Source organism: Sphingomonas aerophila, assembly GCF_014199305.1.
Lineage (GTDB): Bacteria > Pseudomonadota > Alphaproteobacteria > Sphingomonadales > Sphingomonadaceae > Sphingomonas > Sphingomonas aerophila.
This window is the reverse complement of record NZ_JACIJK010000002.1, coordinates 1-113,485: the sequence shown is the minus strand read 5'-3', so window position 1 is coordinate 113,485 and position 113,485 is coordinate 1. Positions and strand designations below refer to the sequence as shown.

Below are 113,485 nucleotides of genomic sequence, written 5' to 3'. Positions count from 1 at the left end.
GGGTCGCAGATGGGCTCAAATGCGCCGGCCGCCGCGCGCGGCGGCGGCATGGCCGGCCCGAATGGTGGCGGTGAGGGCGGCGCCTTTGCCCCATCGCGCGGAAGCATGGACGAGGTCGACTTTCACCAGCAGGAGGAAGACCGTTTTGCCGCTCAGACCGCCGACCTTCTCAAGAAACGAGCATTGGCCAACGAGTTCGAGAAGCTGATTGTGGTCGCGCCGCCCAAGACGCTTGGAGAGTTGCGCAAGCACTACCACAAGGAAGTCGAGAGCCGGCTCGCCGGTGAACTGGCCAAAGACCTCACCAACCGCCCAGTCGATCAGATCGAGAAGGCGCTGCGCGACGCCTGACGCTCAGGCCCGGCGCGCTCGGGCCTGGATGGAAAAGGGGCCCGCGGCACAATGCCGCGAGCCCCTCGCCTCCCCTGCACGGAGGGACGATTCAGGCCGCTTCTGCAGCCTTTTTCTTGCGCCGCGCCACCAGCGCTGCTGCCGCGCCGCCGAACAACAGCAACATCGGCGGAGCAGGCACGGGCTGCGGTGGGCCACCATTGCTGCCCGACGATGATGAAGAGCCGGAGCTTGAGCCGGAGCTGGACGAGGAGCTCGACGACGAGCTGCTGCCCGACGACGAACCGGAACCCGACGAGCTGGCGCCTGGCCCGTTTGACGACCAGCCACCCGAGGACGAGTAGCCGTCGCTGGACGAGCTATAGCTGCCCGACGAGCTGCTTGAGCCGCCAAAGGACGATGAAGAGCTGCTGCTGCCGGTGGAGCTGCTCCATCCACCGCCATCCTTGTCGGGCTTTCCGGGATGATCCTTGCCCGGCTGCTGCCCGTTCTGGTTCTGGTTCTGGTTTTCGTTCTGGTTCTGATTTTGGTTCTGATTTTGGTTCTGGTTCTGGTTCTGGGAGTTGTTGTTTGTGTTGCTGTTGCTGTTGTCGATCGCGACAACCGCTCCACCACCGCCGCCGCCGCTGCCACCAAAGCCGCCGCCGAATCCGCCACCAAGCCCCCCGCCAAAGCCGAAGCCCCCGGTTCCGCCGACCACAACTGGAACACTGCCGCCGCCCGACTCGAAGGGTACGGGCTGGGGCAGGGGAACGGGTGCCGGTACATTTGCGACCGTAACCACCGTAGGCGCACAGGTTGTCTTGGTAGTGGTCACGACCCGCCGCACGGGCCGGGTGATCACAACGCGGCGCTTCACGATCTTCTTGGTCGCGACGTATCCCTTGGTGTTGTAGGCAACCTGGCGTGGCCGTTCTGCCATGTGCACGGCGCCGCCGCCGATTACCGCACCGCCGCACGCGCATGCGCACAATTTAGCCAGGGCCATCCGAACAGACATGAAAGCTCTTTCTCAATCCCGCGACATGGGCCGCTTGACTGCAAAGTGCGGAACAAAGGATTAAGCGCAAGTCTGTTAACCACCTTCTTACCGCGCCAATACAGAAACTGTGGTGCAACGGCATCTCTGGCGCGATTAACGTGTCAGTTCGGGACAGCCCGGCGCGATACCTTTCTCTCGCGGTGGAGCGTCAAGTCGTGAACCGGGGTGTTTTCCGGGCCTGTGCCTCTGCCGCAACACTTGGGCCGTGAAACATTCATGTTCTTGCAGCCTGCTTGTGAGCAATCCTGCTTCAGATTATAGGCCCGCAAGGATTGGGGAGTGAGCCGCGACGCGCAAAAGTGCCGCTGCGGTTCGAGGGGAGTGGCGTCATGGCAACCGTGTTGAATCGCGTCGAGAGTGCCGGCACTGAGCCGACAGCAGCCAATGACTCGGGGGCCGGCTATCGTCCGCATCCCGACGAACCGTTTATGAGCTTGCGTCAACAGGCGTATTTCCGGGCCAAGCTGACCGCGTGGAAGGACGCCATCCTGCGAGAAGCGCAGGAAACCCTGTCACAGCTACAGATCGACTCGCTGCGGGAGGCGGACCTCACCGATCGTGCGTCCAGCGAAACCGACTGGTCGATCGAACTGCGTACCCGCGATCGCCAGCGCAAGCTGGTGTCCAAGATCGATGCGGCGCTGCGCCGGATCGACGAGGGCGAATATGGTTATTGCGAGGTGACGGGCGAACCGATCAGCCTTGCTCGGCTGGAGGCACGCCCGATCGCGACCATGACTGTTGAAGCGCAAGAGCGCCATGAGCGGCATGAGAAGGTAAGCAGGGAGGATTGACCGAATACCGGCGTATAAGGACGGGTATTTCGTCAACGAACGCTTCAGTCTTTCGCCCTAGTCGGAGCCGATCCAGAACATGAGTTCGACGATGGACGGTGTCTTTCCTTTTCCGCCCGCCACCGGTCCCGGTAGCGATAACGACAACGGCGCGTCGGCGGCTCGGTCGCGCGACAGCCTGTTCCTGCTTGCTCAATTGAAGCTGGTCGGGCGGGAGGAGCGCGAGGTGCGGGTGCGCAACCTGTCTGCCGGAGGGATGATGGCCGAGTATGACGGGCCGGTCAGCATCGGGGACCAGCTAACGGTTGCGGTTCGCGGGATCGGCAGTGTTGCCGGTCGTGTGGCCTGGGCGGCTGCGGGCAGGATCGGTATTGCGCTGGACGAGTCGATCGATCCCAAGAAGGCGAGAAAGCCCGTCACGACACGCGGTCAACCCTGATCGCATAACGCGGGGCTGCCTTTTCCCGAAAAGGTGCGCGCCGGTCAGGCCGGCGCGCAGGGGATCAGAACCGTTGCAGTTCCTCCTTTAACCGGAGCTTTTGCTTCTTCAGCTCCGCGATTGTCCGTTCGTCCGGCATCGGCCGCAACCGTTCCTCGGCCAGTTTGCGGTCCAGGCCCGCGTGCTTGGCCTCCAAAGCGGTTTGATGCGTCGTCTGCATGACGTCGGTCTCCTGCGATTTGCTTGGTGGGGAACTGAATAAATCACGACGGAGCGATTGTGTCTCGTCCGATTGCATTCGATTCGACCAGTCGAGTGGATGGCTGCGACCACCCGCTTTCCGCGATGGGGCTGCGTGAGTACAAAGGCGGTCCGACAGGCGGGCCAGGGGCGGGCAGCAACAAATGAACGATGTGGAACTGGATGGCCGACTTGACCTGCTGCGAATGGAACATCGCGACCTGGATGCAGCGATCTCCGCACTGGCCGATGCGGGTGTGCCCGATCAGTTGCAGCTCGCCCGCTTGAAGAAGCGGAAGCTTCGTTTGCGGGATGAGATCGCGTTGATTGAGGATGAATTAGTTCCCGACATCATCGCCTAGCCATCAAGTGAGCGAAATCGGGACTGCTTGAGGGCTGGGCAGCCGTGCCGCGACGTGGCAGCGTTCCTTCCAATGCCGAGCTATGTCGATCACCCAAAGCTTTACCGCCGTCTGACGGACTCGCTATACCTGGAGGCGATGCTGCTGGCCGACGAAGCGCGTGCGTATTTCGACGAGGTGGGCCGGGCAGAGCGAGACTTGCTCGATCCAGCCGTCCGAGTCGGGTTCTCGTGCGAGTCGCTCAAGGTGACGACCCGTCTCATGCATGTCATCGCGTGGCTGTTGACCCGGCGTGCGTTAGAGGCAGGTGAGCTTGCGCCGAGTGAGGTCCTGCATTCATCTCGGCGGCTGGGTGATGCACCGGCGAGCGACGTCGACCTACTACATGCGCTGCCACCTCGCGCTCAGTCGTTGATAGCGGCAAGCGAGGATCTGCACCGGCGGGCAGCGCGGCTGGATACCGCACAGGACGTTGTGTCTGTCGTCAGCCCTGCTCGATCGATGCTGGAGCGGCTCAAGCAATTCTTTTAGCGGCTCAGGACCCGCTCTCTCGCCCCCAGATATTCACCCAGCAGCCGTTCAACCAGCGCCGCCGCTGGCTCCACCCGCGTCACCGATCCGATGCCCTGGCCCGACCCCCAGATGTCGCGCCACGCCTTTGCCTTGGAGCCGTTGCCGCCGCCGAAATCCATCATCTTCAGATCCCCTTCGGGCAGGTTGTCGGGATCCAGCCCCGCCGCCTCGATCGAACCGCGCAGGTAGTTGCCGTGAACGCCCGTAAACAGGTTCGAATAGATGATATCGGCGGCGCGCCCGTCGACCACCGCCTGCTTGTATCCCGGCTCGGCGTTAGCTTCCTCGGTCGCGATGAACGGCGATCCGATGTACGCCAGGTCAGCGCCCATTGCCTGCGCCGCAAGGATCGCGCCCCCGGTCGCGATCGAGCCCGACAAGGCGAGCGGGCCAGTGAACCATTGCCGGATTTCGGACACCAGCGCGAAAGGAGATAGGCGCCCAGCGTGGCCGCCGGCACCCGCTGCCACGGCGATCAGCCCGTCTGCGCCTTTCTCCACCGCCTTTCGTGCAAAGCGGTCGTCGATAACGTCGTGGAAGGTACTTCCACCCCAGCCATGCACCGCAGCGTTCAGGTCTTCACGCGCGCCGAGTGAGGTTATGACGATGGGAACCTGCCACTTGGCGCAGGTTGCAAGGTCCGACTCCAGCCGATCGTTGGACCGATGTACGATCTGATTGACGGCGAACGGGGCTGCCGGCTGGTCGGGATTGGCACGATTATGTGCCGCCAGTTCCTCCGTGATCCGGTGTAACCATTCGTCGAGCTGGGATGCCGGTCGTGCATTCAGCGCCGGAAATGAGCCCACGATGCCCGCCTTGCATTGCGCGATGACGAGGTCGGGGTTGGAGATGATGAACAAAGGCGCGCCGATGACCGGCAGCCGCAGCGAGGACAGGATGGGAGGAAGGCTCATCGGTCAGGTTGTCACATGCAACCAATGAACCTGTCCAGCGATGCGATTGGCAGGGCGTGTGGCACCGGCTAGGGCAGGGCCATTGTCGTGTCACAAGGTCTCCCTATGAAGCTCGCTATTGCTCTGTTGTCCTTGACCGTTTCTGCTCCCGCACTGGCACAGGCCCAGCTGCCGCGCACTGTTGTCCCGAGCGCGTATGACATCAGCGTCACGCCAGATGCCAAAGCGATGAGCTTTACTGGAACGGAGACGATCACGGTCAGCGTGACGGCGCCGACCCGCACGATCACGCTCAATGCCGCAGACTTGGCGATCTCATCTGCAACGATCGACGGCAAGCGCGTTGATGCCAAGATCGACGCAGCCGCGCAGCGCGTTACGCTGACCGCGCCGACGACTCTTGCGGCCGGGCAGCACAAGCTGGGTCTGGCCTGGACAGGCAAGATCAACGAATCCGCCGCCGGGCTGTTCGCGATTGATTACACCAACGACGACGGCAGCAAGTCGCGGATGCTGGCGACCCAGTTCGAGGCGCCTGATGCCCGCCGTTTCGCGCCGATGTTCGACGAGCCGGGGTTCAAGGCGACCTTCACCCTGACCGCGGTGGCCCCCAAGGGCCAGCTTGCCTTCTCCAATATGCCTGCGACGCAGGTGACGACCGAGGGCGACAAGCAGCGTTATCGATTTGCGACCAGCCCCAAGATGTCGAGCTATCTCCTGTTCCTCGGCATGGGTGATGTCGAGCGCAAGACGGTCAAGGCCGGCAATGTGGAGATCGGCGTGATCACCCGCCGCGGCGTGGTCGACCAGGGCGACTACGCGCTCGCTTCGGCGCAGAAGCTGCTGTCCTATTACAACGACTATTTTGGCCAGCCTTACCCGCTGCCCAAGATGGACATGATCGCAGGTCCCGGCTCAAGCCAGTTCTTTGGCGCGATGGAAAACTGGGGCGCCATTTTCTACTTCGAGCCCGAACTGTTGTTCGACGCCAAGCGCGCAACCGCCAGCAATCGCCAGCGCATCTACACCGTCGTTGCGCACGAGATGGCCCACCAATGGTTCGGCGATCTCGTCACCATGTCATGGTGGGACGACCTGTGGCTGAACGAAGGCTTCGCTTCGTGGATGGAGGGCAAGGCCTCAGCCGACCTCAACCCCGATTGGAACGCCGATGCGCAGTCGCTGGTCACCGAGCGCGAGGAAGCGATCGCGCTTGACGCGACCGCAGCGACTCACCCCATCGTTCGCCACGTCGAAACGCCCGAGCAGATCAGCGAAGCGTTCGACACGATCACCTATCAAAAGGGCCAGGCGGTGATCGGCATGCTGGAATCCACCCTGGGCCCGGACAAATTCCGCGCGGGCATTCGCCGCTACATGGCCCGTTACAAATACGGCAACACCGCCACTGATCAGCTGTGGGCCGAGCTTGCCGCGGCATCGGGTCGCCCCGTGGCGGAGATTGCCCATACCTTCACCCTGCAGGGCGGCGTGCCGCTCGTCACCGTGTCGGACGTCCGTTGCGCTGGCGGCCGCACGACGGCGACGCTGACGCAAAGCCGGTTCGGCATCGATCAGGCGTCCAAGGCGCCCCAGCAGTGGCAGATCCCGCTTGCTTACGGCATTGTTGGCGGTTCTGCCGCCACGACGGTGCTGGCCGGCCCGTCCGCCCAGGTAACCGCACCAGGCTGCGCGCCCTTCATCGCCAATCTTGGCAAGCAGAGCTACACCCGTGTCCGCTACGACGCTGCCGCGCATGACGCGATCGTTCGCGGCTATGCGACGCTGCCACTGCGCGATCGGATCGGGACGCTGGGCGACGATTATGGTCTCGCAACGTCTGGCGATCAGGACATCAGCCGCTTCTTTGAGTTGATGGCGAAGGTGGGCCCACAGGCGGACCCGCTGGAATGGTCGGCGGTGACACGCGTGTTGTCGCAGTTGAACGGCCGCTTCGGGTCAACGCCGCTGGCCGAGCCGCTGCGGTCGCGGACGGTGTCGCTGCTCCAGCCGGTGCTCGCGCGTATCGGCATGACTCAGCAGCCCAACGAGGCGCCGCCTGTTACCAATTTGCGTGAAGGGCTGCTTTCCGTGCTGGGCAGCAGCGGTGACCCGCAACTGGCCGCCACTGCGCGCCAATATGTCGCGAAGCTCCGGACCGACCCCAACGCGATCCCGCCGGCGATCCGCCAGCCGATGCTTCAGACCTATGCGGCCAACGCTACGGCCGCCGAGTGGGACGCGCTGCTCGCCATGACCACTGCGGAGCGGAACCCGGTCGTGCGCAACGGCTATGTTGGCCTGCTCGGCCGCGCCCGGGACGAGGCGATTGCCCGCCGCGCGCTCGAACAGCTCAACACGGACGCGCTGACCGCGCCGCAAAAGGCTATTCTGCTCCGCTCCGTGGCTGGCCAGCATCCTGATCTGGCGTTCGACTGGGCGGCGTCGCATGCGTCGCTGGTCAACACCTTTGTGGAGGCGTCCAGCCGCGCGGGCTTTGTGCCGCAACTGGGGCAGGGATCGCTCGATCCCGCGATGCCGAGCAAGATCAGCGCCTATGCGGCCGCCAATCTCCCCGCGTCGGCTCGCGGCCAGGCCGAGCGGACAATTGCACGAATGGCGGCCTCTCGCGAGATTGCGGGGCGGCTTCAGCCTGGCCTCGCCCGCTGGCTGGGGCGGTAGGCCGGCGGGCTTCGGGGGTCCCGACGTTCGGGCTAGCGTGACGAGGCGGGCTGGTGCTCGGCCTTATTGCGCTCCTCCCCCGGCTTGCGGTGCGCGCTAGCATCGAGAACAGCGTTGAGGCCGGTTCCCTGCTGGAACTCGCGCCCGGACGGCCTATAGGCTTGCGGTCCTGTCACTTGGAGCCGAATGCAACACTATGTCGGAGCAATCACATCAGGTCGGGTTGGCCGCGATAGCAGAGGCAAAGGGGCTGCACGCGCAGCGCGTGACTTGGGTGCACCACTGGACAGCTGATCTGTTCAGCTTTCGCATCGAGCGGCCGCAAAGCTTCCGCTTCGCGTCCGGCGAGTTCATCATGATCGGCTTGCCCGGTGCCGATGGACGGCCTGTCATGCGCGCCTATTCCATTGCGAGCCCCGCCTGGGAGGATCACCTCGAGTTTTTCTCGGTGAAGGTAGCGCACGGTGCACTCACGTCGAGGCTGCAGCACCTTGAGGTGGGCGATCTTGTCCTCCTGGGTCGCAAGCCCACCGGCACCCTGGTCGTCGACGCGCTCGAACCGGGCGAGCGCCTAATCATGGTCGGTACAGGCACAGGTCTGGCGCCGTTCCTGTCCGTGCTCCGCGACCCTGAAACCCACGAGCGCTTCGAACACATCGTGGTCAGCCATACCGTCCGCCAGAAGGAGGAACTCGCCTATCGCGAGTTCCTGGAGGACGAGATCCGCACGGACGAGATCTTTGGCGAACTCCTGCGCGACCGGTTCACCTATTATCCGACTGTCACGAGAGGCGAGTTCCATCGTCAAGGCCGGATCACGGACAGGATCCGCGATGGACTGTTCCGTCAGGATCTGAACCTGACGACCGACGCGCGCCAGACATCCCGTTTCATGATCTGCGGCTCGATCGCCTTCAACAAGGAGATGGTCGAGATCCTGACTGGCTGGGGGCTGACGGAAGGTACCCAATCCAACCCGGGACAGTTCGTGGTAGAGCGCGCCTTCGTTGGCTGAGCGAGCTGCGCAGGGCGTAGTTCAACGACCCATGCGAGGCCGCAGCTAAGCCTTCAACCGGACTATCGGAAGCGCTGGGCGGGCCGCCGATCTTGCGGTCCTCCCGGCCGGCTCCATTGGTGCTGCCAAGGTGGCGGTGGAGCAGAGGCGGCTGACCGTGTTCATGTTTTACGGCGCGAGGGTGGTTCATAGGTTGCAGGCTGGACGCATTGCGCGCTGGGTGCTGGCCGGGGCGTGAGCGGGAGCGATCGGCGTGTTCAGTCTGAATCGGCGTGAGCCGCTCCGTTCGGAAACCCGCTCCAATCGCGCCAGAGCCAATCCTGTAGGCCTAGCCTCTTAAGAACGGGGAACAGCTTCAACGACGGCAACGCCGCAAGCAGCCGCTTACGGCAGCTCTGACGCTTTGCCTTCGTCAACCATCTCGCTGTGAACCTGGCCGTGGGCAAGCAGCGCGAACAGCCCCGCTCCGCCGACGAGATTGCCTAATACAGCAGGCATGATGGAGCCCAGTAGCGCGCCCGCAAGATCGATGCGCCCGGCCCAGAGCAGAGTGAAAGCTTCTGCAGAACCCACGACCGAGTGGCTGAAATTGGCCGCCCCGACCACGTAAGTGACAACGAAGATCACCAGGAATGATTGCTCGCGCGCGTTGGGCAGCACCCACGCGATGCTCGCGATCATGAAGCCCGCCGGTATTGCCGTCCAGAAAGTCGAGGTCGCGTCATGCTTCAGGATAGCGGCGGAAACAGCAACCATTGCGTCCTGGAGCGGCGGGTCTGCCAGCGGGACGTGCGCAAGCGCGAGGGTCGCCAGAGCCGTACCGGCAAGGTTGCCGATCAGTACCAGCGTCCAGAGCCGCACCGTTTTCCAGGCCGTCGCTCCTGAAGGTCGGCTCACGAGGGGCAGCATCGCCGTGATGGTGCTTTCGGTGAAGAACTGCATTCGCCCGAGCACGACCAGGAGGAATCCAAGCGGGTAGCCAAGGCTCACGATGAGGTGTCGCCAGGGCGTTTCCGGCGTCATGGCATGAATTGCCCCCTCTGCGATCAACGAGGCGTTGATCGCCAGCCCACCGGCGAGAGCGGACCAAAGCAAGGACGGGGTGCGACGGTCGAGTTCCGCTTGGCCCTCTTCACGGACCGCACGGTGAAGCTCCTTGGCGTCGGCTGCCTTGATTTCCTCTATCGCTGGATCGGCGCCCTCAGTGTCCATCCGCCAGGAACGGGTAGCTCCGACAATTTCTCCGTATCGCGGGGTATTACATGTTCGGTCGCTGGAGGTGTCTCTGGTACACCTCTTACGATAGCCCACCGCGTAGCAACCAAGATTTGCTGCCGCGCGGAGCGTGGCAGCCTGCTCTGCAAATCAGAGCAGTCCCCGCCGCAGCAGCATCGCAGTGGGGTCCGGATCACGACCCCTGAACGCGCGAAAGCTGTCCGCCGCCGGTCGGCTGGCACCCTTGGCGAGCACCTCGTGCCGGAAGGCGTCACCGACGTTGCGGTCGAGCAAGCCAGCCTCAGCAAAGCGCCGAAACCCATCGGCGGCCAGCACCTCGGCCCAGAGATAACTGTAATAGCCCGACGCATAACCGCCGGCGAAGATATGAGAGAAAGCGTGGGGAAGCCGGTGCCATTCCGGCGGGCGGATCACCGCGACCTCTTCGCGCACGGCCTCGATCACCTCCATCGGGTCGGACCCGAGCGTGCCGAGGTGGAGCAGCAGGTCGAACATGGCGAATTCGATCTGTCGAACGATGAACATCCCCGACTGAAACTGCCGCGCCGACAGCAGCCGGTCGAAGAATTCAGCCGGCAGCGGCTCGCCCCTGGCATGGTGGCCGGACATGTTGGTCAACACCACCGGATCCCAGGCGAAGTCCTCCATGAGCTGACTGGGCAGCTCAACAGCGTCCCACTCGAAGCCGTTCGTCCCGGCGATGCTCGGTCGGTCCACCTCCGTGAACAGAAGGTGGAGACAGTGCCCCGTCTCATGAAGGAGCGTCAGGACGTCCGAGTGAGACAGCAAGGAAGGCGCATCATCACTTTTGGGGGCGAAGTTGCAGACCATATAGGCCACCGGGCCCGTCACGACCTCACCATTGCGTAGCCGCGGACGTGCCTCTGCCATCCAGGCGCCGCCGCGCTTGCCGGGCCGTGCATGCAGGTCAAGGTAGAGTCCGGCAAAGGCGGCGCCGTCACTGCCGACCACGTCAAAGTAGCGCGCGTCCTCATGCCACAGCTCGACGTCGTGACGCTCGACAAGCTGGACGCCGTACAACTGGCCCAGCAGTTTCTGCCACCCTGCCAGGACGCGCTCAACGGGAAAATAGGCGCGAACCGCGTGTTCATCGACCAGGTAACGCGCTCGACGCAGGCGCTCGGCCGCGAAGGTCACGTCCCAGGGCTGGAGGTCCGCGATCCCCAGATCCTCGGACGCGAACGCGCGGAGTTCGGCGAGCTCACGCTCGGCAGCCGGCTTGGCACGGCGCGCAAGATCCCGAAGGAAGGTCAGAACCTCGCCGGCATCGGGTGCCATCTTGGTTGCCAGGGAGAGCGCAACAGGATCGGGATAGCCAAGCAGCGTGGCCGCCTCCCGCCGCAGCTCCAGAATGCGGGTGATGCGGTCGGAGTTGTCGAACTGTCCCGCGTTAGGGCCGCGGTTCGAGGCGCGAGTGCCATAGGCTTCATAGACCCGGGCGCGAAGGTCGCGATCTTCCGCAAACGTCAGGACCGCGATGACACTCGGCTGCTGCAGGGTTACCAGCCAGCCATCGAGATCCGTTGCCCTGGCGGCGGATGCCAGCATGGACTTATCCGCTTCCGACAGGCCTGAAAGGCGCTGCTCGTCCAGGATGTGCTCGGACCAGGCCTCCGTTGCGTCTAAAACCGCGCTGCCGAACTCGGTCATTAGCGTTGACAGCTCGACGGAGACTTGGGCGAAGCGGGCCCGTGCTCCGTCGTCCAGGGCAACGCCGGAGAGGGTGAAGTCCCGCAAGGCGTGCTCGACGGCAACACGGTCGGATGTGGGCAGTTCGGCAAAGGCTGGCGAGGCCGACAGCCGGGTAAGCAGATCAAATAATGCTCGGTTCTGCTGCAACTTCATCTGGTGCTCAACAAGCTGCGCCTGGCCCGCAGCGTGGGCCGCACGCAGTTCAGGCGTGTCCGCAACCGCATGAAGGTGAGACACCGAAGACCACAACCCATCCACCTTGTTCGCGGTCCGCTCAAGCGGCATCCAGACTTCGTCGAAGCTGGTCGGAAGTTCTGCGGTGAGCTCCTTCACCACAGCTTCCTGTGCCGCGATCGCCTCATGCAGGGCAGGTCCTACCTTCTCGGGTTTGATCTCTTTGAAGCGGGGCAGTCCGTCTGGGCGAAGCAGAGTGTCGATGGTCATGCCATCTATGTGGGGTAATCACGCCGGCTTTGGAATGCTCCTTGAAACGCTTGCCCTTGACGAGACTAAAGCGTCACGATCGGTGGATTGGGGCTGGAACTAGTCCTCGTGACGGGAGTCTGTTGGAGATGCCGACACCCTGCGAGCTGAGGACGATCGACAATGTCGGACTCTCGCCCTCCTCGACACTTGCAGTGCTGGCCAGCCACGCTTTGCCGGATCATCGATGAGGATTGCCACGTACAACGTGAACGGCGTCAACGGCCGTCTCCCGGTGTTGCTGCGGTGGCTGGAAGAAGAGCGCCCAGACATCGTGTGCTTGCAGGAGCTCAAGGCGCCGCAGGACAAATTTCCGGAAGGCCCGATCCGCGACCTCGGCTATGAAGCGATCTGGCACGGGCAGAAGAGCTGGAACGGGGTGGCGCTCCTTAGCCGGGTGGGTGAGATCCACGAAACGCGACGGGGGCTGCCGGGCGACCCCGACCCCTCGCAAAGCCGGTACATCGAGGCTGCTATCGCTGGTGTCATTGTCGGGGGCCTGTACCTCCCCAATGGAAATCCGCGGCCGGGGCCGAAATTCGACTACAAGCTTGCCTGGTTCGAACGGCTGATCGACCACGCGGCAGCGCTGCTCGCCACCGGCGCTCCCGTCGTCCTTGCAGGCGACTTTAACGTCATGCCGACAGAGCGCGACGTGTATAAGCCGGAGCGGTGGACGGACGACGCGTTGTTCGCTCCAGAGGTTCGGGCGCTGTACGCGCGGCTGCTGGAGCAGGGCTGGGCGGACTCGCTGCGCCGCATCTACCCGGACGAGACGATTTATACATTCTGGGACTACTTCCGGAACGCGTTCGGGCGCGATGCCGGACTCCGGATCGACCACCTCCTCCTGAGCCCATCGATTGCGGGCCGTCTGAAGAATGGAGGGGTGGCACGGCAGGTTCGCGGGTGGGAAAAGACCAGCGACCACGCCCCGACCTGGATCGAATTGAACGGTCCGGCAAGCTGACGGGAGCAGTGTCTCAAAGGCGCAGGATGGACGGGAGTGGACGTCGGCGAGCTTCGAAGGTCTGATTGCGGCCGTCCTACGGCAGCCTTGTAGGAACATGGAAGCACCAGAAGCGCTTGATGGTCAGAGCTGCCGCATAGTCGGCAGCCAGGAGACCTGAGTTGATGACCGAGGCAAGCTGGACCGAGAGCGCCAAAACTCCGCAAATTGAATGGCGGATGAGCGCCGCACTCGAGAATGTGCCGCGCGGCAGCGAGGACGTGGCGGAGGTCACCAGCCTTGAAGGTGCGGTTCGTGCCTGGGGCGCCCTGGATCCGGAGCACAGGTCGGCAGCGGTGCTCACGCCCGAGCGTCCTGTTCAGATCGATGGCGCATTACACGACAGGTTCAACGGCGATAGTATTCTCGCCTTGGCCGGGCGCCTCCCGGCCGGTGGAGGTGAGGACTGACGTGGCAAAGGCCAGTGTCCGCTTCGAACCTGGAGACTGGGAGTGGGTCCCGGATCGGGAAGCCATCGGGTTCCTTGGCCACACCGACTTGGGCGCGGTCGAGTTCCTGATCACCGCCGAGGCGCTTCTGGAGCTACTCGACCCGGACCGGGACGGCATCGACCGGGAAACCGCGATCGAGGTCTTCGTCGAAAACGAGGCAGACATCCACCGCATTGCCCGACGTGAGTTTGTCGCACGGCTCGGGGGAGAGCCGCCGATCCTTCTCACGGCATTCGACATTGCGGGCTGATCGGGAACCTTTCCTAATGCTCGCTTGGGTACGGCCGCGCCATCCGAACGGCGCTGCGCTACTCGTAGCGAAGGGCGATCACGGGGCTGGTACGCGCCACGCGATAGGCATGGCCTGCAACCGTGACGATTGCGATCACCAATGCGAGCAGGCCGGCCAGGAGAAACGGAACAGGCGTGAGCGCGATCCGAACGTCGAACCCGTTTAGCCAGCTTCGCATCAGCCACCACGCGACAGGCCAGGCAATCAGGTTCGCGATCAGCACCGGCCGGCTGAACTGCCAGACCAGCAGGCGGACAATGTCGCGGGTGCGGGCGCCCAGCACCTTGCGGATGCCGATCTCCTTCGTGCGTCGTTCGGCCGTGAACGCGGCCAGGCCGAAAAGGCCCAGGCAGCCAATCACCACGGCGAGAACGGCGAAGGCGGCGAACAACTGACCACGCGCGGCCTCCTGATCATATTGCTCCCGAACGATGTCGTCCGCGAAGCGACCTTCGAACGGTACCTGCGGGATAACGCGCTTCCAGACCCGTTCCACGGCTTCGCGAACCAGGCTCGGACTGCCCGAGAACCGTACAAGGAGATCGGAAAAAAGGTCCCGTTGTGCGGTGTAGACGATGGGCTGAAGCGGATCGCGTATCGAGCGGAAGCGGGCGTCCTGCACGACACCGACAACCGTGATGGGCACAAGGCCGTATTCGCTCGGCAACAGTTCGGTCCGCAGGCGCGCACCGATTGCAGCCTGCGGTGACCTGAAGCCCAGCCGACGACTTGCTTCTTCGGTGATGACCACATTGGCGCCGCGTTGGGCAAGCGCGCGTGCAATTGCCGGGAATCCCGGGTCGGATGGCACTGGCGTGGTAGTGTCGTCCCGGCTTTGTGCCTCCGAGAAGTCGCGGCCCGCAACGATGTTCATCCCCATCGCGCGGAAGAAGCCGTATTCGACGGCGTACGAGCCAAGATCGACGGAATCGGTCGACCCCTCCCGATACACACTGCTTACCGAATTCCCGCCAGGATCTACCGCAATCTGGGATCGGGCGGCGGCTTCTACGCCCGGAACACGGCGGATCTGCTCGACGACCAGGGCGTCGCGCTTCTCGACCCCTCGATATCCAAGGTTGCCGATCTGAAGCAGGCCGTCGCGCCTGTATCCCGCATCGGCGGTTCGGGCATAAACCGTTTGCGCATAGATGATCCCGGTGCAGATGATGAGGCCGATCGACACCGCGAACTGGGCAATGACCAATGCGTTGCGGAGGTGGCCGGAGCCTTGCGCGTCAGCGGAAGACTTGTTCGCTTTCAGGATCTTGGCGGGTTCAAACCGGGACAGATAGAAGGCGGGGTAAAGGCCCGCCATCAGGCCGACCAAAAGCACCAGCACGACAACTGGCAACAGGATCCCGCCAGCCCCGAAATAGTGAAGTTCGATATCCGCGCGGAGGAACGCGCTGAAGGCCGGCAAGAGGAGCTCCACTGCGGCGAGCGCGACCAGCATCGCAATGGCTGCAACGAGGATCGACTCCGCGAGGAACTGCATGATCAGCTGACGTCGCGAGGCGCCGAGCACCTTGCGCAGGGCAACCTCGCGCGCTCGTTGCGAGGCGCGTGCGGTGGCGAGATTCGTGAAGTTTACGCAGGCCATGCCAAGCACAAGCAATGCGATGATCGCGAATGTCAGCACGGTCAGATGATCATTGCCAGGCGTGATCGACCCGTCCTGCGCTTGGCCGAGGTGAACATCGCGAATGTTGGCTAAACGGTAATCCTGGAAGTCGCCCGGATTGTCCTTGCGTCCTTCGCTGGGCAAGTCCGGGATGTTCCGCTTTTCCCAGGCGGGCATCTGGCTGTAGATCAGTCCAGCATCGTTCGGTGACCGCAGCTTCACGAAGTTCCAGCCCTGCTGGTTGGTCCAGCTCGTAAGCTGCGACACACGATCCGCGAATTGCGTGTCGAGGTCCATGCGCGCGACGGCATTTGCACTGAAGCTCGAGTTCTTCGGCCAGTCCTTGAAGACGCCGGTGATCTTGTAATCGACAGGGCCAGTGTTCTCGACGAGGGTGAGTGTCCGGCCCATCGGATTGGCGTCGCCGAAGCGGCGCCTCGCTTCGCTTTCGGACAGCGTAATCGAGTGAGAGTCCGGCAGGGCGGTTTCAGGTGAGCCATGAACGAACGGCACCTTGAAGATGTCGAACAGGTTGTCGTCCACACTGCGCAGGTTCTCGATCTTGCTGGCCTGGCCATCCTGGATGACGATCGGGCCGAAGCTACGGACCCAGACAAGTTTCTCGACCTGCTGCGGATAGTCCTTCCTTAACGTGCGGCCGACGACGATGCCGCTCATCTGCAGGTGCATCTCCTCACCGCCTGACGGTGTCGCGGCATAATGGGTCTGCACCTGGAACACGCGGTCGGCATCGGGCAACCATGCGTCGTAGCTCGTCTCGTAACGAACATAGAGCAAGATCAGCACGCAGGTCGCCAGACCCAGCGCAAGGCCGACGATGTTAATCGCGCTGTACGCCCGGTTCTTCGCCAAAGCGCGAAGGCCGACGGTGATATAGTTGCGCCACATGGCAGTGCTCCGAATGCGGGAGAAGATGATCAGGCGGCCCGGAGACGCTCTTGGAGGACACGCCCGTCGAGCATGTTGACGACCCGGCTGGCGTAGTCGGCATGGGCGGGCGAGTGAGTGACCATCACGATCGTCGAACCTGCCGCGTTCAGCGTCTGGAGCATACGCATCACCTCCTCGCCATGGTTGGTGTCGAGGTTGCCCGTCGGCTCGTCCGCGAGGATCAGCTTGGGTTCGGCGACAAGGGCGCGGGCAACCGCGACGCGCTGCTGCTGGCCACCCGATAGCTGGCTCGGGCGATGGCGGGCTCTGTGCGCGATGCCGACACGGTCCATAACTTCGTCGGTCCGACGCTTGCGTTCCGCGGCGGGCACATCGTGGTACAGAAGTGCGAGCTCCACATTCTCACGCACCGTCAGCTCGTCGACCAGATTAAAGCTTTGGAAGATGAACCCGATGCTCGCCTTGCGAACCGTGGCAAGCTTCGCTTCCGGCAGGTCCGCCACTTCCTGGCCGGCGAACATGTACGATCCGCTGCTGGGCAGGTCGAGCATTCCCATCAGGTTCAGGAGCGTCGACTTGCCGCACCCCGACGGGCCCATGATCGCGACGAACTCGCCGTCGCCGATGTCCAGGTCGATCGCGTCGAGCGCGGTCGTTTCCACCATGTCGGTACGATAAACGCGAGAGAGCGCGCGCATGTGAAGCATGGTCAATCCTTTGCGATGGAAAGGTCGAGCCGGTCCTTGTCGGCGAAACCGGTATAGGGGGAGGTGACGACGCGCTCGCCGGCATCCAGCCCGTCGAGCACTTCGATCGCGGCATCGTTGCGGCGGCCGAGGCGTACGGACCGCTTCACCGCAGAGGTGCCATCCGGCGAGACGACGAACACGAACGCGCCGCCCGTCTCGTTGTAAAAGGCGCCGTTGGGGATGATGCGCGCTGGGGCCGGATCGCCCAGAACCAGCTTGGCCTGAAGCGTCTGGCCGCGCTGGATGTCGGACGGTTCCGCGGCCGTAAACTGAAAGTCGACCTGGAACTGGCCGTTCTGCACCTGCGGGTAGATCTTGGTGACCTTCGCCGCAAAGCTTCTTCCGTTCCAGTCGACGGACGCCTTCTGGCCGAGCTGAACGCGGCCGAGATAGAATTCGTCAATGCCCGCCATCAACTTGTTGCGGCCCGGGCTGTCGACCTGGCCGATCCGCTGGCCACGTGACAGGGACTCGCCCACCTGAAGATTGAAGCCGGACAATTGCCCCGGGACAGGTGCGCGTAGCTTCAAGGCGTCGAGATTGTCGCGTGCGATCGCGAGGCCGGACTGCATCGAGCCCATGGAGGCGCGTTGCTGCGCCAATTGGCTCGACTGAAGCCGCTCGTCGTTCGCCTGGCCGCGGCGGAGCGCGGCGAGGCGGTCCTGTTCATATCGGAGCTGCGCGGTGGTGTCGGCAAACTGCCTGCCGGTCACAAAGCCGCGGTTCGCCAGCGGCGCCTCGCGATTGAATTGAAGTCGCGTTTTCTGGAGCGCGAGCCCGGCTTCCAGAATCGCCCGTTCATTGGTGAGCCGTGTCTGCGACAGCGCCAGCTCCTGCGAGCGCATATTGTTGATCTGCTGCTCGACTTCTGTCTGCCGCGCTAGTGTGGAAAGCTGCAATTCCGCATTGGACAACTCTACGATGGGCTGACCCTTGGCCAGCATGGCGCCGTCCTCGACCAGGATCTTCTCGACACGACCGCCCTCGATCGCATCGAGATAAACCGTGAGTAGCGGCGTTACGCGAGCGCGCAGCGGGATGAAGTCCTCGAACGTGCCGTTGTGCACCGTTGAAATGGTCAGCCGGTCGCTGGAGATCGTCTGTGAGCCCTGGCGTGGGGCATAGGTCCAGAAAAGCGCAAGCAGGACCGCAAGGAGGGCGCTTCCGGCAATCCAGGGCACCGCACGCGGCCAGCGGCGCGCTTGTACCACCCGATCCATATCGCTGCCGCTTACGGGGCGGACGGACGGGTCGGCCCCTTGTCGCAGGGACTGCACGGTCACTGTGCCAGCCCCAGTGCCGCGATTACCTGTCCGGTATTGAACAACACTGTTCGGTTCCGGACAGGCGCAGCCGCCATCCCGACCGAAACGCGGACCTGCGCGACTTCCACGCTGAAGTACCAGTCCCGCGTCGGCATAAGCGGAGACCGCACTGTCAGGCAGCAAGCAAGCACCGTGATGAGCAGCAGCACGGCACGGCGTGTCGAGCGGCGTTCCATCCTGGACCTCGTAACATGATGTTCCATGTGCAGGTCGTTGCAGCGAGCGTGCCAATCTGCGTGGCGCGACGTATTTTCCTTCGTTGCGGCTCTGGCACGATTGTTGATTGTTCGCTTCCGCACGGTGGCTGTACGGATCCGATCAGATGACGAAGGGGGCGGAGTTCGAACTAGCGGTCGTCGTTGATGACGATGACGACATCCTTGTGGCCGCGCGGCTGTTGCTTCGCGGCCTGTTCCGCGAGATCGTGACTTTGTCTCGGCCTGAGGAAGCCGTTGCGCTGTTGGCGGATCGGCATCCGGATGTGATGCTGCTCGACGCGAATTTCGCTCGCGGCGCGACTGACGCGGCGGAAGGCTTGGCGTTGCTCGGTAGGCTGCTGGCGGCGGACCCGCAGCTGATCGTCGTCATGATCACGGCTCATGCGGGTGTTAATGTCGCGGTGGAGGCGATGAAGCGGGGCGCGACCGACTTCGTGTCGAAGCCTTGGAGCAACGACCGGCTGCTCAGCACGGTGCGGACCGCCGCGGCGCTCAGCCGCTCGCGGCGGACCGCAACGCCGGCCCTGGCCGATGTCGGCCGCAGCGCCCCGGGGGAAACCCCACTGATCGGCAGCGCACCTGCGATGGCTCGAGTTCACTCGCTGATCGCGCGGGCAGGGCCAACCGATGCGAACGTGCTGGTGCTGGGCGAGAATGGAACCGGCAAGGAACTGGTGGCGCGCGATCTCCACCGTCATTCCTTGCGGGGCGAAAAGCCCATGATCAGCGTCGACCTGGGCGCAATCTCCACCGAGTTGATCGACTCCGAGCTGTTCGGGCACGTGAAGGGTGCCTTTACCGACGCGCGCGCGGATCGGATCGGCCGCATCCAGGCAGCGGACGGCGGAACGCTGTTCCTGGACGAGATCGGAAACCTGCCGCTGGCGCTGCAACCCAAGCTGCTCACCGCTTTGGAACAGCGGGTGGTGACGCCGGTTGGCGCGAACCGGGCTGTCCCCGTCGACATCCGGGTCATCGCCGCGACCAACATGACGCCAGAAATGCTACGCGATCCCCGGTTTTTTCGGCAGGATCTGCTCTTCCGGCTCAACACAGTAGAGATTGATCTGCCGGCGCTGCGCGAGCGGCGGGGGGACATACCGGCGCTGGTCGACCACTACCTCGCGCTCTACGCCAACCGGTACAAGCGCGACATACCAGGGCTGACCCCCGACGCGTTGGATGCCCTGGTGGCGCATGACTGGCCTGGCAACGTCCGCGCGCTCCGCCATGCTATCGAGCGGGCCGTGATCCTGGCGGGGGCTGGGTCGCTGACACGGGAGGATTTTGCGCTGGCGCCTGCGGTGCGGCACTTCGCGTCCGAAGCGGTGGTGGACGGGCGCGCGGAGGACCTGAACCTCGACCGGGTCGAGCGCCGACTGGTGGAGGAGGCCTTGCGAAAGCACGGCTACAATATTTCGGCAGCCGCTGGCGAACTCGGGCTGTCGCGTGCCGCGTTATACCGGCGGATGGAGAAGCATGGGCTTTGAACGGCGCTTTGCCTGGGGTCTGGCGGGTTGGACCGGTGGGCTCGCGGCAGCGTTGGTGGCTTTGTCGCTGGCGGCGACCAGTGGGCGAATGGGCGCAGCGACACTGCTGGCCGCGCTGGCGGTCGGCGGCATCGCCGTCGGCCTCGTCCAGCATGTCAGGCGGACAAACATCATGCTGGCGCGGTTCATGGAGGGCTTGCGATACCGCGATTTCGTGATGCGGTTCGACCACCGCGGCGGGAGTGGCTTTGCGAGGCTGGGCGACGCACTGAACGGCGCCATGCGCGACCTGCAGGCCGAGCGAGTGAGAATCACCGAGGAGCTTCGGTTTTGCGAGGCGCTGATCGACGATCTTCCCGTGGCGCTGTTGACGGTCGACGGGTCGCATTTGGTTTCGCTGGCCAACAAGGCTGCGCGCCAACTGTTCAACCGTCACGACGGCGTCGGTGTCGCCGACTTTCGCGTCTATGGCGATGCGCTGCTCGCTTGCCTGTCGCGGAGCGGCCCGTCGGCACAGGAGATCGTGCCGCTGCATCTACCCGGCGGGACGCAGCGCGCGATCGTGCGCTCAGGGGTGGTGGCTCGGTTGGGCGACCCGGTGCAAGTCCTGGCGGTCGAGCCGGTGCAGGGTGCGCTCGACGCCGCGGAAGTTGGAACGCAGACCGATCTGGTGCGCGTGCTCACCCATGAGATCCTCAACTCCCTGACGCCGGTGACCTCGCTTGCGGGGACGACAGCGGTGCTGCTGGGCGAGGAGGAACCTGATCTGGACGAGGCGCGGCTTGCCGTTATGACCCTGGCGCGTAGGGCAGAAGGGATGCGTCGTTTCATCGACAGCTACCGCCTGGTCGCGCGATTGCCCGAGCCGCGCCCACGCCGTTTCGCCGCTGCCCCCTTCGCAGCCGAACTGGAGCGCCTTTTCCAGGTTGAGTGGATCGACCACGCGCTGGAAGTGGCAAAAGACCCGGCAATGGTCGTGATCGCAGACCCCGACCTGCTCGCTCAGATGCTGATCAACCTGCTGCGCAACGCGGCGCAGGCAACGCAGGACCTCGACCACCCGCAGGTTCGCCTGTCCATGCGTGACGACCAGTTGGCTGGGCCGGTAATCACGGTCGAGGACAATGGGCCGGGCGTGCCCGCCGCCGCACGGCACGACGTGTTTCTACCCTTCTTCACGACCAGAACTGCCGGCACCGGCATCGGCCTAAACATCGCGCGCCAGATTGCCGTTGCGCATGGCTGGCGTATTGAAATTGGCGAGAGTGAGCTTGGTGGTGCAGCGATGCGTATCTTTCTGACGCCCGTCGCGGGCGGGGTAACGGCCAGTGGGGCAATGCCTTAGTGGGGTGAGGTCCAGTGCCCGTCACTCCCGCAGCGGGAAGCAGGTTCCCGGATAGCCTTTGTCGCTGCCGGGGAGAGGCATACAGCCTGCCTACGCCTGCCCGACCACATTGCCCCGCTTGACGACGCAGTATCGGACGTAGGATGCTGCATCTCGGCTTCGCGAACAAGATCGACGCTCTGAGTTGGGTCGTGGTCGTCGCTCTCGGCCTCAAGGTGGTGGCCACTGCACTCGTGTTGTTCGTCGACCAAGGCGCTCATGACCGACCTGGGAGGGAACGTTCCTGTGCTGGGTAACCAAGACGGCCCCGATAGTGCTGGTGCCGTGCCTGGTTGGGATCGCGCAGCCCGAACACGACCAAACGCTCGCTCGAGTATTCGTCGCCTTCGGATTGTTCGTGTAATCCGCCGTGCCGTTGGCAGTTCGAGAGCGCCGGAGACGCATCAGGGGAGCCGCTAAGCCGGTTGAGGTATGATCGAAACAGAACGCCTTATCCTGACTAGGCCGACCCTCGCCGACTTCGAAGACTCGTTTGCGATGAACAGTGATCCCGGACTGGTCGAATTCATCGGCGGCAAGCCGGCCAGCCGGGAAGACGCCTGGAACAAGCTCCTACGCAACATCGGGCATTGGGCTTCATATTGTTACGGCATGTGCACCGTCCGGGAGAAGGCCGGCGGTGCCTTCGTCGGCGAAGTGGGACTGGCGCACTTTTCTCGCGGCTTTGGAGAGGCATTCGACCCATTTCCGGAAGCAGCATGGGTCTTGGCCCGCACCGCGCACGGGAACGGATACACGACGGAGGCGGCTGCCGCCGTCCACGCCTGGATGCATCAGAGCCAAAAGCCTCTGCGCACGGTGTGCATCATCCACCCCGACAACCGGGCTTCGATCCGGGTGGCAGAGAAACTGGGCTACATTGGTTTCGGCGCCGTTGATTATCGAGGCGCGTGCCTGACGATGTTCGAGCGCAAGTAGCACGCTTCCGGCACGCCATTGCTGGCTATCAGGCATGACGGGGTCGAGATAATCCTCCATCGCCACCCCGCGTCTGAGGCGCTAGTACGTTTGCCGCCTTTGCGCCGGCCAAAACTACGCTGGCCGGCCCAGACCTTCATTGGCGTAGCCTATATGAGTTGCCACACGGCATAGCCGCTCAGCAGCACCGACGCGGCCGCTGACATGCCGAACAGTAAATACGCTATATAGTCCAGCACCGGCGGATTTGGCCGTCGCATCCGCTCGTTCCGCGACGCGCCCGAAAGCACGAAGCTCGCCAACAGCCCATAGGTAAACACCACGACCCCAACCATCGTCCGCTCGATCCCTCATCTGCCAGTGCGGGCAGCCCCCCGGCTCTCCGCTAATTCGTCTAAAACATAGGTTTGCTCGGCTAGTAAATGGTTAAGACGGGACTCTATCCTGGCGCGCGACCGGTCTACCGATCCGCTCAAAAGGGAGCTAGCCGGAGGTCCAGGCTAGGCGATGGGGCGCACCCTGCCAGGGTTGGGCACCCTGCCTGCACGCCGTCTCGAACCGCAGCCGCCCAAAGCAGGGGAAAGGCGCAGGCGATGCCAATCCGGCAGACAGGCTGAGGGGCACCGCCGACGCGGATTTCGCGAGCCGGAGCGTCAGGGCAATCAGGGCCGCTCCCGCCTTTGCCCGAAGAGTCGCGGCGTGGCGAGCATGCCAGCCACAGCGCCGCCTCAACGCGGCCCAGCATGGTGCGGCTCTTGAGCGTCTGGAAAAGCTCAAAGCTGATACAGGCCACAAGCCGCGCGATGCGGAAACGCTGTTCCGGGCGGGGCGAGCCAGCTTCCTTCCTGTCCCTGACGCGCAGGGCACGCAGGTCGGCACTGAGCTAAGCCTGGCCGCTGCCGAGAGCAGGATGGCGCCCGACATGTTCCTTTCGGAGTGCCCCTTCGCGGAGTCGGTCACTGCTATCGCGATAAATCACGGGGCTTGAAGCAGGGCAGCCTAAAGTCCCAGGGCGACGAAGTCGTACGCACCACGCGTAACTTGCTGGGCTGGCTGCCCGCCTAGCCTGATGATCCCGTCAAGCCAAACGACCGTTCAGGCCTCTGGAGCAATGGTGACGCGAAGACCGTCCAGCCTGTCCTCGAACTGGATTTGGCATGCCAGCCGCGATGTTGGCACCCGGGCGGTGAGTCCGTCGAGCAGATCCTCTTCATCGTCACTAGCCGGTGACAAGAACGCGGCCTGTGATGAATCGACGACGACGTGACATGTGGCGCATGACAGGCACCCACCGCACGCGGCCAGCAGTTCATCGACCCCACCCTCGCGGACGATCTCCATCACTGAAAGGCCGGAGGTGGCGGCCAAATCATATGTGTCGCCTTCGCGCGTGGTCACGATCAAACTGGCCATGGTCGTTCCTGTATATGTCCGGACGGCATCTGTGCTGAAGTCGCGGAGACGTTCGGTGGATGATGGTGGGCGTGTCGTTGACTGCGTTGACGATGCGAGCGAACTTCGCCGGATCGGGGGCGCTACATTTCCATCAAGCTGAGCCACCCATGATGGCTCAGCATTGATCGGCAGCGGTGACACTTTCTCAACCCGGTCAATAATGGACTCTGAACTCGACGCCCACGCGCCGGGGCGTCAGCACACCACGTGAATAATAGCGCTCGACCACGTCCGTGCGGACCTGATTGAACGAAGAAACGTCATTGCTGATGGCTGTGACAGCATATTTGTCGGTGAGATTGTCTGCGAACAGCCCGATTTCGAAGTCTTTGGCGATGTAGTTGATCGACGCGCTATGTGTCACATAGCCCTTGATTGCTTCTCCGTTGCCGCGCAGGCCAACACGCGAGTAGATGTCGCCGCGATAGACAGTGGCCCAGATCGCCTCGATCTTACGGTCCTGGCCTAATGAGTGTGTGTAGATGAGCCTGGCACTGCCGGAGTTCTTGGCCGACCCGGGCAGACGGTCCCCCGAAAAGGCGTCGTAGCGCACGCCTTGGCTCACCACCAAACCGGCGACGTCCTGCGTCAGGTGGGCATCGACATAGGAATAGGTGCCGATCAGCGTCAGGTTGGGAACTATCCGCACCGTGCCCTGCACATCGAAGCCCCTGGATACGGCGTCGGCACCATTGACGGTCACGCCGATTGCACCGTTCACCGTCTGGCTGGGCACCTGCACGCCCGTCCAGTTTACCTCAAAGCCATCAACGGTGAGTTGCAGCCGTTTGTCGAACAGGCTGGCGCGGACGCCAATCTCCTTGTTGCGCGTTCGATCCGGCCCGAACACCAGCTCGTTCGGAAGGGCGCAGAGGTTCTGCCCTGGTGGAAGCGGCTGAAGGCAAGGCACGACGCGGTTGACCCCGCCGACGCGATAGCCGGTCGAGTAGGTGAAATAGGCAAGCAGTCCATCACTGAACTTGTAGGATGTGTTCGCCTTCCACACGACGCCGTCTTTGGCGGTATCGCCGGTGCGAATTCGGCTCTCGGCGATGGTGGTTGAAGGGTAGGGCATGCGCGTCAGACCACCGCCGAACAGGGGCGTATCGGAACCACCGCGGACCTGCGCGTCATACTTGAAATAGCGTATTCCGCCCGTCACCTGCCACGCGTCGGTGAGGCGCAACGTGCCCTCGCCATAGGCTGCCTTTTCGACTGTCTTGCTCCGGATTTCGGAGATGTATTCGAGGTTATCGGGCCGCGGGATGTCGAAGTACTGGGCGAAGCCGGGCGTGTACTCGTTCCGGTTGCTGTTGAATTTAAGTCGATTGTAGAAGCCACCAATGATCCAGCTGAACGGTCCGCCATGGGAGGAAACAAGGCGTACCTCCTGGTTGAACTGCCTGTAACGCTGCTCGTTGTCGGCGTAGGACGAGAATTGCGGAAACGCCTCATAACCGTAATCAAGGTCGAGCAGCAGGTCAGTGTTGTCGTCGACGCTGGTGATATGCTGTTTGGTATAGGCGCTCGTGCTGACGAGTTGGGCAATGTTGCCGAGGTTGATGTTAAGCTCGGCCGAGAAGAGATCGGCCTTGCGCTTGACGGGCTCGAGATAACGCCAAGGGCCTTCATATCGGCCGGTCCCTAACACGCCGGCGCCGTTGGCCTGTTGCCCCCCGGTCTTGGTATCTTGGTGAGCGTAGGTGAGGAATGCCTTCAGGTCAGGGTTGTATTCGAGCAGCAGCTGATTGCGCGTGGTGAAGGTATGTTCATAGTTCACGTCTTCGCGCCGCTTGAAGTTTCGCGCGTAATCCACGTTCGTGCCGAACGAGCCGGTTGACGTTGCGGAGGCGCGCCCTGGCTGCGGGTCGGAAACACCCGGCTGCTGGAGCAGGTAATTGTAATCGATGAAGCCGGCGTTGTCGTAGTAGCCGGTGGCCGTGCGGAACGCGATATGATCCTGGACGAGCGGTAGGTTGATCGCCACATCGCCAACCGCTCCGAAGTCGTCAGAATGCGATTGCGCATAGCCGCGGCCATGGGCGTCAACCGAGATACGGTCAGTGTCGGGCCGGTTGGGAAGGTACCTGACCGCGCCTGCCAGCGTTCCAAGGCCATAAAGCGTGCCCTGCGGCCCCTGCAGAACCTCCACGCGGTCAATATCGATCAGCTTGAAATCGAGATACAGCGGAACCTCGCCGAGGTAGACGCCGACGGAGTTGCCGCTGTTCGCGCCCGACACGCTGGTATCACCCGAGGAGATACCGCGCAGGATGATGTTGCCGGTAGAAGCCGGTCCGGTATCCGCCACGGTAACGCCGGGCGTAAAAGCGGCGAGGGAGCGAATGTCGTCCAGACGCTGCGACTGGATGGTTTCAGCGGACACCGCGCTGATGTTGATCGGCGCGTCCTGAAGTGTAGTCCGTCGCCGGCTGCCGGTAACCACCACGTCGTTTGCCTCATTGAGGTCGGCCGTCGGCTTATCCTCGGTCGAGGCCGGGGGCGGGGTGGCTTCCTGTGCCAGCGCTGGGGCATCCACCACGCCGATCAGCGCGGTGGCGCACAGCAGACCTGCGCGTGAGAAACGTCCTGCCATTAAATCCCCCTTGGAAAACCTGAATTCCTGGCCTCTCCGCAAACCTTCGGCCGACGTCGACGCCTCGCTCGGGGCCGCTCGCTTGAAACAGATTGTGGATGTTGGCGGCCGACCGACATGGGGTATTTGACGTAAGGGCGGGCCGGGGCGGGCCTTTACGTCAAACGACGAATGCCGCGACGCACTGCCGAGGCTTATCCTTCCGCCATGGTATACCGTGCTTTACGTCTAGCGACCGCCTCACTTTCGGGCGCGGTGTTTTCGCTCGGGGCGCCAGCGTTGCCGGCACAGGCGGGGCAGCCGACAGCCGCAAGGCTGGTCGCCTGCGGCGCAGACAGCTGCCTGCGCCTGTCGGGGCATCGGAGCAGCCCGTCTGTTTCCGTGCAGGTGAACGGGCGCGACCTGCCCGTTGAGGGCGAGCGGGCCTGGCAGGTCACAGTGCCGCTCTCAACGGCGCGAACCTGGGCGATCGCCCATGGCTATTCAGTGATCCTGACCCTGGTCGATGCGCAGGCCGGGACAGGGCACTCCGTGGCAGTGGCCCTGCCGCCGGGCTCGCTCGGTACTCGGCTGGAACTGGCGTCGCTGATCGTTCGCGCGCACTGATCCGGATCGCCTCGAAATACCTGCCGCTTGTGATCACGCGTGGCAGGTCCTACATGGCTGCGACCCAATCGCCAGAGAGCGATGGGCGAGCAATGCAGGAGACGATGATGAAATTCGCTTTGGCAGCGTGTGCCGCCGTCCTTATCGCAACTCCAGCGCTTGCGGCGCCTGGCTCGGAACCGCTTTCGGCCGACAGCGCGGTACTGAGTCTACGCGGGCTTGATCTCACCAGCGTTGACGGTCAGCGGCGCCTCGCGATCCGGATGGAAAATGCGGCAAGCGCGGTCTGCGGTCGAGGGACGAGCACGATCCATCTGGCGCTGGACGCGCAGGCGCGTGAATGCCGCGCCGATGTAATGGCTGACATTCGGACGCGTGTCGCGTCGGCAACGGCAGCGCGGGATCCCGGATCGAATACTCAGCTTGCCATGCGTTGAGCGGGACAGAAGCCGTCTAGATCACTGCTGATCACAAGGCGGCTTCGTCAAATGGCGTATGGTCGCGAGGTCCGCCGGGTCTAGGCTTGTCCCTCGATGCGTTCCTTCCTGCAACGTGGCCTCCAACGGGCGGCCCCGATACATCGATCTGCCGCGCTGGTTGTGACGCTGCTCGCCCTTGCGGCGGCTCCCGGCGATGCCGGCCCGCATTTCGCCCCGTGGATCAACGGAGCCGCGCAGGAACCTGGAACGCAGGTACAGCGGATCGACGCGGGCACGTTCGTCATTCGCCAGTCGGTAAAGACGAATTTCGAGGCTCCGTTCCTCTACCTGCTGTTCGGCCGCGAACGGGCGCTTTTGATCGACAGCGGCGCTGGCGGACTGAGCATTCGTCCTACGATCGACCGCTTGATTGAGGACTGGCGGGCGCGGCACGGCAATCGTCCAATACACCTCGTTGTCGCGCACTCGCATGGACATGGCGATCATCATGCCGGTGATGGAGAGTTCCGCGGCCGTCCGGATACCGAGGTAGTCGGGCTGAAGCCGCAGGAGGTTGCAGCCTTTTTCGGGATCCAGGGCTGGCCCGGCGCCGTCAGCCATTACGATCTGGGAGGTCGCGTGCTCACCATCGTCCCTACGCCTGGTCATGAGCCCGCGCACATGATGGTCTATGATGCCCGAACCCGACTGATGTTCTCGGGTGACATGCTGTACCCGGGCCGGCTTTATGTGCCCCAAGACCGGTTCGAAGAGTTCCGCGCGAGCGCGGACCGGCTGGCGGCCTTCGCGAAAGGTCACCCGATCCGGGCGTTGCTGGGCGCCCATATCGAAATGACCACCACGGCAGGGCAGGATTACCCGATGAAGGCAGTGGCGCATCCGGGGGAGCACGGACTGGCACTCCCTCCGGCAGCAATTGAGGAACTGGACCAAGCTGTCACGATGGCGAAGATACCGCCGGAACTCGACCGGCATGCAGACTTCATTGTCTATCCGGTGGCGCCGAAGATCAACTAACTGCCGATACGGCCCGGCTTCTTCCACCATGACAGCGTATGGGCGTCATGAGCCGTGGTCCAAACACCTGCGCGCGTGTATCGAAGGGCGCCGCTGCCAGACGCCTTTCCCACGCGTGCCCTGATGGCGAGCGACTTGGGATCGATCACGACAAAGCTCTGGCCAGCGGTCGTGCGCAGCCAGATCTTGCCCCCGCCCGCATCGATGTCGCCATATTTCAGGGTCTCGTCTACCTTGACCCGGCCCGACACGGCGCCGGTGACGGGATCCACCCGGGCCACGGTTCCATCGCCTTGCTCCTGAACCCACACGGCGCCTTCGCCCGCGACGAGGAAGCCGGGCTCGCGTCCGAGCGCGGTTGTCTGGACTACGCTGTTCGTGCCTGGGTCGACCTTCTGTAGCGTCTGTCGGGTAGCACTGACCGCCCAGAGCGACCCCAAGCCAAAGGACAGAAAGCAAGTGCCAGGATCAACCCGGATCGAGGTTGCCACCTGATTGCGGGCCGGGTCGATCCGGGCGAGCATACCGGTGGCGTCGCTCGCCACCCAGACTGAACCAGCACCGGCGACCACGTTCAGTTCGCCCGCGGGATTAGCAATGCCTGTCGGGATGGCGGCAATGATCTTCGCCGTTTTCAGATCGATGCGGTTGAGCGTCCGCTGCTTGCAATCCGCGACCCATAAGGAACGGAAGGCGACCGCCATGGCGCCGCAGGGCCGGGTCATGGCAACTTCCGCACGCTTGCCGCTGCGGGACCAACGCTCCACGCGGCCAACATTGGTGGCCCAAACGGAATCGCCATCCACCGCGAGGAAATCCGCGAAGCCGGGCACGGTTTGCACCTGCTCGGCCGGAGCGGCCGCCATCGCAGGTGTGAGCGCAATGCAGCAGCCGAGCGCCGCAGCCGCCCATCCTCTCGCCCGCTCTGTCATTGCCAGAGCTTCCCTGCGCCGGTGTACAATCCATCGTTGCTTGCGTTGACCTGCCACACGATCACGAAGCGCCCTCGACACGTTCGTTTCTCTGGCGATTTGACTTCGGCCCAAAGGGTTCAAACACTGGCTGGCCCGGATAGTGGAACGGCGTCCGGCTCGACAGCGATGATCCGTCGTTGCTGTTCGTGCCGAACATGCGATCTAGCACAGTCAGAACCCTGTCCCTGATGGCCATCATCACTGGCAGCGCGGGCTTTTGGGCAGGCTCTCTCATGCTTTTCACCAGCTATGTCGGCGGCGAGAGGGCCGCCTGACCGAACGATAGGGTGAGCGGGCGATGGCAGCAGGTGGTCTAATGACGTACGCCTCGCGATGCTACTCCACCACGATCCCATGCCGGGTGAGGAAGTCGCGCGCGGGCGCCAGCGCTTCTGCATGACGGCGCCATCGCTCCACGGCGTCGCGGTATAAAGGGCGGCGGACTTGTGCGGCGCTTGGCGTCGAGACTGGGGCGGCATTGGCCTGGAAATCTAGGCACGCATCGGACCAGCTCAGCCCGCAATGGCCGAGTAACCGGCGTGTTTCCTCTTCCTGGTTCGCGACGAGGGACTCATAGCCAAGCTCGAGGACCCGGCCCGGCAATGCTTCCCTCCACAACCCCATCAGGCGGTCGAACCGCTGGAAATAGGCGGCGGTGTCGAGCAGGTCGTAGCTATAGTCATAATAGCGCGAGCTGATCGCGAACAAATTACGATAGTTTGCGAGGACGGTGTCGAGCGGATTGCGGCGGAGGCATACGATCCTGGCGTTCGGCAGCGCACGGGCGATCAGGCCAACGTAAAAGAAGTTGCCGGGAAATTTATCGACAAAACGAGGCTTCTTGCCGGGCACATGCGAGGCTGCGCGGGTGAGGTAGTCACGGCCGATGTTGCCGGGGTCAACATTCGCCGCTTCAAAGATCGTCTCGGGATCGAGCACGGTGCGGCTACGCGTTCCGGCGGCGGCCTTCACCGCCAAAGGCAAAGATTGAAGTTCGCCTGCGCTTTCCACCTCCGGGTGGGACGAGAGGATGCGGTCCACCAACGTGGTGCCGGTGCGTGGCATGCCCAGGACAAAGATCGGCGAAGCGGGCGACGGGTCCGATGCGACAGCCTCGGCAATTTGCGGCCAGCAGGACTCGACCGCGTCGAAGATCGCGGCATCATCCTCGAAGCGGTAGGGCAGGCTGGCGCGATGCTCCGCGTTGGTGTGGGCCAGCATGGCAAACGCGGCCGAGGAGTCGGCCAGATCGTCGAGCTCCTTGGCCAGCGCATAGCCAAGCAGAAGCCGGTCGCGCGGTAAGCGAGCCTGTTTGTGCGTGGCGGAGAGCCGTTCGACATGGTTGCTCTGTGGGGTTTGCTTGCGCAGGCCGGCCAGCAGATGATGCGCGCGAGCGTCCGCCGGCGACAGCTCGATCAGCGCCTCGAGTTGCTGCTCCGCCTCTTTCTGGCGCCCGACAAAGCTCAGCGCCGCCGCCTGATTATAGCGGAACGAGGTGTTTTCCGGTGCCAGGCGGACAGCTTCCGCGAAATGGGGGAGGGAGGCCGCATGGTTTCCAAGTCGCGCGTAAACGCAGCCCATCGTGTCCCGGCCCAGCGCATCTGCCGGCGGCGACACTTCGGCGGCGCTAAGGACCCTGGCAGCGTCTTCGTCCCGCCGTACCAGCGTGTACAGGCGAGCAAGCTGAGCGTGGTATTCGCCTTGCGCGTCAAGCTCCACCGCCTGCTCGATCATCTCGATGCCAGCCGTCACCTTGCCGAGCATGGCTGAGCAGAGACCCGCAAGAAAATGAGCTTCGGCAGAACGCGGCGCTTCGTTGCGCCAGCGTATGGCAGAGGCGACGGCGACGCCGATTTCACCGCGTGCGATCGCTGCGCGGATGGAAGGCCCGCGAGCAGGGGAAAATCGTATCTGATCCATCCGGCTTTTTCCGCCCTATCGCGTCAGGGTGGTGACCGCGATCGCCGTGGCCGATGCGCGATTTTCCACACCCATTTTCTCGAATATCTGCTCGAGATGCTTGTTCACTGTGCGCGGGCTAATCTGCAGAATTTCGCTTACCTCCCGGTTCTGCTTGCCGCGGCTGATCCACAACAAGACTTCCGCTTCGCGCGAAGTGAGTCCGTGCTGCGCGGCAAGGATGGTCTTCTCCTCTCCCTCATGCCGATCGGCCAGGCGGAACACCCATTGGCCGGCGGCTGTGCAACGCAGGAGGCTGGCTTCCAGGGTGCGCTCACCGGCGGCAACGGTGGTTCGCGCGCCAGGCGCCGGTGCACTCGCCTGAAGCTCTCGGACGGAACTTAGAAACGGCTCGGGCAAGGTGCCCGAGGCGGAGGACCAACCGGGAAACAGGCGTTCGAGCATCCCGCCGGCCGCTGGGGTCAACCAGTGCGGCTCGCCCGCAGCATCCACGGCCAGCGCTGGTCGGCCGCTCATGTCGAGCGCGAGTTGGCTTCCATGGGCGACCCGAGCCGTGGCGAGATGTACGCGTATGCGTGCCAGCAACTCATCAATGACGATCGGTTTGTTCACGAAATCGATCCCGCCGACATTAAGGCCGCGGACCACATGCTCAGTTTCGGTTAGCCCGGTCATGAAGATGATCGGGAGGTGCTGGAATGCGGGATCGCCTTTGATCCGCCGGGTCGTCTCGAAGCCGTCGAGGTGGGGCATGACCGCGTCCATCAAGATGAGGTCCGGAGTCACGCTTTTCAGTAAGTCCAGGGCCGCCATGCCGTCGATCGCGATCAACACGCTCATGCCTGCGCCTTCAAGCGTGCTCGTCAGGAACCGCAGCGCTTCGGGTGTGTCGTCGACGACCAGGATAACCGGCCGGGGCGCGTCCACGATGCTATTCCGCTGCGTCATCGATCGTTTTCAGCAGGGAGCGCAGGTCGAAACTGTCGAGGTGACGGCGCAGCGACGACACCAAAGGGCCCGCGGTGGGGACCCTATCCTGAAGATCGTCCAACGCGCTCTCGATACCGCGAACATGGCCAATGTTGACGAGCGCACGAAGTCTCTCGATCAAGGGGGCCGCCTCTGCTGGCAAGGCGATATGTTCCGGCGCACAGTCTTCCGTCACTTCCGGCTCCGCCTCGTTCCAATATAGGTCCAGCTGGGTACCAATCAAAGCGACTAGCGTGTCGTGCTCGACCGGCTTCGTGACAAAGGCGTCGTGGCTGCTGCGCCCGTCTCCACCAGCACGAAACTCATGCGCGTCTGCCGACACCATGATGATGCGCAGCGCCGCGCCATGGTCTTTCCGGAGGCGGGCCGCGACCTCCCAACCGTTGATGCCGGGCATCTGAATGTCGAGCAGAACCATGTCGGCCGGATTGCTCGCTGCGAGCGCAATGCCTTCCGCCCCGTTTGTCGCCATCCGAACGATGAAACCGAGAGCACTCAACAGCGACTCCAGAATGGCGCGTTGGGCGGGATCATCGTCGATCACCAGCACGGTGCGTCGTGTTCCGCGGTAACCGGTTATGCGTGAACCCTGGTTCACTGATCTTGTCGGAACGACTGGGGCGGAGAGCATTGTCCTGAACCGGAACTCGCTACCCGCGCCGGGAGTGCTGGTAACGGTTATGTCACCGCCCAGAACGCGCGCAAGGACCCGCGTGATGGCAAGCCCAAGGCCGATTCCGGGCTGAACCTGTGCCTCTGTCGAGCTGCCTCGATCGAACGGCTCGAAGATGCGCTCGAGATCGTCCAGAGCGATGCCGATCCCGGTATCAGCGACCCTGATGTCGGCGACTTGGCTGCGATAGCCGACCGTGATCGACACTTGTCCAGCCTGAGTGTACTTGATTGCGTTGCTGACCAGGTTGATCAGGATCTGCCGCAGGCGTCTTTCGTCCGTCCTCACCTGATCAGGCAGCCTGTCCTTTAGAACAAGAGTCAGAGTCAGGCCTTTTGCTGCAGCCTGCATGCGGAACATGTCAACGATGTGCTCGAGCAGGCCGCGAATATCGACGAGATCTGACCGGATCGTCAGCACGCCGCTCTCGATGCGCGAGATTTCCAGCAGCCCCTCGACCAAGTTTGTAACATGCTCGGCAGAGCGGCGGATGATGGTTCCCGCCTCGGCGCCTGAGATGCCGTGGTCGCGCTCCAGCAACTGCGCATAGCCATAGATCACGTTCAGCGGCGATCGGATCTCATGGCTGACCGCGACGAGGTAGCGGGTCTTGGCCTCGTTTGCCGCCTCGGCTGCCACCTTGTCCCGCTGGAGCTCTGCAAAGGCTTGCACAGATGGCTCGTCCGCGGTCCCGGCCCACTCGGCCGCGGATCGATCTGGTTGCTCAAACCTGTTGTCCGGGCGTACCGTGGTCATTAGCCCCCCGGACGCGAGAGCGTGTCGATGTAGGCGCGCCATCCGCCAAGGTCTGTGATGTCCGTCGCGCCGTCGATTGCGCGCGGTTCAGCAACGAAACCCTTCACAACCGTTCCGTCAGCCAGCGTCACCGATCCGATCGCAAGGGGTGCTGATACCTCGACCACGAAACTGCCGAAGGCCGCCACGTCGAGTTCATATACTTCCACCGCGATCGCGCTACCCTCCGCCGAATGGATCAGCGCCGGTTTGGGCGGCGTTGAGTTCGCCATCGCATACAGCCGGTACGAGGGCGCGGTAGTGGTCGTGGCGATCAGGCGGGCATTACGCGAGGTCAGCTGCCGATGGAGCGGCATCCCCTCAAGGTGTGCGCCGACGACCGCGAGCTTTACGGTATCCATTGAGTCCTCGATGTGGAGTGGTGGGGGAGGGGGAAGGGCGGCGGCCGTGACATAGGCCTGCCCGGCATCCAGCAATGCGAGGTCGCTCCAGGCCGGCCCGATCAATGTGATGCCAAATCCGGTGCCATTGTCCCGCCATCCCGCAGGAACAGCCAGTGCCGCCATGTCCAGCAGGTTTACAAAGTTGGTATAAAGGCCGAGGTTGCTGTTGAGAGCGACAGGCGCGGCCCGCATCTCTGCAATGCGGTAGATGGTCGGCGCCGTTGGCAGCGCGAGCAGGTCGATGTCCCGCCACATCGCCTCGGCAAGGCGCTGCAACTCGGCGAGCCGATACTGCCCCCGGAACACGTCGACGCCGCTGACCTTGCGCCCGTCTTCCATGATGGCGCGGACCGTAGGGTCGATCGCCTCAGGTCGCTCATCGAGCAGCGGCAGGGCGGCGGCGGTGCGTTCCGCCACCCACGGGCCGCCGTAAAGCAGCATCGCGGCCTCGCGTAGCGGCTCCATGTCGATTTCGATCAGGTCGGCACCATCCGCCGCCAGCCTGATCAGCGCCTGTTCGTAAAGCCGCTCTGCCGCGGCATCACCAAGGAAGAGGCGCTGGCCGGGCATCGGCACCCCGATCCGGGTAGCGACGAGCGGACGGTCCTCGCCGGAACGCGAATAAGGATCGGCGGCATCGAAGCCGGCGACCGCAGCGTCCACAGCGCGTGCGTCGGTGGTGCTGTGGGTCAGGACGGTGATGCAATCGAGCGTGCGGCAGGCAGGCACCAATCCGGACGTGCTCCAGCGGCCCTTGGTGGGCTTGAAGCCGACAAGCCCGTTGAAGGCGGCGGGCACCCGCCCGGACCCGGCCGTATCGGTTCCCAGCGAGAACGCGACCAGTCCGGCGGCCACAGCCACCGCGGAACCGGAACTGGAGCCGCCGCTTACATAGGCTCGGTTGAACACACAGGCAGGGGCGCCATAGGGACTGCGCGTCCCGTTGAGTCCCGTCGCGAACTGGTCGAGATTGGTCTTACCCATTGCGATCGCGCCCGCCGCGATCAACCGGGCGACCACCTGTGCAGAGGTATTGGGGACGTAGGCGAAGTCCGGACAGGCCGCCGTGGTCGGCACGCCCGCCAGATCGATGTTGTCCTTGATCGCGAACGGCACGCCGGCAAGCGGGAGCACCTCGCCGGCGGCGAGCCGGGCGTCGACCTGAGCCGCCGCCGCCAGAACGGCGTCCTCCGCCAGCCGAGTAATCCAGACGGCTGGTTGGACGGCGGCGTATTCGTTGATCCGCGCCAGCGCCTCGCGCGCGACAGCGACCGCGCTGGTTTGCCCGGATGTAACGGCGGCGACGATGGCTTGGACGTTGAAAGGTGGGACCATCATGCGACCTCCACGGCCAGCATTGCGCCGCCCGGGGTAAGTGACTGCTTTTCCTGTACGTAGATTTCACGCACCGTACCGGAGACCGGGCTGATCACGGCCGACTCCATCTTCATCGCTTCAATGATCGCGATGGTGTCACCCGCAGTCACGCTCCCGCCGTCCGTAACGAGCAGCTTCCATAAGCTGCCGCCGAACGGCGCCTCCACCAGTTCGCAACCTTCGGGAAGGTCGATTTCGCGAACGTCCTCGCCGCCATCCGCTTCCTGGTTCAGCGCCGCGACCCGGTCGAACTCGCCGTCCCGTTCCCAGGCCGCACGCTCATCGTCAAAGGCGGCCTGACGCTGTGCCTGGAAGGCGGAAATCGACTCAGCATTCTCGGCCAGGAAGGCCCGGTATTCCGACAGCCGAAATACGTCTTCTTCGATGCGGATCTGGCGTCGCCCCAGCGGGAAGTCGCGCCGCCAGTCGGTCAGCTCGTCATGGCTCACCGGGAAAAAGCGGACACGGTCGAAAAATCGGAGCAGCCATGGCTTTCCGTCGCGAAAAGCATCGGTCTGGCGCCACGTGTTCCACACCTGGATAGTGCGACCGAACAGCTGATATCCGCCCGGCCCCTCCATGCCGTAAATGCACATGTACGCGCCGCCGATGCCGACCACGTTTGGTGGAGTCCATGTGCGTGCCGGGTTGTACTTGGTGGTGACAAGGCGATGGCGCGGGTCGATCGGAGTCGCGACAGGCGCTCCCAGATAGACGTCGCCCAGTCCCATCACCAGGTAATCGGCGTGAAACACGATCCGCTGAACGTCGTCGATGCTGGCGAGCCCGTTTACGCGGCGGATGAACTCGATGTTGTCCGGGCACCAGGGCGCATCGTCGCGAACCGACTCCATGTACTTGTCGATGGTCTGGTAGATCGCCGGGTCTTTCCACGACAGCGGCAGGTGCACGACGCGCGAGGGGATCTCGAAATCATCAAGGCCGCCCAAACGCTCCTCGGCCGCTACCAGCGCGTTAATCAGGGCCGCCTGCTTCAGGCGCCGACTGTCGTAGTGGATCTGGAGCGAGCGGATCCCCGGGGTCACGTCTATCATTCCCGCGAGTTCAGTTTGCTCAATGTCCAGCATCAGCGCGTGGACGCGTATCCTGAGCTCGAGATCGAGCACGATCGGGCCGTACTCGACCAGCAGGTTACGGTCGCCTTGCTGGCGATAGGTGACCGCCGGGCGTACGCCCTGCGCAGGAATGGCATGCAGTATCGGCGAGCCAAGAGCGTCGCCTGTCACGGCCGTGGTCCGAGGCGTGCTCGACAGGGTAGCGACCAAGCGGTCCTGTGCCTGTTCGGCCGCGACTGCCGTTGTGTTGTCGATCGGTACAAAGCGTACGCTGTCGCCTGGTGCGAGCTGGCCGACCTTCCACAGATCTGCCTTAGCGACGACGAAGGGACACACGAAGCCGCCAAGCGAGGGACCATCCGGCCCAAGAATGATCGGCATGTCGCCAGTGAAATCCACCGCGCCGATCGCATAAGCGTTGTCGTGAATGTTGGACGGATGGAGGCCCGCTTCACCACCGTCCTTGCGTGCCCAGTGCGGCTTGGGGCCGAGCAGGCGAACTCCGGTACGGTTGGAGTTGTAGTGCACCTTCCACGCCGTCGCGCGCAGCATGGCGATATCGTCCGGGGTGAAGAAATCGGGTGCGCCGTGCGGCCCGTAAAGTACCGCCAGCGTCCATTCGCGCGTGATCTCCGGCCGAACGGCGGGAGCGAGTGAGGGCGCCTCAGTCTTCGCCGCAATGATGCCGACGAGGTGCAATGTGTCGCCCGTCATCACCGCGCGCCCGGCATGACCGCCGAACTCCCCGAGGGTGAAAGCGCTGCGGCTGCCAAGGAACAAAGGAACGTCCAGCCCGCCCGCAACTAGGATATAGCCGCGCATACCAGCACCGGTGACGCGCCCGACCTTAAGCGTCTGGCCCGCTGCAATATCGACGATCTCGTAACAGCCGACCGGTTTTCCATCCAGGGTGGCGCCGAAGTCTGCGCCGGTCAGGCAGATCCGGGCCGCGGCGTTGAACAGCAGCGTCGGACCGGCTGCGGTGATTTCCAGCCCCGCCGCGTAGTCCGCGTTGCCGAGCAGCCGGTTACCGAGCCGAAAGGCGAGCGGGTCCATTGGTCCCGAGGGGGGCACCCCGACGCTCCAGAGACGCAGCCGACCTGGATAGTCCTGGACAGTGGTCGAGGCGCCACCCGCAAGGACCCGGATCGTTCGTGGTGAGTAGGCGATGTCGGCAAGCGCGCGGGTGGAGACTTCGCCGCTGGTGAACGGTGCCGAGCGCACCACCGTTCGCAGCCAGTCGAGGTTGGTTTCAATGCCGGCAAGGGTGGTTCGGTCGAGCGCGTCCTGCATTGCGGCCACCGCTTCCTCGCGGGACGGGGCGGTCACGATCAGCTTGGCGAGCATCGGATCGTACCAAGCGGAGACATCGGTGCCCGCCGCGATCCAGCTGTCCACGCGGGCGCCTCCCGGAAAGGACACGCCGACCAGACGACCCGAGCTGGGGCGGTAGTCCTGTGCCGGGTCCTCCGCGTAGAGGCGCACCTGTATCGACGCTCCCTTCGGCGCAGCGGCGAAGCCGTCGAGGAAGCTGAAATCCCCGGCCCCGGCGCGTACCATCCATTCGACCAAGTCGACGCCAGTGACCTGCTCCGTAACGCCATGCTCGACCTGGAGCCGGGTGTTAACCTCAAGGAAGAAGAAGTCGTCGCGCTCGGCGTCGTAGAGGAATTCGACCGTGCCGGCGGAACGGTAGGCTGCCGCCGAGGTGAGCCGGACGGCGGCGTCGATCAGGGCGGCCCGCGTGGTGGCGGGCAGCAGCGGGGCAGGGGTCTCCTCTACCACCTTCTGGTTGCGCCGTTGAAGGGAGCAATCGCGTTCGCCAAGTGCCACGACATGACCCGAGCCGTCGCCGAAGACCTGCACTTCGATATGGCGGGCGCGTGCGACGTAGCGCTCCAGGAACACGCCGCCATCCCCGAAGTTACCCGCGCCCAGACGAGCGACCGTGGCGAAACCTTCGCGAATGTCAGCCTCGTCGGCGCAGACCTTCATGCCGATGCCGCCGCCGCCTGCCGTTGCTTTCAGGATCACCGGATAGCCGATCTGCGCGGCCGCCTCGATCGCGGCGACCTCGTCATGCAACAGGTCGGTGCCGGGCGCGAGCGGTACGCCTTGTGCCGCGGCAAGCTCGCGCGCGGTGTGTTTCAGGCCGAAAGCGCGAATGTTGTCCGGGGTTGGACCGATGAAGACGATGCCGCGCGCTGCGCATGCCTCCGCAAAGCCCGTGTTCTCGGAAAGAAAGCCGTAGCCCGGATGGATCGCCTCAGCGCCGGTCGCTTCGGCCGCCGCCAGGATCGCATCGACGTTGAGGTAGCTCTCGCCAGCTGGAGCAGGACCGATGCGGACCGCTTCGTCGGCCTGTGCCACATGGGCCGACCCGGCGTCGGCGTCACTGAACACCGCAACCGAGCCGACGCCCATCGCCTTCAGAGTGCGGATGATGCGGCAGGCGATCGCACCGCGGTTTGCGATCAGGACCTTGGTGAACATCAACCAGCGACCTGCATTCGGACCGGCGTCGGGTTGAAGCCGTTGCACGGATTGTTGATCTGCGGGCAGTTGGAGACGACGACGATCACGTCCATCTCGGCGCGCAAGTCCACGGTCAGGCCGGGAGCGGAGATGCCGTCAACGATGCCCAGCGTTCCGTCCGCTTCAACCGGCACGTTCATGAAGAAGTTGATGTTGGACACCATGTCACGCTTGCCGCGACCGGCGCGAGCATTAGCATCAAGGAAGTTGTCGACGCAGCTGTGCTGCGCCTTTGTATGATGGCCGTAGCGGAGCGTGTTGGACTCGCACGAACAGGCGCCGCCAATCGTGTCGTGATAGGCGACACTGGTGCCGGTGATGGTCATCATCGGCCGGCCCTCATTGGACAGCAGCACTGCCCCGTCCCTGAGGAAGATATTTCGCTGGGCGGCTATCGTGTCCTGAGCGCTGTAGCGCTCGGCATCGTCGGCGGCCGCGTACATCAGGAAGTCCACAGCTTGATTACCTTCCAGATCGATGATGCGCAGTGTCTCGCCGGCCTCGATGCGATGCATCCAGGGCGCGCGCGCAGGCACGATCTCGTCGTGACGGATAGTACCGGGAAGGGGATGTTCGGTGCTCATGTCGATCCTTCAGCGCGCGAAAAGGTCTTCGGTGTTGAGAAAGGCGCGCAGGCCCTCGGGCGTCGCGGTGCGAACAGGATCGTCCTCTGCCGTGACCGTACCGCGCCAGGCGGTCGCGCGAAGCGGTGTTACGGAGTAGTCCGGCCGGGGATCCAGCACGTGGGGGCAGTTGGCGAGCACCACGACTAGCTCCATTTCGGCCCGCAGCAGTAGCATGCGACCGGGCGCGAACGGGCCAACCTGGGGCTCCGTGGTGCCGTCGTTCGTGACACGCACGCCTTTGAACCAGTTGATGCAGGGGTGGACGTCCTTGCGGCCAAGCCCGTGCTTGGCCGCACCCAGCACCAGGCGATCGCGCGCGTTCGGCTGCGGGCCATAGTTTTCGCCGCTGCCATAAGTGCGCGCATTGGACGCCTTGTTCGATGCGCCGCAAAAGGCATCATGAGTTCCGGCGCTGTCGTCCAATATGGTCGCCATCACCCGGCCCATGTCCGAGAGCAACAAGCGGCCCGCACCGAGATAGCCGTTCCATTGCACCTTCAGCGTGTCGGCGACGTTCAAGCGCTCCGTCGGCATCTCCGCATTGAACAGCAGCATGGAGGCGCAAGCGTCGCCCGCAAGGTCGACCAGCCGTAAACGCGTTCCCCGCGCGATGCGGCGCGAGGCGTAACCGGCGGGCGCGATCGTCTCCTCCCAGAAAACGGCGTCGGGCGCGTCCACGGCGGCGGCGGGAAGGGTGGGCATGGCCTGTACCCGGGTGCCCGCCATGGCGCGGGCATGGTCGCGGGCGCCATGTGGATCGGCGGTGCTGGTCGTCATGCGATCTCTTTCCGTGGATCGGTGTCGCCGACCGCCTCGACCAGCGCCGGCGGCGGCAGGGTCTTGCGATCGAGCGACAGGTCATAGGTGACGGTGGCGCCGAAGCGATGTGGCGCATGGGGATCATGTCGACGCTTGTCGAAGGCGAGCACGCGGGTGCCGAGCTTGAACGCCTCCCCAATGTCATGGGTCACCATGAGGATGGTCAGCCCATGCTCCTGCCAGAGTCGGGTGATCAGCGCGTGCATGTCCAGGCGAGTGCCCGGATCGAGCGCCCCAAACGGCTCGTCGAGCAACAAGATGCGGGGATGCTTGACCAACGCCTGCGCTATCGCCAGCCGCTGCTGCATCCCGCCGGACATCTGGGCGGGGTACACATCGAGGCTGTGCTCCAGGCCGACCGCAGCCAACATCTCAGCGGCCTTGTCGCGCGCCGCGCGGCGCTGGGCACCGAACAACCGCGCGGTGAAAGGCGCTTGCCCACACTCGATCCCGAACATCACGTTGCGGAGCGTCGTCAGATGGGGAAAGACGGAATAGCGCTGGAACACCACACCGCGATCGGGGCCGCATTCCGCCCGCATGGGCATGTCCCCAAGCAGCACCTGACCACGGGTCGGAGGCTCCTGTCCCAGGATCAGGCGCAGGAAAGTGCTTTTGCCGGCCCCCGAGGGCCCGACGACCGCGACGAAGCTGCCCTCCGCAAGCTGGAGCGAGACGCGCTCGAGCACGATCTTGTCGCCATATTCCACCCAGATATTGCGCAGTTCAATCAGCGCGCTCACCGGCCCGCTCCATGCGCCCACGGGAAACCGCGACGGCTCGCGAAAAGCAGCAGCGCGTCGGATGAAATAGCGAGCAGCGAAATCCAGGCGACGTAGGGAAGGATGATGTCCATCGCGAAATAGCGGCGGACCAGGAATATGCGGTAGCCAAGACCGACATCGGAGGCGACCGCCTCTGCGGCGATCAGGAATACCCAGGCCGGCCCCATCGACAGGCGCAGGGCCGCGATCAGGCGTGGCATGAGCTGCGGAAGGGCAACACGTATGGCCAGCTGCCAGCTGTTCGCGCCCAACGTTTGCGCCTTGGCGAACTGCTCCGCAGGCAAGCTCACAACAAAGCTCGTCAGGTCTCGCGTCATGAACGGGGTGATGCCGATGGCGATCAGCGCGATCTTTGAGGCTTCGTCCAGCCCGAGCACGATAAACAAAATCGGTAGCACCGCGACGGGCGGAATAACGGCTATGACCGCGACCACCGGTCCAAGTAGCGCGCGCGCGAGTGGGACAACGCCGAGAAGGAGCCCGAGGATGAGCGCCGTCCCCGTCGCAATGGCGAGCCCGACGCCGAGCCGGTACAAGCTTGCGATCGTGTCCGCGACGATAACGACCCGATCACTGGCCGGATCGCGGTCAGTGGTGAAGGCGTGTATCGCCTGGGCCATCGCGGCGAAGGTGGGCAGGACCTTGTCGGCGGGATTGTCCGCGTGCCTAGCCTCCGACGCGAGTAGGTACACGAACAACAGCGCCAGGATGGGCAGCGCGCCGAGAAGGAACCGACCGCCGCGACCTGGGCGAATGTCGATCAGCCGCGTCACAGACGGCGCGACCTGGCGTCGTTCCGCGGCCGCCTTTCGTTCAGATCCTGCGCATGTTCCAATAGAGAATTTGTCCCGTTCTCAATTTGCCCGCAGGCACAGTGAACCATTCGCCAGACCGGTGTTCGGCGTTGCAGATCCAGCGATCAGGCGTCGGCTACAATTTGCCGCTCGCAGCCAGCTTCATGTAAGTCGGATCGAAGCGCAGCTTCACGTTCTTGGGATCGCCAAGTGCCTTGCCGTTAGCGAAGCTGATCCCGATCGCGTCGACCGACCGGGCGCTCGGCCCGAACAAGCCGTGTTCGAAGCTGAACCGGCGGACCCGATCGGTCACTTTGATGAGATCAGGGCTCTCGGCATACGCCGCCGCGTCCTGCGCACGCGTATAAAGGTGGGTCGTCTTCAACTGATCACCGAAGCTTGCCTCGGTCGTGCCGGCGGCCTTGGCCATTGCAGCCCGGGCGCTGCGACCGGTCGCATCGTCGCGCGATATGGTGGCCATGGTTTCGTACCAGATGCCGGCGAGCGCCTTGCCGAGGTTTGGATTGGCCTTGAGCGTGTCCGTGCTGACGTTGAGGGTGTCGAGGATTTCGTTGGGGATCTTGGAGCTATCGAAAACTTCCGTGGCTCCCCTTTCTGCGCGGATCGTGGCGAGCTGCGGGTTCCACGTTGCAATGGCATTCACGCTCGGGGACGCGAAAGCGCCCACAATGTCGGCATCGCCGGTGTTCACCGTTTTCACGTCGGCAAGCTTCATGCCGTTCAGCTCCAGCCCGCGCGCGAGGAGGAAGTGTGAGACCGATAACTCGACCAGCTTGACCGAGCGCCCCTTGATGTCGGCTATCGAGCGGGCGTCCTTGAGCACGATACCGTCATTGCCGTTGGAATAGTCCCCAATCAGCAGCACCGTAGTGTCCTTGCCACCCGCAGCCGGGATGGTCAGCGCGTCCATGGTGGTTGAGACTACACCGTCGAGCTTTCCTGCCGCGTATTGGTTGACGGATTCAACATAGTCGTTGACCTGCACCAGACGGATGTTGATGCCGTACTTGTCGGCCCATTTCTTCACGATGCCCGCCTGCTGGGCATAAGGCCACGGCATCCACCCGGTGTAGATGGACCAGCCGATTGAGAAGTCCTTCTTTGATGCTTCTGCGCCGGCCGTTCCGGACTGTCCGGATTTGCTGCAACCGTTCAGCGACATCATTGCGGCTATCGCTGCGACCCCGCTGAACCATTGTCGACCTACCATCCGCGATACCCCTTCTGCCGCCGCGGCCCTGTTCGCTCATCACCGCCCGTCAGGCGGGGGCGGCAAGAAGGGCGTTGAAATCGCGGCAATTGATCTTGGGACCACGTTGCCGGGGGCGGGGGCATCAATGAAGGTAGAAAATTCTAATGCTGCTCATAGACGGAATCTATGACCGGTACTGCGCCTTTCGCCGCCGGAGCACCTCGTCCAAGAACAACTGGGTTGCGGTGTCGCGGGACGCCTCCGCCCGTGCGAGAAGGAAGATATCGTAAGATGGCTCCGCGTCAGTGTAGAGCAGAGGCCAAAGGCGACCCTGCGAGACTGCAGTCTCTGCTGCGAGCACCGGCAAAAACCCCAGGCCGACACCCAGGGAGATCAGGCGGATGGCCTCGTTTACATCCTCTGCACGGCCGGTTGGGTTTGTGCCTAACCTGTAACGGCGGCGAAGGCGGGTGATGGTGTCGAGTTCGTCCTCGCCGGTAAGGACGAATGGTTCGTCCTTCAGGTCACCTAACCGCTCCACCCGATGGCCGAACAGCGGATGGCTTCGGGAGCAATAAAGCTGCTGGCGCTCGACGAACAAAGGTTCGTAGATCAGGCCGGCACGGACATTGCTGTCATAGCCAACACCGACTTCGGCTTCGCCATGGTCCAAGGCGTCGAGGACGGCTCGCCACGGGGATACGCGGATCTCGATGTGGATTTGCGGATTACGGCGGTGGAAACTCGCGATGGACTGATCGAACTCGGGCGATGCGATCGCTGAGATGAGCTGGATCCTAACCGCGCCCTGGACCCGCTTCGTCGCTTGCGCGACCTGATGGGGAACCATCCGGGCCGTTTCCAGCATGTCCTCGCAAAGCTTCAGAAGCGCGGTCCCTGCGGCCGTGGTCCTGATCCCTGTTGCGGATCGCTCGAGCAACTGAACCCCGACCTGTTCTTCCAGTCGCTTCAGCGCAGCGCTGATGCTGGGTTGCTGCTTGTTCAGCCTTCGCGCGGCAGCGCCGATACCGCCGGCGCTGACGATCTCGACAAATGTGCGCAGAAGATTCCAGTCGACGCGGCTGGCGAAATTACGGTCAAGCAAGGTCGCATGATCGACCAAAAACTGTGCTCCCACATGTTGCAGGAGCTTACCTTACCCGCGCCTCGGTCTTGCGCAACGCGCTTGGTGGCTCAGGACCCTGAAGCAATTGCCGGCATGGCGCCGCGATCACGTGCCTAGCAGGCGCTTGCGAAACAGTGTCTTGACCATTTTGTCCTCCAGAACACGCCCAATGAGGTAGAGTGCCGCGAAGATGCCGGCGAAGACATAAGCTGCGGTGGGCGAGGGCTTCTTATCCCCGTCTTCCTTGTCCTTGTCTTTTTTGCTGGGCTTCTCGGGGGCTGGCGCTCCCAGGAATTGATCAATTGGGTTCAGCCTCATCTTCGCCTCCCGGGCTGCCTTCTTCTTGGCATCCGCTTCCTTCTTGGCCTTATCCGCAGCCTCAGTCTCAGGCTTCTGGAGCTTCCCCACTGCAACAGTGACTTGAGAGATGCACAGGAACAGCACCGGCGCTAGGAAGCAGAACAGCAGCGCCCGGCTGATCAAGTGATATTCCAGAACGGGTCCGGTGGGGCCGCGCCCGACCCGAAGCGTGCCCTCATCGAAAACGGACATCTTGTCCTGCGCGGGCTGGTCCTTCTTGCGGAAGCTTAGCGTGTCACCGGCCCGTTCATGTCGGGTGCCAGTCTGGCGAAACAGAGGATCGAGCCTGTCCAGGGCGTCTTCGCTGGTTTGCCCTGGAGCGAGGGCGAGACTGCCTCTGACATGCCAGATCCAATTAATGAGACGCGTATTCATGCGTGTTCCTTCGGACAGTCTGTCGGCGCTTGCGCGATTGTGTTGGCCTTTGCCGAGCCGGCCGGGACGACGGCCCTGCGAGCGCTCTGAGCGACATATGACGGTGGTGCCACGACTCTGTCATTCCGCCGGCATCGCCACTCGCCGGCCGAAACGTTCCTTGATCGCCTTCCAGCTCTCGGAGAACGGATATACCATGGTCTCGCGGATCGACATGCGGCGGCCACCCTCCATCCCGAGCAGTTCTGCTTCCCCGTCCACGCAGGTGCCGAACATGCGGTCGATGATGATCCAGGTGTTAGAGTAGTTGCTGCGGCTTGCTTCGAAATCCTGCGAATGGTGAACGCTATGATGCTCGGTGGTGTTGAACAAGAAGCGCCACCATTTGGGCGAGTTGAAGCGGACGTTGATGTGCTGATACGTCCCGACCGCCAAACCGAATGTGCCGGCTAGAAGCGCGGCACGGGGCAGAAAGTCGAAGAAGCCGCCCACCCCGAGCCCGATCAGGAACAGCTCGACCGGGTTGCCTACCGCGCCCTTGTTGACGTTGAGCTGGGTGATGTAGTGGTGCGGCGCATGGGTTACCCAGAGCGGGTACCAGTTATGCATGCCCCGATGCATCCAGTACTGACCGAAGTCGAAGACGAACGAGATCAGAAAAGCCTGCAAGAGCAGGGGCAGGCCCATGAACCATGCGAACTTGTCCCAGCTCAGCACGTGTTGCACAGCCTCGATCATCGCGCCGTCGCCGATATAGCTGTCTACAAGTCTAAGAACGGTGAAGCCTAGGCCGACGTAGAAGAGGTCGGTGGCCAGTTCCTTCCAGGTCAGTCTCCAGCTTTCGTGACGTGGCGCAAGCCATTCCAATCCCAAAAGCAGCAACTTGAACCCGACGCCGATGCCGATTGCGGTGGACGCCTTCGCAATTGAATTTGGCGCGTAGAACCAGAAAGCGATCAGGGCGAACAGCATCGCCGGCTGAAAACACGTGAAAAACAGTCGCTTGAGCGGGCCGCCCTCGACCTTTGGGATGTTCTCCCATCCCACGGTTACGGGAGCCTGTGCCCCGATGATCCTGTTGCCTACGCGAACTCCGGCCATTCTGTCCCCGCAATGTGAAGTTGCCAGGTGAGAGTGACTCAAAATCCGCATGAACGTCATACGTCATCGGACGTATGAACCTGAGCGCGAGAACTCACCAACCCAGTTACACTCACGGTGAGAAGCGCGAAACGTGGCGAGTTGCACGGCTGGCTATGCGGCTGATCCGTTCTCCACGCCTAGCCGGCTTTTCTCGCGTGATCATGCGCAGCGCTTGCCTCCGTCATGGCATCGCCATGATCAAGAGCCCAAGCGCACAGTGCCTCGAACGGCTGACGCAACGAATGGCCCAATGGAGTGATCGCGTATTCCACGCCGATGGGAGCGGTCGGCAGCACGGTGCGCGTCACCAGGCCATTCCTCTCCAACCGCTTCAATGCGTCCGCAAGCGCCTTGTGAGTGATTCCGTGGAGTCGCCGCTTTATCTCGTTGAAGCGCGATGGCTTCGGACAAAGCACTGTCAGGATCATGATCGTCCACTTGTCCGCGATCTTGTCCAAAACCGGCCGCAGGCGCGCCATGTTGGACAGTGCCTGCTCCGAGAGTTGCTCGAGGTCGGTATCGTTTGCCATATCTAGGCTAATCATAGTGCGTTCTTGATACCAGATATAGCCTGTATATCTTCCGAGCCATCACTCACGATGGGATGGCACGATGGCGACGATGACGAACAAGGTTGCGTTGGTTGTGGGAGGCGCAAAGGGGATCGGCTTCGCGATCGCTGAACGATTGGCGTCGGAGGGAGCGGTGGTGTTCCTTACGGGGCGACGTGCCGAGGAAGTAGAGCAGGCCGCCAGCGATATCGGCCGAGGAGCGCGTGGGATCGTCGCGGACGCAAGCGTAGCGCAGGACCTCAGGAGGGTGGTGCACGAAATCCAGGACGCGCATGGCCGGATTGACGCCCTGGTCCTCAATGCCGGGATCTCGGAACCGGCGAGCCTGATTGACGAGACGCCTGAGCATTTCGACCGCCATTTCGCAGTCAACGTTCGTGGCCCGGTCTTCGGGCTGCAGGCAGCGCTGCCGGCGATCAGGGATGGTGGCGCGGTCGTGCTGATCGGATCTATCGCAGATGTCGCAGGCATCTCACCCTATGGTACCTATGCCGCGACAAAGGCTGCGCTGCGTTCGTACGCACGCACCTGGACGGTGGAACTCGCGCCGCGCGGCATTCGTGTGAACGTGGTGGCGCCGGGCCCGACCGACACGGACATGATGGCGCGCGTACCCGAAGAGGGGCGTGCTGCCTTGATTGCTCCCATCCCGCTCGGGCGCATGGCGCGCCCGGCTGAAGTGGCTGCGGCCGCACTATTCCTGCTCAGCGACGAGGCGAGCTATATCGCTGGAGCCGAGTTGTGTGTGGATGGCGGGATGCGTCAAGTCTGAGGCATCGACCACCCTTGGCCATCTGACGTGCTGTTGCCCAACGTCGAGGGGTCGGAGGCCTTCCACAGCGGCTGCTCTGGTCAGCGCGCGGGTCGTTGGCGGACGGACTCCAATAGCCGTCAGTGCCGAAGGGGTATGTAGTAAGGTGAGGAGCCGCCTCCTTTGGATGGCGGCCCCTTGTTCATTGGCTCGCCCGCGCCCAGGTCACGCTGGCTTGGGGCAAGCCGCGCGTAGGTCAACACCCCCGAACCTGTGCCTTGGTAGGGCTGATATGCTAGAGCCCGCTCTATGTCCAACTCCCGAAGCAATACTGGCACGGTCTACGTCGATGGCGTCACATATGATTGGCGCCTGCAGCGCGAACCGCATCTGTCGGACGACGAGGGTTGGAAGGGAATGACGATTGCCCTCGTTCAGCGGGATGCCAAGCGCGAAGCATTGCTGGAATTTCCTCCTCCCAAGCGGCTGTTGAAAGGGTTGCCGCGCGGTCGTCTGCAGCTTGATGACGCGACGATTGCGCGGTGCGTGCGCGCCGCTACGTCGGCCGGCTGGGAGCCAATGTCGCGCGGTAAACCCGTGATGTTTGCGGTCGACGCCGAAGGGAACTGAGGCGCCGGCGCGAACGCGATCGGAACGGACGTGGGCACATCTTCCTTGCTGTCCGCGATTCCGAAGCCACTCTAGCGCATTCCGCTGACCCGTGTTCCAACGGCTCTGCATTGCTCGCTCGCTCGAACGCTGGCCAAGGTTGGCGAACCAACCCAAACCATAGTGGCGCGTTTCGAGGATCACTGCGAATTGCCGGTTCCGCCTGTCAGGCGATGTGACCCGCGCGGATGATGTCAGTGCCGCACTCGTGCCCATCCACTAACCGAAGATCACAGGATCCCTAGCTGCCGGGCTCATGGCGGACCGCGTTTCAAGCCACCCAGGCCGAAGCTGGTCCGATCCTTGTCTAAGGACCGCCCAGCAACTGGAGAAGATATGGTGGACGCACTTGGGCTCGAACCAAGGACCCGCTGATTAAGAGTCAGCTGCTCTACCAACTGAGCTATGCGTCCATGACCGGCTGACCCGGTTCCGAAGAACCGTTCCGCGATCGGGAGTGGCGCCGTTAGCAACCGCTCTTCGCAGTTGCAAACGGTTTTTTGCGTTACCAGCGCTGACGACGCCGGTTCTGGCGATCGATGCTCATCAAAATGCCGAGCGACAGAAGCACCGTGAGCTGGGCCGAACTGCCGAAGCTGACCAAGGGCAATGGGATACCGACCACGGGGGCAAGCCCCATGACCATCGACAGATTGATAGCAACATAGAAGAAGATGGTAGTGGCGAGCCCTGCCGCGGTCAGCCGGGCAAAGCGCCCCTCGGCCGCCTGCGCGACTTCCAGCCCCCAACGTATGACCAGGAGAAACGCGAGGATCAGAAGGCACCCGCCCACGAGTCCCCACTCCTCTGCCATGGTGGCGAACACAAAGTCGGTGTGGCCCTCTGGCAAGTAGTCGAGATGGCTTTGCGTGCCCTGCAGGAAACCCTTACCCCAGATGCCGCCCGAGCCGATCGCGATCTTCGACTGGCTGATATGGTACCCGGTGCCAAGCGGGTCGCTTTCCGGGTCAAGGAAGATCAGCACGCGGTTGCGCTGATAGCCGTGGAGCAGGTGATTGACCGCGAGCGGCGCGGCGACGGCCAGCAATGCGGCCCCGCCGATAAATAGCCGGAGCGGGATGCCGGCCAGGAACATGACTGTGGCGCCGCTCGCACAGATCATCAGCGCCGTGCCGAGATCGGGCTGCAGCATGACGAGGGCGGCCGGTATTCCGATCAGGGCCGCTGCCGGCAACGTACCCGAGAGACGACGCAACTCACCAATCGGCAACATCTCGTAAAAGCGGGCACAGGCCAGCACGATCGCTGGCTTCATGAATTCGGAGGGCTGGAGGCGGATAACGCCCAGGTCGAGCCATCGCTGTGATCCGCCCGAAACCTTGCCCAGCAGTTCCACCGCGAGCAGGGCGACGACGATCAGGCCATAGACGGGTAAAGCGCCCTTTCGCCACACGTCCTCTCGCACCCGCGAAAGGGCGAGGGCGGCGCCGAGCAGAACGAAGAAGCGGATCCCCTGTCCCAGTGCCCAGGGGCGCAGACTGCCGCCAGCCGCCGAAAAGAGTACCACCTGTCCGAACAACCCGATCGCCAGCACCAGGCCGATCACTCGCCAGGGCAGAACAGCCACCGCATCGGGCACGAAGCGAGAGCGGCTCATTGCTGTGTCCCTTCGGTGGTGCCATCTTCGGCGATCGTGTCGCCGGTTGGGCCGTCACCTTCCAGCGTCGCCGCCTGTTTGTCCGCCTGGGTCGTCGCGGCGGCAACAGCGGGTGCGTTGCTCGGCACCACGGCATCGTTCTTCGTCGCGACCGCCGCAGGGGGAAGGTTACGCGCCGCTCGATACTCCGCTGCCTGTGCCGCCATGCGGGTCGGGATGTCGCCGCCCCAGGTCGGCTCGACCTCGGCCAGCGATTTTATCGCGCGATCGCGGTCGAACAGGTACGTCACGATGTCGCGCCCGATCATGGGCGTGTCCAAATTGCGAACGGTATGGCCGTTATGCTCCAGTACCACCGCTGCCGCGTAGCGCGGATTGTCCGCCGGCGCGAAGCACACGAACAGGGCATGGTCGCGCAGTTTGAAGGGCAGGGAGGCGTTGCCGAGTACGCCCGACCGACGCTCTGCCATGGTGATGCGGCGCACCTGCGCGGTGCCGGTCTTGGCGGCAAGGCTGACGCCGGGCACGTACATGCGGGCAGCGCCGCCAGTGCCCCCGCCATTCACCACGCCCCACATCGCCTCTCGTACCGTGGCGAAGTGCTCCGGCGAGATTGGCAGGGGGGGCGGGTTGTTGTCGATCTGGTCCGCGAGCAGGGTTGGCTGCAGGACACGCCCGGACCCAAGCCGCGCCGCCATGATGGCGAGCTGCAACGGATTTACGAGGACGTAGCCCTGACCGATCGAAGCGTTCAGCCCGTCAGCGACCGTCCACTTCGTCTTGTACTTCTTGAGCTTCCACGCGGAGTCAGGAACAGTCCCGTATCGCTGGCTCCCAAAGGGCAGGACGAACTTCTGGCCCAGCCCCAAAGACCGCGCAAGCGGCGCAATCGCATCATAGCCGACCCGGCGGATCATCTCGTAGAAGTAGATGTCGCAGCTCTGCATGATGGCGTTGCGCAGATCGAGCGGGCCATGCCCGCCGCGTTTGTGGCAGTGAAAGACGCTGGATCCCAAGCGCATCGCGCCCGAGCAGTTGACCCTGTCCGACGCTCCCACGCCTGCCGCGAGCAGGGCGAGGCCGTTCATCGGCTTCACGGTGGATCCCGGCGGATACAGCCCCTGGGTGACCTTGTTCATCAACGGGACGTGGTCGTTCCCCGACAACATGTCCCATTCGAGGTGGCTGATCCCCGCTGAAAAGCTGTTCGGGTCGTATGCCGGCATCGACACCATGGCGAGCATCTCGCCCGTCCGGCAGTCGATCACGACCGCCGAGCCCGAATTCGTGCCAAGCCGCCGCGCGGCATAATCCTGCAGCCCCGCGTCGATCGTCAGGCGATGGTTCCGGCCCGGCACGTCCGGCCGGGTCGGAAGCTCGGCCACAAGCTTGCCGCGGGATGTGACCTCCACCCGCTTCGCGCCCGGCGTACCGCGCAACTCATGCTCCAACGCGCGTTCCAGACCGTCCTTGCCGAGCTTGAACCCCGGCGTGACGAGTAACTGATCGTGTGTTTCACGAAACTGCTCGGCGGTGGGAGCGCCCACATAGCCGGTCAGGTGCGCCACGGCGGCGCCCAACGGGTAGCTGCGCGCGAAATTTCGGGTTGGCGCCACCCCCGGCAATTCGGGTAGGCGGACGCTGACGGCGGCGAAGCGCTCCCAGTCCAGATCCTCGGCCACGGCGACGGGCTGGAACCCGGCGGCGTGCTTCAGGTCAATGCGCACCCGCTCCATATCCTGCGGGGTCAGGCGAAGCAGCACTTCCAGCGCGCGCAGCACGCGCTCACGCCCTTCATCGCCGCCTTCCAGCCGGTCCGGGATAATATCGACGCGAAAACTAGTCCGGTTGTTGGCGATCGGCGCGCCGTTCCGATCCACGATCCAGCCACGTCGTGGGGGTATCAGGGTCATGTTGACCCGGTTCGACTCCGCCAACTGGCTAAATCGGGCATTTTCCGCCACGGCCAGCCATCCCATGCGGCCGGCCAGCAGCACGCCAACGCCCGCCTGCCCAGCGCCCAGCAACCAGGCACGGCGTGAAAAGCTGAACGCCTGGCTGGCTTCCGTGACCAGGCGAGGCTGGCGCCTCATCGCGGCTGCCCCCGCTTGCGGTCCACCCAGGCGACAAGGCGTGCCGTCGCCGGAAACAGTGCCACGGCGATTGCGATCTGCGCCAGCGCGGCGCCGTCCACGACCATCCCAATCGGTAACGCAAACAGCCGTCCGCCCAGCAAGGTCGCCGCAATCGCGCCGGTGGCGATGGTCCAATCCTGCCAGAAGTCGCGCATCCCCAACCGCTGTTCAACTAGATCGATCCCCAGGAAACATAGGGACCACAGCAGGACCGCGCTACCGAGCGGCTGTCCGCTGACCAGATCGTCCACCAGGCCGAGCGGTGCGGCGGCCCATGGCCGCAGCGCAAAGGGCGCCAGCAGTCGCCAGGTCAGGAGCATCAGAAGCCCGAATGGCGGCATCAACGGAATGTTCGCGACGGCCGGCCAAGCCGTCACCGCTGATCCGCCGATCACCGTCGCCCAGGGAAGTGCCCGCGCGCGACCAGGCGGCAAAGTCCGCGCAAAGGGGCGATACTCAATCCCGCTCACGGCGTTATCCCGCCACCGATCGGCGGAACCTCTGGCCGGGATGGCGGCGGAACCGGCAGGAAAGGCTCCTGCACCAGGGCAACGTCCAGCGTGTCGGCGGGCGCTAGCGGCTCCGCTGCGACGGAGTCGGCACCTGCGGCCTGCACGCGGGCGACGGGCACGTTCGGCGGGTAGATGCCGCCAGTGCCCGTCGTGACGAACAAGTCGCCAACTGCAAAACGAGCATTGGCAAGCGTCACGGAACGCAGATCAACGCGGCCATCACCGCGCCCGACCGCGATCGCGGGCAAGCCGTCCCGCGCGCGACGAACAGGGACAATACTGTTCGGGTCGCTCAGCAGCAGCACTCGCGCCACCGCCGGCCCGGTTTCGACAACCCTGCCGATCAGTCCAAGCGGGCCACGCACCGGCATGCCCGGGCGCACGCCCTGGAAGCGACCCGCATTGAGCAGGGCAAAGCGCCGCCCGCTAGACGCGGTGGAACTGACCAGCCGGGCAGCGACAACAGTGTGTGCCTCCCGATCGCGCAGCGCGAGCAAGGTGCGCAGGCGCCTGTTTTCATAAGCGATCGCTCGGGCACGAAGCACCAGCGTCTGGTTGCGCTTCACTGCCTCACGGAGCTGAGCGTTCTCCTGACGTACGAAAAAGTGGGTGCTGATCGCCTCGGGGATCGACCAAATGCCCCGGCCCAGTGCCGCTGCCGTGGTCGAAACCGGCGCAGTGACCGATGCCGCGGCCATGCGCAGGCCGGCAAACAGGGGAGGGTCGAACCGTGATATGACGAGCAACGCTGCCCCGAGCAACGCGCCCGCCACGGCAAGCACATAGCTGAGGAACACCAGGGTCTGCCGTCGCCGGGAGAAGCCGGTGCGGCGATCAGGGGAAAGCGCCACGCGCGGGGTTCCGTTAATTGCCCGGCACCGGCCGGGCATTTGCCGTGCAGCCGGTGAGGAAAGGCACGATCCCGCTCATTATCCCGTCAGCCCGGACCCCGGCGAACCGCCGGGGTGACCAATCCAATGCCTTCAGCCTCAGCCGTTCAGCAGCACGCCACGAAATATCGGGTCTTCCAACGCCCGCCCGGTGCCGAGCGCAACGCAGGTCAGCGGGTCTTCCGCCACTGTCACCGGCAATCCGGTTTCGTCGCGCAGCACCTCGTCCAGCCCTTCCAGCAGCGCACCGCCGCCAGTCAACACGATGCCCTGGTCGACAATGTCGGCCGCAAGCTCCGGCGCAGTGTTTTCGAGCGCGACTCGCACGCCCTCAACAATCGTTGCAACCGGTTCGGATAATGCCTCGGCGATCTGACCCTGGTTGATCTGGATTTCCTTGGGCACGCCGTTGACGAGGTCGCGCCCCTTGATGTGGATCGTCTTGCCGATCCCATCAGCCGGCGGACGCGCCGTTCCGACTTCCTGCTTGATGCGTTCGGCAGTCGCCTCACCGATCAACAGGTTGTGGTTGCGGCGCACATAGGAAACGATCGCCTCGTCCATCTTGTCCCCGCCGACACGGACGGAGGTGGTATAAGCAAGGCCGCGCAGCGACAGCACCGCGACTTCGGTCGTGCCCCCGCCAATGTCGACCACCATCGAACCGATCGGCTCGGTCACGGGCATGTCCGCTCCGATCGCGGCTGCCATCGGCTCTTCGATCAGGAAGACTTGGCTTGCACCGGCGTTCGATGCGGCATCGCGAATCGCGCGGCGTTCAACCTTGGTCGATCCCGACGGTACGCAGATCACGATCTGGGGCCAGCGGGCGAAGCGGCGTGGGCCGTGCACCTTCTGAATGAAGAACTTGATCATCTGCTCGGCGACGTCGATGTCAGCGATCACGCCGTCACGCAGCGGCCGAATCGCCTCGATCGTGCCCGGCGTCTTGCCCATCATCAGCTTGGCATCGTCACCAACTGCCTTCACCCGCTTGGCGCCGTTGATCGTCTCGATCGCGACCACGGAAGGCTCGTTGAGCACGATGCCGCGACCGCGGACATAGACCACCGTATTCGCGGTGCCGAGGTCGATCGCCATGTCGTGCGACATGAATTTGAGAAAGCGCGGAAAGGCCATGGGGCGAGGGAGTCCGTCTCGAATCGTTGTCGCCGGGGCCGGCGACGGGCGCACAAAATCTCGCTCTCCCCGCCACAAGCACGAAGCTCATCGCCGTTCTCGCACTCACGGGGTCGCGGGATGAGGCCGCTTGGGCTAGAGGCTCACCCATGTCAATACGGCGTCTGCCCGAGCACCTTGTGAACCGTATCGCTGCCGGTGAGGTGGTGGAAAGACCGGCCAGCGCGTTGAAGGAACTTGTTGAGAACGCAATCGACGCTGGAGCGAGTCGGGTCTCGGTTTCTTTGTCGCGGGGCGGGCTTTCGCGGATCGAAGTAGTCGATGACGGTTGCGGCATGACCCCGGCCGACATGGTCCTCGCTCTGGAACGGCATGCCACCTCCAAGCTTCCCGACAGCCTGGTCGGCGACGAAGGCTCCATCGACTCGGTCGCGACCCTCGGCTTCCGTGGCGAAGCGCTTCCCTCGATCGCCAGCGTTGCGCGGCTAGCCATCGAAAGTCGGGTCCGCGGCGCCGATGGCTGGCGCCGCGTCGTGGACAACGGCCTGCTTGCCGCTGAGGGCCCCGCTGCCCTGCCGCCCGGGACCCGAGTGCTGGTGGAAGACCTGTTCGAGCGCGTACCTGCCCGACGCAAGTTCATGCGCTCCCCTCGTGCGGAGTATGCGGCGTGCCTCGACGCGGTTCGCCGACTCGCCATGGCGCGGCCCGACATTGGCTTTTCCGTCGAGCATGACGGCCGCCGCGTGCTTGCCGCCCCGGTGCCGGAAGAGCGCCCGGCGCGAGTCGCGGCGCTGACCGACCGTGACCTGGTGGAGAACTCGGTCGCGGTGGACCTGGTTCGCGACAGCGTGGTGCTGGGCGGGGTGGCAAGCCTGCCGACCTATCACCGCGGCGTAGCGGACCACCAATATTTGTTTGTCAACGGCCGGCCGGTGAAGGATCGGCTGCTGATCGGGGCAATCCGTGGCGCCTATGCGGAGATGCTGCCGCGCGATCGTCATGCCGTGGTCGCGCTGTTCCTCGACCTTCCCTCGTCTGAGGTCGACGTCAACGTTCATCCCGCCAAGACCGAGGTGCGGTTTCGCGACCCTGCGGCGATCCGCGGGCTGGTCGTATCAGGACTTCGACGGGCCCTGGATCAGGCGGGTCACCGCGTCGTGCGCCAGCCTGTCGCCGACATCGCCGACCTTTGGCAGCGTGAGGCTCCGCCTGCAGAGCCAACCGCAATGGCTCCCAATTTCGATTATTCCGCGCCCGCAATGGTGGCGGAAAGGCGGCCCACCTTCTTCGCACCGCCGCCGGCCGCACGCGCTGAGCCGGCGATGGCTGCGCCAAGCCACGCGGGCGACTTCCCGCTCGGAGTGGCGCGCGGGCAGGTCGCCCGAACCTATGTGGTCGCGGAGGCGGAGGACGGGCTGATCCTGGTCGACCAGCACGCGGCGCATGAGCGTTTGGTGCTGGAGCGTATGCGGGCCGCTCTCGCTGGCGGGCGTGTCGCGAGTCAGGCGCTGCTGATCCCCGAGGTGGTCGAGTTGGATGAGCCCGCGTGCGACCGCCTGGAAGCGCGAGCGGGCGAACTCGCGGATTATGGTCTGGAGATCGAGCGGTTCGGCGCCCGCGCGGTGCTGGTACGCGCTACTCCTGCGTTGTTGGGGCAGGCCGATCCAGCCGGGCTATTGCGCGATCTGGCCGACGAGATCGCCGCCTATGACGAAGCGTTGTCACTGCGCGAGCGCCTCGACCGCATCGCAGGCACCATGGCCTGCCACGGGTCTGTGCGCGCCGGCCGCGTGCTGTCGGTGCCGGAGATGAACGCGCTGCTGCGTGAGATGGAGGCCACGCCGCACTCCGGCCAGTGCAACCACGGCCGCCCGACCTGGATCAAGCTCGCTCATGCCGACATCGAGAAGCTGTTCGGACGGCGGTAAGCATCCGCCCGAACCCTGAGTCTCTTGTTGGGACATGGCCCCTGTTCATCTGGTGGAAACATATCACCCTGTCGCGCATTTAGAACGCAACACCGTCAACTGGTCTTCTGGATAGATACCGTCATGAAGAGTATCGTACCGATCGTCTTGGCCCTCATACCGCTCACGGCAGTGATCGGCGCTTGCGTCGCTTGCCCTTGATCGCGCAGTAAACCTCGATTGCAAAAAAGGGCCGCTCGGAACGATCCGGGCGGCCCTTTTTTCACTCGGTTCAGGCGGTCCGGTCACTTGTGGGTGACCGGACCGAAAGAATTAGCCCTCAGCCTGATCCTGCGGCTGTGCCTCGGCAGTGGCGCCGGGCTCTGCATTGGGATCGTAATCCTCAGTGAAGCCGGCTTCGTCACGCTCGAACATCTGAGCCATGACGTCGACGCCCGTTGCCTGCATCTCGGCCTCTTCGGGAGAGCGAGCAACGTTGACCCGAACGGTCACCGCAACTTCAGGATGAAGCGCCACGCGCACCTCATACAGGCCGATCGACTTGATCGGCTTGTCGAGGACGACCTGGCTCTTGGTCACCTTGTGACCAGCCGCTTCGAGCGCGTCGATCAGGTCGCGCACCGCGACCGAGCCGTAAAGCTGGCCGGTGTTCGATGCCTGGCGGATCAGCGTGACCGACGCGTCCTTGAACGACGTCGCCTGCTTCTCCGCGTCGCCGCGGCGGTTGGCGTTGTCCGACTCGATGCGGGCGCGATTGGCCTCGAACACCTTTCGGTTGGCTTCGTTGGCGCGCAGCGCCTTCTTGCGAGGGAGAAGGAAGTTACGGGCAAAGCCGTCCTTCACCTTCACCACGTCGCCGATGTGGCCGAGCTTTTCGACTCGTTCCAGCAGAATGACGTCCATCTGCCTATCTCCTCACTTCACGACGTAGGGCAGCAGGCCTAGGTGACGGGCGCGCTTGATCGCTACCGCCAGCTCGCGCTGCTTCTTGGCCGACACCGAGGTGATGCGGCTCGGAACGATCTTGCCACGCTCGGACACGAAGCCCTGCAACAGACGCACGTCCTTATAGTCGATCTGGGGAGCGTCCTTCGCGGAGAAAGGGCAGCTCTTGCGGCGGCGGAAAAACGGACGGGCCATTATGCGAGCTCCTCTTCACGGCGCGGCGGGCGACCACCATCGCGGCCACCTTCACGGTCGCTGCGACGCTCACGGTCACGCTCCTGCTTGCGCATCATCACCGACGGGCCAGCTTCGGCTTCATCGATACGGACGGTCATGTAACGAATGACGTCCTCGTTGATCTGGGTCTGACGCTCGAGTTCCGCGATCACCGTGCCGGGTGCGTCGATTTCGAGCATCACGTAATGCGCCTTGCGGTTCTTTGCGATCCGGTAGGCGAGGCTGCGAAGGCCCCAGGTCTCCGTCTTGGTGACGCGACCCTGATTATCTTCGATGATCTTAGTGGCGATTTCCGCCAGCGCGTCCACCTGCGCCTGTGCAAGATCCTGGCGCGCAAGGAACACGTGCTCGTATAGAGCCATGCTACGTCCTTCGTGTTGGCCGATCGCTGACGCCGCCCCATGCGGTCGCCCCTCCGGCTGTCGTCAATGCATTGCGGGGCGGCAGGCATGGCCCACCGCCCCGGTGCTGCACGCCCCTACACGAGAGGGGCGAAAAGGCAAGTGTTACCGAAACAGGCCGCGGCGTACCTCCACAACCGTGCCGTTTGGGCGGACCAGAACCGCGTCGCGGCCCGAGCGAGCCCAGTAGAATCCCCGTTGCGGTGCGCGCAGGCGGTAGGAGCGATACTCGGTGATCCGGCGGTAGTTGGGGGCATTGCGGGTTTGAAACCGCTGGCCAGGGCGCCAGTCATGCGTGGTGGTCCGGGTGGTCACCACCGTGCGGCCGTTGCGGTTCTCCTTGACGGTGGTCACGGTCCGGTGCTGAGGCGCGGCCTCCGCGACACTTGCGAGCAGGGGGCTGGCAGCCAGGGTTGCGGCAACGGCGCTCAGGATCAGCTTCTTCATTACCCTCTTCCTTTGTCGTTCGGCGCCGAACAGCGGCGTCGAACGGAAGGTAGGAAACCCTTGTCGCACGACCATGTTGCAAAAGGCCCGAAATGGTCGCGACCTGTCGCAACAGCGCCGGGTTCGTTCAGGTTGCCAGCGCCGTCGCCCGGGCATAGGGCGCGCGCCACGCATTCATAAGGAGAGGTCATGCGCGCGTTCATCTTCCCGGGCCAGGGTAGCCAGGCGGTCGGCATGGGTCGCGCTCTGGCGGACGCCAGCCCCCACGCCCGTGAGGTGTTCGGCGAGGTGGACGAGGCTCTGGGCCAGCATCTCTTCCGCATCATGACGGACGGGCCACCGGACGAGTTGACCCTGACTCAGAATGCCCAGCCCGCGATCATGGCGAACGCCATCGCGGCGTTGCGCGTGCTGGAGCGCGAGGGCGGGGTGAGCCTTGCGGACAAAGCCGATTATGTCGCCGGTCACAGCTTGGGCGAATATACCGCCCTGTGCGCCGCGAAGACCTTTGACGTGGCCACCACCGCGCGACTGCTGAGGCTTCGTGGTCAGGCGATGCAGGCGGCCGTTCCAGTGGGCGAGGGCGCGATGGCGGCTCTGCTGGGGGCGGATCTTGCAAAGGCGCAGGCGATTGCCGGCGCAGCTGTGGACGCCATTCTGGCCGAAGGCGGCGTGGAGCGGGTGTGCACGGTGGCGAACGACAACGATCCGAGCCAGGTCGTGATCTCCGGCCACCGCGACGCCGTCGAGCGCGCGGCCGCGCTCGCCAAGGACATGGGGGCCAAGCGGGCGGTGCTGCTGCCCGTCTCTGCTCCGTTTCACTGCCCGTTGATGCAGCCCGCCGCCGACGCAATGGATGCGGCATTAGCCGATGTTCAGCTCAGCGCGCCGCTTGTGCCCGTGTACGCCAATGTTGACGCCGCCCCGATCGCGGACCCCGGCCAGATCCGCGTCGCGCTGGTCCAGCAAGTTACCGGCATGGTCCGCTGGCGCGAATCGGTCCTCGCGATGCGGGATGCCGGCGTGACCCAGATCGTGGAGTTCGGCGGCAAGGTGCTCGCCCCCATGGTGAAGCGTATTGCGCCTGACATCGACGCCGTCAGCATCGTTTCGATGGACGACATTGAAGCGCTTCTCCCGAAATTCTGAAAGGATCACGGATGTTTGACCTTACCGGCAGGACTGCCCTTGTCACCGGCGCCTCCGGCGGCATCGGTTCGGCCATCGCCCGCGCGCTGGCTGGGCAGGGGGCCCGATTGGCGTTGTCCGGCTCGAACGCAGAAAAGCTTGAAGGCTTCCGGGCGACGCTGGGCGGCGATCATGTGGCGGTGCCCTGTGACCTGTCGGATGCGGCACAGGTAGACGCGCTGGTGCCCCAGGCGGTGCAAGCGCTGGGCGGACGGCTCGACATTCTGGTCAACAACGCCGGCGTCACCCGGGACAATCTCGTCATGCGAATGAAAGATGACGAGTGGGACCAGGTGATCCGCGTCAATTTGGAAGCAGCGTTCCGCCTGGTCCGCGCGGCCGCCAAGCCAATGATGAAGGCGCGCTATGGCCGGGTGATCTCGGTCACCTCGGTCGTGGGGCAGACAGGAAATCCCGGCCAGGCGAACTATGCCGCGTCCAAGGCGGGGCTGGTCGGCATGTCCAAGGCGCTGGCGCAGGAACTCGCCAGCCGTAACGTTACCGTGAACTGCGTCGCGCCCGGTTTCATTCGTTCCGCGATGACGGATGTGCTGCCCGAGGCACAAAGGACGGCGCTGCTGACCCGGATCCCTGCGGGCGACCTGGGCACGGGGGAAGACATCGGCGCCGCGGTTGTATATCTCGCCAGTCGGGAAGCGGGCTACGTCACCGGCCAGACGTTGCACGTCAACGGCGGCATGGCCATGGTGTGACGGCTGCGGCCGAAGTGCCGCTTGCCACTAGAACAACCGCGTTATACGGGCGTTCAGGAACACACCATTCCGCAAGGAACGAAGAGGGACTATCATGAGCGAAACCGCCGACCGCGTGAAGAAGATCGTTGTCGAGCACCTCGGCGTAGAAGCCGACAAGGTGACCGAAGATGCGAGCTTCATCGACGATCTGGGCGCGGACAGCCTCGACATCGTCGAGCTGGTGATGGCCTTTGAGGAGGAGTTCGGCGTGGAAATCCCCGACGACGCCGCCGAGAAGATCACGACCGTGAAGGACGCGATCACCTATATCGACGAGCACAAGGGCTGATAGCCGCTCGCCGATAGCCCTGGGCTTGTTGAAGGGCTGCACTTCGCTCCCAAATTCAGGGTGAAGGTGAGGGCATCGGGCTTACCGTCGGGGCTAAAGCCGCCGATGGTGCCCAACACAGGCTCAGCCCGAACGGGGCTGGGCCTGTTGCCGTTTCAAGACCTGTTGTTTTTTCAGGGAAAGACTACCGATGCGCCGTGTTGTGATAACCGGACTGGGCCTCGTGACACCGCTTGGTGCGGACGTTGAGACTGCCTGGAAAAACATCGTCGCCGCCAAGTCCGGGGCGGGCACCATAACCCATTTCGACGCGACCGACTTCCACTCGAACTACGCGTGCGAAGTGAAGCCGGCCGACCATGAATATGGGTTCGATCCAGGCCAGCGGGTCGACCACAAGGTCCAGCGCCAGGTTGATCCGTTCATTGTCTTCGGCATTGATGCTGCTGGCCAGGCGCTCGAAGATGCGGGCCTTACCGACATGCCGGAAGCGGACCGCTTTCGGGCGGGGTGCTCGATTGGCTCGGGCATCGGCGGCCTGCCGGGCATTGAGTCCGAGTCGCTGGTGCTGGCCAGCAAGGGTCCCAAGCGCGTCAGCCCCCACTTCGTCCATGGTCGCCTGATCAACCTCATCTCGGGCCAGGTGTCGATTAAATACGGCCTGATGGGTCCGAATCACGCCGTGGTCACGGCCTGCTCGACCGGCGCGCATTCGATCGGCGATGCCGCTCGCATGATCGCGATGGACGATGCGGACGTCATGCTGGCAGGCGGTGCGGAAAGCACGATTTGTCCGATCGGCATTGCCGGGTTTGGTCAGGCACGCGCTCTCTCGACAGGCTTTCGCGACGAGCCCTGGCGGGCAAGCCGCCCGTGGGACAAGGATCGCGACGGCTTCGTGATGGGCGAGGGCGCAGGCATTGTCGTGCTTGAAGAATATGAGCGGGCCAAGGCACGCGGCGCAAAGATCTATGCCGAAGTGATTGGGTATGGCCTGTCGGGCGACGCCTACCACGTTACCGCACCCCACCCGGAGGGATCGGGCGCGTTTCGGTCGATGGAGATGGCGATCCGCAAGTCCGGCCTTGCGCTCGACGACATCGACTATGTCAACGCGCACGGCACGTCGACGCCGCTTGGTGATGAGCTGGAGCTGGGCGCGGTGCGCCGCCTGTTCGGCAGCGCGCTCGACGGTTTGTCGATGAGCTCGACCAAGTCGGCGATCGGCCACTTGCTGGGGGGAGCGGGCGCGGTGGAGTCGATCTTCTGCATCCTGGCGATGCGCGACGGTGTGGTGCCGCCGACGCTCAACCTCGACAATCCGAGCGAGAACTGCGCTGGCGTGGATCTTGTGCCGCATCAGGCCAAGCAGCGTCGCGTCCGCGCCGTGCTCAACAACAGCTTCGGCTTTGGCGGCACGAACGCCTCGTTGGTGATGAAGGCCATTTAAGCGGATGTCCGCGCCCCGTCGATGACGGTGTGTGGACGCAGTGGCCTTCCGCCGATGCGGACACCTGGAGTGGAAATGCGGAAAGTCGGCTGTCTCGGACTGATCCTTGGCCTTGTCGCGCTTGTGGCGATCGTTACGGTCGTGCGCAGCTGGGGCGGGGCAGGGCCGGCGCAACAGACGCTGACGTTCCAGGTGCCGCAAGGTGCCAGCGTCGCGTCGGCTGCGCGCGGTCTGGAGCGGGCGGGCGCGATTTCGTCCGCCTCCCGCTTCCGGGTGCTCGCCAGGCTGTTCGGCTCGTCCGATCCGATCAAGGCTGGCGAGTATCGAATTCCGCCGCACACGTCGCCAGCTGACATCCTGAAGATGCTCCAAGGCGGCAAGGTGCTGCAGCACCTGGTCGTGGTGCCGGAGGGTTATCCATCGGTGCTGGTCCATGACGCGCTCGCCAAGGCGGATGGGCTGACCGGTTCGGTCCCGGTTCCAGCCGAAGGCTCGATCCTGCCCGACAGCTATGCTTTCCAGCGCGGCGACACTCGGATGGAGGTCGTGGCACGGATGCAGACGGCCATGCGCGATTACCTCGCAGCCGCCTGGAAGAAGCGCAAACCGGGCCTGGCGGTCACCACCCCCGAACAGGCGATCGTTCTCGCCTCCATCGTGGAAAAGGAAACTGGCAAGCCTGCAGAGCGGCGGATGGTGGCCGCTGTTTATTCAAACCGCCTGCGCCAGCACATGCCCCTGCAAGCCGACCCGACCGTGATCTACCCGATCACCAAGGGGCGCCCGCTTGGCCGCCGCATCCTGCTTTCGGAACTTAGGGCCAAGAACGGTTACAACACCTATGCGTCGCCCGGACTGCCGGCAGGGCCGATCGCAAATCCCGGTCGCGCTTCGATCGATGCGGTGCTCGACCCCGCGTCCAGCCCCGCCCTTTACTTCGTGGCGGACGGATCAGGCGGGCATGTTTTCGCGAACACGCTGGCCGAGCACAATGCGAACGTCGCGAAGTGGCGAGCTTATCGCGCGGCGCACGGCATCTAAGCGTCAGCATCAACTCCGGCTGACTACTCTACAGGTGGGAGCTCCCAACTGGTCGCGAACTCTGCCCTACGCGCAGCCCCCCGTCCGTTCTCGTCGCGGGCAGGCGAGAACGGGTTCGAGTGGAAGCTATTCGGCAGGATCGGCCATCAATCGCCAGTGATTTGCTGCTTCGGACGCCTAGGCATGATGTGACGTTCGCTGCCGCCAAAATGGTCAGAAAGTGACCACGCACCCGTTGATGCAGGCACAACGCCTCGGGCGGGTGGTCGGCAGGCTGCGGGACTGGCGCTTGATACCTTAGGCGAGCGCTACAAGCCCAATCAGAACGTCTCGCGCGCTCGGCCTTCGGTCAGCGCTTGAGCGCTGTCGCGGAGCGCGCCTTGGCTTCGATTTCGGCCAGCGTGCCACTCGTGACCCAGCTGCCGCCGACGCACAACACTGGATCAAATGCGAGCCAGTCGGGCGCGTTCGCTTCCGTGATCCCACCGGTCGGGCAGAACCGACATTGGAAGAAGGGAGCCGCCAATGCCTTCAGCGCCGGAAGCCCGCCTGATGTTTCAGCGGGAAAGAACTTGAAGTGGGTCAGCCCCATCTCGAGCCCACGCATGATGTCGCCAGCCGTCGCAACGCCGGGCAGGAAAGGGACGCCGCTCTGCACGACCCGCTCACCCAAGCGTTCCGACAGGCCCGGTGACACGATGAATTCGGCGCCCGCGTCCATGACCTGCTCGAACTGGTCGGTCGACACCACGGTGCCTGCGCCGACGATCGCGCCCGGCACAAGCTTCATTTCGCGGATGACATCGAGCGCGACGGGAGTGCGCATTGTCACCTCCAGCACTTTCAGTCCGCCGGCGACCAGCGCCTCCGCGAGCGGGCGTGCCTGGGCGACGTCGTGAACGACCAGCACGGGAATGACCGCGCTGGTACGCATGATGTTGGCGATGTCGGTCATGCCTGTTCCTGATGTTCCTGGGCGAACGCGGCCGCAGCCCCGAACAGGCCCGGTTGCGGGTGGGTGATAAGCTTGACCGGGATACCGGCCATCATTGTCTGAAAGCGACCTTTGGCGACGAAGCGTTGGTCGAAGCCTGATCGGATCAGCTTGTTCTTGATCCGGAGCCCCAGACCCCCGGCGATTACCACCGCCTTCGCCCCATGCGCCAGCGCGAGGTCACCGGACACCGCGCCCAGAGCGAGGCAGAAACGATCCAGCGCCGCGAGCGCAATAGGGTCGGTGCCGTCGAGCGCTTCCGTCCAGATGGTCCGATCGTCCCGGCTGGCCACAGGGCGATCCTCCAGCTCGGCCAGCGTTTCGTAAATGGCGACAATCGCGGGCCCGGCGCACAGCCGTTCAGCCGAGACACGCGTATAGAGCCCACGAAGCCGCTTGACGATCGCGTCCTCGATCCGGTCCAGCGGGGCATAGTCGATGTGCCCGCCCTCGGTCGGCAGCACATGATAACGGCCCGCCGTCTTGAACACCTGCGCGACGCCAAGGCCGGTTCCAGGGCCGCAGACAGTGACCACGCCGTCGTCCGGCAGTGACACTTCAGGGCCGCAAAGATGGTCGAAATGCTCGGCGGGCAACTGCGCGACAGCATGCCCGATCGCGCCGAAGTCGTTGATCAGCGTCCAGACATCCGCACCCAGCCGTTCCGGGATCAGATAGGGGCGAATCACCCAGGGGTTGTTGGTCAGGCGAATTACATCGCCAGTGATCGGAGACGCGACAGCAATTGCCGCTGCACGCGGCGCAGGCCGGCCAAGCTGCGCGCTGAACGCCGCCCATGCTGTCTGCAGGCTGGCATATTCCGCGGTCTTCAGCGTGATCGGCTCACCCAGTGATATGACTTTACCGCCAGCAACCTCGGCTATGGCAAAGCGCGCGTGCGTACCCCCGATGTCGACCGCGACCAACTCCATGCCGTTTCCCTTCGTCAAAGCCCTGCACCCGCGAGCACCGCCGATGCGCCCTTCTCAGCCTCGTCGGCAAGCCCGCGGAACATCCCGAACAACTCGCGACCCATGCCCGTGGCGGTCTGCGGCGCCTCGGCCAAGGCCCGCGCGGCCCATTCGGCTGGATCCACCAGCGCGTCCAGTGTCCCCGTCACAGCATCGACTCGGATCACGTCGCCATCGCGTACCCGCCCGATCGGGCCACCGCCGAGCGCCTCGGGACTGAGGTGGATGGCGCACGGCACCTTGCCGCTGGCTCCTGACATTCGGCCATCGGTGACCAGCGCGACGCGATAGCCCCGGTTCTGAAGCACGCCCAGCGGCGGGGTCAGCTTGTGCAACTCGGGCATGCCGTTCGCACGCGGGCCCTGGAAGCGGACTACGACGACAACGTCGCCCTCCAACTCGCCTGCCTTGAACGCCTCGAGCACGTCGAGCTGGTCGTCAAACACCCGCGCTGGCGCTTCCACGATCCAGCGGGCTCGCTCGACGGCCGACACCTTGATGCAGGCCCGGCCAAGATTGCCCTGAAGGATGCGCATGCCACCGTCGGGAGAGAAGGGGCGGTCGGCAGGACGCAGAATGGTTTCATCGCCACTCTCGCCCGGATCGCGCCAGGTCAGCGTGTCGCCATCCAGCACCGGCTTCTCGCCATAGGCGGCCAGGTCATCGCCCGCGACCGTCATGATGTCGCGATGCAGGTGCCCGCTGCCGATCAGCTCCCGGATCACGAACGCAATTCCGCCCGCCTCCTCGAACCCGTTCACGTCCGCTGCCCCGTTGGGGTAAACGCGCGCGATCAGCGGCACCGCGGCGGATAGACGGTCCATGTCCTCCCAATCGATGATGATGCCTGCCGCGCGCGCGATGGCGGGCAGGTGGAGGAGGTGGTTGGTCGACCCACCAGTCGCCAGCAACCCGACCGCTGCGTTGATAATCGCCTTCTCGTCAACACAGCGAGCCAGTGGGCGGTAATCATTGCCACGCTGCCCAATGGCGGCCAAGCGATGCACCGCCGCTCGGGTCAATTCCTGGCGAAGCTTTGTACCCGGATTGACGAATGCCGCGCTGGGCATGTGCAGGCCCATCACCTCCATCATCATCTGGTTGGTATTAGCCGTGCCGTAGAAGGTGCAGGTACCCTTGCTGTGATAGGCGCCGATCTCCGCCTCCAGCAGCTCGTCGCGACCGGCCTTGCCCTCCGCGAACGCCTCGCGCACCGCCGCTTTCGCCTTGTTGGGGATGCCGGTCGGCATGGGGCCACCGGGGATCAGGATCATAGGAAGGTGGCCAAAGCGCAGCGCGCCCATCAGCAAACCTGGCACGATCTTGTCACAAATGCCGAGCAGGGCCGCCCCTTCGAACGTGCCATGGGACAGGGCGATTGCCGTCGACAGCGCGATGGTGTCGCGGCTGAACAAGGACAGCTCCATCCCGGCATAGCCCTGGGTCACCCCGTCGCACATCGCCGGCACGCCACCCGCGACCTGCGCCGTCGCGCCTGCCTCGCGCGCCCAGACCTTCATCTGTTCGGGATAGCGATAATAGACCGCGTGCGCCGACAGCATGTCGTTGTACGCGGTGACCAGGCCGATGTTCATGCCCTGCCCGTGACGCATCGCGTCCCGGTCCTCCTGTGTTCCAGCATAGGCATGGGCAAGGTTCGCGCACCCAAGGTTGGGGCGCCGGATCGCGCTATCCGCCTCCCGCTCGATTAGCTGGAGGTAGGCTGCGCGCGACGGGCGCGAACGCTCGATAACGCGGTCGGTGACGGCGAGAACTTGGGGGTGCATATGGCCTCTTGTACCCCGGCTCGGGCGGGGGTCCAGCCCGGGTTCCCGCCGTGGCAGGACCCGGGATCAATGACGCTTTAAGGCGCCCAGTGGATATCGACGGGAAGTTCGGCGTCCGCGAGCACACGCCCGATCGGATAGCTCGATCCCGCGCCCTGCTTGATCGCCTTCTCGATCACGTCACGCTTGCCCTGGCCGGTTACCGCGATCATCAGTGCGCGCGCTGTCACGATGCCTTGCCGCGACAGCGTTACGCGCGCGACAGGCGCTTCGGGTGGCAGCGGATCGGGCATGACACCCAGCGCGCGGCGCTCCTTGGGGCCGTTCAACGCTTCGTCGAAGTCGGGGCCGGGGAAGATCGATGCGGTATGACCGTCACCGCCCACGCCCAGCAGGCACAGGTCCAGCGGCCAATGAAGGTCCTGCATCAGCGCGTCCGCAGACTTGCCGGCAGCCTTGTAGTCCTTGGTCGCCTGGGGAACGATCGGCACGACACGGGCGCCCTTCGGGATGAACGACTTCCCGATCAGGGTGACGTTGGAGAGGGGGTCGCCAAGCGGTACAACCCGCTCGTCCGTGGGTACGATTGTGACGCGCTTCCAATCCAGCTTGGCCTGGGTCAGGATGGCATAGATCGGCTTGGGCGTATTTCCGCCGGGCAGAGCGATGACCGCCGCGCCACGCGCGTCGATCGCGCTTTCGATGATGAACTGCACGTCGCCGGCGACCGCTTCGGCCATTTCGGCGGCATCATCATACTCCCACCACTCAATTTCTTCGCTCATGTTCTTCAACTCCGTGGTGGTTAGCCGCGCCTCTACACTGTTCGCCCCAAGCCTGTCGAAGGGGCCAGGCAAGCGAACCTGCCCGGCGCTATCGCCTGGACCAGGTTACAGGAAGTGGTGCGGCTGGTTAGATGATCAATCGTCCTGCCAGGTGACCCCGTCGCGCTCGGTCAGCGCGATCGCGGCAGAGGGCCCCCAGGTTCCCGACGCATAGCTCTTGGGCTTCGTGCCATTGGCATCCCAGCCGGCGCGGATCGCGTCGATCCAGGTCCATTGTGCTTCCACCTCGTCACGGCGCACGAACAGCGTCTGGTCGCCCTCGATCAGGTCGAGCAGCAGCCGCTCATAGGCTATACGACGGCGCGAACCGGCGAACTCTGCATCCATGGACAGGTTCAATGGTACCTCGCGTAGGCGAATGCCCTCGCGATCCAGTCCCGGCTCCTTCGCCATGACCAACATCTGGACATATTCCTCCGGCTGCAACCGGATCACCAGCACGTTGGGCTGAAGCAGACCGCCGCGCCCCTGGAACATGGAGTGAGGGACCGGCTTGAACTGGATCGCAATCTCGGACTGGCGCGACGCCATGCGCTTGCCCGTGCGCAGGTAGAAGGGCACGCCTTGCCAGCGCCAGTTGTCGACATGCGCCTTGATCGCGACGAACGTCTCGGTGTTCGAGGGCTTGCCGAGCTCGTCGGTGTAGCTCTTGACGATCTCACCACCCGACGCGCCGGAGCTGTACTGGCCGGTTACGGTGACATTCGGCGTCTCTTCCGGCGCGATCAGGCGAAGCGAACGAAAGACCTTTGCCTTTTCGTCGCGTACCGCGTCCTTGTCGAAATGTGCCGGCGGCTCCATCGCGACCAGGGCGACAAGCTGAAGAATGTGATTGGCCACCATGTCCCGCAGCGCGCCCGCACCGTCATAATATCCGGCACGCTCTTCCAACCCGACCTTTTCCGCGATCGTTATCTGGATGTTGTCGATCCCACGAGCGTTCCAGACCGGTTCGAAGAAGGAATTGCCGAACCGCAACGCCAGAATGTTCTGAACCGTCTCCTTGCCAAGATAATGGTCGATCCGGAAAATCCGGGTTTCCGGGAAGACGGTCGCCACGGTGTCGTTGATGTGGCGGCTTGACGCGAGATCGTAGCCGAGCGGCTTCTCCAGCGCGATCCGCACCGTATCACCAGCCAGGCCCACCGACTCGAGGCCCTTAACGGCAGACTCGAACAGCGAGGGTGCAGTGGAGAGATAAATCGCGAGGCCGCCCGAGACGTCGCCGATCTTGTCCGCGAGCGGCTTGAAGGTCGACGGGTCGGACAAGTCCACGGCTTGGAACACAAGCCGCTCCAGGAAAGACTTGAGCGCGCCCTCGTTTTTGCGGTCCGCGGGCAGGAATTCGTCCAGCGCCTTGTTGGCGAGATCGCGGAACCCTGCATCGTCCATGTCCGACCGTGCCGAGCCAGTGATGGTCAAGCCGTGCGGCAACAATCCGTCGGCATGAAGGCCATAGAGGGAGGGCAGCAGCATCCTCCGCGACAGATCGCCGGTCGCGCCGAACAAGAGCAGCTTGCTCACGGGATTGCGCTGCATGCGATTTTACTCCGCTTAGAGGATTAGGCCGGCGAGCGGGTCGAGCCCGGCCATTATGTTCAGATTCTGCACGGCCGCTCCAGCCGCGCCCTTGCCGAGATTGTCGAGCGTTGCGATCAGCCGGACCTGCTCTGTTTCGGCATCGAAAAACGCGTGCAGCGTCATACGATCCGTGCCGGCGTCGTCTTCGATCCCCAGCGTCGCGCGGTTACCTTGCGACACCCGGACCAGCCCGCCTGGACGATACGCGTCGTTCAGCACGCCGCGTATGTCGGCCGGCGTCGTGCCCGACGTGAAGTGGGCGAGGTGTAGCGGCACCTCCACCACCATGCCGCGATAGACGTTTGCGACAGCCGGCTGGAAGATCGGTCCGTGACGCAGCCCGGCATGGACAGTCATCTCGGGAACATGCTTGTGGCCGAGGCTAAGCGCATAGGGCCGAAACGCACTACCAGCGCCGCCCTCGAACTCGGCGATCATTGCCTTGCCGCCACCCGAATAACCCGACGTCGCGTTGACGCTGAGCAACGAATAAGCTGGAAGCAGCCCTTCACGGATCAGTGGCCGCACCAGAGCCAGAAAGCCTGTTGGATAGCATCCGGGGTTGCTGACCCTTGTCGCGCCCGCGATCCGTGCCGCGCCGTCGGGCTCAATCTCGGAAAAGCCGTAGGTCCACTCAGGAGCAGTTCGGTGCGCGGTGGATGCGTCGATCACGCGTGTGCGAGGGTTGCCAATCATCGCAACGGCTTCTCGCGCGGCATCATCGGGCAGGCACAGGACTACGACATCGGCGTTGTTGATGGCGTCGCGGCGAGCGGCCGGGTCACGGCGAGCGTCGCCATCCAGCGTTGAAACGGATACGTCGGTTCGTCCGTCCAGCCGTTCGCGGATCTCGAGTCCGGTAGTGCCGGCCGCACCGTCGATGAAAACGGAAACGCTCAACGAGTCGGCTCCACCAGTGCGTCGGCAGCAAGGTAGCCGACCAATTGCTCCGCCGGCGCAACACCCCAGGCATCGCTGCCGAGAAGATCCAAGAGCTCGAAGGTGGCGCCGTCGGCCAACGTCGCGATCACGGCCGATGCGGCGTCGCGCTCCGCCCTCAATGCCGTCGTGCCCTTGACCCGGCGAGACACGGGCGCCGCATAGTGAGGGGCAAACACCCGCGCTGCCAGGCGCATGTCGGCAAGATCAGGCCTGACCGCATGGACGCGCGGATCGAGCTGTACCGAACGACCCGTCAGCGCCACATGCTCACGCGAGGGCGGGTTGGCGCTGCGTTGCGGCGCGCTTGGGGGCGGCGGCGCCTGCGTCGTCGATGAAATGCCCGAATTCTTCAAGAAAGTCCGCCCCTTCAGGTGTGCGCGCGACAAAGATGTTGCGCTTGTCGGCATCGTCGCGTTGACGGCGCAGATAGCCGAGCGCCCCCAACCTGTTCAAGGCGCGCGTCACCACTGGCTTCGATACGTTAAGTGCGCGGGCGAGGCCACGCACCGTATGCGGTCCCGGGGAAAGGTAGACTACCAGCAGAAGTGCCATCTGCCGGTTGGTCAGGTCCGGTTCCCCCGAACGAACATAATCAACCAACGCGCCCATCCAGGCCGATAGCGTTTGGGCTGCCGCACTTGCCATCGCTAAGGTTCCTGCTTCTTTTACGAGAATAATCGTTGCGCGGTCATAACGCCCACCCGAGGTTCAAGTATCCCAGCAGAATCCCACGTTTTTCGTCATCTTAGCCTTCGTTAACGCCCACTGGTTGATCGGCCCGCCGCTTGGCCCTATGTGGCCAACTTCAGCCATCGTCGGCCCACTCGGGATTACCATCAGCTCATGTTTGCCTTTCTTCTCGTCATTCACGCGATCATCGCCGCGGCGCTTGTGGGCGTGATCCTGATGCAGAAGTCGGAGGGCGGCGGGCTCGGCATGGGCGGCAGCCCGTCCGGCCTGATGAGCGCACGGGGCGCGGCGGACTTCCTGACGCGCGCGACCGCGACCCTCGCTACTCTGTTCGTCTTGATGTCGATCGGCCTAGCCGTGTACGCTTCGACGCGTCAGACCCAGGCGGTGGACACGTCGCTCGCCCGGTCGGCCCCGCTGCCGAGCCGTGACGCGGTGCCGAACACACCGGCGGACGCTTCTGCGCTACAGGGCGCGGCTGGCGTTGCGGCGGCGACCGAAGGTAATGCGACGGCTCCTGCAGACAATTCGGCGGTTCCGCTCGCTCGCTAAGGGCTAAACCGACACCGGCGTTGCGACGACCCGTGTCATGCGGGTGCTTGTCGTGCGCCCCCTATCCAAGCTAGGCGTTTCTTCCCATGGCGCGGTTCATTTTCATCACCGGCGGCGTGGTCTCGTCGCTCGGCAAAGGCCTTATGGCGGCTTCCCTCGCGGCCCTTCTCCAGGCGCGCGGGTACCGGGTTCGGATCAGAAAGTTCGACCCTTACCTCAACGTCGATCCGGGCACGATGAGCCCGTATCAGCATGGCGAGGTGTACGTCACGGACGACGGCGCCGAAACTGACCTCGACCTTGGCCACTATGAGCGGTTCACTGGCGTGGCGAGTCGTCAGTCAGACAACGTCACGTCTGGTCGCATCTACAAGACGATTATCGAGCGCGAACGGCGCGGCGATTACTTGGGTGCTACGGTTCAGGTCATCCCGCACGTGACGGACGCGATCAAGGCGTTTGCCCGGGCGGAGACGGACGACCTCGACTTCGTACTCTGCGAAATCGGCGGCACGGTCGGCGACATCGAGTCGCTTCCGTTCATCGAGGCGATCCGTCAGCTTAAGAACGAGGTCGGCCGCGGCCAGGCGATTTCCATCCACGTCACGCTGGTCCCGTACATCGCAGCGGCGGGTGAGCTGAAGACCAAGCCGACGCAGCATTCCGTCCGCGAGCTCGCGGCGCTGGGCGTTCAGCCGGACGTGCTGGTCTGCCGTTGCGAGCAGCCCTTGCCGGCGTCCGAACGGGCCAAGATCGCCCTGTTCTGCAACGTGCCCGCGTCCTCGGTCATCCCGGCGCTGGATGCGAAGAGCATCTATGCGGTGCCGCTGCAATACCATGCCGAAGGACTGGACACAGAGGTTCTTCGCGCGTTCGGTCTGGAGGCGCAGGGCAAGCCCGACCTGTCGCGTTGGCAGCACATCGTCGACGCGTTGACCAACCCGGAGGGCGAGGTGACGGTCGGCGTCGTGGGCAAATATGTCGGCCTCCAGGACGCCTATAAGTCGCTGAACGAGGCCTTGGTCCATGGTGGCATCGCGAACCGGGTAAAGGTCAACATCCGCTGGATCGATGCCGAGCTGTTTGAAGGCAACAAGAGCGAGATCGCGGGTCAGCTTGAGCCGTGCGACGCGATCCTGGTTCCCGGCGCGTTCGGTGAACGCGGAGCCGAGGGCAAGATCGAGAGCGTCCGTTTCGCCCGTGAGCGGGAGATACCTTACTTCGGCATCTGCTTCGGCATGCAGATGGCCTGCGTCGAAGGGGCACGAGACCTGTCGGGTATCGCCGACGCTTCCTCGACCGAATTCGGCCCGACGCCCGAGCCAGTGGTCGGCTTGATCACCGAATGGATGGGCCGCGACGGCCTTGAAAAGCGGCAGGCCTCTGGTGACCTGGGCGGAACCATGCGACTGGGAGCTTACGAGGCCCGGCTGGACGGAAACAGCGTGGTCGCCTCGATTTACGGCAGCGATACGATCTCAGAACGGCATCGTCACCGCTACGAGGTCAACACCGGGTATAAGGAAGCGCTGGAAAAGGGCGGCCTTGTGTTCAGCGGGATGTCACCTGACGGCACCCTTCCAGAGATCGTCGAGCGGCCGGATCATCCCTGGTTCGTCGGCGTTCAGTTCCATCCGGAGCTGAAGTCCAAGCCTTTCGACCCGCATCCTCTGTTCGCAAGCTTTATCGGAGCGGCGGTGAAGCAGAGCCGCCTGGTTTAAGGCTAGCTGCGGAGCGCCCCAGGGCTCGCCGTGGCGCTCGGACGGGCGCTAGCCGGGCAGGTGCTGCCCCTTGTGCCGGGCGTAACAAAGGAAGCGAATGCCTAAGCCCGGCCAGCACGACCTTACCTCTGGCCCGACCGCGCGAACGCTGATCGCCTTCGCGCTACCTACGCTCGGGTCGAATGTCCTCCAATCGCTGAACGGCTCGACCAACGCGATCTGGGTGGGCCGCTTTCTGGGCGAGAGCGCGCTGGCGGGCACGTCCAACGCCAACAACATCATGTTCCTGCTGTTCGGGGCCGTGTTCGGCTTTGGCATGGCGGCGACGATACTGATCGGCCAGGCCTGGGGCCGGCGCGATATCGAAGGCGCGCGGCGGGTATTCGGGTCGGCGATCGGTCTGGTGCTCGGTGCGTCGTTCGTGGTCGCCTTTGCCGGCTGGGCGCTTACGCCACAGATCCTGCGTGCGCTGGCGACGCCGGGCGATGCACAGGCGCAAGCCGCTGCCTATTTGCGGGTCATCTTCATCGGATTGCCGCCGTCGATGGTCCTTGTGCTCCTGTTTATGGGACTGCGGGGCACGGGCGACTCGATGACGCCGCTGTGGTTCATGATCCTGTCGGTGGTGATTGATGGCGGCCTGAACCCGGTGCTGATCCTGGGGCTTGGCCCGGCCCCCAAGCTCGGCATTGCCGGATCGGCTACCGCAACGTTGATTGCCAACATTGTCGCCGTGGGCGCGCTGACCGCGTACATACATTGGCGCAATCTGCCGTTGCGACTGAAGGGGGGCGAGTTGCGGTACCTGTTGCCGAACGCCGCCCTTGTGCGCACGATTGTGGGCAAGGGGCTGCCGATCGGGGCGCAGATGCTGGTCATATCCACCGCCGGCCTGACCATGATGGGTTTGGTCAACCGCAACGGCGTCGACACGACGGCGGCATTCGGCATCGCGCTCCAGCTTTGGGGCTATATCCAGATGCCCGCGCTGGCGATCGGGGCCGCGGTCAGCGCGATGGCCGCGCAGAACATTGGCGCGGGTCGATGGGATCGGGTTTCGCAGATCACCAGGGCCGGCTTGCTCACCAACACGGCACTGACCGGCGTCATGGTCGCATTGGTGCTCATCTTCGATCGACTCATCCTTAGCCTGTTCGTGGGTACGGCCAGCCCCGCACTGCCGATCGCGCAGCACCTCAGCCTGATCGCGACCTGGGGATTTATCCTGTTCGGGGGAACGATGGTCCTGTTCGGGGTCGTGCGGGCAAACGGGTCGGTGTGGGGGCCGCTCGCTATCCTGTTCATCGCCATGTTCCCGGTTCGCCTCGGCGCCGCCTTCGCGCTTCGGCCGGTGTTGGGGCTTGACGCGCTATGGTGGAGTTTCCCGATCGGTTCGGCAGCAACCCTGGTGCTGGCGGCCCTGTTCTACCGGTATGGACGTTGGCGCAGAGGTGCCCTGACGATCCCGCCAGAAGGCGAGCAGCTGGCCCAGGGTGATCGCGACACGTCGGCAGCGCTGCATCCGGGCGCTTAGGCCGGCACCATCACCTCGATCACCCCCGCTGCGATCTTGGCCGTCACCGGGGTGGTCGCCAGTACCTCACCATCGATGGAGATGGGCAGTGGCGGCTCGGTACGGATCTTCAGGCTCTTGCCGCGAAAGTCGCGGGTATCCTCATGACGGGCCTTGTGGCGCAGAAAGCTCGCCGCCCAGTTCTTGACCAATCTGCGCCTGACGTTCCCGACAACCGCCTGCACCACGATCTCCCCCGATGTGATGGAGGCGCCGTCCACGAGTTCCGTGCCGCCGTGATAGGGTCCGTTGGAGATACGCACCTCCACGACTTTCATCCGCTGCTCATTCTTGCCCTCGCCGACGATCAGGGTGAATGGCTTGAAGCGGGTGAACTGGTACGCCGCCCACGCGAGATAACCGGCCCGGCCTCCGACCTTCTTCAGGTTATGCGGCACCGTTTCTGCGATCTTGGGGCTCAATCCCATGGCCGCGCAATTAGCGAAATAATCGTCGTCGATCATGCCGAGGTCAATCCGCTTGGGTCGGCCGCTTCGAAGCACTTCAACCGCACCGGCGACGTCCAATGGTATGCCGAGCGACCGTGCGAAGCTGTTGGCCGTGCCAAGTGGCAGGACGCCCAGCACCACGTTCTTGCCGACGAGAAGGTCGACAAGCCCGCTGATCGTGCCATCGCCGCCGCCCAGGATGACGAGGTCCGGCTTCTTCTCCAGCGCGCGCAGGACGACGTCTTCCAGATCATCGGGATCCTCGACGGCGTGGGCGTCAATGGGGCAGGGAAGGTGCTGCAACGCTTCGCGGGCCTGCTCGAACATGCGCTGGCCGCGACGCGACTTGGCGTTCACGATCAGTGCGGCACTCTTAATCTCAGGCATGTAGCGCTCCGATTGGTTGCGCTTCCGCAACGCTTGGCAAGTGTGCCGCGATCCCGCATGGCCGGCGCATGTCGAGCTTTCCTGCAATCCGTCTGCGTCGCACCCGGGCAACGGCCTGGAGTCGCCGGCTTCATGCCGAAAACGTGCTGACGCCTGCCGACCTGATCTGGCCGTTGTTCGTAACCGCCGGGAGTGGGCTTGAGGAGCCGATCGCCAGCTTGCCGGGCGTATCGCGCTGGTCGCTGGACCTGCTGGTTGACCGGGCCAAGGAGGCGCGTGACGCCGGTATACCCTGCCTCGCGCTGTTTCCGAACACCGAGCCCGACAGGCGTACCGAGGATGGTCGGGAAGCGCTGAACCCGGACAACCTCATGTGCCGCGCGATCAGGGCATTGAAGGACGCTGTGCCGGAAGTTGGCTTGCTGACCGATGTAGCGCTCGATCCTTATACGAGCCATGGCCATGACGGGCTGGTCGATGAGGCTGGATACGTCATCAACGATGCAACGGCGGAGATCCTCGTCGGCCAGGCACTGAACCAGGCGAACGCGGGCGCAGACATCATCGCCCCGTCTGACATGATGGACGGACGCGTGGGGCAGATCCGCGGCGCACTGGAGGACGCGGGCCACCACAACGTTCAGATCATGAGCTATGCCGCGAAGTACGCCAGTGCCTTTTATGGTCCATTCCGCGATGCGGTCGGCAGCCGCGGGCTGCTGAAAGGCGATAAGAAGACGTACCAGATGGACTCGGCCAATGCGGAGGAAGCGTTGCGGGAGGTCGCGCTCGACCTAGCAGAGGGCGCCGACACCGTGATGGTCAAGCCCGGGTTGCCTTATTTAGACATCATCACGCGGGTTAAGGACCGCTTCGAAATACCGGTCTTCGCGTACCAGGTGTCGGGGGAGTATGCGATGATCGAAGCGGCGGCTGCAGCGGGTGCAGGCGATCGCGATGCGCTGGTCCTCGAGACGCTGATGGCGTTCAAGCGGGCAGGCTGTTCGGGTGTCCTCACTTATCATGCGCTTCATGCCGCGCGGCTGCTGGGCCGGTGATCTGCCCTTCAGGGTCGCTCTACCCGCTTCATGAAAGCCGACGCGCAGGTAATGTCTGACCGGCCCGTGCTGAGGGCGATCGGGCGGCATTTGTTTGTTCCGACGGTGCTGGTGGGGTCGTTCCTGCTGTTCCTGGTGCAGCCCATGGTTGCCCGCATGGCGCTGCCCCGGCTCGGCGGCGCACCGGCGGTATGGAACTCGGCCATGCTTGTCTACCAGGCACTGCTGCTGGCCGGCTATGCTTACGCACATATGATTGGGCGGCTCCGCCCGCGGGTGCAGGCCGGTATTCACGTTGCAGTGCTGCTGGTTGCTTCATTGTGGCTGCCGATCAACCTGATCGCCAGCCAGCCCCCGGCTGATGCTTCGCCCGTCGTATGGACGCCGTGGCTGCTTACCCTGTCGATCGGCCCGTTGTTCTTTGCGGTGTCTGCGGGGGCGCCCCTTGTTCAGCGATGGTGTGCCTTGGCGAGCAACGGGGAGGATCCCTACGCGCTTTATGCCGCATCCAATCTCGGCAGCTTCGGTGGTCTCCTGGCTTATCCGCTTTTGGTCGAGCCCAACATGGCCCTGGCCGCGCAGAGCCGGATGTGGAGCGCGAGTTTTGTGTTGCTGGTCGTACTGGTCACCGGCTGCGCGCTGCGGCTGCCCCGTGGTTCGGCCGCTCCTGATGCAAGGCCGACGAGTTCGCCGCCGTCTTCAGCGCTCGTGCTCCGCTGGATCGTGCTGGCGCTGGTACCGTCGGGGCTGATGCTGGCGACGTCGACCTACATCACTACCGATATCGTCGCGATCCCGCTCCTCTGGGTCATGCCGCTGGGGCTTTATCTGCTCAGTTGGACGGTTGCGTTTGCGGAACGGCGCGGCGCGGCCGACCTGCTCACCCGGATCGCGCCGGTCACCATCCTGTTGTTCGGCGGCATCATTGTTGGCGGCTACCAGAAGCATGCGTTCCTCAGCGCGTTTGTCGCGCTAGCCCTGTTGTTCATGGCGTCGGTCGCGCTGCACACGGCATTGTACCGGAGCCGGCCCGCGCCCGATCGGCTGACCGGGTTCTATCTCGCCACGGCGCTGGGTGGAGCGCTAGGCGGTGTTGCGGCGGGGTTGGTCGCGCCCGTGATCTTCGACTGGAACTATGAGTACCCGCTACTGATCCTCGCCGCAGGTCTTCTGGTGCCACAGGTGTATATCACCGCGCGCCTTCGCGGCCTCTGGCTGTCGCAGACGTCCCGACCTTTCGCGTTCGGTGCAGTCGTGATTGCCATCGCAATCGTGGTTGGTCTTCGGATCGGATCGCCTGATCCGGCCGGGCGAGGGAGCGGGATCGCCTTCCTGCTCATCGCTGTTGCGGGTCTGGCGACACTCGGCGCGCGGCTACCTTATGCCGCGCTCCTTGGCACGGCATTGCTGGCCTTTGGCGGATGGCAGGCGCTGGCGATCAGTTGGCAGGGAGACGCGCGGGTCCGCAGCTACTTCGGCGTTTATACCATTCGCGGCAGTGATCGGGTGCATGAGCTCGATCACGGCACCACACTGCACGGTATCCAGCTGCGCGGTAGCGTGGCGCGGGAGCGGACGCCGACGACCTACTACGCGCCCGGATCTGGCGTGGGACTCGCCATGTCTCTTGTGCCCGCCCTTTACGGTCCGGACGCCTCGATTGGCGTGGTCGGCCTGGGTACGGGAACGCTCGCCTGCTATGCACAGCCTGGCCAGCGCTGGCGCTTTTTCGAGATCGACCCCGCCGTAATCCGGATTGCGCGCCAGCCAGCGAAGTTCAGCTATCTTTCCCGCTGCGCTCCCGACGCTAAGATCAGTCTTGGAGACGCGCGGCTTCGCCTGGCCGGGGAGGCGACTGGCAGCTTCGATCTCCTTGCGCTGGATGCTTTCTCCTCGGACACGGTGCCGATGCACCTGCTCACCCGGGAGGCACTTGCTGGTTATGCGCGGGTGCTCCGGCCCTCCGGCTTGCTCTTGGTGCATGTGTCCAACCGCTTCCTGGACCTCACGCCCGTTGTGGCCGCGGCAGCGCAGGCGGGAGGGTGGCAGGCAATGCAACTCGACTATCGGCCCGGAACGCTGGAGCGAGTGGAGGACGCAGCTTCTGGCTCCTGGTGGATCGCCATGAGCCGGGACAGGAGCTCAATGGACCGACTGCTGCTTTCCAGTCCTGATTGGAAGCCCGTGGCGTCCCGTGCGGGCCTGAGCGCCTGGACGGACGACTATGCTTCGATCCTGCCGCTGATCCGTTCGGGACCCTAGGCTGACGGCAGCTGCGCCGACAGGCGCTCGATTACTTCGCCCTGCCGGGTTGCTTCGGCCGACACGCGGGCGGTGAGTGCATCCAGCGCCGGGTAGCCGGGCGCCAGCGTCGCTGCGCGCTCCGCTCCCAGTTCCTCGACGTCACTCGCAAGAGAGGACACCTGCGCCCGCCAGTCGTCTAGGCGGGCAAGCGCGCTTTGCGCATCAAGCCAAGCATCGCTGCCGACCGGACGCCCTCGCGCTGCGGTGGCCAACCGCTCGGCCAAGGCCTGATCCGCTGCCGCGCCCCTGGCGATGGCAGACAGATTTGCATCCAAGGACACGACTCGCGCGTCCAGCGCTGGGTCAGGCGTCGCCGTCGGGACAGGACGGGGTGCTGGCTCGGCAAATCCCTGCTTCTCTGCGGCCCGCGGCGCAAGGGACGGAAAACTGCCGCCCTCGTGCGCGCAGCCGGTGAGGCTGAGGGCAATGGCGGCGAGCAACAGGGGACGCATCATGGCGATGGCTCTACGAGCCACAAGAAAGTCACGCAACGGACTTGCGCCGCGGCAAAAGCGAGTCTAACAGCCCACCTCCACCGGGCGCCCGTAGCTCAGCTGGATAGAGCATCAGACTACGAATCTGAGGGTCGGACGTTCGAATCGTTCCGGGCGCGCCACTTTCCTCCTGCCGAATGAGCAGGTTGCGAAAGGTGGAATGAGGGCGCGGCAGGTTACCCCTGCCGCGCCCCTCCAAAATTCACAAAGCAGCAGTCGGTAACGCAGGCGCGGAGCCGCTCGCACGCTGTCATGTGTCGCGCTGTAGGTCCGTGGCGTACAAGCGGCGACCTGCGGAATCCGCCAGCACACCATCTTGCTTCTCGGAGCGTGACCTCAACCGCTTGAGCACCGTACGATCGGTAAGCGGGCCACGTTGCAGGGCGTCCGCATGCTGTGATGTGCAGGCGCTTCGATAATCCTATGCCGATCTAAATCCTTAGGCCGCGCCGATCAAAAGCGTGACGTTGGTCGTCCGCGCCGACTCGTTCGCCTGTGTCACGGGCGCAGATGTCTGGACGACCCGGTGGAGCGTCGGCTTCAGGCCGAACAGTCCTTCGGCCTTGCGTCCTGGAAGAATGGTGAGTGCGTCAAGGTTTACGGGCAGTTCCTGCCATGCGCCGTCAATAAAGGCTTCGGTCCGCACGTTGTCTCGGGCGCCGCACAGGCCGGTAAAGAACCGCGCGTCGTGATGCGGGTGCTCCACGACCCGATCCCCGAGGCGACTGCGGTGGTAAGGGTCTGACCTCACGAACCAGCTGTTCCCCTGACGCGCAAGCCGGGATAGCCAGGGTGAGAGCATGAAGAGGCCGAACAGGTCCGACCAGCCCTTGCGTCGAAAAGGTCCGGCCGCATCCTGCCGATTACGATCCACGTTGAAGCCGACCCGACCCCACCTCCCCAGGCCATCGCGGGCCAGATCGGCAAGCTTGTCGAAGTCAGCGTGGCTGGCCTGGTACTTCAACCGCTGCACCACAACCTTGTACGCGGGTGTCTGACTGGCGGACGGGCCTAGCGCGTCCATGATCCTCGCGGCCAGGTCGCAACAATGATCCAGCGTGTCGCGCGGCGTGACGAAGCTGTCCGGCCCTTGCCAGAACTGGTCAGGCTTCACCTGTAGCGCGCCATCCTCATTCTTGGTTAACTGCAGCTTGCGAGCGATGTAACCGTGCTCGCCGGGCTGGAAGTAGTAGAGGTCGCCCAGCGTAGATGTGACATGTCGGCTGCCATGGTGATTGCGCGCAATGTCGAGCAACGGCGCTTCCCCAGGGCAATTGCTCCCTTTCGTCCTCCAGCAATCCCGCCCACAGCCGCTTCACCTCGGCCCCGCAATAGATCACCACAGCATGAGCACCCGAGGTGAAGGCCGCCCGCAAGCTTCCAGAGCTCAACTCATCAATCGACATTTCAAGAATGCCCATTGCGCCGATGCCTTCGCCTCTCGCCAAGGGCCGAACTCGGGCCCTGCAGCAACGCCCCTCATGTCAAACCCTTGCTGGTTTGTATCACTTGGTGATCCGGACCCGAGATATACTGCGACCGGGGGTGCTGGCTCAGGCGCAGTATCAGGCCCGTGTGAACCGCGCGGGCCGTGCGGCAACGGGAAGACCAGGGCGACTCTGTAGCTGGCTACTCTGCAGCGGGACGTCGGAGAGGTGTTAACCGCGAACGGCTCGGATCGCGGCTAAAGCGGCGTCTGCCAGACCCTTGCGGCAGATCAGCAAGTCGGGGAGCAACGGGTTCTCGCGGTTGTAGACCAGCGGGCTGCCGTCGATTCGAGAGGCATGCAGCCCCGACGCCAATGCGACAGCGGCGGGTGCGCAATTGTCCCACTCATATTGACCGCCCTCGTGCAGGTAGATGTCCGCTCGTCCGTCTACGACAGCCATCGCCTTCGCGCCGGCCGATCCCATGGTCAGCGTTTCTGCATCAAGAGTTTCGGCCACTCTAAGGGCAAGGTCGGGGCAGCGGCTGCGGCTCACCACCAGCTTGGGTCGGGGCGCGATTGGTGGGCGGGCAGGGCAGGCGCGATCGGTCGAGAAGGTGCGCCCCATTGCAGGCAAGGCCACCGCACCCTGCGAGGGGCGTCCGTCGATCGCGAGGGCGATATGCACGGCCCAATCGTCACGCCCACTCGCATATTCGCGCGTTCCGTCCAGCGGATCCACTACCCACACCCGCTGCGCCGCACAGCGAGTACGGTCGTCGAAGGACTCTTCGGACAAGATGCAGTCGTTCGGGCGTGCCGTGGCCAACCGCTGGAGGATCAGCGCATTCGCTTCGCGGTCACCGCGATCGCCGAGCGACTTGCCGGCCTCCTCTGCCCCATCGCGGATCGCGATCAGCAGCCTGCCGGCTTCCTCCGCCACGGCGCGGGCCAGGGCAGCGTCAGAGCTCATAAGTCCAGATCCCCAGCACATGTTCGACGATGCGCTCGGCCGCCTCTTCGGCGCTCTCACGCGTGGTGTCGACGCGCAGTTCGGGGTTGATCGGCGGCTCATACGGGCTGGACACGCCAGTGAAGTCGGGGATCTCGCCAGCGCGAGCCTTGGCATACAGGCCCTTCACGTCGCGCCGCTCGGCATCCCCGAGCGGCGTGTCGACAAAGATTTCCACGAATTCGCCCACGGGCACCATGGCTCGCACCATGTCACGTTCCGCGCGGAACGGCGAGATGAAGGCGGTGAGCACGATCAGACCGGCATCGGTCATCAACCGCGCGACTTCCCCGATGCGACGGATGTTTTCTGCGCGATCCGCGTCGCTAAATCCCAGGTCCCGGTTCAGCCCATGACGAATGTTATCGCCGTCGAGCAGAAAGGAATGACGGCCCATCGCATGCAGCCGCTTCTCGACAAGATTGGCGATCGTCGATTTGCCCGCGCCCGACAGCCCGGTGAACCACAGGACGCGGGGGGTCTGACCCTTTTGCAACGCATGGGCGTCGCGCGTGATCTCGCTGGCCTGCCAGTGAACGTTGCTCGCCTGACGCAACGCGCGATCGATCATGCCCGCGGCCACGGTGGCGTTGGTGGTACGGTCGATCAGGATGAAGCCGCCAAGATCGGCGCCCTCGGCATAGGGTTCAAAAACCAGCGCCCGATCGGCCTGGATGTCGACCGCCCCGATGTCGTTCAACGCCAGCGTCGGTGCCGAAACTTCCTCGCCGGTGTCGACATTCACCACATGGCGAGGTGCCTTCACGGTAGCGGCAACAGTCTGCGCGCCGAGCTTCATCAGGTAGCTGCGGCCAGGGACCAGGGGAGCGTCCGACAACCAGACCAGGGTCGCTGAAAGCTGGGCGGCAATGGCGGGGGCGTCGGTCGCGGCCGCGATTACGTCCCCTCGTGAACAATCCATCTCGTCCGCCAGCACCAGCAGCGTCGACTCGCCGGCGCGGGCCACCGGGCGATCACCGTCCAGCGCGACGATACGCGCGACAGTGGTGGCGCGACCGGACGGCAGCACTCGCACCGCATCCCCGGGCCGAACCTCGCCCGCGGTGACCAGGCCCGCGAACCCACGGAAGTCGAGGTCCGGGCGGTTGACCCACTGAACGGGCATGCGGAACGACCGCGCTTCCGCCCGGTCCAGGTCAACCGGGACCGCCTCCAGCTGCTCCAGCAATGTCGGGCCTGCGTACCAGGGCATGGCGTCCCCGCCGGCCGCAACGATGTTTGCACCAGTCAGACCTGATACGGGTACTGCTGTCACCTCCGCGATCCCGATGCTCGCAGCGAAGGCGCGATAATCTCTTACGATCGCGTCAAAGCGGCGCTGGTCATGACCGACCAGGTCCATCTTGTTAACGGCCAGCACGACATGGCGAATCCCGACCAGCTGCACCAGTCGACTGTGCCGGCGCGTCTGGGTCAGGACCCCTTTGCGGGCGTCAATCAGGATCACCGCCGCATCCGCCGTCGAGGCGCCGGTCACCATGTTGCGGGTATATTGTTCGTGGCCAGGCGTGTCGGCGACGATGAACTTGCGCCGCTCGGTCGAGAAGAAGCGGTAGGCCACGTCGATGGTGATGCCCTGTTCCCGCTCCGCCGCGAGCCCGTCCACAAGCAACGCGAAGTCCAGCGCGTCGCCTTGGGTGCCGATGCGTTTCGAATCGCTCGCCAGCGCGTCCAGCTGGTCGGCGAACACGGCGCGAGTATCGTGCAGCAGCCGGCCAATCAGGGTCGACTTGCCGTCATCCACAGAACCGCAGGTGATGAAGCGCAGCATCGACTTGGCGGAGTGGCTGTCGAGGTAGGCGCGGATGTCCTGCGCGACGAGTGGGTCGGGCTGATAGGCAGTCACGCTTAGAAATACCCCTCGCGCTTTTTCTTTTCCATGCTGGCGGCCTGGTCATGGTCGATCGCACGGCCCTGCCGTTCGGAACTGGTGGTCAGCAGCATCTCCTGGATCACCGCTTCCAGGCTCGCCGCCTCACTCTCCACCGCGCCGGTCAACGGGTAGCAGCCGAGCGTCCGGAACCGGATGGAGCGCTCCACCGGCTGCTCACCGGGGCGCAGGCGGAAACGGTCATCGTCGACCATCAGGATCGTACCATCGCGCTCCACCGTGGGGCGCGGCGCCGCCAGATACAGCGGCACGATCTCGATCCCCTCCGCCAGAATATATTGCCAGATGTCGAGTTCGGTCCAATTGGACAGCGGGAACACGCGGATGCTCTCCCCCGGCGCGTGACGGGCGTTGAACAAACGCCAGAGTTCTGGACGCTGCGCCTTGGGGTCCCAACCATGGCTCGCCGAGCGGAAAGAGAAGATGCGCTCCTTCGCGCGGCTTTTCTCCTCGTCCCGCCGCGCCCCGCCGAACGCCGCGTCGAACCGACCCGCGTTCAGGGCCTGCTTCAACCCTTCGGTCTTCCACAAATCGGTATGACGGCTGCCATGGTCGAAGGGGTTGATCCCTTGCGCGTCCGCATCAGGGTTCCGGTGAACAATCAGCTCCATCCCCGCGGCAGCAGCTGCACGGTCGCGCAACGCGTACATCTCGCGGAACTTCCACGTTGTATCGACATGAAGGAGAGGAAACGGTGGCCGTGCGGGAAAGAAGGCCTTGCGGGCCAGATGCAGCATGACGGCCGAGTCCTTGCCGACCGAATAGAGCATGACGGGTCGCTCCGCCTCCGCGACGACCTCGCGCAGGATGTGGATGCTCTCGGCTTCTAGCCGCTGGAGGTGCGTCAGCCTCGTCATGAGGCAAGTCACATAAGGGTCACACGCCGTTGTGCGACCAACTTATCCTGTTGCGGTCACAAGCCATCGCGTTCCCGAGCTTCGCGATCGAGCGAATCTATGATGCGCGCGCCGGCCATGAACACCGCAATCGGGCAAACGGCGAACAGCAGCTTGCCGCCAAAGCCCGGGTACTGGTCGAGGTAGTGCACACCGCGCTCCACCGCGCCGAGCGCCAGGCCATAGATGACGACGAACGCCTCGAACTTGGTCTTGATGACGAACAATCGGCCGATACGCTTGATCATGGTCGTCATCAAGCAAGCCCCGGGCCAGTTGCGCTTTTTAGCCGGTCAGCTGGCGGTAACTACGCCGGGGTGTCAAGAAAGTCGACGATGTCGAGGGCCTTCAACAACTCGCGTCGCGCCCTCTGCGCTGTGGGCCAAGCGCCGAGCGACTGATAATCCGCCGATCGCACCTCCTCGGGCCAATGCTGCGTGACCACCTGCGCGATCAGGTCCAGCCGCGCGTCATCGACCAGAAAACGGGGATCTACATGGTCCGGGTTGCATACAACACGAAGACGCAGGCATGCAGGTCCACCCCCATTGGCCATGGACTGGCGGACATCGACCCATTCGAGCGTGCGGATCGGGCCATTGCCCGCCACCAGATGGTCGAGCCACTGGACCACTCGCGGCCTTTCCTGCGCCTCCGCCGGCAGGATCAGTGCCATTCCACCCGCCGGCAGCGTCACTAGCTGCGCATTAAACAGGTAGCTGGCAACAGCGTCTTCCAGGCTGACGGCAGAGGCAGGAACCTCCACGATCTCCACCTCGGGCAGGCGTTCGCGCAAGTCGGCGAAGAAGCGGTCCTTGTCCTCAAAGGCCTGCTCATGCGCGAACAGGACACGTTCGTTGGCGACTGCGACGACGTCGTTGTGGAAAGCTCCGGCGGCGATCGCTTCCGGCGATTGCTTCACGAACAGGGTGCGGGTGGGATCCAGGCCATGCCGACGCGCGATGGCGGCACAGGCCGTGCGGTGCTGGCGGGCAGGGAAGGGGCCGCCGGGCTCGCCATAAACGAACACCTCTACGCCGGCGCCGTCGTGCCGGAGCCCAAGCCTCATGTGGTTGGCCGCACCTTCGTCGCCAAAGGGTGGTGGTACGGGCGGGTGAACGGCGAAGTGCCGATCGTCAGCGAAGGCCAGGCGAAGCTGATCGAACGTTTCGGTCCACTCATGGCTGCGGTGGGGCAGGGTGACCAGATTGGCTACGGACAGGTGGCAGCGCCCGTCGGACGTGTCCGGCCCTGGCGAAACGGTCGCGGCGTTCGCGGCCCACATCGCCGATGCGGAGCTCGCCTGCGCCCAGGTGAGCGCGTCCGCGGCCTCTGCAGACGTCCCCAAAGCCGCCAGCCAGCTCTGGTCCGGTCTCCGATGCGGAAGGAAGATGCCCTGTTTCAGCCCGAGCCGAAGGTTGGCGCGCATCTTGGCCACCCCTTCCAGCGCAGCAGCACGCGGGCGAGCAACGGCACCTGCGTTCCGGGTCGCCGCCAAATTGCCGACGCTCAGCCCCGCATAGTTGTGGGTCGGCCCGACGATGCCGTCGAAGTTGATCTCGACCAGCGTCACAGCCGCGCCACATGGGTGACGGTGTCGCTCGGCCCGACCTTTAGCGCGGCGGCCGCGTCGGCCGACAATGCAATGCCGCCGTCAGCAGGAGAGACGCACCCGAAGGTGCAGCGAAAGCTGCCTAGCGTTCCGGCCGCAACCAACGACTCGTTCCCTGTCTCGCCACCGACTGATACGACGGTCGAAGTTCTTGCATCGTGGATCGAGCGCACCCGGTCTGTCTGCGCGATCATGGTTGGGCCACCGTCGAAGATGTCGACATAGTTCTCGAACGCGAAGCCCTCATTCTCCAGCATCCGCATGGCAGCGCGCCCGCTCGGATGAGGCAGGCCGATGACCGCCCGCGCGCTCTCGCTCAGCATGGCAGTGTAGATCGGATGTTTGGGCATCAGATCAGCGATGAACTGATGCCCGTTAACCGCGTTGAACTGGTCAGCTTCCTGGAAATTCATGCCGAAGAAGCGGCCCGCCAGCCCATCCCAGAAAGGCGATCCGCCCGCCTCGTCGATGATCCCGCGCAGCTCGGCCAAAACCCGGTCACCAAAGCGCGCGCGGTGCTTGGCGATGAAGAGATAGCGGCTGCGCGCCAACAGCAGCCCCAAACCGCCCGCACGCTCGCCCGGATGCAGGAAAAGCCCGCCAACCTCGCTTGCACCCTCCAGGTCGGTGGTAAGCGTCAGCATCTCCGCCCGGAATGTCCGGTCTAGCTCGCGGCTATGCTGGGTCAGCGTGCCCAGGCGATAGCTGTAGAACGGGTGCCGCTTGCCGACATGGGTGAAGATCTGGCTGGTCCCGCGTACCTCACCCGTTTCCGTATTCTCCAGCACCAGTACGAACAGCTCGTCCGCGACCTCGCCATTGCCTTCGCGCTCGAAAGCCTCGCGCGCGCGGTCCAGTTTCGCCTGAAGAGCGCGCCGGTCTGGCGGCAAGTTGGTGAAGCCGCCGCCTGTCAGCTTGGCCATTTCGTACAAGGGGCGCAGGTCGCGGTCGGTCGCCGCTCGGATCACGAAGCTCATGAAGCAAGTCTTAGCATGGTCACGGCCGAAAGCGCCGCGCGCTCGTGCAGGCTGTGGAGAAGAACGAATTCGTCGGACGAATGGATCGAACCACCCCGCACGCCCATGGTGTCCACCACCGGCACGCCGGCCGCGGCAATGTTGTTGCCGTCGCACACGCCGCCGGTGTCCCGCCAAGCGACGGATATGCCAAGGTCCTCGCCCGCCTTACGGACCAGGCCGAACAATGTCAGCGCGGCTGCATCGAGCGGCTTGGGCGGGCGGCGCGAGCCAGGATGAACCTCCACTGCGACCTCGTAGCGGGCCGACACCGTGGCGACGGCTTCCGCGATGGCCTGCTCACCGCGCGCGGCCGCCTCCGCGTCGCGCGGGCGCATGTTGACATGGAGTACTGCCATGTCCGGCACCACATTGTTGGGGCCGCCGCCCTCGATCCGGGCCGGGTTGACCGACAGGCCGTCGAAGGTTGCATCCGCCAGCCGCACCGCCAGCGCGGCGGCCGCGACAAGAGAGTTGCGCCCGTCGAGCGGGTTGCGCCCGGCATGCGCGCTGCGTCCGCGTACCGCCAGGGCGAGGTTTACCGAGCCGCCCCGCGCGCCTGCGAGCGTTCCATCGGCCAGCGCCGGCTCATAGGTCAGCGCCGCCCGCTTGCCCCGCGCTGCCTGCGCAATCAGGGCGGACGAGGACATGGAGCCCGTCTCCTCGTCTGAGTTGATCAAGACCTCATATCCGAGCGTGTTCGCGCCGACCGCTTCGACGGCCGCCAGCGCTGCCAGCATCGTGGCAAGGCCACCCTTCATGTCAGCAACGCCTGGGCCGTTCAGCACCCCCGGTGCCAGGTCGCGTACAGCCTGGAAGGGGTGGTCCGCTCCGTACACGGTATCCATGTGCCCCGTCAGCAATAGCTGTAGGGGCGCGTTGGGCCGTACGGCCAACCGCAGGTGCCGCCCATGCTCGATGGCCCGCACGGCCCCGTCCGCGCCGACCCGCGTCACCGGCTCGGGATCGATGAAGCTGATATCGCCCGGCAAGGCCGACAGTGCGTCGGCAAGCACCGCTCCCATTTGCGCAACGCCGGACAGGTTGCCTGTTCCGCTGTTGATGGCCGCCCAGGATCGCGTTCGCGCCTCCATCAGGCTCGCGTCGATGCGCGCGATCGCTTCCTGCTCGCGTGGCGTCAGCTCGCTCAAAAGGCGTACACCAGCGACGCGCGGGTGGTGGTGTCCGTCGACACGGAGCCCAGCGGCGGATCGCTCTCATATTGGACGTTGTACGACAATTGCGCCGACAGCGGGCCCAGCAGCTTGGCGTTCAGCGCCGTCTTCGTGCTGATCGTGGAGTTTACCCGCTGGACATATGCAGACGCGGTTTCGCGGACTGACAAGGCATTCGTGATCCGCCACGCGACGTCCAGCGAGCCACGCGTCGCCAACTCACTCGTTCGGTTGGCGTCAGTGAAGTTGGTGTACCGAAACGCGGGCCCCAGCTCCAGGTCGAGCGTCAGCGAGGGCGACTTGATCGCGCTATAGCCTGCACCGACGGAGGCCGAGGCGCGATCGTAGAAGCCCAGGAACCGGTCGCTCTCATATTGCGCCTGCCCGTACACATAGGCGCGATCGTCAATTTTGAAGTTCGGTTCGTAGCTCGCCATGTAATGTTCGCGCGTGGTGACGCCGAGGTTGGACTGATAGTCGATCTGGCCGCGCAGCTTGTGACGCCAGCGCAGCCCTTCGCGGGACAGGTCGGCGACCGCGCTTAGGCCCGAGGTGTCCGAATTGCCCGTGGTCAGGAACCCGCCCACCTCCAACCGACCGCGCCACAGGTGCAGGAAACCTGCATCCATGATTACCGCGCGCCGCTGCTTTTCCCTATCCGCGCGCCAATCCTGTGCAATCTTCAACACGGCATCGCCGCTCGCCGGGTCTGCCGTACGAGCGAGTTTCACGATCGTGTTGATCTCGCCATCGTTACCCCCGGCAAGCGCGGCGTCGAGCATCGCGCGGATCGACTCGGGTATGGCTTGGTCGGACCATCGCGCCTGGGCCGGCTTGTCGTCGGGAACGACGGCGGCGGTTAACAGGGCGGCGAGCAGCAGCGGCATGGGAAAGCCGTTAACGCCCGGCGCTGGCGTGCGGAAGAGTGCGACCGATCACGCGTGCGGTTTCGGCGACGGGGGCAGGTGGCCTGCGAAGGCCGCGAGTACATCCTCATAGAGCTTGCGCTTGAATGGCACCACGGTGGCAGGAAGCTCGGCCGGGTCGGTCCACCGCCACGCCCGGAACTCGGGATGCGCTGTGCGTATGTTGATGTCGCTGTCACGACCGTTGAAGCGGAACAGGAACCAGCGCTGGCGCTGGCCACGCCATTTCCCCTTCCAGACCTTGCCGATCAGCTCGTCGGGCAGATCATAGAATAGTTCGTTCGGTGCTTCGGCGATCAGCTCTACCTGTTCGGGCGTGACGCCGGTTTCCTCGCCCAACTCACGAATGGCGGCCGCACGTGCGTCCTCGCCCGGATCGATGCCGCCCTGGGGCATTTGCCAGGCCTCCAACGTCGAATCGAGCCGCTGCCCGACAAAGACCTGGCCCGATCGGTTGACCAGCATCACCCCGGCGCAGGGGCGGTAGGGAAGGGTGGCCGGGTCAGTCATTCGGATCGGCTCGCAGCTCGGAACGGGCCGTGGCGGATTGCCGATTGGCCGGGCTGGCCTACCTAGGCGGGGTGATCCCCATCGTCCACCACCCCGATTACGTCGCCGCTCCCGATCCCCGCGCCAGGGCCCAATCCAGCAAGAACGGCCTGATCCGTGACATGCTGAACGACAGCGGCGTGCCGATCGTCTGGCACGTGCCCGACCCCATGCCCCCACACTGGTTGGAGGAGGTGCACGACCCCGCCTATGTTGCGCAGGTCCTGTCGGCCGCCGTGCCGGCCGAAAAGGAGCGCCGCATCGGGTTTCCAGTGACTGAGCAGGTCGCGCGCAGGGCTCAGGCCGTGCCTGGCGGCACCTGGCTCGCCGCCTGCCTGGCGCTTCGCCATGGGTTCGCGGCCAACAGCGCGGGGGGTAGCCACCATGCCCTGGCCGACACGGGCGCCGGCTATTGTGTGTTCAACGACCTTGCTGTGTCGGCCGTGCGGCTGGTCGAGGAAGGCGCGGTGGAACGATTGCTGGTCGTCGATGTCGACGTGCATCAGGGCGACGGCACCGCCGCCCTTACTGCCGGTCGAGCCGGCATCGCCACCTACTCCATCCATGCCGCGAAGAACTTCCCGGCCCGAAAGGCGCGCTCCACGCTCGACGTAGCGCTGGCCGACGGCGTCGGCGACGACGAGTATCTCGATACGCTCCGACGAACGCTTGTGCCCATGCTGGACGACGTGCGCCCGCAACTGATCCTGTATCAGGCCGGCGTCGACCCATTTGAGGGGGATCAACTCGGCCGGCTCGCGCTGACCGATGAGGGTCTTGCCCGTCGTGAGCGGCTTGTGGCGGAACTTGCGCTGGCGCGTGGCGTCCCACTCGCAAGCACGGTTGGCGGCGGTTACGGCTCGGACAAGGAAGCGATCGCCAGGCGGCACGTAAGTGCGATCCTGACGCTAGGTGCCTGCTGGGCATAGCCCTGGGCCGAGGCGTGACTGTTTGCGATTCGTCTGCCGCTCTTCCCAAGCGTGGGCCGCACATGGGAAAGAGGGCAAGCCGCCGCACCCGATCTGAACGGCAGGTTGCTGGCGATAACCTGCGACACTTCTGCCACGGGTTTGTCGGCGCGCACCGGAACGCAAGTGGGCCGGGGACGTAACGACCTCATGCCCGCTCCCGTTCTGCTCTGGCTGCGCCAAGACCTTCGCCTTCATGACCAGCCCGCACTCATCGCGGCGGCGGAACAAGGGCCTGTCATCCCGCTCTACGTCCTTGATGATGAGGGGCCGGGCGAGTGGCGGATCGGCGGCGCCCAGCGTTGGTGGTTGCACCACAGCCTGTTCCGCCTCGCGCAGGATCTGGAAGCGAAGGGGAGCCGCCTGATCCTGCGCCGCGGCCCGGTTGCCGCGACGATCGCAGCGGTGCTGGCCGAAACCGGCGCAACGCAGGTCCATGCGCTCCGCCACTTCGAACCCTGGTGGCGCGCGGCGGAGGCGTCCTTGGGCGACGCGCTGCACTTGCATGATGGAAATCACCTGATCCGCCCGGACACACTTACGACCGGCTCAGGCGGGGCTTACCGCATCTTCGCCTCGTTCTGGAAAGCACTCGAACCCAAGCTGCCGCCCGGTGACCCGGTGCCTGCGCCGGATCATCTGCCCGCGCCCAAACACTGGCCAGCCAGCGACTCGCTGGCAAGCTGGGGATTTTTGCCGTCGAAACCCGACTGGGCGACCGGCTTCGGATGGCAGGTCGGCGAGGACGCTGCCCTGGCCAAGGCGCACGCATTCCGCGCCAAGGTGGCCGCGTATGAGGAGCAGCGGAATCTACCGGCCGAGGAGGGCACCTCCCAACTCTCCCCGCACCTCCACTTCGGCGAGATCTCTCCACGCACGCTCTGGGACGCGATCAGGAACGCACCAGACGCGCTGAAATTTCACACGGAGCTGGCCTGGCGCGACTTCACCGCCAGCCTGACCACCGCGCTGCCCCGCTATGCCGAGGAGGAGGGCAGGGCGTCGATGAAGACCTTTCCGTGGCGCTCCGGCCCGCATGCTGCGAGCGACCTCAGGGCGTGGCAACGCGGCCGGACCGGGTACCCGATCGTCGACGCCGGTATGCGCCAGCTTTGGAAGACGGGCTGGATGCACAATCGCGTCCGCATGATCACCGCCAGCTTTCTGGTGAAGCATCTGCTCATCGACTGGCGCGAAGGCGAACGGTGGTTCTGGGACACGCTGATCGATGCGGATTACGGCAACAACGCCGTGAACTGGCAGTGGATCGCGGGTACTGGAATCGACGCCAACATGTTCACCCGGATCATGGCGCCGCTGACCCAGTCGGAGAAGTTCGGCGCGGGCTCATATATTCGCCGCTGGGTGCCGGAACTAGCTGAACTGCCCGACGCTGTTATACATGACCCGGATGAGCATGGCCGTCGGCCCGCCAATTACCCGCCGAAGATGATCGGTCATCGCGAGGCAAGGGAACGCGCGCTCGCCGCCAATCGCGCTCATCGCTGACCCTCTTCCCTCAACCGCCCCGCTCCGGCATGGGACGCGCGATGATGGGGGCAGGGCAGTTGGTGGGGCCGGCGTTTGGCGCGCGCGTGCTTGCCAGGATCGACAAGGGGCTGGTCGCCGGGGCGATTGAAGCGACGCTACCCGACGGTATGCAGCGGTTAATTGGGGGCCATGCACCGGGACCTAGGGCTCGGATCACCCTGCATCGCTGGCGTGCGTTAGTTCGGCTGGTGACGGGAGGCTCGATCGGCTGGTATCGCGGCTGGGAGGATGGCGACTGGTCGAGCGACGATCCGGTACCGATTTTCGACTTGTTCATGCGCAACCGGGTAAGCTTGGGCGCAACGGCGCGAGCAGGCGGTCCGCGGCGTTGGCTCGCGCGGGTGAACCATTGGCGCCGCCGCAACCACCCGGCCCAGGCACGCGAGAATATCGAGGCGCATTACGATCTCGGGAATGACTTTTACGCCGCGTGGCTGGACGACACGCTGACGTATTCCAGCGCCTTGTTCGCCGACCCTTCCGAACCACTTGAGCAGGCGCAGCACCGCAAGCTGGCCGCCATCCTGGAGCGTACGGGCGCCAGACCGGGCGACACAGTGCTGGAAATCGGCTGCGGCTGGGGCAGCTTCGCCGAAGCTGCAGCGCGTGCTGGCGTGCACGTTCACGGCCTCACCCTCTCGCGCGAGCAGGCCCGTTTCGTCGAAGACCGCATGGCGCGCCAGCAGCTGGCCGGGGTCACGGTCTCACTCACTGATTATCGGGATGAGCGCGGCCGCTATGACGCGATTGCCTCGATCGAGATGGTTGAAGCGGTGGGTGAGGAATATTGGCCTGCCTATCTCGACACGATCGCGCGATGTTTGAAGCCTGGCGGCCGTGCGGCAATCCAGCTGATCTCGATCGCGGACGACACGTTTCGCGCCTATGCCGACAATGTCGACTTCATCCAGCAGTACATATTTCCAGGCGGCATGCTCATTTCGGAAAGTCGATTTCGGGCACTGGCGGGGGCCCGCGGCTTGCAGTGGCGCGATCGGCACGGCTTCGGGCTGGACTATGCCGAGACGCTCCGCCGCTGGCGCGAACGTTTCGACATTGCCGACCGGGAGGGACGCTTGCCCGCCCGGCTCGACAAGCGCTTTCGCGATCGTTGGCGCTTTTACCTGATGTACTGCGAGGGCGGCTTTCGGGGCGGCGGTATCGATGTCGCGCAGGTGACGCTGGTCAAGGGCGATTGAGCCGGCCGGGCTGGCCAAAGATCAAGGGGGACGGGTGATGTGGCGATACGTGGCGGGCGCAGCGGCAGCGCTGCTGATGGTGGCAGCGGGTCTGGTGTTGTTCAACGCGCGGGCCCGGCCGGATCCTGTGCTTCCCGAGCAACCCCTCTCCGTGCCGGCGCAAGCTGCTGCCGCCGGTGATGACCCGCTGCCGGACGCCGCGCCTGAAGCCTCGCAGCGCGCTCGCGAGGAGAAGCGGTTCGACCGCTATGACAAGGATCGGGACGGCCGGATTACCCGGGACGAGTATCTTCTCCAGCGCCGCAAGGCTTACGCGAAGCTGGACACCAATGGCGACGGGCGGCTGTCCTTCGACGAATGGGCTGCCAAAACGGTGACCAAGTTCACCGGCGCCGATGCGGACAAATCAGGCTCCGTGACCCGAACCGAATTTGCGACCACCGCGCCCAAGCGGAAGGCGCGTCCACGCGTGAACTGCCCGCCCGCGACGCCGGCCGTCCGCAACGACGAGGGCTAGGCGGCCCAGGTCGCGAAAGCGGCGCGAGCGCGGTCAGTGTACATGCGCTTGCGATCCGCCTTCTTGGTCCGGCCCTCGATCGGCGGGAACAGCCCGAAGTTGACGTTCATCGGCTGGAACGTCGCGGCCTCGGCATCGCCTGTGACGTGCGCCAGCAGCGCGCCGAGGGCCGTTTCGCGCGGCGGTGGCGCGAGCGTGCGGCCGCCAAGCTCGGCTGCCCAGAAGCGGCCGGCGATCAAGCCGATTGCGGCACTCTCGATATAGCCTTCGCAGCCCGTAATCTGACCCGCGAACCGTAGCGACGGACGTGAGCGGAGGCGCAGCGTCCGGTCGAGCAACTCGGGCGAGCGAATAAAGGTGTTGCGGTGAAGGCCGCCCAGTCGCGCGAACTCCGCGTTCTCCAGCCCGGGGATGGTGCGGAACAGGCGGACCTGCTCGGCATGGCGAAGCTTGGTCTGAAAGCCAACGATGTTCCACAGGGTTCCAGCCGCATTATCCTGGCGCAGCTGCACCACCGCATATGGCCAGCGGCCGGTACGCGGGTCATCCAGGCCGACGCCCTTCATCGGCCCGAAGCGGAGCGTGTCGACCCCGCGTTCGGCCATGACTTCGATCGGCATGCACCCGTCGAAGTATGGCGTGTCGCGCTCCCATTCGCGGAACTCGGTCTTCTCGCCCTCAATCAGTCCCTGGTGAAAGGCGACATACTCGTCCTTGGTCAGCGGGCAATTGATATAGTCATGCCCGTCGCCCTTGTTCCAGCGGCTCTGGAACCAGGCGACGTCCGTGTTGATCGAGTCGCGATGCACGATGGGCGCGATCGCGTCGAAGAAGGCGAGCGCGTCACGCCCGGTTTCCGCGCCGATGCTGCCGGCCAGCGAGGGCGCGGTGAGGGGGCCGGTAGCGATGATGGCAGGCCCGTCGGGCAGCACGTCCACCCGCTCACGCACGATGGAGATGTTCGGGTGCGCTGCAAGCGTGGCCGTGACGCCTGCCGAAAAGCCGTCCCGGTCGACAGCCAATGCGGAGCCGGCGGGCACGCGGTGCCGGTCACCCTCCGTCATGATCAGCGACCCGAGCCCACGCATCTCCTGATGCAGCAGGCCCACCGCGTTCGACTCGGCGTCGTCAGAACGGAAGCTGTTCGAGCAGACAAGTTCGGCCAAGTGGTCGGTGTGATGAGCCGCGGTCTGCTCGCCGCTGCCCCGCATCTCGGACAGGCGGACCTTCAGCCCCGCCTGAGCAAGCTGCCACGCGGCCTCGGAACCGGCGAGGCCGCCGCCGATGACATGAATATCGTGCATCCGCAGCGCCATGCCGGGTCGCCGCCAAGGATGCAACACGGGTGGAAGGGTGCCCCGCGAACCCGTCGCGGGGCTGGCCATCTCAGCCCAGGATTGGTCGCTCGCCCAGCGGCACCACCGTACGTCCGAACGTGGCATTGGTGACGATGCCAAAGCTGCCGTACATCGCCAGCGACCCACAGATCAGCCCGAGCCAGCCGCCCAGGTGCGTAAGCGACGTATTGCCGGTCATGCTGCCTAGACCCAGGAGCAGAAAGGTGACCCACAGCGTCAAGAAGATCGCGAAGAGGACCCGCGAAAGCCGGAATGTGCCGATCCAGAGGTACAGCGTCAGCACGCCCCACAGCAGCAGCGCAACCCCGACCGTCGGCCCTGCCTTGCTGATGTCGATCACGCCATTGCCCGCGAACAGCAAGAGCAGCGCAAACCACCACCAGAACGCGCCATAACTGCAAAACGCGGTCGCGCCGAAGGTGTTGGCGACCCGGAATTCGGCAAGTCCGGCGATGATTTGCATCAGCCCGCCAAAGGTGAGCGCCAGCGGCAACACGACCGGCTCGCCCCCGGCCGGAAGCACGCCCGCGTTGATCAGGCTCAGCAACACGGTTGTCAGCCCGAACGCCACAAGCCCAAGTGCGGCGGGATTAGCAGCCGGCACGGTAACGCTGGCATCGGTCATAGGCAGTTCCTCTCCTGTGGCGCGCGTTGGTCGCGCTACCATTCAGGGGAGGCTAGCGGTCGCGTCGCCAATAGCAACCGCCAGCCAAACGGGTGATCATCCCGTCACGGGAAGCCGTACCGCGCCATCGTCGTCCCGCTCCAGGGGGGAGTAGGCCACTACCGTATCCAGGCGCAGCACACCGTAGAGGTGCGGGAACTGGTCGCCCCCGCGCGCCTGCTCCCAACGCAAGGCGTCGCCCTGCGCGTCGACGTCGACGGCGGCGACGTGCAGGTCGACCTGTTCGCCATAATGCTTGTCCACGGTCGCGGTCAGCTGCTCGGCGGTGGACAGGTGGATATAGCCGTCCTCACGATCCACCGCGGACCCGCCAAACTCGCCGTCCCGCTCCAATGAAGCCATCTCATTCGCGGTCAGGACTTTGTAGGCGGTAGTAGGGTGGCTCACGCATCGTCTCCCGTCTCGTCAACCGCTTCGTTCATCGTCTGCGGCCCGGTGCCATCATCGACAACGAGCTGATCCTCGGCGGCAACGGGAGGCTCTTCGCCCCGTTCTGTTGCTACGATTGCCTCTGCCTCGTTCTCGGGCGCTTCCTCCTCGTCGATGCGGGCGGCCGACACGACATGCTCGTCCTTGGCCACGTCGAACAGGCGAACGCCCTGTGAGGAACGTCCGATCACGCGCGTGTCGCCCACCGAAAGGCGGATCAGCTTGGCCTGGTCAGTCACCAGCATCAGCTGTTCGCCATTGTGCGCCGGGAAGCTCGCCACCACGGGGCCGTTGCGATCAGAGGACACGATGTTGGTGATGCCCTGTCCGCCGCGTCCGGTGCGGCGGTACTCGAAGGCGCTGGTGCGCTTGCCATAGCCGTTTGCGGTCAGCGTCAGGATGAATTCCTCCGCTTCGGTCATCGCGGCCATGACGGCGGCGTCGAGGGTCGCCTCGCGTTCGCCTTCCTTCCACGGAGCAGCCTTCAGGTAAGCGTCGCGCTGCTCCATCGTGAACGGCGTTCCCTTCAGAATCGACAGGGAGATCACCTCGTCACCCGCGGCCAGATTGATGCCTCTCACGCCGGTCGACGTGCGGCTCTGGAACTCACGCACCTCGGTCGCGCCAAAGCGGATCGCCTTGCCCGCCCGGGTGGCGAGCAGCACGTCATCCTCCTCGGTCAGCAGCGCCACGCCGATCAGCCGGTCCTCGCTGTCATCCTCGAAACGCATGGCGAGCTTGCCGTTGGACGGAATGTTGGCGAACGCGTCCATGCTGTTGCGCCGAACGGTGCCGTTGCCGGTCGCGAACATGACGTGGAGTTCGCCCCACTTCGCCTCATCCTCGGGCAGGGGAAGCACGGTCGAGATCGTCTCACCGGGGCCGAGCGGCAGCAGGTTGACCATTGGCCGCCCTCGTGTCGCTGGCCCGCCTTCGGGCAGGCGCCAGACCTTCATCCGGTACACCTTGCCCGCCGTAGAGAAGAACAGCACGGGCGTATGGGTGGACGTGACGAACAGGTTGGTGACCGCGTCTTCGTCCTTGGTCGCCATGCCAGCGCGGCCCTTGCCACCGCGGCGCTGCGCGCGGAAGGTATCGAGCGGCGTGCGCTTGATATAGCCTTCCATCGTCACCGTGACGACCATGTCCTCGCGCTCGATCAGGTCCTCGTCGTCTATCCCATCGGCAGCCGCTGCAATCTCCGAGCGGCGTGGGGTCGCGAACTGGTCACGGATCGCGACCAACTCGCCGCGCATGACTTCGTAGAGCTTCACCCGGTCTGCCAGAATCGCGAGCAAGTCACCGATCGTCGTCGCGAGTTGACCCAGTTCCTCGCCGATCTCGTCCCGGCCAAGCGCTGTCAGTCGGTGGAGGCGCAGGTCCAGGATCGCCTTCACCTGGATCTCGGACAGGCGATAGGTCTCGCCCGAGGACTCGCTTTCCAGCGCTTCCACCAGCCGCAGGTAAGGGGCAATCTGGTCGATCGGCCATTCGCGGTCCAACAAGGCCTGCCGCGCCGCGGCGGGGCTAGCCGACCCGCGGATGATCCGCACCACTTCGTCCAGATTGGTGACCGCGATGACGAGGCCAAGCAAGATGTGAGCGCGGTCGCGCGCCTTTGCGAGTTCGAACTTGGAGCGGCGGGTGATGACCTGCTCGCGGAATTGCACAAACGCCTGGATGATCTCGCGCAGGTTCAGCAGCTCGGGCCGGCCGCCACGGATTGCGAGCATGTTGGCCGGGAAGCTCGACTGGGCGGGCGTGTGCCGCCACAGTTGGTTCAGCACCACCTCCGCCGTCGCATCCCGCTTCAGGTCAATGACGATGCGCACGCCTTCGCGGTTCGATTCGTCGCGAATGTCGCTGATGCCCTCGATCCGCTTCTCCTTCGCGGCATCGGCAATCTTCTCAACCAGGCCGTTCTTACCGGTCTGGTACGGGATCTCGGTCAGGATGATCGATTGGCGGTCGCCGCGACCCGTCTCGATGGTATGGCGCGAGCGGACGATGATGGAGCCGCGGCCGGTGTTGTAGGCGGAGCGCGCGCCCGCCTTGCCCAGGATGATGGCACCTGTCGGGAAGTCGGGACCCGGAACGATCTCCATCAACTCTTCAGAGCTGATGGCGCCGTTCTCCATATACGCGAGACACGCGTCGATGACTTCGCCAAGATTATGCGGCGGGATGTTGGTCGCCATGCCGACCGCGATGCCGCCTGCGCCGTTGACCAGCAGGTTGGGAAATGCGGCGGGCAGCACCTGTGGCTCCCGCTCGGACGCGTCGTAGTTGGGCGTAAAGTCGACCGTGTCCTTGTCGAGGTCATCGAGCAGCGCATTGGCCACCCGCGCGAGCCGCGCCTCCGTGTACCGCATGGCGGCGGGCGGATCCGGATCCATGGAGCCGAAATTGCCCTGGCCGTCGATCAACGGCACTCGCATCGACCAATCCTGCGCCATGCGGGCGAGGGCATCATAGATGGCAGTGTCGCCGTGCGGGTGATATTTACCCATCACGTCACCGACGATGCGGGCGGACTTGCGATAGGGGCGTCCCGCGACAAACCCGCTTTCCGCAGCCGAGTACAGGATGCGGCGGTGAACGGGTTTCAGGCCATCACGCACGTCGGGCAGTGCACGCGCGACGATGACGCTCATCGCGTAATCGAGATAGCTCGCCTTCATCTCGTCGACGATGGAGATTGGGGCGATATCGGGAGTATCGGCGAGGGTAGTCGTCTCGTCGGCCAACGCAAATTCCTGTGTGTGATTCAGCTCGGTATGTAAGCACTGGTGACACGATTGTCACGCGCGCGCCCGCGCGTACGCGCCCACGCGGGAGACAATAGAGTCAGGTCAGGGCGTGATCTCCGCTCCGTCCCAGCCGAAGATCCTGCCGCTGTCCGGCGCCTTCAGTCCGTCGATGACGTCGAGCAGTTGGACGGCCGCGCGGCCAGGGGCGAACAGTTGGTCCGCCCGCACGTTTGCCTGGAAGGGTTCGGACAGGCGCGTGTCGACCGTACCCGGATGCAGCGCGACCACGATCGAACGATCGTTCCGCCGCTTCTCCTCGATGCTGACCGTTCGCACCAGTTGGTTCAGCGCGGCCTTGCTGGCCCGATAGCTGTACCAGCCGCCCAGGCGATTATCGCCGATCGAGCCGACGCGGGCGGACAGAACCGCAAATACGCAGCGCCCGGTTTTCGGCATCCGCGGCAGGAAGTGCTTGGCGACCAGCGCCGGCCCGATCGCGTTGACAGCGAAGGTCCGCGCAAGCCAGTCGGCGTCGAGCTCCCGCATCGACTTCTCCGGGCCTCGCTCGCCCTCGTGGAGCACTCCTGTTGCAACGATCACCAGGGTTGGTGGGGCCTTCAGGCTGTCAGCCGCAGCAGTGATGCTCTTCTCGTCGAGGATGTCGAGTTCGGGACGCGAGAAAGCTCGAACGGTGGTGCCTTCCTCCTCGAGCGCTTCCACCAGAGCCCGCCCGATACCGCCGGACGCGCCGATAACGACGGCACTCATCGGCGAACGAACCGCCAAAGGTTTCCGGTGCTCGCGTCGGCGTCATACGCATAGCCATTGGTGTCGAAGGCTTCCATGCCGTCAAGTTCCGTTACCCCATGTTCGACCATCCAGCGTGCCACCATGCCCCGTGCGCGCTTCGCGTGAAAGCTGACGAACCGACCGTCAGCCTCTCGAAAATCCACTGCGATGACGCGAACGTCGGCAGGCAGCTGGCCATTCACCGCAGCCCAATATTCTTGGCTCGCAAGGTTCAGCACGACCCTCGAACCTTCTGCTTCGATATCTTGGGCAAGCAATCTCGCGACACGATCAGCCCACCAGTCGGTCAGCTTGGCTTTCCGCGGAGCCCATCGCGTTCCCATCTCAAGTCGATGCGGCCGGATAACATCGAGCGGGCGTAACAGCCCGTACAGGCCCGACAACATCCGTAGGTGATCCTGCGCAAAAGCGATCTGCGCGTCGTCCAGCGTGTATGCGTCGAGGCCGGTATAAACGTCGCCGGCGAAGGCGAACATGGCCGCACGCTCCGGCGCATCGGCATACCCCTTGAACCGATCGCTGTTCAGCTTCGCCAGTGCAGGGCTGATCGCCATCAGGGACGACAGGCGCTTCTGGCTCAGGCGGGCCGCAGCATGCGCCAGCGTCGCGGCCTCGTTCTCGAACCGAGGGCGGGTCGCCTCGTTCGTGGAAACCTGCGAATCATAGTCGAGCGTTTTGGCGGGTGAAATTACAGCGATCATGCCGTCACGCGCCTACAGTCGGGCGGCCCACCGTTCAATTGCCGTTCAGCGCGTCGCCAGCAGGGAACCGGTGATCGGCTGGTCGCTTGAACAGGGCGGGGCAGGGCTATAGATGCCGCCCGTCCCGATCAGGCGGCCTGCCTTGCACCAGGAGAGTTTCACGATGAAATCGATGTCCCAGCTCGCGCTCGCGGCGGCGCTTACCGCCGGCCTCGCGACGCCGGCGTTCCTGGCGCCTGCCGTCGCTGCAAAGAAGGAAGCGCCCGGCCCCAAGTTCAGCCCAGAGTTCCTGAAGGCCGCGCAGCCTGCACAGGCCGCGATTCAGGCCAAGGACTGGGCAACGGCCGAGACGCAGGTGGCGGCGGCCGAGGCTGCGGCCAAGAACGACGACGAGAAGTACACGGTCGCAGCCCTGCGCTATGATTTTGAACAGAACCGCATTGCTGCCCAGCGTGCCGCTAACCCGAACGCGCCGGTGGACGAGGCAAAGCTGGTTGCACCGATGCAGGCCCTGCTTGCGAACGCGCAGACCCCCGCCGATGCAAAGGCGCGCTATACCTTCCGCCTCGGCTCGATCGCCTACAGCCGCAACCAGTTCGCCGTGGCTCAGCAATATCTGAGCCAGGCACAGCAAATGGGCTACAAGGACGAGAACCTGCCACTGCTCATCGCGCAGTCGAAGGTAGGCGCGGGCGACGTCCGGGGTGGCCTCGCCGCGCTCGACCAGGTGATCCAGCAGTCCACGGCGGCCGGTCAGAAGGCTCCCGAGAACTACTACAAGTACGCGTTCTCCAAGGCGAACGCGGCCAAGATGCGTCCGGAGGCCGTAAGCTGGCTGGCTCGCTATGCCGCTGCTTATCCTACCAAAGAAGTCTGGCGCGCGGTTATACTTAACTACGGCCTGCAGCAGGGCTCGATCGCGACGCCTGATCGCGACCAGAAGCTTGACCTTTACCGGCTTCTGCGTGCGACCGGCGGCCTGGCCGACCAGTCCTTGTATTCGGAATATGCGTTTGCCGCGAAGGATCGCGGGCTCCCGGCCGAATATCTGAGCGTACTGCAGGAAGGCATCGCGAGCGGCAAGCTGCCGGCGTCCAGCGCGGCGGTGAAGGCGCAGCTGGCCGATGCACAGCGGCAGAGCAAGGCCGAAGGATCGCTGGCGCCGCTCGACACCCGCTCGCGCGCGGCCGCCGACGGCAAGCTCGCGATGCAGACGGCCGACGCTTACCTGAACCAGAGCCAGTGGGCCAAGGCGGCCGACCTGTACAAGGTGGCGCTGAGCAAGGGCGGCGTGGATGCCGACACGGTGCAGACACGCCTGGGTATCGCACTCGCTCGCTCGGGCGACAAGGCGGGCGCGCAGGCTGCTTTCGGGGCGGTAAAGGGTCAGCCCCGCGCGGAGATCGCGCAGCTGTGGACGGCTTACGTCAGTCAGTCCGCGGCCTGATTGATCTGAACGACGACAACGCCCGCGTGGGAGATCTCACGCGGGCGTTGCTGTGTCTGGCCCTAGTCGACTGTGACTGGAATGCCCGAGATCGACTTTGCCGTCCGGATCGTCAGCGACGTTTTCACGCTGGCGACGTTCGGTGCGGGGGTCAGATGCGTGGTCAGAATCTCCTGAAAGCTTTTTAGGTCGGCCGCGACAATTTTCAGGATGAAGTCGATTTCCCCGTTGAGCATGTGGCACTCACGCACCTCGGCTATTCCGGCTACGTGATCCTCAAAGGCCGCCAGGTCATGCTCGGCCTGGCTGCGCAGTGACACCATAGCAAATACCGTGATCGGGAACCCCAGGCGCGCAGGGTCGAGATCGGCGTGATAACCGCGGATTGCCCCCGCCTCTTCAAGCGCACGAACCCGCCGCAGGCACGGCGGGGCGGTCAAGCCCACCTGCTCGGCGAGGTCGACATTGGTCATGCGCCCGTCCTCCTGCAGCAGTGAGAGGATGTGACGGTCGATACGATCGAGCGGCATAGCGTTTATTATTCCGGACAGTGATGAAATGACGCCGAAGCGTGACGCCCCGATAAGATAATTGCGGCAAAACGCAATTGTCCCACATCGCGACAGGGCCGAATTGCCGGTTCCTCATCGCCCATGGTGCGGGTAGGGGGCTTGATGACGCGGGGCGACAGGCGCCGTGACAGCAGGATAGCAACCAGCCCCGTGCGCTTCGACGACAGCCTTTCCACCGTGCTTTCCGCCGACGCCAGCACCGGGTTCGGCGCTGCGGCGACGTGGCGTCAGTTGGTGGATCTGATCGGGCGTGGCCGGGCAGCACCGGACGAGCCCGCGCTCGCCAGGCTACGCCTGCTACGCCAGGCCGTGCCGTCATCTGTCCGGGCCGCGAGCGCGAGGGCGCTGGCTTTCGCGGAGCCTGACGCTGCATTGGTGGGGCTGTTTGCCGAGGACGATCTGGCAATCTCCGCGCCTATCCTCCGGACGGCGCAGATTGATCCTGCGGACTGGATTGCGCTGCTTCCCCGGCTCAGCCCGGCGCAGCGTTCGGTTCTGCGCCATCGCCGTGACCTGGCCGCCGAAGTCGTGCGCGCGCTGGCAAGCTTTGGCTCCGTCGACTTCGTGCTTGAAGGGACGCCGGCCGTTCCGACCGGAGAGAACGATGACGATCGTCCAGTCCCGCCTGACCGCTCGCCCATCTTCATTGCCGAGACCGTCGGGGCCGACCCCGAGGTCGCAGTATCGAGCGACGCTGTCGAGCGCGATCAACCCGCGCCGACGCCGCCGTCAGACACGCCGCTGAGCGAAACGCCCTTCGTCGCGCTGGGGCAGGTCGCCTTCGGCCTGCCTGTCGTGGCAGAAGCCCTGCGCCGGACGGATGTTCCGCCACCGCCGCTCCCAACGCCCGGACGATCCGGCTATGCCATATCCGACCTGGTCGCCCGGATTGAGGCGTTCACCAAGCGGCGCGACGAGATTGGCGGCGAGCCGGAGCCTGGATTCGCAGCACCGGCGCCGTCGGAGAAGTTCTCATTCCGCGCTGATGAGACCGGCCTCGTCCGGTGGGTGGAGGGTATTCCGCGGGCAGCGCTGATCGGGCTCAGCCTGGCTCATGGCGGTCCACAGGGGCTGGCAAGGGTCGATGGAGGGGTGACGGGCGCCTTTCGTCGTCGGTCCCGCTTTACGGACGCGCGTCTGGCTTTGGATGGTGGGGGAAGCGCTGCGGGGGCTTGGCGCGTGAGCGGCATGCCGATGTTCGATCCCGATACCGGACGCTTCACCGGCTATCATGGCCAGGGAAGGCGACCGCGCTCTGACGAAATGGCTGAGCCCCAACGCCGGGCCGGCGCGGCCGGTGCGGAGTCCCTCAGGCAACTCGTCCACGAACTCAGGACGCCGACCAACGCGATTGCTGGCTTTGCCGAGCTGATCGAAAGCCAGCTCCTCGGCCCAGTTTCCCCGACGTATCGCACGCGTGCGGGCGCCATACGCGCTCATGCGGCCGATCTGGTCGCGGCGATCGAAGACCTGGACACGGCAGCTCGCATCGATGGCGATGCGCTGGAGCTTCGGGCCGCAACCATTGACCTTGCTCGCCTTGTCGACCGCGTGCTGGCCGACCTCGTCCCGCTTGCGGAGTTGCGGGGCGTCGAGACGTGGGTGGCTGCGGAAAGCGACCTCCCGCTGGTCGCGGCGGATGATCGCGCGCTAGAACGGCTGGTCGGACGGCTCCTGTCGACGGTCCTGTCCGCAGGCGCGGCGGGAGAGCGGCTGGAGTGCTCCCTGGGCAGCGTGGCAGGTATGGTGACATTGGCGATGGATCGGCCTCGGGCGTTGTTACTGGAGGAGGAGAGCGTCGACGCGGCGCTTCTCGCCATCGACCAGCACGACGGGGAGGGTGCTGCGGGCGCGCCGTTGCTGGGCGTTGGGTTCGCGCTGCGGCTGGCCCGTAACCTGGCCGCGGAGCTGGGGGGCGAGCTGGTGATCGATCAGGATCGCTTGACATTGCGATTGCCGGCCGCCTTGAATCTGGAGATGGGGCAAGCGACGAACCTGTGACGTGACGAACGGCGCGGGCCAACGTCCCTTTCGCCCGCGGCCGCCGCGGCCTGTCGACCTGATCCGCTGGCCCGATGGGTTTGGCACTCGGTTTGCGGTCTTCTGCGACGTGGAGGAGGAGTTCGACTGGAGCGCGCCATTCTCGCGCGCCGCACAGTCGACATCGGCCATGGCGGCATTTCCCGCCGCCTATCTCCGGTTCGCCTCGCTTGGCATACCGCTCACCTGCATGGTCGACTATCCGGTCGCGACCGATCCCGCCGCGGTGGACGTGCTCCGTCGTGCTCTGGCGGACGGTCGCTCCGCGGTCGGGGCGCAGCTTCACCCCTGGGTCACTCCGCCATTCGACGAGCCTCTGTCGCCTGCCAATAGCTATGGAGGCAATCTCGCGCCTTCGCTGGAAGCTGCCAAGATCGATGCGTTGACGAGCGCGCTGACGAAGGCCTTTGGTCAGGAGCCGCTTGCTTTTCGGGCAGGCCGCTATGGCTTGGGACCTTCAACGATCGGGCTGCTGCGGGAGCGAGGGTACCGGCTCGATACGTCGGTCCGGGCCCGCTACGATTATGGCGCGGTTGGTGGGCCGGATTTCCGCGTCATCGGCAATGCGGCATATCGCTGGGATGGCCTGATCGAGCTGCCATTTTCGACGGTCTTCACGGGCCGCCTCCGACAGATGGGCCCCTGGCTGCACCGCGCAGCTACGCAGCTCCCTCACGGCCCCGGTGCGCTCGCCCGTTTGGGGCTGGCCAATCGGGTTTCGCTGACCCCGGAGGACATGCCGATCAAGGAAGTGCTACACGCGATCGAAGTTGCCGTGGCAGGAGGCGAGCGGCTGCTTACCTTCTCGTTCCACTCGCCTTCGCTCGTGCCCGGCCACACGCCGTTCGTGCGCGACGCGGCAGATCTGCGCCGTTTCTGGGCGTGGTGGGACGCGGTGGCGAACCGCCTGGACCAGCTACACGTACGGGCCGCCACCCTTGACGAGATTCTGCAGGCAGCAGCTTAAGCGGCGCCGAACCCTCGGGCGATCCGCCGTTCTTCACATCTAGCCGCGCCGAAGGCGTCGGTCATCGCGGCCAGTGCTGCGCCAAGATCGTGGCGCTCGCCGCACAGGAATATGTCGACGGCAGCATAGCCGTGTTCGGGCCAGGTATGGATGGAGATGTGCGATTCAGCGAGGAGCGCCACGCCGGTGATGCCCATGCCCTCGCCGAACCCATGCAGGCGCAGGTCGAGCAGGGTCGCACCAGCAGCGCTGACGGCAGCCCGTAACGCAGCGTCCACGGCCTTGATATCGGCGAGCCTGGAGCAACCATAAAGGTCGGCCAGCAAGTGAGTGCCCGTCGGCGATGCGCCGCTCATGTCAGCGCCGAAACATGGGGGTGGTTCAGGTGGGCCATGGCCTCCTCCGCGGCCCGGGTCCCATGCCAATGCGCTTCCTCGAAGATCGACATGCCGCTGAGGTCCGAATGCGCGAAGAACAAGGGCGGTCGGGGCTTCGCCGCCGCCTCTCGCTCACCATTCCACAGGAGCCCCGGCGTCGGCCGGATCATGGCGTGACCCCATCGCCAGATGTCGATCCGGCGAATAGTGCCCGCGAGATCCGGGTTGGTCTGGATCAGGTCGTCGCGCACCATCGCCTGCCAGTACTCCAGCGGCTTGGCCAGCAACTCCCGCCGCGCATCGGCAGGTGCCACGTCAGACAGCGGGAGATACCACGTCAACACGGTCGCCCCAGGCTTCGGGTCGAGCCCTTGATGCGTCGCAACCACATAGCCGAGGGAACGACTGGTCCAGGAAACATTGTCCCAAGCAAGGCCGAAGCCGGGGCCGCCCGGCGCCCGATCGACCGTGACATTGGCGACCAGCCAAGGCGCGTATTCGAAGTTTCCAGCACCCGCAGACCCGCCTTGGACCAGCCGCCTCGTGATGAAGTGTGGGGTGGCCACGACTGCGGCATTCGCGATCAGCCGTACGCTCTGCTTTGTTGCTTCGTCATAGCTGTCCACGACCGCCTTGGTGCCCTCGTTCCGGACCCGGTACACGGTCCGGCCCTTCTCAATGTGTCCTGCAAGCCGAGCGGCCATCCGCCCCGCAAGATAGCCGTTCCCTTCCGGCCAGGTCAGCACAGTGTCACCGTCCGTATTGGCCGCGCTGCCCCGGCGTCCGGCGAAATAATGAATGCCGGCCCAGGCGGAGACCTCAGCCGGTTCAGTCCCATAATCGTCGCGGCAACAATAACGGACATGGGCGCGCAGCACAGGGGACCGCCAACCCTGTTCGTCAAGCCATTGGTTCATGCTAATCGTGTCGAGCGCCAGCAGGTCCGGATCACGGCTGGACAGGGCCATGGGGATCGCGAAGGCTGGGCGTCCCGCCGCATCCCGGCGTCCGGAGAAGCCTTTCATTGTCGCGAAAAAGGCGATCAAATCGTGCCGATCCGTGTCCGACAAGCCGGTCGTCGGGACGAGCCCTTCCTGCCAGCGACCATAGCGAAGCAGCCGCCCCTCCGGATCGCTCGCAAGCTGGTACGGGTCGAATACTGGCTTGTTCGCCTGCCACCCGGTGATGATGCCCAACTGCTCAAGAAGCCGCATGACGCCCTTTGCCTCAGGATTGGGAATGGGCAGGTAATGGGCGCCGAGCGGGAAGGCCGATACCGCATTCCGTCCGGAGCGCGCGTTTCCCCCGGCGCGGTCTTCCAACTCCAGCAGGCGGAACTCTGTTACGCCTGCATCGGCGAGGGCCCATGCCGCCGACAGGCCGGCAATACCGCCGCCGACAATCGCGACGTCGCAATGTTCGACCCGGACCGGCTCCGGGAAGTGCCCGTCGCGCAATCGGTGGCCCCGCACCGCATCTGCTCCGCCCAGCATGCCTGGCGGGAGCGCGTCGGCGCTTTGCCAGGCCACTGCGCCCGTACCAACGGCTGCGGCGCCGGCGACAGATCCGGCGAGCAGGGTGCGACGCGACACCGTCACCTCAGCCCTCCACCCGAGCCCACTCGGCTTCGAACTCACGGACAAGCACCTGGTTGTCGAGCCGGTTCACCGGCGTCGGTCGCCGCGCCATATCGGGAGGAAATGCAAAGGCTAGCCGGTCGGTCACGGCGTTAAGGAACTGCAAGCCGGTCGGCAGCGGCCCGGCGGCGCCGATCGGGGCAGGGGAGGCGAGGTGGAAGCCCCATTCGCCGAAGCTCGGCACGTAGACGTGGTAGCCGCGGCTGAAGAGCCCCGCAGCCTCCAGCGTTGTCGCCACCGTCCAATAGGCACGTGGCGCGACCAGGGGGGAAGTACTCTGGATGCTGGCGACCGCTCGCGGTCCCATCGCGCGGGCAAGCTCGCGGTAGAAGCTGACGGTGTACAGCTTCCCGATCGCGAAATTTGTCGGGTCTGGAAAGTCGACCAGCACCGCGTCGAAGCGGCGCCGGTTCGCCTTCAACCAGCGAAACGCGTCAGCGTTCACGACATGGACGCGCGGATCGGAGAAGGCGTGGTTGTTAAGACCGGCCAGCATGCCGCTGCGTGTGAACAGCGCCGTCATCGCTGGGTCCAGATCGACCAGGGTCACGGAGCGAACCGTCGGGTAGCGCAGGATCTCGCGCACGGCGAGCCCGTCACCCCCGCCCAGCACCAGCACCGCTTGCGGGGTCGCAACGCGGCTAAGCACCGGATGCACCAATGCCTCGTGATATCGATACTCATCCCGCGACGAGAATTGCAGGTTGCCATTCAGGAACAGCCGCAGGTCGCTGCCCCGCTTAGTCACAACAATGCGCTGATAGGGGGTCGACGCCGCGTAAACGATAGGGTCGCCATAGGCCGCCACTTCCGCGAACCGCTGAAGCCGCTCGGACGCGGCGAAACCGACCACCAGCGCTATCGCGACCAGGATCGCGCCGACCAACTCGCCACGCAGCCGGCGGCGGTCGGGCAGCATCGCAATCAGCGCAATCGCAACCGCGACGTTGAGCAGCCCGAACAGGAACCCTGTCCGCATCAACCCCAGGTGCGGCACCAGCAGCAACGGAAACAGCAACGAGGCCGCCAGCGCGCCAACATAGTCAAACGTCAGTACCTTCGCGACCAGGTCGCCGAACTCCAGCCGATCCTTCAGGATGCGCATCAACAGCGGGATTTCGAGCCCGACCAGCGCGCCGATGGCGAGCACCAGCCCGTACAGCGGCAAGCGAAAGTCCTGTACCCGATCGAACAGTAGGAACAACACGGCTGCCGACCCGCCGCCAATTGCTGCGATCAGCACCTCCACCCGGACGAACACCTGCAGCTCGCCACGCTTCACGTACCGCGAGCACCAAGATCCGACGCCCATCGCAAACAGATAGGTGCCGATCACGATCGAGAATTGGGTGACGCTGTCGCCCAGCAGGTAACTCGCCAGGGTGCCGGCCAGCAGTTCGTAGACCAGCCCACACGTCGCGACCACAAAGGCGGAGGCGAGCAGCGCCGCGCCCGCTCGGGTGCCACCAAACCCGCGCGCCGGATCGTCCCTAGCCATGGATTGCCGCGGAAATGATCAGGGCAAGGCCGATCGCAACGGCCCCGGCCAGCGTGGCGACAGCCTGATTGCCCCGGCAGATCTCGCCCCACAGATCGGCCGGGGTGGCCCGATCCCATAGCCAGAAACCGAGCACAAAGATCACGATCCCGATCCCGGCATAAACAAGGGTGGCGAGGAGCACGTCGCTGGTGAGCATGGCGTCAGTCCTTACTTATGGGTGGGGCCACGGGAGCCGTAAAAGAAGAAGGGGCGAGCGCCGGCTTGGGCGAAGGGCGAATAGCCGTTCCGTGCGGCCGACGCATACAGCGCGATCAGCCCGAGGCAGATCAGAGCGTAAAAGATCGAGGACCGGCTCATTCGTCACCATCCTCGTCATCGCTTTGCGGCCAGCCGCGCCGACGTGCCTCATGATGAGCGTGCTTGAACCACAAGATCAAAGGCCACGCGGCGATCAGCACGAGGAACAGGAACAGCAGACCGCCTGTCCCGCCGCCTCGGCGCACCTCCACCGTCACGGGCACCATATCCTGCGGCGGCAAGTCGGCACTGCCGAAAATAGGCGTGAAGCCAGCCGGCGCTGCCTTCGGATCAACCCAGCGGTGCGCCGCGCCGTCGATCACGAGGTCATAGGTGCCGCGCGGGATGCTGCTGAAGCGGACGCCGGGGTCGTTGTCCCCCTCGCTCCACGCCCCATCGCTGTCCCGTCCACTGTAGCGTTCGGCGGTGGCGTATCCGGCATAGCTCTGCTGCGTACGCCGCTCGACCAGCGAGTAGTCGATGTCGAGCCAGCTATTGTTCAGCGTGTCGACGCGGGCGCGAACATGGACCGATTGACGCGCCGAGGGCAGGTCGACGGGGCCGATCACCACATTGTGGCTCTTCTCATCAAAAGGCACATCGATTTGCCGCGTCAGCACCAGCCGATTGCTCGGAGCCGTGATACCGAGGAACAGCAGCACCGCGGCGGCCAGCGCCGCAATCACCAGGGCCTCGCGAAGATTGCGGCGGTAGGGGGAAGGTTCGTCCGCTCGTGGCGTGCTATCCCAGCTTGCCTGCCGCGCCGGGATCCTGAACGCCGCCTCCGCGGTTCCTCGAGCCAGCAGCTTGGATCGAGTCCAGCTGCGCTCGGCTCCGTTTTCCTCGGCCGACAGCATCAGGTTGGGCGCTGCATAGTCGGTGACCTGCACGCGCTCGCCCACCTTCACGCGCCAGTAGAACTCGCCGACCACGAAAGTGACACGCGCTTCATAGGTCGGCCACGTCGGCTCGAACACTTGGCCACCGACGGATAGAGCATTGTCGTCCCATCCGGGCACCCGGTCCAGCAGGCGTCCCAGGCTGAACCGGTCGCCATCGTCAATCAGGAAGGCGTAGCCCTCATATGGATTGAACAACAGATACTCGGACCATGGCTCCTCGCCATCGGTGCGCTCGAGATAGCCCGTGACTTCCCAGGTGACGCCGTCGAGTTCGCCCCGGCTGCCGAGCGGGATCAGCGGACGGTGCAGGGCCCGGTTCGCCTCCACGATGACGCGCAACTCGGGCTGGGTCGCGTCCAGCGTTGACCCGCAATGCTCGCAAACCAGCGACACCGTGGTGCCGGCCGCACGCAGCGCGATCGTGCCACCGCAATTGGGGCAGTTCAGCGTCTTCACCGTAGAGGCGCCCTGGAGCGGCCGGGTCCGGGTTCGCGGCACCGTGCTCATGCGCCGTGCCCCGCGACATAGCGCGGCATCGGCCAGCCTTCGAACTCGCGCAGTCCTGTTGCCCCGATGTCAGCCAGGGTCACGTATCGCCCGGCGTAAGCTTCTACCGTGCCGCCTTCCGCCTGGATGCTGGCTGTTCGTCCATCCGGGCGGTTCAGGTCGACACTGAAGCCTTGCGTGCCAATCGAGGCCGGGGAGGGAAGTTCCCCCTCGCTACCGGCGACCGTCACCGCGCGCGCGTCGGACACTGCATATTCCTCGCCCGCAATGATCGCGATCATGCCCGGGCTTACCTGACCGCCCCGAGCCATTGTCGCGGGTACCTCTCCGGACACGGCCTTTTCCGGCCGCAGCAGCATGAAGCGGCCCATGGACTCACCCAGCCAGCCATGGCTACCGTCGTCGAACAGCATCAGCCATTCGCTCCATCCGCCGTCGTCCCAGCGCCAGCGCACGCGGCCGACCAGCTCAAATCTGTGCGAGCCATCGCGCCCCCGCACGCCGATCTGCAGCGGGCTGACGTCGTCCGGTACCTCGGCCGCCGTGCCGACCAGTTCCAGCGTATCGCCCGTGCGCACCACGGTGCTGCGACAATAGTCGCATACCTTGACGGCCAGGTCGGCCGAGCGGAAGCGCAACGGCGCACCGCAATTGGGGCAGTTGGTCTCGAGCACGAATAAGTCAGCCCATGCGCGCAAGCAACGTCGACTTCTTTGTGTCGAATTCGGCCTGAGTGATCGCGCCCATCTGCAGCAGCTTGTGAAGCCGCTCAATTTGCTCGAACGCATCCTCGCCTGATGATACGGCCGGGGGCGTGGAAGGTGTCGGCGGAACCGGCGGGATCGGCGGCTGGCTGAGCCCTGCGGCCATGCTCTGCCCGATGGCGGCGCCGACTGCGGCGCCGGCCCCGACCCCGGCCACCCCGCCGCCTGATGATGCTGCCGCGTCGATCGCCTCGGCCGTCTGGAAGCGGGTGAACTGGTTCAGGTCGCCTACAACACGCATCGAACTCGCCTTGTCTAGATACTCCTGCACGTTTTCAGGGAGTGAGACGCTTTCGACATAGAAGCTTTGGCAGGCGAGCCCCCATTGAGTGAAGGCGGGCGCCACGGCCTCCCGCAGCCGCTCCGACATTGCCTGTTGGTCGCCTGCCAAATCGACGAAGGCCGTCTCGCCCTTACCGAGCGCACTCGCGAGCGCCGTGCCGATGGCGCTGCGGAGCTGGGGTTCGACATCGCTGGCGCGGATGTGCTCCATGGTGCCCATCAGCTTGGCCGCGAAGATAGCGACGTCGTCGATGCGGAAGGAATAGGAGCCGAAGGCGCGGATGCGCAGCGGGCCGAACTCCTTGTCGCGCACGGTGATTGGCTGGGGCGTACCCCATTTCAGCCCGGCCTGTTCCTTGGTCGTGAAGAAGTACACGTCCGCCTTGAATGGGGAGGCAAAGCCCTTGTCCCAGTTCATCAGGCTGGTGAGCAGCGGCAGGTTGCCCGTATCAAGGGTGTGCAGCCCAGGGCGGAACGCGTCAGCGATCTGCCCTTCCTCATAGAAGAGTGCGACCTGACCTTCGCGGACCGTCAGCTGTGCCCCGTTCTGGATCTCTCGATCCTTCATGAGGTAGCGCAGCGCAAGGTCGCCCGGCTGCTCCGTCCAGTCGATCACGTCGACGAACTGCTTGGACAAGAAATCGAACAAGCCCATCGCATGTCTCCTCGCGGGTGTATTGCCAGCATAAGGCAATGCGGTTCGCGGGCAAGGAAGATCGAAAGCTGGATGGAGCGGGCATCGCGTCGCGGGCAGATGCTTGGGGGTCGCACCTCGGGAGCGGTTGAAGCTTACTTGAGTCTTCATGGAAGGAGATGTCGCGAGCGCGCGCAAACCTAAAACGCCTCAGTCGCGCGACGTCTCGCTACGCTGGTTGGACGCTTTTGCGGGCGGGTGGGGGTGGTGGTGAGGGGGTTGGGGAACTTTTGTCAGAAAAGTGAAATTGTTGGATTGACCTGATTGTGGGTGCTGCGTATATGGCTGTCATCGCGGCGACGGACTGGAAGGTTTGTTTGCTGGGGTCGCAGAAAACCAGGTGCCATGGT

The 113,485-nt window shown here is 64.5% G+C and carries 107 protein-coding genes and 2 tRNA genes (1 of these 109 cut by a window edge); 37 read left to right on the top strand and 72 right to left on the bottom strand.

The window, feature by feature from the left end; genetic code table 11:
- Positions 1–351, top strand: the 3' portion of a protein-coding gene (locus FHS94_RS03310) for a host attachment family protein (RefSeq protein WP_184054656.1). 168 nt of this gene lie to the left of the window's left edge; 351 of the gene's 519 nt are visible here — the last part of the coding sequence; the start codon falls outside the window, past its left edge; its stop codon occupies positions 349–351.
- Between the two features lie 91 nt (positions 352–442).
- On the opposite strand, the gene FHS94_RS03305 is transcribed toward FHS94_RS03310, so the two are convergent.
- Complete coding sequence (locus FHS94_RS03305) at positions 443–1,339, bottom strand: PEP-CTERM sorting domain-containing protein (protein WP_221234521.1); 897 nt, start codon at positions 1,337–1,339, stop codon at positions 443–445.
- A 383-nt stretch (positions 1,340–1,722) separates the two neighbouring features.
- Here FHS94_RS03305 and dksA point away from each other — a divergent pair, with 383 nt between their 5' ends.
- On the top strand, positions 1,723–2,187 hold the full coding sequence (dksA, locus tag FHS94_RS03300; RefSeq protein ID WP_184054651.1) for an RNA polymerase-binding protein DksA: 465 nt from the start codon (positions 1,723–1,725) through the stop codon (positions 2,185–2,187).
- A 79-nt stretch (positions 2,188–2,266) separates the two neighbouring features.
- Positions 2,267–2,626: a PilZ domain-containing protein gene (locus FHS94_RS03295; RefSeq protein ID WP_184054649.1), complete on the top strand. Its 360-nt coding sequence runs from the start codon at positions 2,267–2,269 to the stop codon at positions 2,624–2,626.
- Between the two features lie 64 nt (positions 2,627–2,690).
- On the opposite strand, the gene FHS94_RS03290 is transcribed toward FHS94_RS03295, so the two are convergent.
- Complete coding sequence (locus FHS94_RS03290; protein ID WP_184054647.1) at positions 2,691–2,846, bottom strand: YdcH family protein; 156 nt, start codon at positions 2,844–2,846, stop codon at positions 2,691–2,693.
- A gap of 184 nt (positions 2,847–3,030) precedes the next feature.
- Here FHS94_RS03290 and FHS94_RS03285 point away from each other — a divergent pair, with 184 nt between their 5' ends.
- Together FHS94_RS03285 and FHS94_RS03280 are read left to right on the top strand one after the other, a co-directional pair.
- On the top strand, positions 3,031–3,228 hold the full coding sequence (locus FHS94_RS03285) for a YdcH family protein (protein WP_184054645.1): 198 nt from the start codon (positions 3,031–3,033) through the stop codon (positions 3,226–3,228).
- Positions 3,229–3,300: 72 nt separating this feature from the next.
- Positions 3,301–3,759, top strand: a complete 459-nt coding sequence (locus FHS94_RS03280) for a DUF1465 family protein (protein WP_184055264.1) — start codon at positions 3,301–3,303, stop codon at positions 3,757–3,759.
- On the opposite strand, the gene FHS94_RS03275 is transcribed toward FHS94_RS03280, so the two are convergent.
- Positions 3,756–4,718, bottom strand: coding sequence for an NAD(P)H-dependent flavin oxidoreductase (locus FHS94_RS03275; RefSeq protein ID WP_184054643.1), 963 nt, complete (start codon positions 4,716–4,718; stop codon positions 3,756–3,758). The two genes, FHS94_RS03280 and FHS94_RS03275, sit on opposite strands and share 4 nt — an antisense overlap.
- A gap of 132 nt (positions 4,719–4,850) precedes the next feature.
- Between FHS94_RS03275 and FHS94_RS03270 the strand changes: the two genes are divergently transcribed.
- Positions 4,851–7,400 carry a M1 family metallopeptidase gene (locus FHS94_RS03270; RefSeq protein WP_343055139.1) on the top strand — a complete coding sequence of 850 codons (2,550 nt, stop codon included), beginning with the start codon at positions 4,851–4,853 and terminating at the stop codon, positions 7,398–7,400.
- A 196-nt stretch (positions 7,401–7,596) separates the two neighbouring features.
- Positions 7,597–8,415, top strand: a complete 819-nt coding sequence (locus FHS94_RS03265; RefSeq protein ID WP_184054639.1) for a ferredoxin--NADP reductase — start codon at positions 7,597–7,599, stop codon at positions 8,413–8,415.
- Positions 8,416–8,799: 384 nt separating this feature from the next.
- Here FHS94_RS03265 and FHS94_RS03260 read toward each other — a convergent pair whose 3' ends face one another.
- Both FHS94_RS03260 and FHS94_RS03255 read right to left on the bottom strand, forming a co-directional pair.
- Positions 8,800–9,627 carry a formate/nitrite transporter family protein gene (locus FHS94_RS03260; protein WP_184054637.1) on the bottom strand — a complete coding sequence of 276 codons (828 nt, stop codon included), beginning with the start codon at positions 9,625–9,627 and terminating at the stop codon, positions 8,800–8,802.
- Between the two features lie 153 nt (positions 9,628–9,780).
- Positions 9,781–11,808, bottom strand: coding sequence for a M3 family metallopeptidase (locus tag FHS94_RS03255; protein ID WP_184054635.1), 2,028 nt, complete (start codon positions 11,806–11,808; stop codon positions 9,781–9,783).
- Positions 11,809–12,034: 226 nt separating this feature from the next.
- Between FHS94_RS03255 and xth the strand changes: the two genes are divergently transcribed.
- The 3 genes from xth to FHS94_RS03240 all read left to right on the top strand — a co-directional run bounded on the left by xth (position 12,035) and on the right by FHS94_RS03240 (position 13,558).
- On the top strand, positions 12,035–12,817 hold the full coding sequence (gene xth / locus FHS94_RS03250; RefSeq protein WP_184054633.1) for an exodeoxyribonuclease III: 783 nt from the start codon (positions 12,035–12,037) through the stop codon (positions 12,815–12,817).
- A gap of 164 nt (positions 12,818–12,981) precedes the next feature.
- Positions 12,982–13,266 carry a hypothetical protein gene (locus tag FHS94_RS03245; RefSeq protein ID WP_184054631.1) on the top strand — a complete coding sequence of 95 codons (285 nt, stop codon included), beginning with the start codon at positions 12,982–12,984 and terminating at the stop codon, positions 13,264–13,266.
- A gap of 1 nt (position 13,267) precedes the next feature.
- Positions 13,268–13,558, top strand: coding sequence for a DUF1488 family protein (locus FHS94_RS03240; protein WP_184054629.1), 291 nt, complete (start codon positions 13,268–13,270; stop codon positions 13,556–13,558).
- A gap of 58 nt (positions 13,559–13,616) precedes the next feature.
- On the opposite strand, the gene FHS94_RS03235 is transcribed toward FHS94_RS03240, so the two are convergent.
- Genes FHS94_RS03235 through FHS94_RS03220 form a run of 4 tightly spaced genes read right to left on the bottom strand, consistent with a single transcriptional unit; the run spans position 13,617 to position 18,386 of the window.
- Entirely contained in the window at positions 13,617–16,133 is a 2,517-nt protein-coding gene (locus FHS94_RS03235) for an FtsX-like permease family protein (RefSeq protein ID WP_184054627.1), read from the bottom strand.
- A 29-nt stretch (positions 16,134–16,162) separates the two neighbouring features.
- Positions 16,163–16,843, bottom strand: a complete 681-nt coding sequence (locus FHS94_RS03230; RefSeq protein ID WP_184054625.1) for an ABC transporter ATP-binding protein — start codon at positions 16,841–16,843, stop codon at positions 16,163–16,165.
- A gap of 2 nt (positions 16,844–16,845) precedes the next feature.
- Entirely contained in the window at positions 16,846–18,168 is a 1,323-nt protein-coding gene (locus tag FHS94_RS03225) for an efflux RND transporter periplasmic adaptor subunit (protein ID WP_343055138.1), read from the bottom strand.
- On the bottom strand, positions 18,165–18,386 hold the full coding sequence (locus FHS94_RS03220) for a hypothetical protein (RefSeq protein ID WP_184054623.1): 222 nt from the start codon (positions 18,384–18,386) through the stop codon (positions 18,165–18,167). Before FHS94_RS03220 ends, FHS94_RS03225 begins: the two co-directional genes overlap by 4 nt.
- Before the next feature lie 146 nt (positions 18,387–18,532).
- Here FHS94_RS03220 and FHS94_RS03215 point away from each other — a divergent pair, with 146 nt between their 5' ends.
- From FHS94_RS03215 to FHS94_RS03205, 3 genes are all read left to right on the top strand, one after another.
- Positions 18,533–19,918, top strand: a complete 1,386-nt coding sequence (locus FHS94_RS03215; RefSeq protein ID WP_184054621.1) for a sigma-54-dependent transcriptional regulator — start codon at positions 18,533–18,535, stop codon at positions 19,916–19,918.
- The gene (locus tag FHS94_RS03210; RefSeq protein WP_184054619.1) at positions 19,908–21,263 is read left to right on the top strand and encodes a sensor histidine kinase; all 1,356 of its coding nucleotides are present in this window, start codon (positions 19,908–19,910) and stop codon (positions 21,261–21,263) included. Before FHS94_RS03215 ends, FHS94_RS03210 begins: the two co-directional genes overlap by 11 nt.
- 471 nt (positions 21,264–21,734) lie before the next feature.
- Positions 21,735–22,241, top strand: coding sequence for a GNAT family N-acetyltransferase (locus tag FHS94_RS03205; RefSeq protein WP_184054617.1), 507 nt, complete (start codon positions 21,735–21,737; stop codon positions 22,239–22,241).
- Between the two features lie 149 nt (positions 22,242–22,390).
- Here FHS94_RS03205 and FHS94_RS03200 read toward each other — a convergent pair whose 3' ends face one another.
- The 3 genes from FHS94_RS03200 to FHS94_RS03190 form a co-directional block, all read right to left on the bottom strand.
- Positions 22,391–22,576 carry a hypothetical protein gene (locus FHS94_RS03200; RefSeq protein WP_184054615.1) on the bottom strand — a complete coding sequence of 62 codons (186 nt, stop codon included), beginning with the start codon at positions 22,574–22,576 and terminating at the stop codon, positions 22,391–22,393.
- Positions 22,577–23,336: 760 nt separating this feature from the next.
- Positions 23,337–23,654, bottom strand: a complete 318-nt coding sequence (locus FHS94_RS03195) for a 2Fe-2S iron-sulfur cluster-binding protein (RefSeq protein ID WP_184054613.1) — start codon at positions 23,652–23,654, stop codon at positions 23,337–23,339.
- Between the two features lie 196 nt (positions 23,655–23,850).
- Positions 23,851–26,292: a TonB-dependent receptor gene (locus tag FHS94_RS03190; RefSeq protein WP_184054611.1), complete on the bottom strand. Its 2,442-nt coding sequence runs from the start codon at positions 26,290–26,292 to the stop codon at positions 23,851–23,853.
- A gap of 207 nt (positions 26,293–26,499) precedes the next feature.
- Between FHS94_RS03190 and FHS94_RS03185 the strand changes: the two genes are divergently transcribed.
- The 3 genes from FHS94_RS03185 (at position 26,500) to FHS94_RS03175 (ending at position 28,355) form a co-directional block, all read left to right on the top strand.
- Positions 26,500–26,898: a hypothetical protein gene (locus FHS94_RS03185; protein ID WP_221234520.1), complete on the top strand. Its 399-nt coding sequence runs from the start codon at positions 26,500–26,502 to the stop codon at positions 26,896–26,898.
- A 107-nt stretch (positions 26,899–27,005) separates the two neighbouring features.
- Positions 27,006–27,335 (top strand): UrcA family protein, encoded by a 330-nt coding sequence (locus tag FHS94_RS03180; protein ID WP_184054607.1) that lies wholly within the window; start codon positions 27,006–27,008, stop codon positions 27,333–27,335.
- 96 nt (positions 27,336–27,431) lie between these two features.
- A complete protein-coding gene (locus FHS94_RS03175) occupies positions 27,432–28,355 on the top strand; it encodes an MBL fold metallo-hydrolase (protein WP_184054605.1) in 924 nt (307 codons plus the stop codon).
- On the opposite strand, the gene FHS94_RS03170 is transcribed toward FHS94_RS03175, so the two are convergent.
- The 15 genes from FHS94_RS03170 to FHS94_RS03100 form a co-directional block, all read right to left on the bottom strand.
- The gene (locus FHS94_RS03170) at positions 28,352–29,221 is read right to left on the bottom strand and encodes a Vgb family protein (RefSeq protein WP_246348333.1); all 870 of its coding nucleotides are present in this window, start codon (positions 29,219–29,221) and stop codon (positions 28,352–28,354) included. The genes FHS94_RS03175 and FHS94_RS03170 overlap by 4 nt on opposite strands.
- A 444-nt stretch (positions 29,222–29,665) precedes the next feature.
- Complete coding sequence (locus tag FHS94_RS03165; protein ID WP_184054601.1) at positions 29,666–31,249, bottom strand: tetratricopeptide repeat-containing sulfotransferase family protein; 1,584 nt, start codon at positions 31,247–31,249, stop codon at positions 29,666–29,668.
- 15 nt (positions 31,250–31,264) lie between these two features.
- Complete coding sequence (locus FHS94_RS03160) at positions 31,265–32,197, bottom strand: response regulator transcription factor (protein WP_184054598.1); 933 nt, start codon at positions 32,195–32,197, stop codon at positions 31,265–31,267.
- Positions 32,181–33,584 carry an ATP-binding response regulator gene (locus FHS94_RS03155; RefSeq protein ID WP_343055136.1) on the bottom strand — a complete coding sequence of 468 codons (1,404 nt, stop codon included), beginning with the start codon at positions 33,582–33,584 and terminating at the stop codon, positions 32,181–32,183. The genes FHS94_RS03160 and FHS94_RS03155 overlap by 17 nt, the downstream gene beginning before the upstream one ends.
- Before the next feature lie 83 nt (positions 33,585–33,667).
- Positions 33,668–35,446, bottom strand: a complete 1,779-nt coding sequence (gene atzF, locus FHS94_RS03150) for an allophanate hydrolase (RefSeq protein WP_184055260.1) — start codon at positions 35,444–35,446, stop codon at positions 33,668–33,670.
- Positions 35,446–39,057 carry an urea carboxylase gene (uca, locus tag FHS94_RS03145; RefSeq protein WP_184054594.1) on the bottom strand — a complete coding sequence of 1,204 codons (3,612 nt, stop codon included), beginning with the start codon at positions 39,055–39,057 and terminating at the stop codon, positions 35,446–35,448. Before uca ends, atzF begins: the two co-directional genes overlap by 1 nt.
- Positions 39,057–39,683, bottom strand: coding sequence for an urea amidolyase associated protein UAAP2 (locus FHS94_RS03140; RefSeq protein ID WP_184054592.1), 627 nt, complete (start codon positions 39,681–39,683; stop codon positions 39,057–39,059). The genes uca and FHS94_RS03140 overlap by 1 nt, the downstream gene beginning before the upstream one ends.
- Positions 39,684–39,692: 9 nt before the next feature.
- The gene (locus FHS94_RS03135; protein WP_184054590.1) at positions 39,693–40,502 is read right to left on the bottom strand and encodes an urea amidolyase associated protein UAAP1; all 810 of its coding nucleotides are present in this window, start codon (positions 40,500–40,502) and stop codon (positions 39,693–39,695) included.
- A complete protein-coding gene (locus FHS94_RS03130; protein WP_184054588.1) occupies positions 40,499–41,287 on the bottom strand; it encodes an ATP-binding cassette domain-containing protein in 789 nt (262 codons plus the stop codon). The genes FHS94_RS03135 and FHS94_RS03130 overlap by 4 nt, the downstream gene beginning before the upstream one ends.
- On the bottom strand, positions 41,284–42,102 hold the full coding sequence (locus tag FHS94_RS03125) for an ABC transporter permease subunit (RefSeq protein ID WP_184054587.1): 819 nt from the start codon (positions 42,100–42,102) through the stop codon (positions 41,284–41,286). The genes FHS94_RS03130 and FHS94_RS03125 overlap by 4 nt, the downstream gene beginning before the upstream one ends.
- Before the next feature lie 157 nt (positions 42,103–42,259).
- A complete protein-coding gene (locus tag FHS94_RS03120; RefSeq protein WP_221234518.1) occupies positions 42,260–43,309 on the bottom strand; it encodes a putative urea ABC transporter substrate-binding protein in 1,050 nt (349 codons plus the stop codon).
- A 211-nt stretch (positions 43,310–43,520) separates the two neighbouring features.
- Positions 43,521–44,459: a LysR family transcriptional regulator gene (locus tag FHS94_RS03115; protein ID WP_184054583.1), complete on the bottom strand. Its 939-nt coding sequence runs from the start codon at positions 44,457–44,459 to the stop codon at positions 43,521–43,523.
- A gap of 108 nt (positions 44,460–44,567) precedes the next feature.
- Positions 44,568–45,197: a hypothetical protein gene (locus FHS94_RS03110; protein ID WP_184054581.1), complete on the bottom strand. Its 630-nt coding sequence runs from the start codon at positions 45,195–45,197 to the stop codon at positions 44,568–44,570.
- Positions 45,198–45,317: 120 nt separating this feature from the next.
- Complete coding sequence (locus FHS94_RS03105) at positions 45,318–46,298, bottom strand: sterol desaturase family protein (RefSeq protein ID WP_184054579.1); 981 nt, start codon at positions 46,296–46,298, stop codon at positions 45,318–45,320.
- 179 nt (positions 46,299–46,477) lie between these two features.
- Positions 46,478–46,870 carry a winged helix-turn-helix transcriptional regulator gene (locus FHS94_RS03100; protein ID WP_184055258.1) on the bottom strand — a complete coding sequence of 131 codons (393 nt, stop codon included), beginning with the start codon at positions 46,868–46,870 and terminating at the stop codon, positions 46,478–46,480.
- A gap of 82 nt (positions 46,871–46,952) precedes the next feature.
- On the opposite strand from FHS94_RS03100, the gene FHS94_RS03095 reads away from it, so the two are divergent.
- Positions 46,953–47,684, top strand: a complete 732-nt coding sequence (locus tag FHS94_RS03095) for an SDR family NAD(P)-dependent oxidoreductase (RefSeq protein ID WP_184054577.1) — start codon at positions 46,953–46,955, stop codon at positions 47,682–47,684.
- A gap of 288 nt (positions 47,685–47,972) precedes the next feature.
- On the top strand, positions 47,973–48,293 hold the full coding sequence (locus FHS94_RS03090) for a hypothetical protein (protein WP_184054575.1): 321 nt from the start codon (positions 47,973–47,975) through the stop codon (positions 48,291–48,293).
- 376 nt (positions 48,294–48,669) lie between these two features.
- On the opposite strand, the gene FHS94_RS03085 is transcribed toward FHS94_RS03090, so the two are convergent.
- The 6 genes from FHS94_RS03085 to FHS94_RS03060 all read right to left on the bottom strand — a co-directional run bounded on the left by FHS94_RS03085 (position 48,670) and on the right by FHS94_RS03060 (position 54,627).
- Positions 48,670–48,745 (bottom strand) — tRNA-Lys (locus FHS94_RS03085).
- A gap of 92 nt (positions 48,746–48,837) precedes the next feature.
- Positions 48,838–49,950 carry a rod shape-determining protein RodA gene (gene rodA, locus FHS94_RS03080; protein WP_184054573.1) on the bottom strand — a complete coding sequence of 371 codons (1,113 nt, stop codon included), beginning with the start codon at positions 49,948–49,950 and terminating at the stop codon, positions 48,838–48,840.
- A complete protein-coding gene (mrdA, locus tag FHS94_RS03075; RefSeq protein ID WP_184054571.1) occupies positions 49,947–52,043 on the bottom strand; it encodes a penicillin-binding protein 2 in 2,097 nt (698 codons plus the stop codon). Before mrdA ends, rodA begins: the two co-directional genes overlap by 4 nt.
- Positions 52,040–52,555 carry a rod shape-determining protein MreD gene (gene mreD / locus FHS94_RS03070; protein WP_184054569.1) on the bottom strand — a complete coding sequence of 172 codons (516 nt, stop codon included), beginning with the start codon at positions 52,553–52,555 and terminating at the stop codon, positions 52,040–52,042. Before mreD ends, mrdA begins: the two co-directional genes overlap by 4 nt.
- On the bottom strand, positions 52,552–53,448 hold the full coding sequence (locus tag FHS94_RS03065) for a rod shape-determining protein MreC (protein WP_184054567.1): 897 nt from the start codon (positions 53,446–53,448) through the stop codon (positions 52,552–52,554). The genes mreD and FHS94_RS03065 overlap by 4 nt, the downstream gene beginning before the upstream one ends.
- A gap of 138 nt (positions 53,449–53,586) precedes the next feature.
- On the bottom strand, positions 53,587–54,627 hold the full coding sequence (locus tag FHS94_RS03060; RefSeq protein WP_184054565.1) for a rod shape-determining protein: 1,041 nt from the start codon (positions 54,625–54,627) through the stop codon (positions 53,587–53,589).
- Between the two features lie 149 nt (positions 54,628–54,776).
- Here FHS94_RS03060 and mutL point away from each other — a divergent pair, with 149 nt between their 5' ends.
- Positions 54,777–56,555, top strand: a complete 1,779-nt coding sequence (gene mutL / locus FHS94_RS03055; protein ID WP_184054563.1) for a DNA mismatch repair endonuclease MutL — start codon at positions 54,777–54,779, stop codon at positions 56,553–56,555.
- A gap of 312 nt (positions 56,556–56,867) precedes the next feature.
- Here mutL and rplI read toward each other — a convergent pair whose 3' ends face one another.
- The 4 genes from rplI to FHS94_RS03035 form a co-directional block, all read right to left on the bottom strand.
- Positions 56,868–57,458 (bottom strand): 50S ribosomal protein L9, encoded by a 591-nt coding sequence (rplI, locus tag FHS94_RS03050; RefSeq protein WP_184054561.1) that lies wholly within the window; start codon positions 57,456–57,458, stop codon positions 56,868–56,870.
- A gap of 12 nt (positions 57,459–57,470) precedes the next feature.
- The gene (gene rpsR / locus FHS94_RS03045; RefSeq protein ID WP_184054559.1) at positions 57,471–57,695 is read right to left on the bottom strand and encodes a 30S ribosomal protein S18; all 225 of its coding nucleotides are present in this window, start codon (positions 57,693–57,695) and stop codon (positions 57,471–57,473) included.
- Positions 57,695–58,099, bottom strand: a complete 405-nt coding sequence (gene rpsF, locus FHS94_RS03040; protein WP_184054557.1) for a 30S ribosomal protein S6 — start codon at positions 58,097–58,099, stop codon at positions 57,695–57,697. The genes rpsR and rpsF overlap by 1 nt, the downstream gene beginning before the upstream one ends.
- Positions 58,100–58,243: 144 nt before the next feature.
- On the bottom strand, positions 58,244–58,585 hold the full coding sequence (locus tag FHS94_RS03035; RefSeq protein WP_184054555.1) for an RcnB family protein: 342 nt from the start codon (positions 58,583–58,585) through the stop codon (positions 58,244–58,246).
- A 189-nt stretch (positions 58,586–58,774) separates the two neighbouring features.
- Between FHS94_RS03035 and fabD the strand changes: the two genes are divergently transcribed.
- The 5 genes from fabD to mltG all read left to right on the top strand — a co-directional run bounded on the left by fabD (position 58,775) and on the right by mltG (position 63,308).
- Entirely contained in the window at positions 58,775–59,734 is a 960-nt protein-coding gene (gene fabD / locus FHS94_RS03030; RefSeq protein ID WP_184054553.1) for an ACP S-malonyltransferase, read from the top strand.
- A gap of 11 nt (positions 59,735–59,745) precedes the next feature.
- Positions 59,746–60,486, top strand: coding sequence for a 3-oxoacyl-[acyl-carrier-protein] reductase (gene fabG / locus FHS94_RS03025; protein ID WP_184054551.1), 741 nt, complete (start codon positions 59,746–59,748; stop codon positions 60,484–60,486).
- Between the two features lie 94 nt (positions 60,487–60,580).
- A complete protein-coding gene (locus tag FHS94_RS03020) occupies positions 60,581–60,817 on the top strand; it encodes an acyl carrier protein (protein WP_019515010.1) in 237 nt (78 codons plus the stop codon).
- A 190-nt stretch (positions 60,818–61,007) separates the two neighbouring features.
- A complete protein-coding gene (gene fabF, locus FHS94_RS03015) occupies positions 61,008–62,267 on the top strand; it encodes a beta-ketoacyl-ACP synthase II (protein WP_184054549.1) in 1,260 nt (419 codons plus the stop codon).
- 75 nt (positions 62,268–62,342) lie between these two features.
- On the top strand, positions 62,343–63,308 hold the full coding sequence (gene mltG / locus FHS94_RS03010; protein WP_184054547.1) for an endolytic transglycosylase MltG: 966 nt from the start codon (positions 62,343–62,345) through the stop codon (positions 63,306–63,308).
- A gap of 349 nt (positions 63,309–63,657) precedes the next feature.
- Here mltG and eda read toward each other — a convergent pair whose 3' ends face one another.
- From eda to FHS94_RS02970, 8 genes are all read right to left on the bottom strand, one after another.
- On the bottom strand, positions 63,658–64,263 hold the full coding sequence (gene eda / locus FHS94_RS03005; RefSeq protein WP_184054545.1) for a bifunctional 4-hydroxy-2-oxoglutarate aldolase/2-dehydro-3-deoxy-phosphogluconate aldolase: 606 nt from the start codon (positions 64,261–64,263) through the stop codon (positions 63,658–63,660).
- Positions 64,260–65,234, bottom strand: coding sequence for a glucokinase (gene glk, locus FHS94_RS03000; protein WP_184054543.1), 975 nt, complete (start codon positions 65,232–65,234; stop codon positions 64,260–64,262). Before glk ends, eda begins: the two co-directional genes overlap by 4 nt.
- A 14-nt stretch (positions 65,235–65,248) precedes the next feature.
- Complete coding sequence (edd, locus tag FHS94_RS02995; protein WP_184054541.1) at positions 65,249–67,060, bottom strand: phosphogluconate dehydratase; 1,812 nt, start codon at positions 67,058–67,060, stop codon at positions 65,249–65,251.
- Between the two features lie 77 nt (positions 67,061–67,137).
- Positions 67,138–67,845, bottom strand: a complete 708-nt coding sequence (pgl, locus tag FHS94_RS02990) for a 6-phosphogluconolactonase (RefSeq protein WP_184054539.1) — start codon at positions 67,843–67,845, stop codon at positions 67,138–67,140.
- A gap of 135 nt (positions 67,846–67,980) precedes the next feature.
- Positions 67,981–69,444 carry a glucose-6-phosphate dehydrogenase gene (gene zwf / locus FHS94_RS02985; RefSeq protein WP_184054537.1) on the bottom strand — a complete coding sequence of 488 codons (1,464 nt, stop codon included), beginning with the start codon at positions 69,442–69,444 and terminating at the stop codon, positions 67,981–67,983.
- 15 nt (positions 69,445–69,459) lie between these two features.
- Positions 69,460–70,386, bottom strand: a complete 927-nt coding sequence (gene argC, locus FHS94_RS02980; protein ID WP_184054535.1) for an N-acetyl-gamma-glutamyl-phosphate reductase — start codon at positions 70,384–70,386, stop codon at positions 69,460–69,462.
- On the bottom strand, positions 70,383–70,691 hold the full coding sequence (locus FHS94_RS02975) for an SH3 domain-containing protein (RefSeq protein ID WP_343055135.1): 309 nt from the start codon (positions 70,689–70,691) through the stop codon (positions 70,383–70,385). The genes argC and FHS94_RS02975 overlap by 4 nt, the downstream gene beginning before the upstream one ends.
- A gap of 4 nt (positions 70,692–70,695) precedes the next feature.
- Positions 70,696–71,037, bottom strand: a complete 342-nt coding sequence (locus FHS94_RS02970; protein WP_184055254.1) for a MarR family transcriptional regulator — start codon at positions 71,035–71,037, stop codon at positions 70,696–70,698.
- Positions 71,038–71,271: 234 nt separating this feature from the next.
- Here FHS94_RS02970 and secG point away from each other — a divergent pair, with 234 nt between their 5' ends.
- The 3 genes from secG (at position 71,272) to FHS94_RS02955 (ending at position 74,925) form a co-directional block, all read left to right on the top strand.
- Positions 71,272–71,670, top strand: coding sequence for a preprotein translocase subunit SecG (gene secG / locus FHS94_RS02965; protein WP_184054533.1), 399 nt, complete (start codon positions 71,272–71,274; stop codon positions 71,668–71,670).
- 86 nt (positions 71,671–71,756) lie between these two features.
- Positions 71,757–73,391, top strand: a complete 1,635-nt coding sequence (pyrG, locus tag FHS94_RS02960) for a CTP synthase (protein ID WP_184054531.1) — start codon at positions 71,757–71,759, stop codon at positions 73,389–73,391.
- Between the two features lie 97 nt (positions 73,392–73,488).
- Positions 73,489–74,925 (top strand): MATE family efflux transporter, encoded by a 1,437-nt coding sequence (locus tag FHS94_RS02955; RefSeq protein ID WP_184054529.1) that lies wholly within the window; start codon positions 73,489–73,491, stop codon positions 74,923–74,925.
- On the opposite strand, the gene FHS94_RS02950 is transcribed toward FHS94_RS02955, so the two are convergent.
- Positions 74,922–75,800: a diacylglycerol/lipid kinase family protein gene (locus FHS94_RS02950; RefSeq protein WP_184054527.1), complete on the bottom strand. Its 879-nt coding sequence runs from the start codon at positions 75,798–75,800 to the stop codon at positions 74,922–74,924. The genes FHS94_RS02955 and FHS94_RS02950 overlap by 4 nt on opposite strands.
- A 68-nt stretch (positions 75,801–75,868) precedes the next feature.
- Here FHS94_RS02950 and hemB point away from each other — a divergent pair, with 68 nt between their 5' ends.
- Positions 75,869–76,858: a porphobilinogen synthase gene (hemB, locus tag FHS94_RS02945; RefSeq protein WP_184054525.1), complete on the top strand. Its 990-nt coding sequence runs from the start codon at positions 75,869–75,871 to the stop codon at positions 76,856–76,858.
- 51 nt (positions 76,859–76,909) lie between these two features.
- Positions 76,910–79,120: a spermidine synthase gene (locus FHS94_RS02940; protein WP_184054523.1), complete on the top strand. Its 2,211-nt coding sequence runs from the start codon at positions 76,910–76,912 to the stop codon at positions 79,118–79,120.
- On the opposite strand, the gene FHS94_RS02935 is transcribed toward FHS94_RS02940, so the two are convergent.
- Positions 79,117–79,617, bottom strand: coding sequence for a hypothetical protein (locus tag FHS94_RS02935; protein ID WP_246348331.1), 501 nt, complete (start codon positions 79,615–79,617; stop codon positions 79,117–79,119). The genes FHS94_RS02940 and FHS94_RS02935 overlap by 4 nt on opposite strands.
- Positions 79,618–79,701: 84 nt before the next feature.
- Between FHS94_RS02935 and FHS94_RS02930 the strand changes: the two genes are divergently transcribed.
- Positions 79,702–79,778: transfer RNA gene (locus tag FHS94_RS02930), tRNA-Arg, on the top strand.
- A 317-nt stretch (positions 79,779–80,095) separates the two neighbouring features.
- Here the strand turns inward: FHS94_RS02930 and FHS94_RS02925 are convergent.
- The 10 genes from FHS94_RS02925 to FHS94_RS02880 all read right to left on the bottom strand — a co-directional run bounded on the left by FHS94_RS02925 (position 80,096) and on the right by FHS94_RS02880 (position 90,141).
- The gene (locus FHS94_RS02925; protein ID WP_184054521.1) at positions 80,096–80,911 is read right to left on the bottom strand and encodes a hypothetical protein; all 816 of its coding nucleotides are present in this window, start codon (positions 80,909–80,911) and stop codon (positions 80,096–80,098) included.
- A 403-nt stretch (positions 80,912–81,314) separates the two neighbouring features.
- Positions 81,315–82,055 carry a 3'(2'),5'-bisphosphate nucleotidase CysQ gene (locus FHS94_RS02920; RefSeq protein WP_184054519.1) on the bottom strand — a complete coding sequence of 247 codons (741 nt, stop codon included), beginning with the start codon at positions 82,053–82,055 and terminating at the stop codon, positions 81,315–81,317.
- A complete protein-coding gene (cysN, locus tag FHS94_RS02915; RefSeq protein ID WP_184054517.1) occupies positions 82,045–83,961 on the bottom strand; it encodes a sulfate adenylyltransferase subunit CysN in 1,917 nt (638 codons plus the stop codon). Before cysN ends, FHS94_RS02920 begins: the two co-directional genes overlap by 11 nt.
- A gap of 2 nt (positions 83,962–83,963) precedes the next feature.
- Positions 83,964–84,863 (bottom strand): sulfate adenylyltransferase subunit CysD, encoded by a 900-nt coding sequence (gene cysD / locus FHS94_RS02910; RefSeq protein ID WP_184054515.1) that lies wholly within the window; start codon positions 84,861–84,863, stop codon positions 83,964–83,966.
- A 56-nt stretch (positions 84,864–84,919) separates the two neighbouring features.
- Positions 84,920–85,150 carry a hypothetical protein gene (locus FHS94_RS02905; protein WP_184055250.1) on the bottom strand — a complete coding sequence of 77 codons (231 nt, stop codon included), beginning with the start codon at positions 85,148–85,150 and terminating at the stop codon, positions 84,920–84,922.
- 59 nt (positions 85,151–85,209) lie between these two features.
- Positions 85,210–86,475 (bottom strand): N-succinylarginine dihydrolase, encoded by a 1,266-nt coding sequence (locus FHS94_RS02900; RefSeq protein ID WP_184054513.1) that lies wholly within the window; start codon positions 86,473–86,475, stop codon positions 85,210–85,212.
- A complete protein-coding gene (locus FHS94_RS02895) occupies positions 86,472–87,491 on the bottom strand; it encodes an arginine N-succinyltransferase (RefSeq protein ID WP_184054511.1) in 1,020 nt (339 codons plus the stop codon). The genes FHS94_RS02900 and FHS94_RS02895 overlap by 4 nt, the downstream gene beginning before the upstream one ends.
- A complete protein-coding gene (locus FHS94_RS02890; protein ID WP_425506154.1) occupies positions 87,488–88,681 on the bottom strand; it encodes a hydrolase in 1,194 nt (397 codons plus the stop codon). The genes FHS94_RS02895 and FHS94_RS02890 overlap by 4 nt, the downstream gene beginning before the upstream one ends.
- Positions 88,678–89,592: a DUF481 domain-containing protein gene (locus tag FHS94_RS02885; protein WP_184054509.1), complete on the bottom strand. Its 915-nt coding sequence runs from the start codon at positions 89,590–89,592 to the stop codon at positions 88,678–88,680. The genes FHS94_RS02890 and FHS94_RS02885 overlap by 4 nt, the downstream gene beginning before the upstream one ends.
- A 48-nt stretch (positions 89,593–89,640) precedes the next feature.
- Positions 89,641–90,141 (bottom strand): RNA pyrophosphohydrolase, encoded by a 501-nt coding sequence (locus FHS94_RS02880; protein ID WP_184054507.1) that lies wholly within the window; start codon positions 90,139–90,141, stop codon positions 89,641–89,643.
- 71 nt (positions 90,142–90,212) lie between these two features.
- On the opposite strand from FHS94_RS02880, the gene FHS94_RS02875 reads away from it, so the two are divergent.
- From FHS94_RS02875 to FHS94_RS02860, 4 genes are all read left to right on the top strand, one after another.
- On the top strand, positions 90,213–91,109 hold the full coding sequence (locus FHS94_RS02875; protein ID WP_184055246.1) for an arginase family protein: 897 nt from the start codon (positions 90,213–90,215) through the stop codon (positions 91,107–91,109).
- Positions 91,110–91,298: 189 nt separating this feature from the next.
- A complete protein-coding gene (locus FHS94_RS02870) occupies positions 91,299–92,657 on the top strand; it encodes a cryptochrome/photolyase family protein (protein ID WP_184054505.1) in 1,359 nt (452 codons plus the stop codon).
- Between the two features lie 29 nt (positions 92,658–92,686).
- Positions 92,687–93,898, top strand: a complete 1,212-nt coding sequence (locus FHS94_RS02865) for an SAM-dependent methyltransferase (protein WP_184054503.1) — start codon at positions 92,687–92,689, stop codon at positions 93,896–93,898.
- A 37-nt stretch (positions 93,899–93,935) separates the two neighbouring features.
- A complete protein-coding gene (locus tag FHS94_RS02860; RefSeq protein ID WP_184055243.1) occupies positions 93,936–94,415 on the top strand; it encodes an EF-hand domain-containing protein in 480 nt (159 codons plus the stop codon).
- On the opposite strand, the gene trmFO is transcribed toward FHS94_RS02860, so the two are convergent.
- The 6 genes from trmFO to FHS94_RS02830 form a co-directional block, all read right to left on the bottom strand.
- The gene (trmFO, locus tag FHS94_RS02855) at positions 94,412–95,719 is read right to left on the bottom strand and encodes a methylenetetrahydrofolate--tRNA-(uracil(54)-C(5))-methyltransferase (FADH(2)-oxidizing) TrmFO (protein WP_246348330.1); all 1,308 of its coding nucleotides are present in this window, start codon (positions 95,717–95,719) and stop codon (positions 94,412–94,414) included. The two genes, FHS94_RS02860 and trmFO, sit on opposite strands and share 4 nt — an antisense overlap.
- A gap of 82 nt (positions 95,720–95,801) precedes the next feature.
- A complete protein-coding gene (locus tag FHS94_RS02850; protein ID WP_184054498.1) occupies positions 95,802–96,398 on the bottom strand; it encodes an acetate uptake transporter in 597 nt (198 codons plus the stop codon).
- 96 nt (positions 96,399–96,494) lie between these two features.
- Positions 96,495–96,845, bottom strand: coding sequence for a DUF952 domain-containing protein (locus tag FHS94_RS02845; protein WP_343055134.1), 351 nt, complete (start codon positions 96,843–96,845; stop codon positions 96,495–96,497).
- A complete protein-coding gene (gene gyrA, locus FHS94_RS02840; RefSeq protein WP_184054496.1) occupies positions 96,842–99,634 on the bottom strand; it encodes a DNA gyrase subunit A in 2,793 nt (930 codons plus the stop codon). Before gyrA ends, FHS94_RS02845 begins: the two co-directional genes overlap by 4 nt.
- 105 nt (positions 99,635–99,739) lie before the next feature.
- Positions 99,740–100,405, bottom strand: a complete 666-nt coding sequence (locus tag FHS94_RS02835; RefSeq protein ID WP_184054494.1) for an SDR family NAD(P)-dependent oxidoreductase — start codon at positions 100,403–100,405, stop codon at positions 99,740–99,742.
- A complete protein-coding gene (locus FHS94_RS02830) occupies positions 100,402–101,148 on the bottom strand; it encodes a YaaA family protein (RefSeq protein WP_184054492.1) in 747 nt (248 codons plus the stop codon). The genes FHS94_RS02835 and FHS94_RS02830 overlap by 4 nt, the downstream gene beginning before the upstream one ends.
- Before the next feature lie 163 nt (positions 101,149–101,311).
- On the opposite strand from FHS94_RS02830, the gene FHS94_RS02825 reads away from it, so the two are divergent.
- Positions 101,312–102,595: a hypothetical protein gene (locus tag FHS94_RS02825; protein WP_184054490.1), complete on the top strand. Its 1,284-nt coding sequence runs from the start codon at positions 101,312–101,314 to the stop codon at positions 102,593–102,595.
- A 62-nt stretch (positions 102,596–102,657) separates the two neighbouring features.
- Here the strand turns inward: FHS94_RS02825 and FHS94_RS02820 are convergent, their stop codons facing one another.
- The gene (locus tag FHS94_RS02820) at positions 102,658–103,125 is read right to left on the bottom strand and encodes an Lrp/AsnC family transcriptional regulator (protein WP_184054488.1); all 468 of its coding nucleotides are present in this window, start codon (positions 103,123–103,125) and stop codon (positions 102,658–102,660) included.
- A gap of 144 nt (positions 103,126–103,269) precedes the next feature.
- Here FHS94_RS02820 and FHS94_RS02815 point away from each other — a divergent pair, with 144 nt between their 5' ends.
- Both FHS94_RS02815 and FHS94_RS02810 read left to right on the top strand, forming a co-directional pair.
- Positions 103,270–105,168: a sensor histidine kinase gene (locus FHS94_RS02815; protein ID WP_184054486.1), complete on the top strand. Its 1,899-nt coding sequence runs from the start codon at positions 103,270–103,272 to the stop codon at positions 105,166–105,168.
- 1 nt (position 105,169) lies between these two features.
- Positions 105,170–106,174, top strand: a complete 1,005-nt coding sequence (locus FHS94_RS02810) for a polysaccharide deacetylase family protein (RefSeq protein WP_343055133.1) — start codon at positions 105,170–105,172, stop codon at positions 106,172–106,174.
- Here FHS94_RS02810 and speD read toward each other — a convergent pair.
- From speD to FHS94_RS02770, 8 genes are read right to left on the bottom strand one after another with little or no spacing between them, the layout of a single operon-like run.
- Positions 106,171–106,530 carry an adenosylmethionine decarboxylase gene (gene speD / locus FHS94_RS02805; RefSeq protein WP_184054484.1) on the bottom strand — a complete coding sequence of 120 codons (360 nt, stop codon included), beginning with the start codon at positions 106,528–106,530 and terminating at the stop codon, positions 106,171–106,173. The two genes, FHS94_RS02810 and speD, sit on opposite strands and share 4 nt — an antisense overlap.
- A complete protein-coding gene (locus FHS94_RS02800; RefSeq protein WP_184054482.1) occupies positions 106,527–108,149 on the bottom strand; it encodes an FAD-dependent oxidoreductase in 1,623 nt (540 codons plus the stop codon). Before FHS94_RS02800 ends, speD begins: the two co-directional genes overlap by 4 nt.
- A gap of 1 nt (position 108,150) precedes the next feature.
- Positions 108,151–109,686: a polyamine aminopropyltransferase gene (locus FHS94_RS02795; RefSeq protein ID WP_184054480.1), complete on the bottom strand. Its 1,536-nt coding sequence runs from the start codon at positions 109,684–109,686 to the stop codon at positions 108,151–108,153.
- A complete protein-coding gene (locus FHS94_RS02790) occupies positions 109,679–109,885 on the bottom strand; it encodes a DUF350 domain-containing protein (protein WP_184054478.1) in 207 nt (68 codons plus the stop codon). Before FHS94_RS02790 ends, FHS94_RS02795 begins: the two co-directional genes overlap by 8 nt.
- An 11-nt stretch (positions 109,886–109,896) precedes the next feature.
- On the bottom strand, positions 109,897–110,046 hold the full coding sequence (locus tag FHS94_RS02785; RefSeq protein ID WP_184054476.1) for a hypothetical protein: 150 nt from the start codon (positions 110,044–110,046) through the stop codon (positions 109,897–109,899).
- Entirely contained in the window at positions 110,043–111,395 is a 1,353-nt protein-coding gene (locus tag FHS94_RS02780) for a DUF4178 domain-containing protein (RefSeq protein WP_184054474.1), read from the bottom strand. The genes FHS94_RS02785 and FHS94_RS02780 overlap by 4 nt, the downstream gene beginning before the upstream one ends.
- Entirely contained in the window at positions 111,392–112,069 is a 678-nt protein-coding gene (locus FHS94_RS02775; RefSeq protein WP_184054472.1) for a DUF4178 domain-containing protein, read from the bottom strand. The genes FHS94_RS02780 and FHS94_RS02775 overlap by 4 nt, the downstream gene beginning before the upstream one ends.
- 7 nt (positions 112,070–112,076) lie before the next feature.
- A complete protein-coding gene (locus FHS94_RS02770) occupies positions 112,077–113,096 on the bottom strand; it encodes an SPFH domain-containing protein (protein ID WP_184054470.1) in 1,020 nt (339 codons plus the stop codon).
- Between the last annotated feature and the right edge of the window lie 389 nt (positions 113,097–113,485).

Excerpts from the sequence above, each read along its gene's own strand:
- FHS94_RS03305 (WP_221234521.1), bottom strand. The coding sequence starts at position 1,339 with ATGGCCCTGGCTAAATTGTGCGCATGCGCGTGCGGCGGTGCGGTAATC.
- dksA (WP_184054651.1), top strand. The coding sequence starts at position 1,723 with ATGGCAACCGTGTTGAATCGCGTCGAGAGTGCCGGCACTGAGCCGACA.
- FHS94_RS03295 (WP_184054649.1), top strand. The coding sequence starts at position 2,267 with ATGAGTTCGACGATGGACGGTGTCTTTCCTTTTCCGCCCGCCACCGGT.
- FHS94_RS03290 (WP_184054647.1), bottom strand. The coding sequence starts at position 2,846 with ATGCAGACGACGCATCAAACCGCTTTGGAGGCCAAGCACGCGGGCCTG.
- FHS94_RS03285 (WP_184054645.1), top strand. The coding sequence starts at position 3,031 with ATGAACGATGTGGAACTGGATGGCCGACTTGACCTGCTGCGAATGGAA.
- FHS94_RS03280 (WP_184055264.1), top strand. The coding sequence starts at position 3,301 with ATGCCGAGCTATGTCGATCACCCAAAGCTTTACCGCCGTCTGACGGAC.
- FHS94_RS03275 (WP_184054643.1), bottom strand. The coding sequence starts at position 4,718 with ATGAGCCTTCCTCCCATCCTGTCCTCGCTGCGGCTGCCGGTCATCGGC.
- FHS94_RS03265 (WP_184054639.1), top strand. The coding sequence starts at position 7,597 with ATGTCGGAGCAATCACATCAGGTCGGGTTGGCCGCGATAGCAGAGGCA.
- FHS94_RS03260 (WP_184054637.1), bottom strand. The coding sequence starts at position 9,627 with ATGGACACTGAGGGCGCCGATCCAGCGATAGAGGAAATCAAGGCAGCC.
- FHS94_RS03255 (WP_184054635.1), bottom strand. The coding sequence starts at position 11,808 with ATGACCATCGACACTCTGCTTCGCCCAGACGGACTGCCCCGCTTCAAA.
- xth (WP_184054633.1), top strand. The coding sequence starts at position 12,035 with ATGAGGATTGCCACGTACAACGTGAACGGCGTCAACGGCCGTCTCCCG.
- FHS94_RS03245 (WP_184054631.1), top strand. The coding sequence starts at position 12,982 with ATGACCGAGGCAAGCTGGACCGAGAGCGCCAAAACTCCGCAAATTGAA.
- FHS94_RS03235 (WP_184054627.1), bottom strand. The coding sequence starts at position 16,133 with ATGTGGCGCAACTATATCACCGTCGGCCTTCGCGCTTTGGCGAAGAAC.
- FHS94_RS03230 (WP_184054625.1), bottom strand. The coding sequence starts at position 16,843 with ATGCTTCACATGCGCGCGCTCTCTCGCGTTTATCGTACCGACATGGTG.
- FHS94_RS03220 (WP_184054623.1), bottom strand. The coding sequence starts at position 18,386 with ATGGAACGCCGCTCGACACGCCGTGCCGTGCTGCTGCTCATCACGGTG.
- FHS94_RS03215 (WP_184054621.1), top strand. The coding sequence starts at position 18,533 with ATGACGAAGGGGGCGGAGTTCGAACTAGCGGTCGTCGTTGATGACGAT.
- FHS94_RS03210 (WP_184054619.1), top strand. The coding sequence starts at position 19,908 with ATGGGCTTTGAACGGCGCTTTGCCTGGGGTCTGGCGGGTTGGACCGGT.
- FHS94_RS03205 (WP_184054617.1), top strand. The coding sequence starts at position 21,735 with ATGATCGAAACAGAACGCCTTATCCTGACTAGGCCGACCCTCGCCGAC.
- FHS94_RS03200 (WP_184054615.1), bottom strand. The coding sequence starts at position 22,576 with ATGGTTGGGGTCGTGGTGTTTACCTATGGGCTGTTGGCGAGCTTCGTG.
- FHS94_RS03195 (WP_184054613.1), bottom strand. The coding sequence starts at position 23,654 with ATGGCCAGTTTGATCGTGACCACGCGCGAAGGCGACACATATGATTTG.
- FHS94_RS03190 (WP_184054611.1), bottom strand. The coding sequence starts at position 26,292 with ATGGCAGGACGTTTCTCACGCGCAGGTCTGCTGTGCGCCACCGCGCTG.
- FHS94_RS03185 (WP_221234520.1), top strand. The coding sequence starts at position 26,500 with ATGGTATACCGTGCTTTACGTCTAGCGACCGCCTCACTTTCGGGCGCG.
- FHS94_RS03180 (WP_184054607.1), top strand. The coding sequence starts at position 27,006 with ATGAAATTCGCTTTGGCAGCGTGTGCCGCCGTCCTTATCGCAACTCCA.
- FHS94_RS03175 (WP_184054605.1), top strand. The coding sequence starts at position 27,432 with ATGCGTTCCTTCCTGCAACGTGGCCTCCAACGGGCGGCCCCGATACAT.
- FHS94_RS03170 (WP_246348333.1), bottom strand. The coding sequence starts at position 29,221 with ATGGCGGCCGCTCCGGCCGAGCAGGTGCAAACCGTGCCCGGCTTCGCG.
- FHS94_RS03165 (WP_184054601.1), bottom strand. The coding sequence starts at position 31,249 with ATGGATCAGATACGATTTTCCCCTGCTCGCGGGCCTTCCATCCGCGCA.
- FHS94_RS03160 (WP_184054598.1), bottom strand. The coding sequence starts at position 32,197 with ATGACGCAGCGGAATAGCATCGTGGACGCGCCCCGGCCGGTTATCCTG.
- atzF (WP_184055260.1), bottom strand. The coding sequence starts at position 35,446 with ATGGTCCCACCTTTCAACGTCCAAGCCATCGTCGCCGCCGTTACATCC.
- uca (WP_184054594.1), bottom strand. The coding sequence starts at position 39,057 with ATGTTCACCAAGGTCCTGATCGCAAACCGCGGTGCGATCGCCTGCCGC.
- FHS94_RS03140 (WP_184054592.1), bottom strand. The coding sequence starts at position 39,683 with ATGAGCACCGAACATCCCCTTCCCGGTACTATCCGTCACGACGAGATC.
- FHS94_RS03135 (WP_184054590.1), bottom strand. The coding sequence starts at position 40,502 with ATGACGACCAGCACCGCCGATCCACATGGCGCCCGCGACCATGCCCGC.
- FHS94_RS03120 (WP_221234518.1), bottom strand. The coding sequence starts at position 43,309 with ATGATGTCGCTGAACGGTTGCAGCAAATCCGGACAGTCCGGAACGGCC.
- FHS94_RS03110 (WP_184054581.1), bottom strand. The coding sequence starts at position 45,197 with ATGAATACGCGTCTCATTAATTGGATCTGGCATGTCAGAGGCAGTCTC.
- FHS94_RS03105 (WP_184054579.1), bottom strand. The coding sequence starts at position 46,298 with ATGGCCGGAGTTCGCGTAGGCAACAGGATCATCGGGGCACAGGCTCCC.
- FHS94_RS03100 (WP_184055258.1), bottom strand. The coding sequence starts at position 46,870 with ATGGCAAACGATACCGACCTCGAGCAACTCTCGGAGCAGGCACTGTCC.
- FHS94_RS03095 (WP_184054577.1), top strand. The coding sequence starts at position 46,953 with ATGGCGACGATGACGAACAAGGTTGCGTTGGTTGTGGGAGGCGCAAAG.
- FHS94_RS03090 (WP_184054575.1), top strand. The coding sequence starts at position 47,973 with ATGTCCAACTCCCGAAGCAATACTGGCACGGTCTACGTCGATGGCGTC.
- rodA (WP_184054573.1), bottom strand. The coding sequence starts at position 49,950 with ATGAGCCGCTCTCGCTTCGTGCCCGATGCGGTGGCTGTTCTGCCCTGG.
- mrdA (WP_184054571.1), bottom strand. The coding sequence starts at position 52,043 with ATGAGGCGCCAGCCTCGCCTGGTCACGGAAGCCAGCCAGGCGTTCAGC.
- FHS94_RS03060 (WP_184054565.1), bottom strand. The coding sequence starts at position 54,627 with ATGGCCTTTCCGCGCTTTCTCAAATTCATGTCGCACGACATGGCGATC.
- mutL (WP_184054563.1), top strand. The coding sequence starts at position 54,777 with ATGTCAATACGGCGTCTGCCCGAGCACCTTGTGAACCGTATCGCTGCC.
- rplI (WP_184054561.1), bottom strand. The coding sequence starts at position 57,458 with ATGGACGTCATTCTGCTGGAACGAGTCGAAAAGCTCGGCCACATCGGC.
- rpsR (WP_184054559.1), bottom strand. The coding sequence starts at position 57,695 with ATGGCCCGTCCGTTTTTCCGCCGCCGCAAGAGCTGCCCTTTCTCCGCG.
- rpsF (WP_184054557.1), bottom strand. The coding sequence starts at position 58,099 with ATGGCTCTATACGAGCACGTGTTCCTTGCGCGCCAGGATCTTGCACAG.
- FHS94_RS03035 (WP_184054555.1), bottom strand. The coding sequence starts at position 58,585 with ATGAAGAAGCTGATCCTGAGCGCCGTTGCCGCAACCCTGGCTGCCAGC.
- fabD (WP_184054553.1), top strand. The coding sequence starts at position 58,775 with ATGCGCGCGTTCATCTTCCCGGGCCAGGGTAGCCAGGCGGTCGGCATG.
- fabG (WP_184054551.1), top strand. The coding sequence starts at position 59,746 with ATGTTTGACCTTACCGGCAGGACTGCCCTTGTCACCGGCGCCTCCGGC.
- FHS94_RS03020 (WP_019515010.1), top strand. The coding sequence starts at position 60,581 with ATGAGCGAAACCGCCGACCGCGTGAAGAAGATCGTTGTCGAGCACCTC.
- fabF (WP_184054549.1), top strand. The coding sequence starts at position 61,008 with ATGCGCCGTGTTGTGATAACCGGACTGGGCCTCGTGACACCGCTTGGT.
- mltG (WP_184054547.1), top strand. The coding sequence starts at position 62,343 with ATGCGGAAAGTCGGCTGTCTCGGACTGATCCTTGGCCTTGTCGCGCTT.
- eda (WP_184054545.1), bottom strand. The coding sequence starts at position 64,263 with ATGACCGACATCGCCAACATCATGCGTACCAGCGCGGTCATTCCCGTG.
- glk (WP_184054543.1), bottom strand. The coding sequence starts at position 65,234 with ATGGAGTTGGTCGCGGTCGACATCGGGGGTACGCACGCGCGCTTTGCC.
- edd (WP_184054541.1), bottom strand. The coding sequence starts at position 67,060 with ATGCACCCCCAAGTTCTCGCCGTCACCGACCGCGTTATCGAGCGTTCG.
- pgl (WP_184054539.1), bottom strand. The coding sequence starts at position 67,845 with ATGAGCGAAGAAATTGAGTGGTGGGAGTATGATGATGCCGCCGAAATG.
- zwf (WP_184054537.1), bottom strand. The coding sequence starts at position 69,444 with ATGCAGCGCAATCCCGTGAGCAAGCTGCTCTTGTTCGGCGCGACCGGC.
- FHS94_RS02970 (WP_184055254.1), bottom strand. The coding sequence starts at position 71,037 with ATGGGCGCGTTGGTTGATTATGTTCGTTCGGGGGAACCGGACCTGACC.
- secG (WP_184054533.1), top strand. The coding sequence starts at position 71,272 with ATGTTTGCCTTTCTTCTCGTCATTCACGCGATCATCGCCGCGGCGCTT.
- pyrG (WP_184054531.1), top strand. The coding sequence starts at position 71,757 with ATGGCGCGGTTCATTTTCATCACCGGCGGCGTGGTCTCGTCGCTCGGC.
- FHS94_RS02955 (WP_184054529.1), top strand. The coding sequence starts at position 73,489 with ATGCCTAAGCCCGGCCAGCACGACCTTACCTCTGGCCCGACCGCGCGA.
- FHS94_RS02950 (WP_184054527.1), bottom strand. The coding sequence starts at position 75,800 with ATGCCTGAGATTAAGAGTGCCGCACTGATCGTGAACGCCAAGTCGCGT.
- hemB (WP_184054525.1), top strand. The coding sequence starts at position 75,869 with ATGTCGAGCTTTCCTGCAATCCGTCTGCGTCGCACCCGGGCAACGGCC.
- FHS94_RS02940 (WP_184054523.1), top strand. The coding sequence starts at position 76,910 with ATGTCTGACCGGCCCGTGCTGAGGGCGATCGGGCGGCATTTGTTTGTT.
- FHS94_RS02935 (WP_246348331.1), bottom strand. The coding sequence starts at position 79,617 with ATGATGCGTCCCCTGTTGCTCGCCGCCATTGCCCTCAGCCTCACCGGC.
- FHS94_RS02920 (WP_184054519.1), bottom strand. The coding sequence starts at position 82,055 with ATGAGCTCTGACGCTGCCCTGGCCCGCGCCGTGGCGGAGGAAGCCGGC.
- cysD (WP_184054515.1), bottom strand. The coding sequence starts at position 84,863 with ATGACGAGGCTGACGCACCTCCAGCGGCTAGAAGCCGAGAGCATCCAC.
- FHS94_RS02905 (WP_184055250.1), bottom strand. The coding sequence starts at position 85,150 with ATGATCAAGCGTATCGGCCGATTGTTCGTCATCAAGACCAAGTTCGAG.
- FHS94_RS02895 (WP_184054511.1), bottom strand. The coding sequence starts at position 87,491 with ATGAGCTTCGTGATCCGAGCGGCGACCGACCGCGACCTGCGCCCCTTG.
- FHS94_RS02885 (WP_184054509.1), bottom strand. The coding sequence starts at position 89,592 with ATGCCGCTGCTGCTCGCCGCCCTGTTAACCGCCGCCGTCGTTCCCGAC.
- FHS94_RS02880 (WP_184054507.1), bottom strand. The coding sequence starts at position 90,141 with ATGACTGACCCGGCCACCCTTCCCTACCGCCCCTGCGCCGGGGTGATG.
- FHS94_RS02870 (WP_184054505.1), top strand. The coding sequence starts at position 91,299 with ATGCCCGCTCCCGTTCTGCTCTGGCTGCGCCAAGACCTTCGCCTTCAT.
- FHS94_RS02865 (WP_184054503.1), top strand. The coding sequence starts at position 92,687 with ATGGGACGCGCGATGATGGGGGCAGGGCAGTTGGTGGGGCCGGCGTTT.
- FHS94_RS02860 (WP_184055243.1), top strand. The coding sequence starts at position 93,936 with ATGTGGCGATACGTGGCGGGCGCAGCGGCAGCGCTGCTGATGGTGGCA.
- trmFO (WP_246348330.1), bottom strand. The coding sequence starts at position 95,719 with ATGCACGATATTCATGTCATCGGCGGCGGCCTCGCCGGTTCCGAGGCC.
- FHS94_RS02850 (WP_184054498.1), bottom strand. The coding sequence starts at position 96,398 with ATGACCGATGCCAGCGTTACCGTGCCGGCTGCTAATCCCGCCGCACTT.
- FHS94_RS02835 (WP_184054494.1), bottom strand. The coding sequence starts at position 100,405 with ATGAGTGCCGTCGTTATCGGCGCGTCCGGCGGTATCGGGCGGGCTCTG.
- FHS94_RS02830 (WP_184054492.1), bottom strand. The coding sequence starts at position 101,148 with ATGATCGCTGTAATTTCACCCGCCAAAACGCTCGACTATGATTCGCAG.
- FHS94_RS02825 (WP_184054490.1), top strand. The coding sequence starts at position 101,312 with ATGAAATCGATGTCCCAGCTCGCGCTCGCGGCGGCGCTTACCGCCGGC.
- FHS94_RS02820 (WP_184054488.1), bottom strand. The coding sequence starts at position 103,125 with ATGCCGCTCGATCGTATCGACCGTCACATCCTCTCACTGCTGCAGGAG.
- FHS94_RS02815 (WP_184054486.1), top strand. The coding sequence starts at position 103,270 with ATGACGCGGGGCGACAGGCGCCGTGACAGCAGGATAGCAACCAGCCCC.
- speD (WP_184054484.1), bottom strand. The coding sequence starts at position 106,530 with ATGAGCGGCGCATCGCCGACGGGCACTCACTTGCTGGCCGACCTTTAT.
- FHS94_RS02795 (WP_184054480.1), bottom strand. The coding sequence starts at position 109,686 with ATGGCTAGGGACGATCCGGCGCGCGGGTTTGGTGGCACCCGAGCGGGC.
- FHS94_RS02790 (WP_184054478.1), bottom strand. The coding sequence starts at position 109,885 with ATGCTCACCAGCGACGTGCTCCTCGCCACCCTTGTTTATGCCGGGATC.
- FHS94_RS02785 (WP_184054476.1), bottom strand. The coding sequence starts at position 110,046 with ATGAGCCGGTCCTCGATCTTTTACGCTCTGATCTGCCTCGGGCTGATC.
- FHS94_RS02780 (WP_184054474.1), bottom strand. The coding sequence starts at position 111,395 with ATGAGCACGGTGCCGCGAACCCGGACCCGGCCGCTCCAGGGCGCCTCT.
- FHS94_RS02770 (WP_184054470.1), bottom strand. The coding sequence starts at position 113,096 with ATGGGCTTGTTCGATTTCTTGTCCAAGCAGTTCGTCGACGTGATCGAC.